This is a genomic window from Paenarthrobacter sp. NPDC057981, assembly GCF_042886835.1.
Taxonomy (GTDB): domain Bacteria; phylum Actinomycetota; class Actinomycetes; order Actinomycetales; family Micrococcaceae; genus Arthrobacter.
Genome location: NZ_JBHVQI010000009.1, coordinates 1 through 114,484 on the forward strand (window position 1 = coordinate 1; position 114,484 = coordinate 114,484).

Here is a 114,484-nt window from a genome sequence, read left to right on the forward strand (position 1 = left end):
AGCGTCGCCATGCGGGCAACGTTGCGGTTCTCCTCGCCGGCGCCGTTCGCGTTGCCGAACACCACCTCGTCGATCCGCTCAACGTCCAAGCCGGGAGCCCGGCGAACGGACTCGCGCACAACATGGGCCGCGAGGTCATCGGGTCGGACGGCAGCAAGCCCGGAGCCGAACTTACCAAACGGCGTGCGCACGGCGTCGTACACAAATGCCTGGTTCATAAAATTTCCTTCGTTCAATCGTGGAGTTTGCTATGACCTAAGCTGCTGCGGGTGGGCGGGGTGTTGGCTGATAGGCCAGGAATTTCCAGGTTTCGCCGGTTTTGACCCAGACCGAGAGCGCATTGTTGGCCAGCGTTTTTTCGGTTCCATTGACCGTGAGGTCAGCGTTCATCTGCCCTAGGACAAGTGCGGTGTCCCCGACCAGAAGAATGTCGTCGATGGGGTGGTCGATACGGTGATACTTGTAGAAGCCTTTGCGGAGTTTGTTCAGGTAGCTCTGGAGGGTGTCCCTGTCACCGCGGGAGTGCGTGTAGACCAAATTCTGATGGCAGAGGCCTTCGAACGTGTCGTAGTCCCCGTCCACGATGGATTGATAGCGCTGCGCTTCCAGTGCTTCGATCATGTTCTTTTCGGCAGCGGTCGCGTTGTCCACAGAGCGCTCTCCTTGCTTGAGGTGTTTGACGGGGAGTTACCCTGGCACAACTTGGAGCGAAGTCGACTTCCTTGTCGTTCTCGGTCCGATAGGTGCGTAGATGCGGCTGGGCCTTCTCGCATATCTCATTCAAGTTAGTTGACATCTATGGGGCGCGTCAACTATTACTTTACGAACAGATGGACTCCGCCCTCTGTTTTGTGCGCATGGAAGCCTTGCGACGTCAGGCAGTGACTTGAAACGGCCCACTGGCGCGAAAAGATGTCCTTCTCCACTTGACGATGGCAGTGTATTTCCGTGTTCGCGTAGAGGTTAGGGTTGAGCAGACTGGACTGCGGGTGAGGGTATAACCTCCCAGTTGCACGTTTGCAGACCATGGAAAGGTCGGCAATGAGGCCGAGCAAATGAAAGGTATGTTCATGGATCTTGATCTAGCCCACAAGAAGGCCATCGTCACAGGAGCAGGCACCGGCATCGGACGCGCCACTTCCCTGCTTTTGACTGCTGAGGGTGTGACTGTAGCAGCGCTGGATATCGATGAGGCTGCACTGTTCGAGCTTCAGGAACTGGCGCGTGATCATGCCGGTCAAATAGTTCCGTCTGTCGTGGACTTCTGCGATGGTGCAGCCACTCGTCAGACTGTGGAGGGCGCGATCAGCCAGCTTGAAGGCTTGGACATACTGATTAACAACGTAGGCTCTGGGGCTGTTCGTTCTTTCGAAGACATCACGGACGAGGACTGGACAAAGACCATGGAGGTGAACTTCATGAGCTACGTGCGTACTATTCGGGCTGCCTTGCCCGCCCTCAGGGAATCTGACACCCCCTGCATTGTCAACAATGCCTCGGATTTGGCCAGGCAGCCGGAAGCCCAGCCCGTGGACTATGCAGCCAGCAAAGCTGCCGTCCTGGCTCTCACGAAATCAATTGCCCGCGCGGAGGGCCCAAGAATCCGGGTTAATGCAGTGGCGCCGGGGCCGATTTGGACTCCCTTCTGGACCAAGCCTGGCGGTTTCGCAGACACTCTGGCTTCTGTGCACGGCATGGACCCTCAGGCCGCCGTCGAACACGAGATGAAGCTGCGCCAACTCCCGTTGGAACGCCTGGGAACTCCGGAGGAAGTAGCGCGCATCATCGTTATTCTTTGCAGCCAAGTCACCAGCTTCGTCACGGGCGCAGTCTGGGGTGTGGACGGCGGGAGTATCCGGGGGTTGATTTAGCGACCGCGCTCGGCGTGGACTCTCACGCATCAACTGGCGACAGTTAGTCCAGTCCGAACAAACGGTTCTCGTTTCCTTTTGGCCTAGCTCGGCCTAATGGCGGTAAGGCAAATACGCCCCGCGGACTGTGTGCTGTATTACTTGACGGTGTGGGATGTATCACTTTACGGTGAGGATGGTTAGCGGCGGCAATGTCGACTGCAAAGCTAACCCTGCTCTGAGTCGCCGGCACCTCATTTCCTGAGGGCATTAGACAGCGATCTCATGGCAATCATCCACAGCTTTCACTTCAGGACTTAGCAAGGAGCAAAGATGCAGGATCGCAAAGGTGCCTCCGCACTTCAGCTAGGGAAACACATTGGCACTGTTGTAATCGCGGGAGCGATGTTAGCGCTCTCCGCATGTTCTGCAGGGCCAACCAGCAACACCAACAGCCCCACCGTCGGATTCTCTGCAGGTGTCCTTGATAACCCGTTCACAGCAGGGCTTGTTGCTTCGGTGGTAGACGAAGCCAACGCCTCTGGACTCAACATGTTGCCTGCGTCCAACGCGGCCGGGGATCCTGGCAAGCAAGTGACAGACGTTAACACTTTGATCTCCCAAGGCATCAAGGGCCTGGTGACGATTCCCAGGGACAGTGATGCAATCATCCCGGCCATCGAGGCTGCCAACACGGCAAATATCCCGGTCGTAACCGTAGATACTGCCGCCAATGGCGGCAAGATTTACATGAATGTCCGGGCCGACAACGTGGCGATGGGGACAAGCGTTTGCGAGCAAATCGGCAAACTTGTGGGAGGAAAAGGTACCGTCCTGGAGCTGCACGGTGCTCTGTCAACAACGTCCGGCTTTGACAGAAACAAAGGATTCACGGACTGCATGACCGCGAAGTACCCTGGGGTCGAGGTTATCCGGAAAGACACGAATTGGGATACCGCCAAGGCGGTGGAGAACGCGCAAGCCGTCCTCAGCACCACCAAGATCGATGCTGTATTCCTGGCAAGTGATTCCGTGATGCTCAATGGTGTGCAGACAGTATTGGAAAACCAAGGCAAGTGGGCTCCTGCGGGGCAGCCCGGCCATCTGCCGCTGGTGACCATCGATGGATCGAAGGGTTCCCTGGACGCTATTCGCTCCGGCCACGTCGACGCCGTCATATCCCAACCGGTTGACCTCTACGGCAAGTACGGAGTCCAGTACCTCAAGGATGCGATCGCCGGCAAGGAATACAAGGTTGGCCCTTCTGACCACGGCAGCCAGATCGTCGACTACAAGGGCAACCTCGCCGACATGCTTCCCTCCCCCGTCATCACCAAAGACAACGTCGACGATCGCAATCTGTGGGGCAACAAATGACCGTCATTCTCTCTCGACTCAATCCCGGCCCGGAAGAACGTCGGCGATTCCCTAACCGGACGACCCACTGTGCCCGGATGCTGCAAATCATAGAAGGACCGAACCGTGTCTGAGACGCTCCACGACCAAGTTCCGCGGGGACCCGCTTCGACGTCCGCCAAAACCGTCCATGCAGTCCTGGTCTCTAAGACGTCCAAGGGAGCCATTAAGGTCGAACCCGAAACAACCACCGTGCCGGCCCCCATGACCGGCCAGCTCCTCATCCGACCCGCCTACGTCGGTGTATGCGGGACTGATATCGAGATCCTTCACGGCACACTGCCCGAGTCGTTTAGAGTCATTTACCCTCACGTCATGGGCCACGAGTGGTCTGGCTACGTCGTGGAAACCGGCGACGAAGTCAAAGGATTCAAACCTGGCGATCGCGTCCTCGGCCATGGTCATCTGGGCGGCAACGACTGGTTTGGAGTCACTCACGACGGAGCGGCGGCAGAGCTCTTCACCGTACCGGCGGAGATGTGCTTCCACGTCCCGGAAACCGTAGAAATGCTTACGGCGGCCGTTATAGAGCCTTTCGCCTGTGTGCTGAATGGGTTGAGGAAAATTGGTGGCATTGCGGCGTCGGATACAGTGCATGTGCATGGCCTCGGAGCAATAGGACTGAGCGCAGTCGTTCAAGCAGTTTCCGCAGGAGCTGAAGTAGTCGCGTTTGACCCGAGTCCAATCCGGCGTAAGACAGCAATTAAGCTCGGTGCTGCGGCGGCCGTGAATCCTTTGGAGCGCCCCGACACGACAGCGGCAGCGGAGCAAGCCATCGGAAGGCAGCTTGCCGATGTAGTCGTTGAAGCATCCGGCAACTCTGCCGCGCAGGCCGCGGCCCTGGAAAGCGCCGACCATGACGGACGTGTGTTGCTGATGGGAGTGTCCACTCCGCAATTCGTGCCAGCCCGGCTAGGGCTCATCCAGGCCCGAAACCTCTCAATTACGAGCTCGACGGGGGCCCCCGTCTCAGTCTGGCCGGCCGCAATCCGCTACATAGAAAGAACACGCCTCGACTTGGGTGCGATTGTCTCCAGCGTCATTCCGTTCTCGCGGGGAGACGAAGCGCTTCAGAGGGCACAAGATTCGACCAATGAAACAAAGGTCATGCTTGCCCCGGACGAACCTTTGACCATTGGCGTAAGCCAGCCTTCAAGCTAGAACAAAGGACCAAAGTGAACGCTACAACAATCATCGAAAACCGGGACCTGCTCGCTTCTTGCTGGACGTGGGCCGGTAACGCGGCGCCTCTTCGGGGGGACGAAACCAGCCCCATCGACGTACGTACTCGAATTGAAGCAGCCGCAAAGGCGGGGTGGACAGGAGTCGGCTTCATCCATGCTGACTTGCCAGAAATAGAGGCAACCATTGGTCTCAAGGGTCTTCGTCAACTTCTGGACGACAACGGCATCAAGAACATTGAGCTCGAATTCCTTGCGGACTGGTGGAAGACCGGACCGGAGCGCGCTGAGTCAGACCGTTGGCGTGCGATCCTTTTGAACGCAGCGGAGATCCTCGGTGTAAAGACTCTCAAGATTGGAGCAGAGCTTGCCCTTGAGGGCGAACCGGCAGCCGTGGATGAAACTGCATTCCATGAGGAGTTCGATCGCCTCGCCACCCAGGCCGGGGAAGTGGGCACACGGGTGGCTCTGGAACCAATGCCGATGAATAACCTCAAGACCATTGAAATTGGTGCCAAATTCATCCAGGAAGTTAATAACCAGTTTGGTGGGCTCACAGTGGACACCTGGCACACCAGCCGTGGGGGCACGAGCTACGACGACTTGGCCAGAATTCTTCCCATGGACAAGGTCTTCATCGTTGAGATTGATGATGCTCATAGAGATGTCAGGGGTTCCCTTTGGGAAGACACCATCAATGAACGTCTCTACCCTGGGGAAGGCGATCTGGATACCGCCAAGTTTGTAAAGGCCATGTACGAGGCCGGATGGCGTGGACATTGGGGGGTAGAAATACTCTCTGAATCCCACCGACTGCTTCCTCTGGATCAAGCTCTGGCTCGAGCGCACGACACAGCCGCCGCGACCCTCGAGGCCGCTTCACAACTTATCGAAGTCTGACCTTCCGATAAGTCCCATCGGCTGAGCCTGGTCTGCGCGCTGTCCCCAACAAGCTGAGGCGGCGCGCAGACCACCGAGCACAAGAAGAGAAGCCACATGAGCGCACTTGCACCTGAGGCACGATCGGATGTTGCAATGCAACTTGGCATGCGTCTTCGTGAAGCACGCCAAAGGGCCAAACTTTCGCTTCGGGAACTTGCCCGTCGTGTGAATGTGTCCGCCAGCCTGATTTCTCAGGTGGAGCGGGGACGCACGTCGCCTTCCGTAGGCACTTTGTACGCTCTGGTATCAGAGTTGGATCTGTCTCTCGACGATGTGCTACGTGACGGCGCGGCACTGAGTCTCCCGTCCCCGGCCTCAAAAGCCAACAGGATTGAATCGGATCCCCGGGGGCCGACAAGCCAAGATCATGTTTCGTTTGATGGACCTCGTCCACTTCGCGGTCAGTCTGGGCCAGAAGTAAAGCTACCTGGTCTGCTCGAAGCCAAGGACCGGCCTAAGCTCCGGGTCGATGGGGTCCTTTGGGAACGGCTGACAGCCGAGAATGATCCCAACCTAGAGCTGGTTCAGGTCACCTACAAGAGTGGCACCCAGTCCTGCCCGCCCAATGAAATGACACGTCAGGACGGCCACGAGTACTTCCACGTGCTCAAGGGAACGCTGTGGGTCGAGGCTGGGGCAACAACGGGAGTCGTCTCCGCCGGCGACAGCATTAATTTCAGCTCTGCTGTACCTCACCGGCTAAGCAACCCGTTCCCAGAAGACTGCAGCGTAATTTGGATTGTCATTGGTCGACATAGCTAAAGCCTTCCCGAACCGACAAGACTACTCGATTGACCTCTACGAACAGACAACTCGGTGATCAACCCGCCCAGGGAGATCGAAAGGTCCGCCGCGGCACGCGGCAGCAAACACGCGGAAAATGGGTAGCTCGATAAGGCCAGACGCAGGGACTATCTAAGGTTTCATGCTGACGGGCCGCCTGCCTTAGACGGGGCCAGGACTACGAAGGAAGGTGTTCGACGACGGCCGTATCCTCGCCCGACGATCCGGTTGCCCTGGCTAGATCCAGCGGATGAGCGAAACCTTGGCGACCAACAACTGCCCAGATCGCGACGCAATCTTCAGAGGAAGTGTTACTCAGGCGGTGCGGAACATTCGAGTCAAAATTCATGCTGTCACCGGGGTAAAGTACATGCTTCTCGAAGCCGACTTGGACGTTGAGTTGGCCTGTAAGAATGTGGAAGTACTCCCAACCGCTGTGCCGCATTAGGGCATCAGCAGCACAGGATTCACTTCCAGGAGTGTAGGTAACCCGGAGGAATTCGACCAACGGATCTGCACGTTCGGTCAGGCGCTCCCAGCGGACTCCACTCATGTTGATCTCCGGGCGGTCAGTTGCCCGCTGGATGCCGGTTAGCGCGCCGCCCACTAGGGGAGCGAAGGCCTGAACGCTGGGCAACCCGCTGCCCTGAACCGTTGGAACCATGTCGGCAGGTTGAGGGGTTGGGTGCTCCCCACTCATCAGTGAATCGAGTGATAATCCCAGCTCTGAAACGATGGTGTACAGCGTTCCGATTGAGGGTACAGCCCGGCCGAGCTCCACTTGCGACATGAAGCTGGCGGAGATGCCAACTCTGCGGGCGAGTTCCCTCAAGGAAATCTTGGCTTTGGTTCTGGCAGTACGAAGTTGGCTGCCAAGTTGGGCACGGCCCTCTTCAGTGACGGGTGCAGTGTCCTGAATACTCATTTTGGACCTTTCCGGCGGTCTGTTTGTGGCATCGAGCAGGAGGATGTCCACCGCGCCGGGGGGACTCTCGTCAGTGTACAGTGGGCACATACACCACTTTAGCTTCTTCGACGCACCACCCACGTTAAATGCCGCAATGTCGCGGCGGATTGTAGACTTTAGGTTCGAAAGCCCAAGTGAGTGTTCTTGATTACTTTACGTTCCTGTCTTTTACTTTACACCCTGGCTCGGGCTGATGTCCCGGTCCTCTCCATACCACCAACCCTCCCAAGGGAAGGATTTCAGCTCGCCGCGAGGGAACTTCCCTTGGCCCGAACGGAAAGAGGGAAACCCACCGGATGCCTCGCCGCTGGCGTCAATGAGTCCGAGGAGGAGCCCACCTAGCGTTTTCATTCTTCTCCTAGGGTTTTACGGGGAGTTACCTAAGCTCGCGTGGTCACAGTGAAGTGGAAGATGCCCTAAAGGCGCATCATGAGGACGCCTTCTCTATGGCTATAGGCGCGCCGCATATCCCCGTCGGGTATGACCCAAACGATATGCGAGTTCTCCGTCTTGTTGTCAACTGTGGCCAGGAACTCCCGGCTGTCCGGGAGCACGACGGTGACCCTGTCGCCAGGAAGAAGATGGGTCCAGTTTTGTGCGAGTTCGCGGTTGGTGTTCAGAGCTCTCCCTCTCTTGTCTGGTGGTTCCTCTGGTCCGTGTCTTCCGTGCTCAGATGCCTGGCAGCGGAGCCTAGTTTCGCGGGCTTGGAGGGTCAGACGGCCGGGAAGGAGTCGCCGGCCGCCTGACCCTTAGCTACCCGAGCCTGCATGACGGGCTGCGGGGTTTTCGTGTCACAGAGGCAGTAGTTTCAGAGGTCTTGGTCCACTCTCCACCCTGAATGCCGCTCTGGACACGAGCTAGATGTCGTGGCCGTTGAGGGCCGCGGCGACGAGAGTCCGGATTCCCTCGGCGGTGACGGGGCGGGGGTTGGAGTAAGGATTGCGCGTGGCCATCTCCACGACGGTTTCGACATCGCCATCAGTCAGGCCGAGTTCCCGCAGGGAAGACGGTGCACCGAGTTCCAGGCTCAGTTTGCGCAGGTAAGCGGCAGGATTTTCGGCGCCGGTGGCGCGGCGAAGCGCTTCGACGGCTTCTGGAGCGTCGGCAGCGTTGTAATCCAAGGCATAGGGCAGAACCACTGTGTGGGTCTCGGCATGGGGAAGGTTAAAGGTGCCGCCAAGGGTGTGGCAGAGCTTGTGGTGCAGTGACATAGTTGTCGCACCCAAGGTCGCGCCACAGAGCCAGGCACCGTATAGGGCTTCCGAGCGGGCATCTGTCGCAGTCGGGTCCTTCACGATCAAGGGCAAGGCATTGACCAGCGAACGTGTTCCCTCTTCGGCCATGAGCGAGATGATCGGTGATCCGTCGGGAGCGTACAGCGCCTCGACGGCGTGGGCGATGGCATTGAAGCCGCTGGTAACCGACATACCGACGGGGAGTGTCAAGGTCAGTTCCGGGTCATAGATGACACTGGTGGGCAGAACCTTGGGGTCTCGGCCGGTCTTCTTCTCACCATCGGCTGTCAGGCCCCAGATCGGGGTCATTTCAGATCCAGCATAGGTAGTTGGTACTGCAATGATGGGTGCGCCGAATTCCAAGGCGATGGCTTTGCCGAGTCCGGTGGTAGATCCTCCCCCAACGGCAACATATCCGTCGGCTCCCGAGGCCTTTGCTACCTCGCGGGCACGATGGGCCGATTCGATCGGCACATGCATCTCGGCTTCGGCGTGCACTCCGGCGCTTAGATCACCGAGCTGATCCGATACTTCCTTGGCCAGGTCCTCCTGGAAAGGGGTTGAGAGGACCAGCACCCGGCTGAGGCCGAGTTCCTTGACCTCATCAGCGAGAGTCTTGAGTGATCCTGCGCCGAAAGCTACGCGCATCGGGAGGGCCTGGTACTGGAAGTCCTTCATCGAACGATCTCCTTGGTCTTTTCGGTGGTAGTGCTGAGGGGCTGCGCTTCGGGGTGCAACACGATGTCAATGACCCCTTCAACGAAGGGTGAGCCGACGCCGAAGCCGGTGGCGGCCGCAGGATCTGAGTTAACTGTGAACGGCTTAACGAGGCTTTCCTTGACTGCGAACACGGCGTCCGAGTCGATGTACTCGCTGCCACCGACAAAGATGTGGGTGGTCAATTCCTTGAACCCTGGCGCAGTAACGATGAAGTGGATGTGCGCTGGCCTGTAAGGGTGACGTGCGGTCGCGTTCAGCAAGCTACCCACGGGGCCATCGGTCGGGATGGGATAGTAGGCAGGAACGACGCTGCGGAAGTGGAATTCGCCGTTCTCGTCGGCGTGCAGCAGACCGCGGCCGTTGCCGATGCTTTGGATGCCGGGCTGCTGGACATCGTAGAAGCCCTTGGTGTTTGCCTGCCAGACATCGATCTGGGCCCCAGGGATGGGCTCTCCTGAGACTGAGACGATCTTTCCCCGCACGACGCAGATGTCGCCTTCGCTTTCGGGTGAGACGTTGTCGCCGAGAGCCCGTGCCGGGGACTCGACCATGTGGAAGGGACCGAGCACAGTTGAGTCTGTGGCGTCAGGGGTTTCAGCGTCGTTGATGGTTTCGACCATCATGGAAACGCCCAGGACATCCGAGAGCAGGATGAATTCCTGGCGAACGTCGTCGCATTTCTGTCCAGTGGCGGTCAGGAAGTCGATTGCAGCTTCCCATTCTTCGATGCTGGGGCTGACCTCACGGACGAACGTGTGCAGGTTGCGGGTCAGACTCTCCAAGATCTCTTTTAGCCGGTCGTCCGGGGTGTTCTTGAAGCTGTCGATGACCGCCGCGGTGAGTGTCTCGGGTCCTAGGTCCGTGCTCATTGTGGACGTTCTCCCTGTATCGGTGTTCTTGTGGTATTCCGGCCCCTTGGGGCCATGAAACGTGCCGGGGCCGGTGGGCTTTTACCGGTCCCGGCACGGGCGTTAGATGAAGAGCATCCCGCCATCAATCAGTGGCGACTGGCCCGTCATGTAGTCCGAATCCGGTCCGGCAAGGTAGGCGACGAAACCTGCAACGTCTTCGGGCGTCGAAGGCCGGCCAAGTGCGATACCGCTGGCTTGGTTCTTAAAGGAATCCCCGATGGCAACCCCGTCGCGTTCGGCCATGATGCGGTCGATCTGCTCCCACATCTCCGTGCCCACAGTCCCTGGAGAGTATGCGTTGACGGTAATTCCGTAACGGGCATATTCCTGAGCGGCGGCCTGCGTGAGGCCGCGGACTGCGAACTTGGTGGCCGAGTAGACCCCGAATATCGGCTGGCCTTTGTGGGCCGAAATCGAAGCAGCGTTAATGATCTTGCCCTTGACGCCGCGCTTGATGAAACTAGCAGCTGCGGCCTGAATACCCCAGAGCACACCGCCGATGTTGATGTTGTTGATCTTTTCGAAGTCGGCAGGTTTGACGTCAAGCAAGGGCAGTACTTGGGCGATGCCGGCATTGTTGATCATGATATCGAAGCCGTTCAGCTCCTTCTCGGCACGTTCAACGGCAGCGTGCAGGGAATCACGGTCGCTAACGTCCGTCGATGTAGCGTAGCCGCGCCGACCCATGGTCTCAATTTCGGCGATGACCATCTGGGCTTTCTCGATGTTGAGGTCGAGGATGGCGATGTCGGCTCCGTCTTTGGCAAGACGCAGGGCGATGGCCCTGCCAATGCCTTGGCCTGCGCCGGTAATGATGGCGACTTTGCCTGCGAGTGGGGTGCTCACGAGTTCTCCTTTGAAGCAGTGGAAACAGTTATTGGGCGGTGTATCCGCCGTCGATGACGAGTTCTGTGCCTGTGACGAAGCGGGACTCATCTGATGCCAGGTACAGCACCCCATAGGCGATGTCTTCAGGTTCTCCGATATGCCCGACGGGGTGAAGGGCAATCATGTCGTCCAGATAGCCCGGGATCTCGTCGGCCTTGCGGAGATTGAACTCGGTCATGATGCTTCCGGGGCATACCGCGTTGACCCTGATACCTTCTGGTGCGTAGGTGACGGCATCGGTCTTGGCCATGAGGCGGACTGCACCTTTGGCTGCGTGGTAGCTGGGGGCGTCAGCGTTGCCGATCAACCCGTAGATGGATGAGATGTTCACGATGCTCTTCCCACCGGGTGTCCGGCGTTGGTAGGGGACAGCGTGCTTGGTGCACAGGAAGGGTCCTTGAACGTTGACGGCGAACATGGACTGCCATTCGGCGAGATCGACCTCATCCGTCGCCTGCGGTGGGCCGGAGACGCCGGCATTGTTCACCAGGACATGCAACGCCCCCCACTTGTTCCAGACTGCCTCCATGGCGGTGGCCACCGATTCCTCGTTCGTGACGTCGACTGTCTGCGCTATCACGTCGAGGCCTTGCTTCGCGAGCTCGGCGGCCGTTGCAGCTGCTGCTTCCCCGCGTATGTCGAACACGGCTACCCTGGCCCCGTGCTTGGCGAGCATTTCAGTGATGCCGCGGCCGATGCCGTCGGCGCCGCCGGTCACGACCGCGACTTTCCCTGCCAGCCGGGGTCCGGATGTTGTGGTGCTCACGCCTACAGGCTCATTTCGATGTGCAGTACTGACAGCTCGTCAGCTGCTTCGAGGCGCACGCGGCCGCCGGAGGGGATGGCGAAGGCCCCCTGTGCCTTGACCGGGAAGGTCGCGCCGTCTCCGTTGTGGATGGTGCCGGTGCCGGCGATGACGAAGCAGGCATGTTCGACCGATACGGATTCGAGTTCCAGCGCCTCGCCTGCGGCGACTTTTTCCACCCGGATGTCGTTCCAGGGTCCTTCCATCACTTCGGTGATGTTGCTTGGTTCGTTGAAGAGGTTTACGAATTTCTTGGACATCAGGTGTTTCCTTTCAGCGTCGCTTACGCGCCGACTTCGGTCGGGCGGTATCCGGGGAGGCGCTCGACTATGGAGGGCGGCAAGGCTTCAACGACGATGAATTCCAGGTCCACGTCGCCGGTGTTCTCGATGGAGTGCCGGCTGTTGAGCGGGGTCATGATGAGGTCGCCCGGGCCCACCTCGCGCTCTTCGTCATCCAGTTTCATCCAGCCCTTGCCGCTGACGACGAAGTAGATTTCTTCGGTGCGGGTGTGGATGTGCTCGCCGATCAGGCCGCCGACTTCGAGGCGGTTGTGCTCGAAGGAGTCCCAGTCCGCGTGAAGCATCAGGCCGGTGACGAAGCGCTTCCAGTGGTCGACGCCGCGTCCGCCGTGGAGGCCGTGCAGGGCGCTGGGGGCGCCAGTGTCAGACAGTACCAGTGGAGTACTCAAGGTTATGGTCCTTTCGTAGGGGTTATACCGCGCGGCGGGTGTCCCGCGTTCCGGTGAAGTGGTTGACGAGCAACGCGATCATGATGATGGCGCCGTAGGTCGCCTGGACCCAGTAGCTGGGAACCCGGGAGAGGGTGAGGATGTTCTCGATGAGGCTGAGCATCACGACGCCGAGGAAGGCCCCGATCATCGAGCCCTTGCCGCCGTTGAGGCTGATGCCGCCGATAACTGCTGCTGCGAACACCGTGAAGATCAGGCCATCACCCTGGTTGGAGGTGGCCGAGGCGATACGTGCCGTCATCATGAATCCGGCGAAGGCGGCAATGATCGCACCAGCGACGAACACAGAGATGGTCAGGCGTTTCGTCTTGATACCTGCGGCTTCCGCTGCGGCCTCGTTGCCGCCCATGGCGTAGAGCTTCCTTCCTACCGGGTGACTGCGCATGAAAAGCCAGGCGACAGCGAAAATGAGGATGAAAAGCCAAACCTGGATAGAGACACCGAAGATGCTCGTGGTTCCGAGGAAGCGCATGGCCGGCGGCAGGGCGCTGAGGGTTTGGCCGCCCGAGAGGCCCATGGTGAAGCCGCGCAGCAGGATCAGCATGGCCAGAGTGACGATGAAGGCGTTCAGCTTCAGCTTAGCGACGAGGAAGCCGTTGACGAGCCCGACAACAATGGCGACCACGAAGCCGATGGCGATAGCCAGGGCAGGAGGCCATTCCAGGCCTCCACCGCCCAGCGCGTCCGGGATGATCAGCCAAGCCGCGAGCATGGGAGCGAAGCCGACGATTGATTCGAGCGAAAGGTCGAAGTACCCCGAAATGAGGATAATGCTTTCGGCTACAACGACGACGCCCAGGACCGCTGAGGTCACAAGCACGTTATTGACTAGGTTGTTCACGGTCAGGAACTGGGGCGAGAGGATGTAGCCGACGATGAGCACGGCAATGATGGCAGGAATCAGCGCGAATTCGCGCATGACGCTGGACTGCTTCATCTGCTGCCACTTCGAGGGCGCACTGGCTGCCGGACGGCTCGCCAAAGTGGTGGTGGACATGGGTTACTCCTGTATTTCGGGGGAATTGGTGGAGGAAGCTGATTCCCCACTCTGCACACTCTTGATGAGCTCGTCTTCGGCGAATCCGCGCTTGAACTCCGCTGCCTGCCGGCCCTTGTACATGGCGAAGACGCGGTCGCAGATCCTGAGGTCATCGTCATCGGAAGAGATGACGATGACGGACTTTCCTTGCCGCGTGAGGCCGGCGAGGGTTTGATAGATCGATTCCTTGGCCGCGATATCAACGCCTGCTGTCGGGTTGATCACGACCACGGTGTCCGGGTCCGAAGCCAGGGCCCGGGCCAGCACCACTTTCTGCTGGTTGCCGCCCGAGAGTTCCTCCACGTTCTGGGTGGGTCCGCTGCAGACAATCGACCAGGTGCTGGAGAGCTTCTCAAAGGTGGTCCTGCGTGATTTTTCATCGACCAGCCCGAAGCGGTTCCGGATCCGGTGAAGAATCGTCAAGGTGGCGTTTTCTTCGATGGACATCTCCGGAACGTAACCGTTGACGTGCCGGTCCTCTGGCACGAAACCAATTCCTGCTTTGATGGCTGCGAGGGCGTGACCTGCCGGAAGTTCGGTCGAGCGGTGGACGATCTTGCCCTTGCTGGGTGTCAGCTGCCCTGCGATCGCCTGACCGATCTGGACATGGCCGGCACCGTCCAGACCGGTCAGACCGATGCACTCCCCGGCCTGGATCTGTACGTTGAAGCCGCGGACGCGGTCCGTTACGTGCAGATCCTCGATGGCTAGCTGAATGTCTCCGGTCAGCTCGTATGGCGTCTCGGCTTGCCGCTCGGTCTTCGGGGTTCCTTGGCTTCCGGTCATGGTCTGGATCAGTTCGTCCATGGTCATGTCCGGTACGGGCTTGCTGAGCACGTCGCTGCCATCGCGCAGGATCGTTACGTGGTCGCAGATCTCAAAGATCTCCTCGAGGTGGTGTGAGACGTAGATGATCGTGACACCACTGCTCTTGAGTTTCCTGATCTGGTGGAAGAGCTCTTCAACGCCGCCTCCGTCCAGGCCTGCGGTGGGCTCATCGAGCAACAGAATTCGCGGCCCGCGCGAGAGGGCTCGACAGACCTCGACAATCTTCCGCTCGATGGGCTCGAGATCGGCGACCAAGCGTTCGGCCAAGGCGCCGTGGCCCCACTCTTCCAGCAGCTCAAGGGCTTTGCTGTTGATTTGCTTCCAGTCGACGAGGCCGAATTTGGTGCGGGGGTATGCACCGAGTGTGATGTTTTCGGCGACAGTGAGGTCGGGCACGAGCGTGCTCTTTTGGTAGACGCAGGCGATCAGTTCCTGATCGGGGGCTGATTCGACTTCTTCGCCGCCCGAGATTTGGATGCTGCCTTCGTCTGCCTTCTCCAGGCCGGTAAGGATCGCGATGAGGGTTGATTTTCCCGCACCGTTGCGGCCCAGAAGTGCGTGGCACTCCCCGCGGGAGACCAGAAGGTCAACACCGCGGAGGGCTCGTGTAGGGCCGAAGCTCTTGACGAGTCCTCGGATGTCGATGGTGGCGTCGCGTTCGCGTTGCAATGGTTCAGTTCCTTCTGACAAAGTCCGCATGGTTCGTGCCCACCTCCTGTTCGTCTAGTTGTTGTTGCCCAGAAAGTCTGGCTACTTCTTTGCGTTGCCCCACAGTGACGTGGCGTCAACGTTTTCCTTGGTGACAACAGTGGCCGGCAGCATGTCGGCGAGATTGCCCTTGTAGTCGACGATCTCGCTGTTGTGATCGGTGGGGCCGGTCTTGTATTGCTTGCCTGCCAAGGCGTCCTTGAGGTAGGAAACGGCGTACTTGCCGTAGAGGTCGACAGGCTGGGAGATCACGGCGTCAACGTATCCATCACGCACGGCTTGGAGTGAACCAGCGGTTCCGTCGATGGTGACCAGCGGGACGTGTCCTGCTTCGCCAGCCTTGAACAACTTGCCGTTGTCCTTCATCACTGACTGGACACCATTGAGCATGACGGAGTCACTGGCGAGGAAGATGCCGTCGTAGGAGCTGGTGGTGAGCTGGGTCTGGGCGACGTTCACCGCCTGGTCGGTCTTCCACTTAGCGTCCTTGGAGACGACCTCAATGCCGGGGAACTTCTCCTTGATGCACTCGTTGAAGCCCTTGTTCCGGTCGTACCCGGAGCTCGTCCCGAGGTCGCCATGGATCTCAAGGATCCGGCCCTTGCCGCCGGTCAGCTTGCCCAGCTGCTCGCAGACCTTTACACCCATATCGACGTTGTTGGCGCGGATGTTCATGTAAACCTTGCCGCCGTTCGCGGCGACGTCGGTCGTGATCACGGGCACATTCTGGGCATTGGCTGCCTCGATGGCCGGAACGATGGCGTCGCTATCAGTCGGGAACATCACGATGCCCTTGGCGCCCTGGGACAGCAATGTATTGACGTCAGTAACTTGCTTGGCGGGGTCGCTCTGGGCGTCTGTTGCCGGCATCATGCTCAGGCCACTACCAGAGGTGTTGGCTTCCTTGATAACAGCGTTAACAAGGCCGGAGTTGAACGGGGAGTCCAAGAAGCCTGCAGAGAAACCCACGTTGGTTGCCCCCGCATCAGCACCTGCCGTGTCGCCACGATTGCATCCGGTCAGTGCCACTGCAACGGAAACAGCCAGTACGGCGGCCGCGGTGTAAGGGGTCTTTTTCACTGGTCTTACTCCTTTGTAGAACGGTGTTGGAAATATTGGTGTTGGGGACGCTGCTTTTCGCTCAGCTGCTCTGCTGGGGAATCACGGTTGGTGCAGGCGTTGGTTGATATGCGAGGAACTTCCACTGGTCTGCTTCCCGAACCCAGACGGCAAGGGAGGTATTGTCCAGTCTTTTCGGGGTCCCATTGATAGTTAGATCGGCGGTCATCCGGCCTACTACGAGGGCTACATCCCCGATGACAATGATCTGATCCACCGGGTGGGAGATCCGGCTGTAGTTGTAGACTCCTCGGCGAACTTTGCCGAGGTAGGAATCCAACGTGTCTCGGGACCCGTCAGAATGGGTATAGACGAGTCGTTCGTGACAGAGACTGGCGAACTTCTCCAAGTCACCTTCGACGATGGCGTCGAATCTCTCGTGCTCCAGGGCTTCAATTTCTGTGTGGGGCGTTGTATCTCCTGGCGGAGCGTGTGAAGAGCGAAGTTCCATGGTGTGTCCCTGTTGTGATTCCACGACAAACGTCGGGAGGTAGATCTTGGGTGTGTGCGGTGAGAGGAAGGGTGTTTCCTGAAAGAGCCGCCAGATTACGGGGCGGTATAGCCGCCGTCGATGACGAGCTCCGCGCCAGTCATGTAGCTGGATTCGTCGCTGGCGAGGAAGAGAGCTCCGTATGCGAGCTCACGGGCCTTGCCCAGTCGTTTCATCGGGGTTGCTTCGACAACACCGGCAGTGACGTCTACGTCCTGGGCAGCGATCATGGGGGTTTCGATGATGCCCGGGTGCAGAGAGTTGACACGGATGCCGTCGCCAACATACGTCAATGCTGCGTTCTTGCTCATGAGCCGGACGGCGCCTTTGCTGGCCGTGTAGGCCGCGACGCCTGCTGCCCCCGCGATTCCCCAGATGGAGGAAACGTTGATGATCGAACCGCCACCGTTGGAACGCATGTAGGGAACGACAGTGCGGATACCGAGGAACGGGCCTGTCTGGTTCACTGCCACCACTCGGTTCCAGTCCTCGATAGAGATGGAATCGATTGGCTCGTAGGAGCCCACCATGCCCGCATTGTTCATCAGGACGTTGATCCGTCCGAACTCACTCACGGTCTCTTCAGCAACGCGCTTCCAAGACTGTTCATCCGTTACGTCCAGTTCTTTGAACGCAACGCGGTCGCTGGCAAAGTCTTCTCCAAGGCTGAGGTCTGCAACAACGACCTGAGCGCCTTCTTCAGCAAACAGTTCGGCTGAAGCGCGGCCAATTCCGCGCGCACCGCCGGTGATGATGGCAACTTTGCCTTGCAGCCTCATGTCAGCCTCCCAATCTTCGCATCCGTTGTTCCGGAGTGCGGTGTTGAACAGGCGTAGCTCCTGCACATCGCTGAATCTCCTTATTGCATGGCCCGCATCCTTACGAACCTGCACGGTCGTTCGCTCTCGTGAACCTTTTTGTACACTGCTGCGTTACGAACCGTTCAGTAATAGTAGACACTCTCGTTGTGGTCTACGTCAAGTAGGTAGATGGTCCAACTCACACTTGTGTGAAAACCCTACGTTCCTTAGGGCCTAGACCCCCTAGTACCCTTCGCCGGACCCGCAAAACGCCTGTCCACTGGAGAGGGACACGACTCTGATCACGCTATAGATCGGAGCAAGGATGTGGGTATTCGCATTTCCCCCGATCCGGGTGGTCCACGTGGACTTTTCTGTGACGCCTTGGGCGCCGGGGTCATCCCAGCACAGCGGAGAGGACATTGAAATTTTTACCGTAGGTATGGGGCGCACCCTCCCCTGCCAGTGTGGTGCGCCCCTGCGGCTTCTCAGCCTTACTGAGGAATGATGTTGTCGGCCTTGTACCTGTCGAACAGCCGAATAAAGGAATCGAGGGTTCTTCGGTAGCCTGTAAAACCAGCGAGCCGGCACTTACTCATGTCTGCGACAACCTCAATGTCCCGGCCCAGGTCACTGTCGGAATGCCACCAGGATGCCACCCGGCTGAGGTCCGGTTCTGCAAGCCCGTATTTCGCCGCGATGCCTTCCCAGACCTCCTCCATTCCCTTCATTTGGTCTTCTAGCGGGCGAGGAGAATCGCTGAATCCTTCGGCCTCAACGCCGAAGTACCCTGCCAAGCGGGGCCACATCCAGCGCCAGCGGAAGACATCACCGTTGACAATGTTGTAGGCCTCGTTGCCTACGCCCTCCGTAGTAGAGGCCCAAATCATCTGCTCCGCCAACACCTCGCTGTCCGTCATGTCGACAAGGCTGTTCCACTGAGTTGCAGAGCCGGGGAAGACGAACGGCCGGCCAAGCTCCCGACAAATCGTCGCCTGTGCGGCGAGTGTCAGAGCCATATTCATGGCGTTTCCTACCGCGTGCCCAATAATCGTGTGGGAACGGTGAACAGACCATGTAAAGCCCCGCCTCGCTGCGGCCTCCCACAGCACGTCTTCTTGTGCGTAATAGAAATTTGGCCTGTCCAGCCGCGGTTCTTCCTCGTGAAACGGCGTGTCAGGCATACTGCCTTTGCCAAAGGATTCAAAGGGCCCGAGGTACTGCTTCAGGCCAGTCAGTAGGGCGACATGCTGAACGGGTGAGGATTCCACTGCAGACAGAAGGTTCCGGAGCAAGGCCGAGTTGACGTCGATGTTTTCGTTTTCCGTTTCTCTGCGTATCCAGGCAGTGAAAAAAACGTGCGTGATCTCTTCGTTCCGAAGGGCCTCCGTCAAGCTGTCCAGAGACTGCAAATCAGCAGATACATGGCGGACGCCGGCTCTCTCAACGGGCGTGCGCGACAAGGTTACAACCTCCCAGTCGCCTTCGGTGAGTTGCTCAACTATTGCCGATCCTGCGATCCCGGTCGCTCCAACAACCAGTGCCCTCCGGGACGGCCGATGCTGGACAATGGACATCTGAGACTCCTCCTGTGGGATGACAGCTGGTTTGCTTTCGAAGCCCGCAGGGACCAGCCTCCGGCCTTATCGGCCGTCTAGCATTACTTGACATGTGAATCTACGTTGGCCATGACTTAAGTGTCAACGGTCCGCAAGGGTTCGGAAGATGCTGCCGAGGCGTCTGTAGCACGCTCCGCGCAGGCACCGCTACCTTGCCAGTAAGTCTTCGCCTGGTTGTTCAGCGGGGCTGCCTCTGCGGAAGAGGCTCGTACTCAGCCCCAAACAGCCGGCAGGAGGGATCCACAGAGTGATGTACCGAAAGTTCAGCACGTTATTCGGCGGCTAACCATCGACCACCACGGAGAACTGGTCCGTATCCTCGCACGCGGTAACGCGGACGCCGCAGCCCAGCGAAGCAGTGCACTCGGTACAACCGGGAGACCGCATCGGCCACCTCCGCAAAGAGCAGCTCCGTGACCGGCCAGTAAGCCCATTTGGGCCCGCTCAGCTACTAACCCCTGCTCAGCCAGTCTCAACAAGGGTCGGAAACCGTTGTAGCTGAGGACATCGAGATAGACGCATTTTTGAGACCGTGCCGCTTCTGCCCAGCAGGGATTCCCGTCGCCCACTGGGTCCGCCTCAGGCCGTCTAATCAAAGGATCCTTTGATTGGACGGAGACTTAAGTAAAGTCCTTTCATGCCTGCTGCCGGGAGAGGGCCGCTGCCAGGACGACCCCGCGACCATACGCGCCGTGACAGCACTCATCAAAGAGACGCACCTTAGCGAGGGGAGGCCGCTGTCAGTTAAGGCGAGATTGCTTCCGCATGACTAGTTTGTGTGGTTCTGACGGAGTGGCGCTGTGATCCCACTGCGGCAAAGAGGACGCACATAAAATAGCCTTATGTCTGAACCCGAACAGGGCATTATCCGCAACAGCGTGCCAGACATCCTCGCCAATGAAGCATACGGCCCGGATTGGAAGCGCACCCAGGACATCATGGTGGTCAACACGGCCGGTGGCACCTCAACCCACCTTGCTTTGAAGTCGGCGCTGTTCACGACGCTGTGCGGTCAAAAGACAGGCGGTGTTGCCCGCAGTTGGTTCCTCCTGAGCGGCTGCAAAAAGTGTTCTAAGGCCGCACTCAAGCAAGGCATAGCCACGATCACGGATACGGATGGCACTCTCATTGACGTTGCTACCCACTCAGAAGCTGAGGCTCCAGTATGACGCCGCGCCAGCGTCGAGCGTGGCAGGCGGCGTCCAAGGCCAAGCAGGAAGCCAAAGATCTAGGGGAACTGCGTGCCGTCGAGCCTGCATCACGCCGCAGCGACGGATCGCCCAAGGTAGGCCGGGGCCAGGTGTATGCAGTCAGCACAGGAAAGGTTTATCACCCGGCATGGTGCAACTCAGTAGGCAATGTCTGGGATGAGAACCCCAAAAGGCTGCTGGTCGTCGAAGAGACCAGCGTTGGAACCCGGAAAGCCTGCAAGGCCTGCGACGAGCCGTTGCAGGCCTGAGAAGGGGTGCCAGTCGTCCTACTTCGCGTCGTCGGCGTCCCAGTCGTCCCGCGCGTCGCGTTTCTCCAGTGTGTCGATCAGCGGGTTGAAGCCGTCGTCGCCTGTTGAGTGGGCTATGGCGCGCAGCTGGCCGGCGACTTCTCGCCACATTCCCGCGTACCAGTCCGTGGGGTCAGAACCGTTCTCGCGGAGAAAAGCGTCCAAGGTGGACTTCCGGTAGACCAGGCGGGAGCCGCGCTTCTCGACTACCGGACCGCGGCTCACGTATCGCAAGCCACGGAGGAACTTCGCGCTCAGCTCGAAACCCACTGGGCCGCTCAGATAAGCCGCGGCCTCGCTCGTGGTCATCTGCATGTCGCAGGCATCAAACTCAGGTTCCATGCTGACACTCTAAGCACTGCATGCCGTTGCCTGATCCCGGGCAAAGTTGTGAGAGGCTGACGCAGCGTACGTCAGTAGTACGCCTGTGGAAATCCGAGGGGGCACCGTGGAACTACCCGAGATCCTGAGCGATCAGAACGTGAAAGCGGCGGCCAAGCTACTCCGTCGCTACTATCGCGACACCGACAAGAAGGGGCTTCTCAGCACTGGAAGCTACTTCGATGAATGGGCAGGCCGTGGAGACACCGCAAACAGAGACGTCATCACGGACAGCGATGCCGTGGCTGTGTCAATGCTTAGCGTCACCGTCCCGGCGAAAGCCATGGTGCGACTCGCTGAGCCACATACAGCAGCGCGTATTACAGGTCTGCTGAAACAGATCCCTACCGGCATCGCGCTCAGCAGCCTCAGCCGCCAGAACGCCGCATCGCTGCTCACTGACCTTGGCCCCGCGGCCCTGCTCTGGGACGAGCTGCGCAGCACGAAGGACAACCGCTGGGGAATAGGCGCCACGACCGCAAGCAAGATCATGGCCAGGAAGCGCCCCCATCTGATTCCCATCTGGGATGAAGTCATCGGCCAGGTCATCGGCAAGCGCAGTTCTAGAGACCAGTGGATGAACTGGCACCGGCTCCTGACCGACGGCACCGGTCTGCCCGAGCGCCTGGCAGAGATTCACCGGCTATCAGAAGTAGAGCTGCCATTGTCCGAGCTGCGGATCATGGACGTGGTCCTGTGGCGGTACGGGAAAGACCAAGGGCTTGGTGTACGCCGCGGGTCAGGCCGAAAGTGAAAAGAATCCATCCATGAAAGCTTCGCAATGATCGCGAGTGTCCTCAAATCTCACACCCTCAATTCAAAAGGGCGGCTACTTGGGAAAGCGCATGAGGATACCCAGGGGTCCGCGCAGCCTCTCAATCCAAATTCAGCACATGCAGGGCGGACATGCAGCGTTCAGGGCACCTTCACCCGGCTGTTTTGCGGGCGGGAATTACGGGATTAGGGAACCCTGAAACGAAGAAAGTGTTGCCGCGCGCCGAGTGGGCCTGGACGCGGCCGGCGGAGGACCGGCTTACGGACGGGAACGACGGAGCGGTTCAGCCCTTCCCGGTACGCTGTGCCTATGCAGGTTCGTGACGCCACCATGGATGACCTGGGACATGTGAATGCGGTCTGCGATGCCAGTGGACGAACTCGCTGGACCAGCGAGATGATCGCTCCTAGGAGCGACCGCGTCGTTCTGGTGGCTATCACACAGGACGAAGTAGTCGGCGTGGCCAAGACGCATTTCCACCCGACTCCCGAAGACAACGCTCCAGCGGGCCACTATCTCGGCGGCGTGGAAGTCGCTCCGGCGTTCCGCCGGCAAGGAATCGGTTTTGCACTAACCCGGGCGAGATTGGAATGGATCTGGTCCCGGGATTCGACTGCGTACTATTTCACAAACGAACACAACACGGCATCCATCAGGATGCATGAGGCTCTCAACTTCCGGCCGATCGCACGATTCTCGGAGATTCGAGGAGTAACCGGTGACGACGGTCAGTCAGAGCTCATCCTTTTCGAGGCCTCCCGGTAGGCGATCGGCTAACGGTTCGCGGTGAATTCGCTGGCAAGGCGTCGCCGGAGGTAGTCCGGCTCTGGGACGTCGCGCGATGGCATCGCCAAAAGCACGCCATCGAAGGGCTGGAGTGCACCCTTTAGCGACCCCATCATCGCCTACTTTCACCCAGTCGATCCGAACAACGTAATCTGGTCCGACCCGGAGATATCCCGTGTCGAACGCGCGGTCCACGAAGGTTGAAAGGCATATCCCATTTCTCGGGTCGAGCCTGATGCCTGGCGCCTTGCTCCAGGGCACGATGTGCGATGCGACTAAGAAGTCTGGCTTCGAGATGCCCGTGATTGCGCAGCGCCAGTTGTAGTTGCTCTTGAGCGCTTGAGCGAACGCTCGTTGCGCACTGCCACGAGTCTTGGCGGACACGATCTGGTCGTGCACGGCATAATCGCCTCGGGTGATCTGCCCCGCAAAGCGTGCGACTTCATTCGGCTCGGACTCGGCCGCCTCGGCGAGGGCGTCATCGCCTGTGGCACTTCCCCTTGCTCTACTGATTCGATATACGTGAGGAGCTCACTTGTTGCGCGGCGTCGGCCTTGCACGCGTGCTCCATGCAGACCGTGTGATTCAAGCACCCGGCCTGTCAGCTGGGCACGCTGTTCGTCGCTGAACACCGCTATTCGCCTAAGCCGCATCCAGCTGCGGCGCTTCATGCGATTCATCACGGCCTTCTCGTCTACCCAGTAGCCCCGGTCGTCGATATCCGGCTCCGGAAGGCCGACTGCCGTCACGGAACACTTGATGCCGATCGCCGAAACCGGCTCCGTGATGTAGAGGTAGACGACATCGCCAAGGGCGATGTGTGCCGATCTCGTCTCGCTCCAGTTCACGTCATCGAGGTCTCGGAAAGCACCCTCGCTTCTTAGGGTGGCGTAATTCGAGGCAATGATCCAGACGGTCATGAGGCAGGTTAGACCGTCATCGCCTGAATCTGAAATCACTTGATATAAAGAGCCTGCCGAGGACCCGCCCGTGCTAACCGCAGCGTCCCGAAACACTAGCCATGAAAGATAGCGAGGTCGGGTGCAGCGCCCGGTAGGGGATCCCTTTACGGGCGCTTAGCCGCGTCCTGACGCCTGCGTCCTCGCCCAGCACCGACTTCTTTCCACGAAGACGACATATGGGTGCTTATCGGCGGAGATGATGTCTTTCCCTGATGGCCAGCAGGGCTTCAGCAGGCCAGCGGACGCCGCGTGATAGCCATCCCTAGTACCCATTTAGTCTTGCCAGCGTCAGGATCGGCAGTGTGAGTAGCACACCCAGCGCCCATGCCCCGCGTATCACCCGGGACCGGTTGATGCTCTTTTGGAGGGCCGAGAATCGGGCACGCAAGAGGACCTGGTCTGTGGGTGGTTGTGGGTTGCCATGCCAGGTGCTTGGCTTTTCGGCGGCTGTGACGAGTAGTTGGACCTGCCGGGAGTTGAGGATGACCGGGCGGGAGCTGAGCCAGAAGCTCAGTTGCTGGTCGGTGAGGACTACTGCGCCGATGGGTTGTTCCTTTATTTTCAAGGTTTTGGGGTTCCGGACGACGATGACGGCGGTAACTGGGACCGCGGCGCGTACCTGACGTCCGAGCAGGTCCGCTGTTCGGGTGGCTTCGTAACGGGCGTTTTGGATGTGGCGTTGTTTCTTGCCCGCGACCATCATGACGTGTCCTGCGACCCAGACACTTTGGCCACTGTGGTTCTTGGTGTTGATCGTGAAGACACCCGAGGGCCCGATGAGGACATGGTCGATGTCGGCGGTTTTGGCACCTACGGGAACTGCGTGCAGCACGGTCCAGTCCGGGCCGAGGCAACTGAGGAGGTGTCCAATTGCGATTTCGCCGAGAGCGCCCTTGTACCAAGAGCGACTCCCGGCCGCCAACGGATCTACCCCGAATATCCTGTGTATGAACGGCCGGGGCCGCTGTTGCCCCTGCAGCGCCAACAGATGCTCGATTACGCCCTGCCCTGGCATCCGTTGTTTCAGACTCCTCGACGGCGTCGGGTCCGGGTCCCGTCCGGTTGCGGTCTCCGCCACACTCGCCCCCTGCCATGAAGCCGTACAGATGCTTGAGCGAAATGATGACAGAACGGCTGTGCCGAGACCAGACCCAAATGTGGTTAGGTTCTTCTTTGATCCCGCGCCGGGGGTTGCGAGCAAGCTGCTGCGCAAACCCAACCCACCACTGGGGCCCAATACCCTGCTGTTTCACACCCCGGCAATGAGCTCACGCGAGTCGGGCGCCTACTTGTCCAGGCAGGTGTCGACAAATTGCTTCGCTTGCGCCGTCTGGCGCAATGGTCCAAGGCCCTTTGGATTACTGACTACCCGCGTCCTCATAGGCGATACTCTCGTCGTCCTGTTCGGCCCAGTCGAGGGCTGCGACGAGGTGTCCTTCGGTGGGGAGTGCTTGTTGTTCTGCTGCGGGGAGTTTGTCGTAGGTGTAGGCGGCGACTGCCATGGGGGAGGTGGAGCGGCCGAGGCTGTACCGGACGCTGCGTTCGTTCTTGGTCCCGCAGATCAGGATGCCGATGGTTTCGTTGTGATGCTCGCGGCGCAGCATGTCGTCAACGAGGGCCACGTAGAAATTGAGTTGCCCTGCCCAAGCCGGGCGGAAACGGCCTGTTTTGAGTTCGACAACGACGTACCGGAGCTGTTCGATGTGGAAGAACAACAGGTCGATGTAGTAGTCGTCCCCGTCGACGTCGAAGTGGACTTGGCGACCGACAAAGGAGAACCCGGGGCCAAGTTCTTGCAGTGTTTCGGTGATCCTGTTCGTGAGGGCGTTTTCGAGGTCGCGTTCTGCGACTTCGCCGGAGAGCCCGAGGAATTCGAAGTTGTAGGGGTCTTTGGCCACCTGCTGGGCCAGCTCCGAGTCCGGGGATGCGAGCTGGCGGGTGAAGTTCGAGGGGGCCGTGCCGGTACGCTCCATCGAGCGGTTCATCATCATGTTCAGCAGGACATTGCGCGACCACCCGTATTCCACGGCCGCGGCGGCATACCAGTTGCGCTCTTCGGCGGTGGTGGTTTTGTCCAGAAGGACGGTGATATGGCCCCAGGCCAATTGTGCAACAGGCTGTTGCACAATTGTCTCCGGCCAGGCCGCCGCGAACGCGCGCATGTAGAAGAGGTTCCGTCGTGACAAGCCCTTCATGTCAGGGAACTCGGCCCGGAGGTCATCGGCCAGACGGCCCATGACCCCGCTCCCCCATTGTTCGACCCGTTGGCGTTCCAGCACTGTCTTGCCGATGGACCAATACAGCTCGATGAGTTGCGTGTTGACGGTTCGCAGGGCGGTGATGCGTGCTGCTCGTACGCGGTCCTTGAGCGTGGCGAGAAGGTCGGTGTAGCCCTCGGGCAAGGACAGTGCGCGCGAGTCGGTCATGGCTCCACTCTATCGATCGGTAATTGTGCAGCAGCTTGTTGCACCTTTGGGTTCGTAGCGCATCCCCGGGGTTGAGTTAGGGCTGGATGGTTCTGACGTCGGGGAACCAGCCCTGGGGCGCCTTGCGGGGTTCGAGGTGTTCGGGGTCGCGGTGTTCTTTCATGTCGCAGTTGTAGAAGGGGCCATGCGGGTCGAGGAGGACTCTCATGTGGTGGTCTGCGTGGTCGCGCCACCAGACGCTCATGCCGGTTGCGGGGTCCAGTCGCAGGTGTTCCCACGCCCGCCAGAGGGCCGCTACACGTGAGATTGCCTCGGGGTGGAAGTACCACTCGATGCACCACTTGGCGGTCTTGCCCGTGACGTTGCGGACGTAGGTGGGCAGCAGCTGCTCGTGGAGGAATTCTTCCGCTGAGCCGTAGACGAGTTCCGGCTCCTTCCCAGCTCCTTGGTCGGCTGTGTCTGGGGCCGGTGTGTCCGTGTCGTAGAGGTCAAAATCAGTTGCCATGAGGGGCGCCCTTTCCTATGTCCTGACCCAGGGATTCGCGGCCGGTGCAGGTGGCAGCGGGACGGATGGTTGTTCGGGGCGGGGGCTGTATTTCTTGATGGATGCCGCCACGGCTTCCTTGTGGGGTCCGGTGTACCAGGGCATGGTCCGGACGAGCGTGGCGGGTGCGCCGGAGGCGAGGACGACGGCGCGGCCACGGTCCAGTTCGGCGAGGTTGGAGACGTCGAAGATGCGTTCCTTGGCCTCTTGGCGTGAGCGGCTGGAACCGGACTTGCCCGAGGACGTGGATACGTTGATGTAGCTGTAGTCCCCGATCAGGTCCATGAGCTCGCGGAGGAAGCCTGCTTCGGCGACGCCGCCGCCATAGACCTTCACATTGGCCGCTGACCAGATCTTCCGCATGTTCGCCTCACCCCACAACTCGACGCCCTGGGACCAGGACTGCAGGATCCCCATGACAATCAATCCTTTGGATCCGTAGTGGCTGAACTGGTCCGGGAGCCCGGCCCACCGGACGACGTTGGCCAACTCATCGAGAGCGAACAGACCAGGCTTGGGAAGCCGGCCGCCGCTGCGTTCGGCACGTTCTTCCATGGCCTCAGCGATGGCCACCGTCAGGGCAGTGGTGAGCGGCGCAGCCGAACCGGCACCTTCCTTGGAGAGGATGTAGATCGTCTCCTGCGAAGCAGCGAAAGCTGCCGGGTTGAACTGACGGCGGGGATCCGCGGCCACCGTGGCACCACCGGTTGGGGCGACCCAGCGCAGCGTGTTCCGGCTCTTGAGACACTGGATCATCTTCTCGGCCGTGCCGAAGATACCGTCGCGCTGCTTGTCGGCCAGCTCCAGCGTTGATTCAAGGCCCTTGTACTGCAGCTCGTAATCATGCTCGCGAAGGATGTTAATCGGCTCCCGGTTGACCTGTTCGGTGACCCAGATGTACACCTGCGTGATGGGCAGGCCCCCGAGAGCGGCCGCGAGGAAGTATGAGGCCAGAATGTCTTCGGCCTTGGGGTCGAAGTAGGCGTCGGGTTTGGACCCGGGCACGCGGGAGCCGACGGAGAAGTGCTGGGTGAGTTTATAGGCTTTCTCTTCGTCGGTGACGTAGGAGAGCGGGTTCCACCACCAGTCCGGTTCTTCCTGGGCGATCTTCTGCGGGTCGAATACCCACACCGGGGCCGTTTGCTCGCGAACGCCACGGGTGCCGTCCACGACATCGCGCTTGTTCGACGTCGACACCACGGCGCCGGGTGCGTCGAGGATGGCGGGCATGACCCGTGAGGTCGATTTACCGGTGCGTGGTCCCCAAATATCCAAAGACAGGTCTTCCCAGGACTGAATGAACTTCTGGCCCGTGGAGACGACCTTGCCGACAACGATGCCCGGAGTGTCCGTGATGCCCAGGCGCTCGGCGGTGGCCTTGGCTCCCTTCTCGGAGAATGCGTGCAGTGCTTTCCCGCGACCGAGGTAGCGGGCGGCCTTATCGACGCGGGCGCGCTGGGATGCACCCTGCTTCCAGGCAACGAGCACGACAATGGCCAAGGCCAGCACCACACCGGCCATCAGGCAGACAACGACTGTGGCTTCGGTGGGCCACGGGACACGGCCCTTGATCAGGCCGACGATCAGGTCAACCGGATGAGCCGGCGGAGCCTCGATCCCTGCCATCCATGACCCGAGGTGCAAGGCGGCGTACGTTCCGCCACCGAACACGACAATGAAACCGATGGCCAGCCACACCAGCAGGGCATCGCCCAAGCCGATCCCTTTACGGTTTGGTGCGCTCATTTCTTGCCACCTTTCGCCTTGCCTGCTTTCCGGAGAAGGCTTCCCTCCCCGACAGTGGTCTTCCTGTTCCTTGCCTCGTCTTGCAGCCTGAGGTTGCTAAGTTTGAGCTCCGTGTTCTCAGCCGTGGCCTTGGTTTCGGTCTTCCAGATTGGTTCGAGCACGGCTAAAGACAGGACTATGAAGATCCAGCCGATCAACGTGCTCCACAACGGAACGACATCCCATCCTGTCCGCCAGGACGGAGGAAAATTGAAGGCGAGAGCCGAGGCAAAAACGCCAAGTATCGTAAGACCATTTCTGGACCACGTGATTTCGTGGTTTGGCGTTCTCTTTACACGGAAGATCGCAATTCCTATGCCCCCTGATATCACCATCAAGACGGCCCAGAAACAGAACCAACCCCAATGGTCCTGAGCATGCGACGGGTCGCCAAGGATGTTCATGAAGACGCTAAAAGCCACCGCACCGCAGAAGAGTGCACCTATAACGCAGCGGTACCACCATTCGGTGAAAGTCGGGGTTCTCATGAGGGTCCTTCCTGGGTGGGTGCAGCGAGGGTAATCAGGTTAGGAACTGATCCAGGTGCGGTGTGCCATTTGCCGTCGGTGTCGTTGACGCCTTCTGGGCCCTTCTCCAGGGAAGTGAGTCCGACTTGGACGGGGATCCCGGGACGGCCGCCGACCTTGATGAGGAACTTTCCCCGGCCCGGAGGTTCGACGTCGATGCCTCGTGAGTCCCACGCGGGCGGGTCCTGCCAGCCGATGAGTTTCTGCTGTTCCTGGCGGGAGAGTGGAATGGCGGAAGTCAGCAGCGGCATTTCCGAGGCGGGGAGGCCGCCGCAGATGACCATGCCGGAGCGTTCGACGAAGCCGCGTGCTTTCATCCGGTCCTCTTCTGCGGGCAGGGCCAGCAGGTCGGACATGGTGTGGGAGATCATGCCCTGCCCGACACCGACGGAGCGGTTCAACCGGGTCAAAGCATCCACCCGGTCGACCATGCCTTTACCAGCGCGCAGTGCTCGCCACAGCTCGTCCAGGACCACGAAATAGTTCCGTCGGGGTTCCAGGCCGGCGTCGGCGAGGGCGTTGGCGACGTTGACCGTGCCGAAGCCGTAGGACCAGCACGCGAGCAGGATCGCGGCCTGCAGGTCTGTCTCGGTCTCGTCGATGCTGGAGACATCGAAGACCACGGCACGGTCGCGCTTCATGGGCTCGCTGGTCTGGCGGGAGAAGATTTCTCCCAGCTTCCCGCCACCGGTCAAACCGAGCAGGGTTGCCTCCAAAGCCCTGGTTTCCTGCAGGTAGATGTTCATGTCGCCACGGTCCAGGGCGACCTGTCGCAGCTCATCCGGGGCCGAGACGATGACATCGAGCAGGTCTTTCAACACCGGAACGCCGTCGAACCGGTCATCGAGGATCCGCAGTGCACGGTCGAGGATCGTCTGCTCCTGATCGGTGGGCGGGTTGTTCCTGCTGATCGTGATCAGCGAGACGACCATGGTCAGGCGGCGGCCGTGCGCGTCGGCACGGACCCGGGCTGCGTCCTCATGATGGCCACTCTCTTCCAGGAGCTGCGCGGCCTCAACAGCCTGGCCAGGGTCAAGAATGTTTAAGTCCCCGACACCACGGCCAAGCCGGATGACCTGCCCGCCGAGCGCCCGGACGGCTTTGACGTGCTCGCCCTTGAGGTCACCCAAGATTAGAGGGTGAACACCTTGGGCGGAGAGTCCGATGAACATGCGCCGGACCACGGTGGACTTCCCCAAACCGGGCTTTCCCAAGATGAATACCGAGGGATTGGAAATCAGCCGTGCGCGCTGGAACCAGCTGATCGGGTCACAGCAAACCGTGGCCTGGGTTTCCTCATGACGGCCCAGCGGGACGCCGATCATTGGTGAGGACGCGCCCGAGGAGAACGGCCAAAGCCCGCAGACCTGAACCGTCGTTCCCCGGTACTCCTTAACGGACGGGACGAGCTGGGCCATTCCCCCGCCACGCCCTGGCCAACCACGGGCGCCAGGACCTGCCGGGCGAGGCGGCTTCTCAGCCCTCTCCGGCGCAGCTTTGACCCGCGAGGTGCTGTACTTGGAAGAACGGGTGAAGAGTTTCATGCTGGCCATTACAGGGCATCCCTAATCTCGGACGGGAGCATGCTGTGCTCGGGCAAGACCAGGCCCAAGGGCAGGGATGCGGCGAACACTGTGTCCTGCGCCCCGTACGCTTTGCGCAGCAAGAGCCTGGCGCTGCCGGAACTCTGTTCCACAGCGGCCACAGCGTCTGGAAGGCGTTCCCGGTCTGTCACGGTGGCCGTAACGACCAGACCAAAGTTCACCAGACCTGCCCCTTGGGCTTCTTCCTGCGCTGTCTGCGCCGCTGACCGGGCATCGACCAGGGCGCGGGCTGAGGGGCGGGTGCCGGAGGTGATGCGGACGTTGGCGTTGTTCTGATCCCGCTCGACCACGGCAGCAGCCCGGGCCGAATCCATCGGCCGGTACAGCAGAGAGACACGCTTGCGGTCAACGTCCCCGTGCGGGGCCAACAGCCGGGACAAGACCGAGGAGTTTACGGAACCCCGCGGGGCACCGGTCATGGTCCAGGAGACCGAGAACGCCGAATCGTGCCGGTAGTTCTCCCAGTTGGATTGGTGCGCCGTTGGGCCAACCTCGCCCCAGGTCAGGGACACCGGTGACCCAGCGGCGTGGGCTTCATCAATGATCAGCGCTGCGGGCGGATCGTAGGCGATCCTCACAACTTCGCACAGCTCCTGTGCCGTCATCGGGCGGGCAATACCGGCCCCAGTGGACTGCAACCGCGCCGACAAGCCGGGGATCCGGGAGGCCAGGTCGCGGGCGACATCCTGCGGGGTCCGCTTCTTGGCCCCGGACCGGATGGCGGCGTTGAACGTCAACGACACCCAGGCACGGACCGTTGCCGAGCCTTCCGGGTAGGTTTCGACGACTTCGTTCAGCATTTCCCTGGCGAAGGCGGGTGCGTCCGGGGCGATGTTCATCAGCACTTCGTTCCGCAGCCGGTACCCCGAATCCGGGGCGGTCTCGACCGTCACAGCCGCGGCGTCCAGCCCGGCTTCATCGGCCAGACCGGCGAGCCAGCCGCCCCAGTTCGCCACCCACGCATCGACCTGTTCCGGGTCAACCAGGGATGCCCCGTCGGGTTCGGTGGAGAAGATCACGGTGAAGTGGCTCGTCGTTGGGACGTGGAGCACGGCGAAGGGGCGCTTGTAGGAGTCAGTGAACTCGTACAGGGTCGACTTCGCCGCCAAACCGGGGAGCTGGTACGTGCCCCATTCGGTGACTCCGAGGGGGCCGGAGCGGTACAGGTTGGTTCCGGAGGATCGGGAGATTTTGAAGGCCATCCGGGTGCCGAAGCGGTCAACGACGGACTGGCCATGCTTGTCCTTGACTGTCAGCAGCAGAGTGCTGACACCGGCAAAGGCAAGAACGCCCAGGCCGACGAACAGGCCCCAAATAGCGAAGCTAACAATGCCCGCCAACAACCCGGCGAATACGATGGCGGTGCCGATCGCGCCGAGGTTGGCTAGCCCGGCTGAGCGCGGTACGCGCCAGTTGCCGTAGGACGGTTCTTTGTATTCGGTGTTAATTGCTGCCACTGGGTCCCTCTCCGGTTGAATCCTGCGCGGTCTTTTCGATTGCCTGTGACGTCGTAGTCGCCACCTTTGCTCCTGTAGCTACGGCCGCACCAGCCGGACCGGCTGCCGCTGCTCCCGCTCCGGCTGCGATCGCCCCTGAACCGGCACTAGTCGCGGCTCCCGTGCCGGCGGTGCCGGCCTTGGCTGCTGCAGCAGTGCTGGCTGCTCCGCCGGGGCCAGTGGCTCCGGGAATGGGTTGCCCGCTGCCTCCGCGTGGGCCGAACGTGCCGTTACTGCCCTTCGGGGAGCTGCCCGATGTGCTCTGCGTGCTCGATGAAGATGCAGGGGTGGGTGAGGCGTTACCCCTGCCACTACCGCCGCGGCCAAATGAGACAGCACCTGTGGCAATAGCCCCGACCGCTGCGCCTGCCCCGGCGCCCCCTCCGGAGGCCACTGCAGCCACCATGGGTGTTACAAAACGCATCAGAGCCGGCAGCGCAAAGAGCGCGACGACCATCAGGGTGAATCCCGTAATCGAAGAGATCAGAGCGTCTTTATTTCCGTTGTTGCCCATCAGGAGAAACGCCACGGAGTACACGATGGCAGCGGCTGGTTTGTAGGCGATGAAGGCGATGGTCCAACCCACTGCCTTCAGGAACCACTGCCTACCCATCTCGGTGTTCGTGAAAGAGGCTGTGGTGGGCAGGGTGCCCGCAAGGACGACCAACATGCCGCTACGCACCACCATCAAGACGATCTGGACAAGGGACGCAAGCAGGCCAATCAGGCCAAGGACGATCAGAATGAAAACTTCAACACCGGTCTGGTTCGTCATGACCAAGAGTTTCATCGACTCGGCGAAGCCTTTTCCGTCCGTGGAACGTTCGATGACAGCTGCCGCCAAGAAGTCCGCTGCAAGGGCCAGAATCGAAATCACACTCAGGCCCAACCCCGACACCAGCGTCAGAGTGATAAGTGAACGCAACAGGTCCTTCAGCGGGGCTCCCCGCAGCTCCCAAATCAACCGAATACCGCCGAGAATGACCGCCAGAACTGCCAGTGCCAACGTCCACGGCATCAACTCGCTATTGACGATGGAAACAACCGGACTCGCGGTTGAGCCGTCTTGACTGGTCAGGTTCACAGTGGGCATCGAAACCCAGAAAGTAGACAGAGTCGTCACCATCTGGCTCATCCCCTCCATGATGGCCTTGGCGAGGTTGCTGATCGCATCGTCTGCGATCCCGGCGATGACCTCACCGGCTCCTTCCTTGGCTTTGCATCCCAGGTCCCAAACTTCGCATGCCATCTCAGACACCAGACCACGGGATGAATGAACTCAGGTCGCTGATCTGGCGAACTGTTCCTCCGCCTGCTGCGGGCATGTCCAGTTTCCAGTCACCGTCTTCCCAGAGCAGCGATGTGGAGAGTGCACCGTATCCCCCAACATCGGTTTTGAAAGCCAACTCCACGACTGCAGCTGTTGGTGTGTATGAGTGGACTGCGAAGCCAGCAATTTGCAGCTTGGGAGAGCTTCCGCCCCCAACTTCCTTGCCTTCATTTATCGCTTTGACGGCCTTGTCCCGAGTGGGGCTATCGGCTGAGAGCTCCAGATAGACCTGCTTCGCGGAAGCGTTGAACAAGGCAGCCCAGATGTTCGCCGTAGCGTAGAGGGCCCCTGTAGGGGACTGCGCAAAGCACGACCTCAGACCGTCCTTGCCTACAGTTCCTGGACCGGCAGCTGATGGATCGGTCGGGACTGCCATGGTTCCCACCAACTCCCACTTGGATTTTGGCGCTGTCCCCAGTGCTGTTTCCTTGCTGGCAGGCAGTCCGCACACGCTCTTGTCTGCCGCAGCTGACGCGCTAGGCGTGGCTGCGGCAGCGCTGGATGAGTTAGCAGGCGTTGGTTGGGCGTTTTCCTGTCCTTTGGGGAGCAGGAAGATCACGACTGCCGCCGCGATCAGCGCGACCACCAGCGCTGCAGCAATGATGAAGCCGGGTTTGGTGAACGGATTGGCCTCGGTGGTGCTCTCTGTTGACTGGCTCAAAGTGAACCTCCCGTTGTTGGTGCTGGTTTAGACGAAGGCGCGGACGATTCCGGCGGCACCGGTGATGATGATGCAGCCGAGCAGGACCCAGCCAAGCTTGGCCAGGGATTCCCCGCCTTCACCACGGCGAAGCTGGACGACCATGGTGATGCCGACGATGATCACGCCGAGAACACCCAGGACGAGGCCGATACCGGAGGCCCAGTTCAGGACGGTGAGCAGTCCGCCGGCTTCTGCGGGAACGACCGGGGTCGGGTTGGGGATGACGCTGGTTGTGATTGCAGTAATCGAGTTCATGATGCATGACCCTTCAGTGGCTGGTGCTTGGGTTGGTTTTGGTAACCAGTGCGGTTACGTCGGTAATGAATCGTTGGTATTCGCGGGCCGTTGGTGTGGGGGTGTAGTCGCCGTGCCGCCATTCCGCGACCCAGGGAAGAGTCCAGAGGCGGGGTGCTCCCCCGCCGACGATGTTCGTGAAGTCGCGGAGTGCCTTGGGTGTCTTTCCCGGTGCGTCCGCGAGGACGGCGAGGCCGATCAGGTCAACGGCGGGTGTCGCTCCTGAAACCCATTGCGTCAGGGCGCCTTGGGCTGTGGTGAGGCCGCGCATGTCAGCACGGCAGACCAGAAGTACCCGGGGCTTGGTGCCGTTTTGCAGGACAGGCCAGCAGTGCCCGGTGGGGCGTGCCCCGTCCATCAGGTCAGCGGTGCGGCTTTCGCCCGCTCCCCCGTGGCTACCGACAACCCACAGAGCGGTGGTGCCGGACATGATGCGGCTGGAGAGCCGATCTGCGGTGTCTAGTTCGACCATGCCCTTGAGCGGCTTGCTGATCACGGCAGCCGGCGGGACGTGCACGTCAGGTGTTTCTCTTTCGATGCTCTCGTCCGGGGTGGTGACCCAGGGGTTCAGGGACAGTTGCATGGCTTCCTCCTTTCTTCAGTCGGCGTGGATGGGTTAGAAGCCTTTGGCGACGGCGGCCGCTGCGGCAAGCCATGCCCGCTGGGTTGCGGGCTGGAGGGCTTCGTAACGGATGGGGCCGTTGACCAGCGCCGGGTCGTAGGGAATCCGGACAACGGCACGGACAAACGGTTCAAAACCGTCTGCGATCCGCTGGGCTTCTGCCTTTGCCCGTTTGAGGGCATCGCCTGTCATACTGCGCTTGGCATCGGTGGACTCGGAGACGATGACGACGGCGTTGCGCGCCAGCTCGGCATCGTGGCCACCACGGGATTCGAGCGTTTGCAGCGTCAGCCTCGCGGCCTCTGCCCGGTCCTCGATCGCGGTGACCGGGACGACGAGCTGGTTGGTGTGGTCGATCATCCTGCGCCAGTTCGCGGCCCGTGCGGTGTTGCCGGAGTCCATGACCACCAGCCGGTAGTAGCGGGTCAGCACCTGGTGGGCGATGTCGACTTCCTCAGCCGTGACTTCGTGGTCGCCCTCTTCGTTCTCATCCGAGCGCAGCACATCGAACTTGTCAGCCGTCTGGTGATGCACGAACTTAGCGATTTCGGCTGCGTTCGTGGACGGCGAGAGCAGTTCGGTGGAGGAATCAATCAAGTCCAGCACGCTGCGGTTATGCGCACCCTTTTCCGTGCGCCAGCCCAAGGTGCCCTGGGATTCGTTGTTGTCCCACGCAACGGTGGCCGCTCCGCTGTAGCGGGCCAGGATGGCAGAGAGCATCACAACCGTGGGGGTCTTGTTCGCCCCGCCCTTGCGGTTGACTACGGCGATGGTCCTGGGCCCGGGCCAGTGCTGGCTCACAGTGCGGATATCTTCGCGTTCGGACAGCTCCTCCTGTGAGGGGTCCATGCGGAACCCCAGGCGGGTGAGTGTCCCGCGCCAGCCCTGGGTGGCCGGTTCCAGCACCGGGGCGCTGACCAGGAACGAGGTTTCCTTCAAGCTGCGCCGCGTTGCCGGTGCCTCCGGCCCGGTCACAGCTGCCTGCGGTTCCTCAGCATCGATGATCCGCGGCGTGGTTGAGCTGCCAAGTCCAGAGCTGACCTGGATGTCTGTCGTTACGTCAGCCTCTACAGGAGTGGGCGGCCAAGGCTGGCGCTCCACTGCGGCCGCCGTTTCTTCGACTGTCACAGGCTGCGCGGGAATGGCTACCGGCTCAGAAGCCGCTACGGGGACGGTTTCAATGACAGCCGGGGCTGCGGTCTCGGGCGTGGTTGCCGGGGCCTGCGCACGGCGGCGGACCGGGAGCGGTTCGTAGGAGACGGATTCGATCTTGTTGTCCGGGTGCACGATCAGTTCGCCGTGTCCTTCGGGGTCCTCGATCTGGACCCGTACCGGTCGGTTCAGCGTCTTCGCTTCGCCCACAACGACGGTGAGGGCGTTGTTGCGGAGCTCCTGCAGGGTGTCCCCGTCGGGGACGAGGCGGGAGTTACCGGCGACGACGACTTCCGCGGTTCCGTTGTCGCGGACGATGGCCCTGATGTTGGGAAAGGCCAGGACCTCAGTTGATGCAGTACTCATGAACTTCTTCCTTTACGTGTCTTTGAAGTGAGGATGATCGGCGTCTAGGGCGCTGGTGGAGTCAGCCGGTTGACCTTCCACGGGGCGTCCTTGCCTGTGCGGAGCAGCTGCAGCGTGTAGGTCCCGACGTTAGTAGGGACAGCGGCGGTGACGCCGTAGCCGTTAGATTCATCGACGATCAACGTGGCCGTTCCAGTGACGCGGCTGACCGGGATGTTGGCCGGGTCCACCGCTGAGTAGTCGGCGGTGGCCTGCGGCGTAAGCCAACGGGCAAGATCATTGGCCCACTGCTGGTCCCCCACCGTTGGGCGGGCGAAGTCGGTCATGGCCTTCTGCGCGACGTCCACGGCCTGATCCTTGCTGGCTTGGTCCCAGGCGATGCCAATCGTGGGAGGGACAGTCCCGCCCGGTGCTTGCGGACCGCTGTCCGCACTGAGGGAGACCGGAGCGGACGGCGTTGCCGTTGCTTCCGTGGGTGCCGGTGTGGTGTTCGACGCTGGTGCACATCCGGCGCACAGCAGAGTCGCCGCTGCAATGAGGGCCAGGGGCTTTTTCACTTCTTCTCCTCTTGGTTGGGCAGGTACAGGAACGCGGACGGGACACTGCTTTTGACGGTGCGGGTGTAGTAGTTGTGGTCATCCGGTGGAGGGTTGCCGTTGTAGCCTTCTTCGACGTAGGTCCCGTCGGCTTTGACTTCCTTGACCACGGCGACGTGACCGAACGTCGGGTCCGATCCGCCCACTCCGGGTGCGTACCAGACGACAGCGCCGACCCTGGGTGTCTTCCCGGAGGGCCAGCCCCTGGCGTCCCAGCCGGCCTTCCACGTCACCGCGGAGCCAAGGCCCTGCCCGTCCGGGCGGAAGTTGCCGTTGAGGAACTTGAACGGCGCGCTGGTGGACCCCATCTGTTGGTTGACCCGCCACAGGGCGAAGTCCACGCATTCGCGGTAGAACATGCCCAACGGCGACGCCGCAGCTGATCCTGCTCCGACCTGCAGCCAAGTCGGAGAGTCTTTCCACGGGTAGTCATCCCCCGCGCCGGACTTGCCCGGGATCCCGCAGTTGCCGCCTTCGACGGAGAACTTTCCGTCGGAGAGCGCCTGGACGATCTTCACGGCATCTGGCCAGTACTTCTGGTAGTGGTACGGGTCAGCGTTGCGCTGGACCTTGTTCCCGGCAATGGTCGGCTCCAACAGCTCCCAGCCCGGTACAGCCTGCAGTGCCTTGATGAAGTTAGTGGCACTGATGCTCGGGTCCATCCGGTCCGTGTACGAGCCCCACGCGCCGTTGTCGCGCTGCTGGAACAAACCACGGGAATCAGGGCCGGGTCCGTCGCCGTAGTCCAACACGCGCAGACCGGACTCCCCCAGGGCCACCATGATGCTGATGGTCTGACCCTTCACGGAGAGATTCAGTGCCTTACCGGCTCCCACGACAGCGGCAGCGTTCTTCAACTGCTCAGCGGAATACCCCTCAACCCTCGTTGCGCCATCCACAACAATGGCGACCGGGCCGCAATCAGCTGCAGCAGGATTCGCGGGTGCCAGCAGCAGGACGGATGAGAAGAGCAGCCCCAAGAACAGGCTTGGGACGGCAATGAGAGCCAGGAGGCCCAGCGACTTACGCCGCATCAGGGGCTCCAGCCGCAGCCATCCAGAGACGGAAGTGCTCCAGGCCGTCCTCGTCGTGTGCAAACAGCAAAGCATTCACGGTCCACACTGCACCGAACGTGTTCTTCACAATCCATCCCCCTGGGTACTGCTTCCATATCTACTGCCCCCAGCTGCACTAGTAGTGCCTGTCAAACTGCCCAGTTGGGATGCCGTGGCCGGGCTCGTATTTCTTGTTCTCGTAAAGGAACCTGGGCGCGCTTACGATTCACTGGCATCTCTACAGCTAGGCCGTCGAACGGGTGCCTGGGATCTAGCAAGTAAACAGTGGGCCGCATAACGCCTCCTTAGTGGTGAGGGACGGAGATGAATGTGGGTGAATAGCTCCAGATTAGCGAATAGTTTAACTAACCGCTAACCTGTTGAGGTCTCTTGGGCGGGGATGCGGCAAAATATGAACCATGCCCCGCTACTCCCGCCCTAAAATCCCGTCCAGTACAGAGCGGGCAATTAGCGTGTTCAGCAACTCAACAAAAGTGGCCATTGTTGGCTACCTTGCTAAATCGGGGCCGGCTACCAGGGGTGAAGTGGCCAAGGGGCTGGAAATTGGGGTCCCGACGGCGCAGAACAACCTGGTGCAACTGGAGGCCGAGGGGGTACTAATGGCGGATCCGCCGGCCTCAGAAGAGCGGAATGGCCAGCGAGTCAGGTACACCGTCGACGCCGATGAGGTGGCCCGACGCTACTCCATCCTGGGTCGGGCACTTGGCCTCGACGAAGACCAGCCTGAGGACTAGCCGCGCGAGCGAATCCCAACCACAGGCAAGGCATCCGCTCGCGCGAGAGTGCCGCCCCCTGACCGCTGGGTGAGGGTAAATCAAATTGCTGGATCGTAGGCACGCCAATAGCCTACCTTGAGCATGCTCAAGATAAAAAAAGCATGCTCAACATGAGCGTGCCGGGAGTGTTCTAGTCGTCTTCGTCCAGGATTCTGGCTATCGCTTGGAACTTCTCAGGTGAGACGCCCTTGAGGCTACGGGCAGCGAATTTCTTCACTCTCTTCTCGCGGAGCGTCTTTAGCGACTTGAGCTGCTTTTCGATGCGTTCGGGAATCTCGGTTTCGAAGTCGTTGAGGTACGCGGGGTTTACCCCGAAGAAGTTGGCCAAGGCCGTGAGCAGTCGTTCATCCGTCACAGTGGCTCCGGTGCCGTCACGCATGTACAGCCAGCGCGAGCGAGACAGAGTCACGCCTTGCTCTTGCAGGCCTCGCCGGATGTCTTCAAACTCGTAGGGCTCTCCCCCACTGGCCACCATCACGTCGAGCAGGAGATTCAGCCGCTCCGACAGGGTCTGACGCCAGGCGTCCCGCGCTTCGTTGAGGTTTGGCGCCACTGTTATGCTCCGAGCAACGACAGGCTAAGCAGGTATGCGAGCCATGCGACGACTCCAATGGCGCTTCCCCAGAGCGACTGGGCAACGTGCTGGCGCTTCAAGGCTGCTCGTGACCAGATAAGGGCCGGCAGCACAATCAAAGCCGCGAACCACAGTGGAGACAGCGATGTTCCGAGGCCCAGCACGATGCCGGTGAAGATGGCGGTGTGCACAGAAACGTTCCACCGTGACCGGCCCAGGGCGATGAGCGTTGCTCCGACGAAGAAGGCGATGCCGTTGGCGATGAGCAGCGCAGGGGCTCCCAACAGGGCCGTCACGATCAGGCCAAGGCCAAGCACGCCCGCGCAAGCCATGAAGCTCCTCGTCTTCCTGCGCTCTTCAGGCCAGCCCAAGGACTTGCCGATCCGCGGAAAGACCAATACGCCAAGTAGGATCACGACTGCCAATGCCGCCAGGGTGGCGACGAGGGCGGGAACGGATCCTGGAGCGCTGATGGCCGTTGCAACCGCTGCCACCAGGAGCAAGACCGCAGGGTGGAGAATCCGGCTAACGGCTTCTGCCGCGCGTCCTGGGCTGGTTTGCTGGTCAAGCATGTGTGTTAACTTCCATCGTTCGAATTGTCGCCAGTTCGGCTTCAGAGAGTCTACCTTCTAGGGTTGCATCCGATTCAAAACAGTCACGTATTTCGACGCCCCTTCGATGCCTTCGCATGGCGGGGTCCCGGCTCATGATTTCCATCAACCGGCCGCGGTACGGCCAGATGACGTACCGGTCAATTTCCGGTTGCAGCTTGGCCCACACCGGGCAGAGGTTCCAGAGCTCCCGCCGGGCGATGAAGTCCTTCCTGGCGGAGCCCAGCCACCGGGGAAACGTGGGGATCCCGATGGCCAAAGCGAAAACAATGGCGGCGCTGGCTGTGAAGATCCGTTCCAGCGTTCCGAGGATGTCGGGTGGGGATCCAACCAGGTCGGTCAAGGTGATTGTGGCGTGGATCAGCGCGACGGCTAGGGCAAAGCCGGACCCAAGGGCTACGAATGCCAGCGACCGACGCCGGCGCAAAGACTTGAGACGCGGTCTGTAGCGCAAACTCAGGCGCATCGCGGAAAAGGCCACTGTGGCAAGGTGCGCAAGCATCAGAAGGCTATAGGTGGCGACCAGCGGATTGCTTTCGTATTGCCGCATACCCGAACTGCTAAACGACGGAGCTGCCAGGATGAACAGCATCACTTGGCCGCCATAGCTGGCCGCTGCTATGACGCAAGCAAAAATGACGGGACGCTTTAGTTGCGAAGGGGCCATGGCCCGCCAGATGCCTATATGCATCGAGAGCAGGGTCGCCGTCAGGAAAGCCCGCTGGGCCAAGGCAAGGTAGTTCACACCTCCCAGGGCTGCGTCCACGGCATAAAAAATCGGCTCGACAAGAAAGATGGCGGTGAGCGAGCCAAAGAAGCTGCCGTAGATCCACGAACCATGCATCCGGCGACCCCGGGAAACATACATCGCCACGGACGACAGCAGAAGAACGACGGCGGCAATAATCAGGACAACACCAGCGAGGGTCAACCGATTACGTCTCCAAAGCCCAAAATCTCTTCTTCCCTCTTTCCGGAGCGGATTTGGGCATAGAGGTGGTCCGCCAGCAGCTCCGCCTCTGCTTCGATCCCGGTCCGGAGCTTGGTGTGCCTCCATCCATGGAGCACCTTCCGCGGGTCTAGATCCGGGAACACGACAGCCAATTCCTCCCCCGTGAGAGGCTCAGGATCATGTTGAAGCAGAACGTGCGAGATCTCGTGCAGGATGTTCATTTCGCCGGCGAATTCTGATCGGTCGCCCACATGAAATAGACGGTTTACGTCCTCGCCCTCATGCCAAAAACCTGACATGTCCACATCCAGCAGGTCATCCCTCCGCGAGAGCTGGATGGGCCTCCCCGTAACCAGTTCAACAAACCGCAGGAGCTTGTCCAGGCTTAGAGGCGACGGCAGTTCCAGGATCCGGGTGAAAGCGGATACTCTGCGGGCTGCTCGACGCCTATCAAGCGCAGAGGAAGCGAACTTCCCGAGGGGGCCAAGGAGCCGCTCTGCAAACTGACTGGATGATGCAATAGGATTTAGCTTGAGCATGCTTAACTCTTAACAATCATGATCAACTTAGTATAGAAAAGAGAGAAGTACATATGTCACATCCTAACTACGGCAAAAGCAGGCTGGACTGACGCGTATGGTTTGCCAGCTTTTCGAGCTAGCAGAGTTGCCACCACGCGCCTCACGCCTCACATGAAAGGCAATGAGGCATGCATTGCTAGCATCAGCGATCGTCGGCGACCGCGGTTTAGTCACAGTCACGCGCTCCGTCGTATGGACGATGGCGGCGGCACGCCCAATGCGGGTCCGCATCCCAAGCTGTCCATCATCGGGCACGCCGACGCTCTGGCGTCATGGCAAACCTCCATGCAAGGGCTCCGCCACTAACCTCTGTTTCTGTTTCAACACGCCGGAGGGTGTTTCTGTTTCAATGCCACTGCCTGGAGGCGCGCGATGGTAGTTTCAGTTTCAGAGAAGGCCGGTTGTACAGCAGCCGCCAACTTAGGGCCAGGTGGCACTTGGTTCGACCAATCTATTGAAGTAGCGGCGGCTTCCGCGGCCGAGTTCAAAGGACAGGGATGATGGCTCCAGTTACACGTACAGGCAGACGCTCCAAAGGCGACCGCAAATTCGTCGGATTCCGCATCGCAACTCCCAAAGCGGATGCAATGGACCAGATTGCAAAGGCAGAGGGTTACCAGTATGTAAGCGACTGGCTGTCCGATTTGGTTGAGGAACGCCTGGCCAATACCAAGCTGCACGCAGTTCCCCAGCAGGAGGAGTTCCCGCTAGGGCGCTTAGCCTCATAACGAGGAAGGCCCGCACTAGGCGGGCCTTCGAAGCTAGTGATTTACATTCTGGATTGCTTCCCGGCGCTCAGATTGTAAATCGTGAAGGTTGATCCTTTCAGATCCACCTTTGTCTTGCTATGAAACCGGTCTTGGCGGGCCGGTCCTTTGTTGTCCCTCTGACAGGACCTCCTCGAAAGGATTGTTCTCATCGTACAACAGCACGCTCGCGTGCTGCCAGCAGGCAAACCTGCTGGCGTGTCCCGCGACCATTCCCTGGCCTCCGAAGCCGCCCAAGCGTGGGCCGCGCTTGCGCCTCTTCTCGCAGGTCAACCCCGTATTCGGCTGTCCCGAGACGGCGGTAAGACCTATCCCCAAAAGCACGAACGCGCGCTGACTGAGACGCTCCCCACTTTTCCTGCGGCGGTCCGGATCTTCGGAAAAGACGGCACCTGCTCGGCCATCTTCCTTGACTTCGACTCCTCTATTGCAGGAATCGACTGGGTGGAAGCGGATGTGAAGTCCCTCCAATCGTGGCTTCACAACTGTGGCGCCCGGTGGATTGAAGATCACTCCCCCAATGGTGGGCGGCATGTATACATACCCCTGGAGACAAAGGTTTCCTTTTCCGAGGCCCGTGACGTTGTCGAGGCACTTGGCACGCGATACCGGACATTGGATAAATCACCACACCAAAACCTTCTCCACGGGTGCATGCGCACACCAGGATCACCCCACAAACGTGGCGGACACCAAGAGCTCGCCATGAGCCTGAGCATGGCGTACGACGTTGCCCGACGCCCAAACAAAGTTCGGGTCTGGGACGCAATACGCCAAGACTTGAGCGCTGAAATCGCCAGCGTACGAGCGCTGAGACTGGAACAGCCGCTTCCCTCTGATGACGTAACCCTAGAGACACCGCAGATGATCGGGCGGATGTCCAGGGCAATGCATCAGATGGCACTGTCGGGCCTGTACGACGCCAAACGTTACGCCTCGGACTCAGAAGCCCGTCAGGCTGTCCTCACCGCGGCGGCCGCCGCGGGAATGAAACTCGTAGATGTACAACGACGAGTCCTTCAAGGTGTCTGGCCCGGACTCGCATCGTTCTACGCCCGATACGCCTCCCATCACAGGCATCCCTCCCTGAAACGGGACTGGAACAAGGCGGTCGACTACCTACGAAAAAACGAAGGTTTAAGGACAGGGAATTTCAATGCCCGTAAATCCCCCACAAGCCAGCCAGATACACAGCCCCTACTAGGGACATCCTCGAACTTGGATCCGGCCAGCGAACACCGATACTTGCGCTCCTGGAGAAACGCCTTGTCACTGAGGGAGCCGGCCTATGCTAGTTCCCGGACGGGTCTGGCACGTCGGATGGTTCTAAGAGCATTGGGGGCGGCTGCTCATATGACAGGGTCTCGCTTTGTTGAGTTTGGTGACCGGTCGATCGCAGTGGCGACAGGATTGGATCACACAACTGTTGGCTCGCACCTGCGTGCCTTGCGAGCTGAGAATGATCCTCTGGTGACGCTGGTAGAACGTGGTCGGGGGACCAAAGGTGATCTCTACATGTTGACGATCCCGGAAGGACTTCGTGCAGCAGCCGAGGATCTAACCTGGCGAAAGGGCAAGATTCACTCGCTCAGGCCGGTCTTCAGGGAGCTAGGTTTGCCGGCAGCGTTCGTTTACGAAGCCTTGGAGAGCACGCCAGGGCTTACAACGACGGAATTGATCGCTCAGACAAAGCTATCCAGAACCGCAGTGAGCGAAAGCCTTGAGATTCTTGCCGCTTGGAACCTGGTCTCCAGGAACGGCTCCCGATCCTGGATGATCGTTGCCGCGACCTCTCTCCAAGAGCTTGCAGAATGCTTTGGTGTGCTGGAAGCAGTAGCAGCTCAACTCCAGAGGTATCGCATTGAACGGATTGTGTGGCGGGAGTGGCTCTCAAAGAACGTGAACACAGTAGCGGAACTCCTGTCCCCCACAGAGGATTACCCATGGGAAGCTTACGAAGGACCACCAGATGATTGGACGCTAGCTGATATAGCCTTCACTTGGAGCCAGTGAAACGGGTATCGGCTGTTGGCTGCTGGGAACTACGGCACCTCGTAAGACCTCCGAGGTCGTCAAGTTTCATGCTCTAAATGCATTACAGGTCCATTCGGAATGCATACTAAGGTCGTCTGTTCGAGCTTGCGGAGGGGCCGCGAACTTTTCTGATGTAAAGATAAGGTCGACGTTAAGCGCCAGGTACTCCTGCCCATGGGTGACCCTGCCGCGGCTACCTATGAGGGCATTCAGCTGAGCAGCCACTCCCCACGGCGCCTGATGTTGTGCGCCGGAGTAGAAACCCACGCCATTCGCCCCGTGCTCCGTGCCCTGGGCGACACCGCAGCCCTCGTCTACGAAGCTTTGAACGAGACCGGCACTCCCCCACCACCGCCGAGATCGTCCGTGTCAGCGGTGTCAACCGCAATGCCAGTTCGACGGCTCTAGCCGAAATAGAAACTCTCGGCCTGATCCAACGCCACAACCGCACCTGGTAGACCACTACAGCGAACTTGTGTGTGCTACTTGCCAGGTAGGGTGTCCTTGATGATTACCTTGAACAAATCATTCGGAACCGCCGTGAAGGTGGTTTCTGGCATGCCTACTTCACCCGGTTCCTGACAACACACCTCGACCAGGCCGACTTCTACGACCGGGAACCTACGAAGCCGTGGACATAGCTGGGTCATCCTGAGAGCTAAAACTGGAATTCTGAAGCTCTGGGATAAATCCGTAGGCAGCTGCTCATTGGGGACTAAGTAGTGCCCTTCCACCGTTCGTGGGCTGACTGTTTGCTGACTCCTAAGGTGGCTCCGATGGTCGCCCAGGAGACCCCCGCAGACCGTGCGGAATGTACTCCCCTAGCAATGCGCTCCTCTGCGACCTTGTACTCACGAAGGGCGGCCTTTAGCTCGGAAATTGCAGCAGCGGGTTGCGCATGGGTTAACCATTCGAGTTGCATGTCTTTTTCAACTGCTACTGATGGCACTGCCACTCCTAGAAAGGGTACAAACGCCAAATGCTTCTCGCGCATTTCCTCTGATGCAGTTAAGACTCGCTTCCAGAAGGGACCGGTCCAGCCGCACGCGCAGAACGAGCGCCAACCAATAACTTTGTCGTCGGGGACAAGCTCACGCCCTGTGTTGACTGGGTGCCTTGTAAAGCTTCCTGAGACACCTTCGACTGAAACGCTACCGGTTCTGACGTCGTTGGTTATCCGACCGTCTGGCGCAACTGCAGCAGGCCATCCTTCGTGGACCCCATCTTGCATGTCCCAATTCATGCTACCTATCTACTTCCTTGTGAGGTTGTCTCTGGACTTGCCAGGTTTGCGGCCCAAGTGTGTCAGGAAATCCTGACGAACGAAAAACGCATGTTAGCAAGAAAGTCCAGCCGGTGAAGTTGATGAGGTGAGGACCAACGCGATCACATTTCCAGTCGAGGTCAACAGAAGCCGGCTCCTAGACATAGTGCAGGCGTCTTGGGAGCGTGGGGATAGAACGGACGTAAACTTCCCTACTCCCCTATCGAAGCAGCTTTGCACTCTGAGATCTCAGGCATTGGTCGCGAGCCCGTGGTGCCCCTAGTTTTGACGTGATATCACTATCGAAGTGATATCAAATCACTAGTCTTCTGAGATTAAAGTGGCGCCTTGCCCTTCGAATCCCCCTGGTTTCAAAGTGATATTAGTTTCAAAGTGATATCTTTTTTATAGCATTATGCGTAAACGGGGTCACAGCTGGGACTGGAGGAAGGCCAGGCGCGCATGGGCATGAAATCACTTTGATAGTACTATCAAAGTGATTTCATACTGATATCAAGTTGATAGCGCGCTAAATCCTCGATAGCTCTTTGAAAGCAGACTCATATGCTAGCACTTTCAAAGTGCTAGCATATCGCTAGTATTATGATATCACTTCGAAACTAATATCAAAATACTAGCGCCTCGGTACCAATGGTCAGCGTTCCCGATGTTGGCTTCCTTGATGAGAATTCGATCATTGGGGCTCATCTGCCCATTGCAGCCGGGCGTGGCATGGGCTTCCCAGCTGCGCGACGAAAAGAGGGTCGTGCTGGTGTCCCTGGGCGACGGCGCCATGAACTAGGGTTTCACAGCACGATCTCACTTCGAGAGCAGTATCAAAGTGATGTCAGGATGCTATCGATGTGATAGCCATCCAAGGCGTCGACAGCTCTTTGAAAGTAGACTCATTTGCTGGCACTTTAAAAGTGCTAGCGGACGGATAGTGCTTTGATATCACTTTGAAACTGATATCAAAGCACTAGCGTGTCGGTACCACTTTGATAGTTTTCCCGATGTAGCGTTGCTCTCATGATCATCGTGGTTGGAAGTGAAAAGGGTGGCGTGGGCAAGTCCACGGTTGTCACCAACATGGCCGTCGAGCTCTCGAAGCGTGGGATGCGCGTGTCAGTGGTAGATGGGGATCGCCAGCGGTCGACCGCGCGTTGGGCAGTGGATCGCGAGGAGGCGGGCCATGAACCGCGCATCTTTGTCGTTGAAAAGTTGGGTAGCTTGCACGAGACTCTGCGTGAGCTCGATAAGAGTTACGACATCGTCCTCGTCGACGTGGCAGGCAAGGACAGCAAGGAAATGCGCACGGCTATGACGGCCGCGCATCAACTCCTAATCCTGACTCAATCTAGTCAGTTTGACCTGGACACTCTGGTCACCGTCGATCAGCTCATCGAGACTGCACGTGATTTCAACCCAACGCTGCGGGTCCGTGGCGCTTTAACCCGGGTGTCGACCAACGCTTTCGAATCGGAAAGTGCAGACGCCAGAGAGTATCTCGCTGACTATCCGAGCATCGAACCTCTGCAAACCGTCCTGTACGAACGCAAGGCTTATCGAGACGTAGTGGGGGAGGGCCTTGGTGTTGTCGAATGGAAAAATCCTAAGGCGGCGCGAGAGATTCGTGGTCTGGTGGAGGAGTTGATCGGCTAATGGCACTCAAGAAACGCTCAGCATCCGAGAGGGCTCGGGATGAGGCCATCGAGGCCTTTGGCAATGCTGCCGAACCTCAATTGATAGCGCCGGTTGCTAGAGATGAACGAACCTCACCTGTCAGGCCTAGATTTACGCCGGAACTTAGCGACCTCAGGGACAAGGAGCGTCCAAAGACTATGCTGCTCCGGTTTGACAACGACCTGGATCTAGTCGAGCTGCTGTCTGAAGTGGCCACCCTGGAGGGACGAAAGAAACATCCCATGGCTTTGCGGGCACTCCGGATTGGGCTGGAACAGGTCAGGGAGAGCTACGAATAAGCTTCAAGAACACTAGCTGATTGATATTAGTTAGATATCTTCCTTGGGATCACTGTCTGAGAGGATTTGTGGAAGAGCGATCGATGACTTGAAAAGGCCACAGCCCTTGGGGTCGGCCGAATCTCGGTGAGTAGTGGCGGAGCGTTGGCGAGTAAGCCAATAATGAGGCTCCCATGGGAGACGAGGCCTTGCTAGGCCATCCCGCTAGGAAGGACTCCATAACTGGGGAGGAGTTGGGGCTTCGAGGGTGAATGACGTACGGAAGGGGATCCCTGAGCGTGCGTCAACACATAGAGTCGCTCAAGATAGTCCTCCGTCTGCATTATGCGTTGAATTTGAGGGGCTCTAGCGAGTTGCCAAGGGACTGAACGGGGATGGGGATGTCGGATCCGACCGGACCTGTGTGACTTGCAAACATCGGGAGCTTCTGTGAGGCTGACCTCGTCGTGGGGGCGACGTGATCCCCACGGGCATTCCAAACCTTTGGGGGAACTTTGAATACTCGTATGGTCAGTCCTTGCCGCCAGCAGCCTATTGCTGCTCGCAGCGACGTTCATCAACCCGGCAAGTCCGGCTAGTGCCGCCGCCGCTCTATCAGCCGGCATGGCAGTTGTTGGGTTCAGCGCGCTGACGCCCGCGATGCTGCTACAAGATGCCACCACGGTCATTGATGAGATGGCTGAGTTGCATGGAGCCATCCGCACCATTCTTCTATCCTGAGCCGCCGTCTACTTAAACGTTGCTGGATTCGCAGGGCCAACCAGCACTTCCCCCAATGAGGCTCAAATCGCCCGTTAGAGGATCCTCAACCGCGCAAGCTCAAGGCTCACGACCTTGGTTCAGTGCCATTCGTGATTGATGTCCAGGAAGGTTCCGTCACCTGCCCGTAGACGTAAACCAAATTGGCAATATACGTGTGGCGTTGCCTGGACCCTTATTGGTACTTCGCCGCCTCCTTTGTCTGTCATCAAGTAGAGTCCTGTTGCTGGCAGGATGAGGTCGCGTTGCCACCTCCACGGCCCCCACTTCAGGCGTACGTGGTGCACACCCTCCTCTTCTTGAGGCGTCGGTTTTAGCCTTATCCATACCGGTCCGCTGTAGTCCAAGGGCCACGAATAGCAATGCTCTTCGGATGGCCAGTCATCATCCCAAGGTGACCATGCGTGCTTCGACAGGCCAACAACCGACAGCGAGATCCAGGACTGACATTCGTAGACCTGATCAAGCATGTTGGCGGCAGCTCGAGACGGCCTTCTCTGTCCGTTCTCATACCTTGAAAGGGACGGTCTGGACACAAACTCAAGTTCTAAGCCGTACGTCTGAGGTAATTGCTTTTGCAGTAGTTCCACGTCTCGGAGGCTAAGCCCACGGCTTTCCCGCATTCTGCGCATAGCTTGGCCAAGTTCTTTAAGCGACGTAGCTAGCGGTCCTGGCCCCGTTTCTGTCATGTGGTTCCTGTCTCCGAACTGTCTCTGCTCCAAGGCTAAGGCCGAAGATGCCGGAAACTTGGAGGTGCAGTAATGAGATGTAGTTACTGCGCCTTATGGAGGTGGTAGTCGCGGCTAGAGGTGTCGAGAGGCGCCGCCACATGAAAAGGAGAGACCGTGCTCATGAAACCCAAGCCGCCTGTAAGACAAGTCATGGAAACCGTCTCGTCGGGTGGAGTCGGTACGCCAATTTTGACTCCACGCCAAGTCAGCGGGCTTCCATCGCGCTTCTCAGGACGTGTCCGCAAAGCAGCTGCCGTCTTGGCCGCTGCCGGACTGATGGCCGTAGTCAGTCTAGGAACAGCGGTGCCCTCACAGGCAAGCGGCAGTTCCTCCGGGCTCAATTCGGAGGAGGTGCTCAATTGCTCCTTCAATGCAAAGGCGTGCGTCTACGCGAACGATGCGAAGAAGTGGGCAGAATCCATCACAGAGTGGAAGTTCCCTATAGCTCAAGAGAGCAACCACAACACGCGTTCTGATGCTTTCCGTCACTGCAGCTGGTCTGCAGCCCTGTCCAACCGCGTAGGTTTTGACACCGCGTGGCAGATCCTCTCAACCCACGAAACCTCGGCAAAACGCCAACCTGAAGCAGAACTCAGGATGGACATGGCCAACAATTACACCGGTGCCAGGATAGGCCTCGAAGCTCGCAGCAAGGGTGGCAACGATCAGTGGGGTTGGATCATGAATAAGTGTGAAAAGTTGGCCCGCGCAGGCCAGCTGGAAGTTCTGCGTTAGCAGTAAACAAGCACGGTTGAGGAGATCTGCGCCTAGCGGGTCTCCTCAATTGTTTATGCCGAGAATACTGACAGCGCGATGCCCGATGAGGATCGCTATCTGCCACACTCAAAAACGACGGTTTTCAACTTCACCCCGTCAGCACTGCGTCGTCATCGGAAAGCGTGCCAGCCGAAACAGCATTAAGGAAGACCTGTGGCCTACTCGGAGTCGCCTATACAGCTGGTCGTTGCTAACAGGGTCAGGGGAGGGGAACGGTCTGCCGTGACCACGAGTTGCTCCGATCAGTCCACACGACCACTATGAACCGATCGGTCGCCGCATCGCTTTCCTCAATGTAAAACTCAGTTGAGTCGAGTCGGTTCATAATCACTGGTGCATCGAAAAGCTGGGGATTGGTCGGTCCTTCCACCGAATGCAGGACCGCGAACTCGTGCCGCAAGTTGGTGATTTTATAGTCTGTGTGCAGGGCGGACCGCTCTACGGCCCAGCCCGTGAGCTCCCTGGAAGCCCTCGCCGATTCCCGTAGGTCTTGATTCTTCGCGTTCTCGATGCTGATTGACGAAAGTCGATTTGCTTCGAGTGCTGCCGCTGCGGAGACCTGCGCGGCAGCAGCACTGTCTGCTGCATGCTTAGTCGCCTTACGAGCGACAAGGGCTTGCCAAATACTTATCCCCACCGCCACAGCCGAAATTGATAGTGCAATAAGAGCCAAGACTTCAGATGTTCCCACCGACTCAGCCTACGGTGTGCCTCGATCAACGGTTACAACTGCCTAAGCCCGAGACTTTAGTCGTTGACGCCTGGATCCGAATCCAGTGTCCTTTTGCCCCTGGGCCCTTCTGCTGCAGAAACGCTCCCACGAGCTCAGCGCGGTGGCACAGCGTCAAGAGCACTCCGGACCTAACCCGAGAGGCCATGCCGTCCTTGGTCCCAGCTCGGCTATTCAAAGCCGGTCGCCGAAGCCGACCTGGTTACTCTCGGGGATTAGGCAGCCGAAGGTAGGCCCTGGTTTAACTTGTCCAGTTGCTTCGTAAGTGCAGTTTCAATTGCATTCAGCACTGGCAACCACCTGTCAGCCCACTCCAAGTTGGCCGCCTCGTCGGCTTGCTTTCGCATGAGGTTTTGTAAATTCGATTTGTTTCGGTCCTTCACCACGAAGGGTTCGACGGCGCCGACGGCATCAACGGAGAAGGAGTCGAACCAGCCGGGATGTTGCTCGTATGCCTCGGCTAGCCAGGCATCAGGGAATAGGCCTTCCACTGCATAGCCGGTTCTGATCGAGACGTAGTGGATGTTTGGTTGGAATTGGATGTTCTTCTGGCCGAAATACTGCTGCAGATTTTGTCGGCTTCTGTGGCCCGCTTCGTCGCCGTCGAAGACTGAGACCAGAGCCCGCTCCGCGCTGATCGGTTCGAAGACGGCCTTCAGGAAACCCTCGAGTTGCTTCACACCCCCGAAATCATCAATGTAGCTCTGCCGTATTAGTGGGTAAGTCTCAACGCCACCGCATCGCTCGGCGGCCCAAACGAGCAGTTCGGCGTCAGACGGGCCCTCTCTGCCAGACGCTAGAGACATCGCTGACGAGCTCACTCGCAAGGGAGTAGCTCTGAACATCGGCGGGAGCGTCTATGACCCGCATGACCCAGTGGGCAAGCTCCTGTTTAACGTCCTGGGCATGGTAGCTGAATTCGAAGCAGACCTCATTCGTGCCCGAACGCGCGAGGGCATGGCCGTCGCGAAGGCAAAAGGTAAGCTCCGCGGCAAGAAGCCCAAGCTCTCGAAATCCCAAGAGGCTCACTTGGTCACCCTCCATCGGGCCGGAGAGCACACGACAACCGAGATCGCCGAGATATTCAAAGTCGCGCGTTCGACGGTCTACAGGGCCATCCAGCGCGGAGAGCCGATCGCGTAATCGCAGACTGCTGCGGCGAGGCACACCGAGCGCTCAGGTCAGCGCCGCAACCCAGCATGCGCGCTGCTCTAAGATTCGAATTTCCTCACTAACGGGCACAAATCGTGGTTCACAGAAAATTTTTCTGGTCAAAGTTATCCACAGGGCAAGGGGCCGTCCTCGGGCCTTAGGCTGCGATGGAGCTCAGCTCTCGACCTCACGGCAAGATGTGGTCCGTCAGGGCCTTCAGCGAGGCGCGAACGGCCATTGAGGTGTCCCAAAAAGCCCGAAATCACAGGGATGTAACTCTATATGTTGCGTAAACGCAACACATTCAAAATATTTTTGTCAAGGGGCTACGAGGCCTCTCTGCGGCCCTGAGAGGCCCCTCTGAGCCACCGCGTGCACGAGGGTGCATAGTTTTTGCCCACAGGACGAAATAGGCCGTTATAGGACGAAATAGGGCCATTTGAGAGACTCTGTCCGCAGGAGGGTGCGTCCCATGCTGTAAACTAGAGGTAGGAGTAGGGCAACAAAAAAACCCCGCTCTGAAGAACAGCTCTTTTTTGGCGAAAAGAGTAGTCCGAGCGGGGCTGATGTATTCGTTTTGACGGGCGAATATGCATCAACTCTACATCGGATCTGGGCTTCTGGCGCACATTTGTGTCCAAAACCATGCCTCGGGCGCCCGCCCCTGGCACCGATCCTTGGGGCTTAGCACCCCGGAAAGAGTTGAGGTAACCCCTTGATTCCTGTGTCTACGGCCTTTGGCCTTCCCACCCATCAACTTCCGTTTCTCGACGTGTGTGTCGATACGGACAATCCCCTCGTCTTGGACCCAAGTGCTATACGAAACAGCACTCACCCTCGGGCTACGAAGGCCCAAGAATGCCTGCGGTCCTTCTTCGTCGAAGTGCTCCGCTGCCGGGACAGCTCAGTGTCATCCGAGCTTGGCAGGGGACTCCAACTCCTGCAGGATCTTCACGAACCCAATGAGACTCGCCTGGGGCTAACAGCAGAAGGTAGCCGCGGCAAAGGATTTGGGCCTGAAATGGGCCTGCTCCTCTGGAAGGAATTGCAGAGTCCTGTCTGCCGCAGCGCTGCTCTGACCAGGTTGGAAGATCTCGCTCTGTTCGTTTCCGGAGTCGGCAAGGATCTCACTTCGGACATGACGACCCGCGTCACCTTCGGAGTGCTGGCGGAGTTCACCCAAGAAATGATGCAAACCTACCCCTCTCTGGCAGTGGGCGCGGTCGAGAAGACAGTACGCATCTGGGACACAAAAGCACTCGATTGGGTCGAGCAGGGCGTCCTCCTGCCTTACGTTGATGGCAAACAGCTGCTGTTGATTCCGGTCGAGTGGACCCGTGGAAATCTGCTCATGGCCAGCCGTTCGTTCTACAACCGGAAGGCCACCGAAACGCTTCAGGAAGAGCAAACGGTCCTCAACGGCGACGTGAAGCTCATCCCGTCGAAACGGCTTCTCAAGGAACAGAACCCGGAAGTTAAGAAACTCAATGGCTCCCAGGCGGTCACATATCTTCCGAACCGAAACCTCGTGGAGGAATTCCGAAGCGAGGTGGACAGGGACTTCACAGCAATGACCGCAGAGGAAGCTGTCCGCCGCATTTTGCGAGGCAGGCGCGGGGCGGCGTAAGCGCTCTGAATGGGCACCTTCCGCCCGAAGTCCATTAGGGCGGAAGGTGCTCAGTCACGCCGATAGTGGGAGGAGTGCCCCGAACTGGATGTCCCACGTCCAAGGAAGTGGGACACGCTGCCAGAAAGTTGGCCCTTAGAACGTGGCCATGGGATCGAACGAGTGTGACACTTTTGACACGAGATTCAGGCTTAGCCATGACCCTGCATGCGAGGATGGCCGCGCTATAGTCTCTCGTCACAAGCCTTTTAAACCGCTAGAAATGAGGTACTGGCAGTGCGCAATCCTAACTCTGTTGCAGTTGTGTGTGCCGAATGCTCTGCCACCACGCGGTTGAATGTTCTCACTGGCCGTATCTACTCCCACCAATTGCCGGGGCAGACAGAGGCGTGCACCAATTCAGGCCGGCAGGTCCGGGTTCCAACAGACGGGGAGCGGTTCGAAGTGGAACGGCTGCGCTACGAAGCAAGGCCGTCCGTGTACCGTGTGGCTGAATCTGGGGATTCCTCCAGCATTAGGACCATCAGTGGGGGACTCCCGGGCACAGGACGTCGTGCTTAGGGGACCGTGTTACCTCATTCAAGCGTTCTCTGCAGGCTAAGAGCCCGTGGGAGCCTTATCCTCATTCAGAAGGCTCGAGGTACCGTCCTCGATCCTTAGGAAGTCGGCCGTTAGAAAAAAAGCCCACATCAGGCAGGACTCGGCTTCGATTAGTGAGACCTCCTGGTGAACACCCTTGCTGGCGAGGGAATTGAGCTTGTTCAAGCGGTTCCCCAAGCTGTGGATATTCTCCTCAACTAGCTTCACATGCGTACTTTTCCCCAGCCTGTCGATGGCAAATTGCATCAGTCGGTTCAGGAACTGGTCATCTCCAAGGACGCGTTCTTTGCCGTCGCTTCCCTTGATGGCCACATCCGTCGGCGGGTACAGGGAGTCGGCCAGTGACTTGATCATCCTTCGGCAGCTGGTGAGGGCCTGAGCGTAACTCTCAGGTGAGCCTTCAGCGATCCGTTGCTCGGCAGCGCGGTACTTTTCCAGTGACTCTGCTGAAACAGCCTGCAGGCGTTCGACCACGTATGCCTCGCCCCGGGTGAACAGTGAGGACTCGGTTTGACCTGTTAGGAGTTCCGATTCAGCTTCGACCAGATAGTCGTGTACGCCTTGGCGGACTCGATTGAGGATATTTTCGAAGGAGGTGATCTGGGGGAGTAGCTGCGCACCAACTTTGTCGAGTTTCTCGATGTAAAAGTAAGCATCGATTTGGGTCATGTACTGCGCAGCTGAGGGGTCACCTGCTGCTGTCCTCAGCTTTTGGAGATGCTGCTCCACACCATCGATAGAGCCGCCATAGATGTCATCTTTCTTTCCTGTCATGGTCCTGTTGTGGAGGTAGCGCTCAACTCGCTCGCCCATAGTTCGGTTGGCTTCCTCGCGTCCCAGCAAGGTTCGAAGCTTGTCAACCACACGAGTGTCCCTAGTGTTTTTCACTCCGGAGGAAGCATCGGCGGTCTCAAGTTGGAAGGCGAAAACGGCGGCATAGTCGTGCCTCAACGACGCTATTCGAGTGGCCTGCCGAACCAACGTGCTGACTAACGTCTCCGGCTGCTCAGCCGCGTCAAGGCTTCGCCGTAAGAGATCTAAAAGGTACCCCTGGTCTGACATATGCACCATTCGGTCGATTCCCCTCAGTCTTATGCCACCCGGTCTGCCACGCAGACACTAATTATTCGAGATCCCAGAGGGTTGCAGCGCGATTGCGCTGAATCTGTTCCTTGGTGGTCTCGATCTTGCGTGCTGTCTCGCGCCAAGAATGCCATAGTTCCGTAATACCCTCATGGGAGCCTTGGTCGTACTTCATGGTTGGATTACGGGCTGTCCCGGTTTCGGGTATGTAGAAGAACCAATCAGAGTTCGCTGTCCCAGGGTAGGAAGAAGACTCTGTACCAGGGTTGTACCCGCGTTGTATGAAGGCTTTGGCGAAGTCGGCATGGGCCTGCTGAGTTAGGGCAAGGTACGTCTTTCGGGGATCTTGTGCCAGGGCCTTGGCATCCTCCAAATTGGCAGTTTCACTCCAGCGGTCGAACATGGTCGCGACCTCATCGCCGATTGCGAGGACTTCCTTCTTTAGCGCGGTGACTTCTTCCGTAATTGTCTCTGTCACGTCGGCTTGGCTAACTACCGTGAGGCGAGCCTCTTGGAGAAGGAACGTTCGTGCAAATGCGGCCTGGCCTTTGGCCCATGTCTTTGCCCGGGCTAGGAGTGAAACTTCAAGGGCTCGTGCCTCGGCACTAAGGGCCGCTATCTGTGTGTTGTCTGCTTCCTGCATATGAGGGAGCTTAGGGGAAGCCTCCGACAAGATAGCGGTGAAGCCCGCCCGCCGTTATGACTAAGAGGACTGTTACTGGTCCTTGAGGGGTGGCAGGCCTAGTACCAGAGGTATGGAACGTTGGGCTTGGCCTCCTCCGAGAATCGTCCCTAACTCGGTGAGTGAGGCTTGATTGAGGAGGGATGGGTCTTTCTCAAGCATTAGAGTGATTGTTTTACCCACCTGTTGCGCCGTAAGCGACTCCATTGCCGTCCGCAGATCGCCCGAATCACCATCATCTTCGATGTGGGCATCCCGCAGAAGTCTCAGTTGCTCTTCGCTAAATGCTCGTGCAATGAGAGCAGCCACGAAGCGTTCCCTTGCCTCAGTGCTGCCCATGGAAGATGTGTACTCTTTGAAAGCTACTTCCAGTTCTGTCGACTGAGTTTCCCGAGACGCAGTGTCGGTGGCAGACACGTGGGGAGCAACGCCCGGGGCCTGCCATAGCGCAGCAACGCTTTTCCAGGTCGCACTGACGGTACGAACAGTATTGCTTCTAGCTGACTTAAGGGCTGGAATTGCTGCATCCTGCCACCACTTCTGTACGTGCGGGGCGGCCCTGGACGCAAAAGCCGACACGATGATTCCCAAACCGACAACTGCCCGTAGCAACTCGGCCAGTTCTTCGTCTGTAAGCTCCCGGCCCTCGCCAGCGCGCGGTTCCGAAACATACACGTACTGAACATTTGGCTCATCGATGTCGTGCTCGCTGGTTTCGAATAATTCAGCGTGGCCGGGGAGGTCATTCGTTTCATCGTCAAAGAGATGTGCGCGATATGCCCCGTCAGTGCCACGGGAGAGCCCGAGGTGTTGCCCATCGGGAACTTCGACGTCGAACTGCTTTCTAACCATTCTGCCTACCTTTCGGCTTGGATGATTGCGGCAGGGCACTGAGCTGCTGGCCCGGATCGGGAAGAAACTTTGGCTTCCTAGTGTCCGGCCCTACCGGGCCAAGCCTTCATCCTCCTTGAAGTGAGTCTCTTTGATGAGCGCGGTGATGGCCCGTATGGTTTTGGGATCATCTTGCCAACGGCTCCCATCCCGAGGGCAGGCGCTGAGGCCTTTTACCCCTACTTCGGCGGCGAGTTTCAGCAACTCGGCGCGTGCGTCGTCTAGGTCTACTAAATGCTCAGACGTCGCGGGCGCACGGTCCATGGGCGCGGCTACCATCCCCGCATTCGCATGCTCCACGTCGGCCGGCAGGCTTCGCCTGTTCAGGAATTTCCGTAATCCCACTGCAGCTTCTCCTTTCGGAAACAGGTGGTCCCGCCTGGGACTTGGGGGCAACCAGGCGGGACACCCCCACACTACCGCCCCGTCAAAGAGTTTTGTGGCACAGTGCATGCGTCGCTGGGTTTGCACCCCTTTAGGCGTCACTGCGCCTACGGGCGTTGGCGCTGTCGGTACATGTTTGACGATGTCAGACTTAGGACAACCCGTGGGATAGGGCCGGGTACAGCTGCATCAGACGGTCAGCTGTCCGCGGGCCAAATCTCCCACCTGTTTGCGCGCCCTCGTTTGACGGTGGCGTCCGGGTGTTTGTGTTCCAGTTCGCTGAGTTTGGCAATTACTTCGGCGATGGGAAGCCCCGAGGGCAGGGCGGCGATTGGCTGCGGTTTGGGCTGATCCGGTTCCGCCGTCCTTTGTACGTTCGGTTGAAGCGAGAAGAAGCTCACGAGCGCGCCTCAACCTCTCGGCCCAGTCGGGCCAGGCCGGGCAGGGACCTTCGTAGGGTGGTGAGACCCAGCCGTGGCTCGATGCTGGTCGTGGACATTCGGAGCATATGTCCTCCCTGGCCATGGGAAGTACGTCGAGGAGCGTTTTGAGGTCCGATTCGGCGGTTTGTATTCGCTTCGGAGCCTGGTGCGTTCAGTTCTGTCATCAGATTTCGCTGCATCGGCCTTCAGCTCGGGGATTCGTGCGCGCAGCTCGCGTACCTTGTGTTCGCGGCGTAGCCGGTAGCGGAGAAGGTTCGCCTCCCGTCGCTCCCGTGGCAAGCGCCCATACTTGTCGACGACGTCCTCGCGGCTCCCAACGATAGAGGCCAGGGCTGCGATATGTCTCTCCCGGTCGTTGGCTGCTTGCTCGATCTCTGCGATCTTCGTGGTTCGCCGGTCCTCGTTCATCGCGGGGTAACGCCCGGTCTGAAGATCCGCTATTTCCTCGTGCTGGCGACTCAGTATGGACTCCTGTTCAAGAACTAAGAGACGAGCCTGTTCACGCTCCGGGTCGTACCGCTTCTTGTCCTGCTCCTGGCGGGCAGCAGCGACCGCGTACTCCTCCTCGCCGCGGCGGCCAGCATCGTCCAGCATCTCCTCCAGTTCCCGATCTGTCCGCTGTCGGAAACCTGGCTCTGCTCGTTGCCACTGCTCAATGACCGCCAGCGCGGAGCGTTCCACCAGGGCCCGGTCCTGGTAGACCCAGGGGTTCCACCAGGCATCTCGGCTAATCTCCATGAACGTGGCGCGGGCGGCTACATACTCCTCAAATGTAGATGTCGCCCCAGGCTTTGGGGCCACGAGCATGCCCGCCAGCTCGTAGATCTGCTTTGGGGCCAGGCGTTGAATCGGTCATATTTCCACGATGGTTTATCTGACTGACAACCGCTAGACCACGGATTTGGGACCGGAACCGAAGCTGTCCTGGAGCAACTCACATTCTGCGCTTGCCAAGTTCCCAGCCGATGATGTCCAAGGCCCGCAAGGGCGTGATTTGAGGGCCGGGCGCGATGCCTGCGATCTCATTCCATTGCTCCAGCTGACGGTGAAGGTCCTTTTGCACCGCCGTTAGCCACGCGGACCGGTACTCGGCACGGCTTCTACCGCGCTGTTCCGGTAACGGTGCTTCCGGCCGCAGCGTGTAGCACCAGTAGATATGAGCATCGAAAAGCGGGATCAGCTTGGGCCGTTTGCGGTGCAGGACCTTGGATAGGGTAACGAGCTTCACGTACTTTGTCGGCTGTTCTTCCAATACGCCAAGGAGGTTCACGAGACGACTGATGGTCTCGGAATCTGCCGTGGCAAGGTCGGCTTCTGCCGGGAGGGCCTCGAGTCGATCGTTGAGGGGCCCCATCAGGGCTTCAAGCCCGTAGTAAGCCGGGACCGGGTTCTGGCTGACGTTGAGCAATGCTGGCGCGAGCAGGTCCTGCGGCCCAAGAGTGGGCGTGGGCGATCCCGGGTATCCGTCATACGCTGGATAAGCCGACAGTATCTTGTCGTTCGCTAAGTAGTCGTACGCCCAAGTTTTCGCCTCGTCGAAACCTACTGATGCCCCACCCACGCGCAGTTTCGTCATGCCGATAGCCTAGGGGAGTTCCGCGGTCAGTCCGGGACCATGCGCCGCGCGGATGCGGATCGTATCTGCTGTAGTCGCGAGGAACGTGGAGTGCACTGTCCTCTGCCCTTGTTCGAGTGCCAGATTGGCTCGGTCACTTCTTTACCGAGGTCGGGCCGAGCTGCCATCACATTATGGCGAATCTCATCAATGGATCCTTTAATAAGAACCGCGGGGCCAGGCCTGGGTTGAGGATTCGGGCTCGCGGATTTCCGGCACCTCGGTTGTCCCAACAATGTGTCTCACCAGGTTATTCTCAACATCGCCCGTATTTGCCCTTTGATAAGACCAGGAGAAGTGATGGCACGCCTTGGATATGCCCGAGTCAGCGTGGCTGACCAAAATACCGATTTGCAGATCCGGGAACTGGAAGCAGCCGGGTGCGAGCGGATCTATAAAGACCAAGGAGTCAGCGGGACCCGGGTAAGTCGTCCGGGCCTGGACCGAATGCTGGACCGTCTCGGCGCAGGGGATGAGGTCGTGGTGTGGAAGCTGGACCGGTTGGGACGGAACACGCGCCATCTCCTCGAGCTCTTGGATCATTTCAAGGTGCGAGGCATCAAGTTCCGTTCGTTAAGGGATGGCATCGCCACTGACCCGGCCAGCGAGGTCGGGGGAGCGATGGCCCAGGCTATGGTCACTATCATTTCGGCTTTCGCCCAGCTTGAAAGAGACCAGCTTTCCGAGCGCACCAAGGCCGGCATGGCGGCCGCAGCTGCTAACGGAAGGAAAGCGGGACGCCGGGAGATCACGACAGACCACGAGAAGGTCAAGAGGGCGCATGAACTGAAAGCTCGCGGCCTTAAGCCGACGGACATCGGAAAGATCATCGGATCCAGCCGCGCGACCGTCTACCGATACTTAGGTATGGACTCTTGAGGCCCACAGAGCTATCTGTCCCGGAAGTTGTCTTTGTGACTGCTGTCCACGGCAGATTTTTGGGACAACATCCGGGACGGAATTGTTACGCGAGGCCCGCTGCCGACTGCTGGCGGCACAGCAAGTCGCTGTCGCGTAATGATCTAGTCCACAGGGGCGCGTCCCGCTTCTGAGTAAATCGGGCATGGCACGTCAAGAGGCGGGCGCAGATTTCTTTACAGGGATTAGCCCGGTGGGGCCACATTCGGGGTTGGCTGCCATCGGTCCGGCCAGGACGGTTAAAGGATCTCCGTCATGATGTTCCAGCCGCTGCCCACTTTCCTCGATGTGGGCCATGCGGATCCACCGCTGCCCTCGTAAAGGTATAAGTCGCCGATGGAGTCCCGGGCTATGATGTCGTTTTTTCCGTCCCCATTGAAGTCGCCGGGTCCAACAAGGGAGTTCATGGCGTTCCAGCCGGCGCCGGTCACGCTCTGTGGCAACCAGCCGCCGGTTCCGTTGCCGGGGTAGAGCCACAGGACACCGGAATTGTCGCGGCCCACGACATCAGCTGTGCCATCACTATTGAAATCACCGACACCGATGGCCTCCGACCCGAAGAACCAGCCATATCCCGCCCACGCTGAGTTCAGCCAACCGCCCTTTCCATCACCGCGTTCTATCCACATCCCGCCACGGTTGGAGACGGCTACGTCGACGAATCCGTCGCCTTGGAAGTCGCCGATCCCTAGGATATTAGTCTGGTTATTCCAGCCGGCGGATACCTGCACACGTGGCATCCAGCCCGCCGAGCCGTTTCCGGGGTACAGCCACAAATCACCCAAGGGATAATCACGGGCCAGGATGTCCGCATGACCGTCACCATTAAAATCCCCGGGGGCAATGATGGCCGTCATGATATTCCAGCCGTTTCCTACCTTAATCTGGGGAAGCCAACCACCTGAGCCGTTTCCGGGGTAAAGCCACAGGTCGCCGGCGCCATCACGGGCCAGAATGTCAGCCTTGCGGTCCCCATTAAAGTCGTTCTTGACGACGCCCGACGCGGAAGTTGACGGAGCCAGATCCCGGTTCGCGCTGGCCGCGGCAGGCGACCCCCCGGTTCCCAGCAACAACGCCAGCACCAAACCGACGGCCGCCAAACCCGCCACCCGCCGCCCCTGCCGTTGACCGACGGCTTGAAACACACTTGTAGCACCCACAATAGACCCCCAAATAAAGAGTGGTGACGCGGCAGCGCGCCGTGGGACGGAGTCTACGACTGCCACGTCCTTAAAGGGAGCCCCACCTGATAATCCGGCTATGAGATGGCGGGAATCCTGTGGCACGGTCATTGACTCTCGGGCGCAGAAACCGTGCCGAGTTGAGCCAGTGCGGGGGTAAGGGATCTGCCGGTGGTCACTGCGTCGATTAGATGGAGGGTTGCCTGTGCTGCTGATGATGGTCCCGAGGGGCCTCGCATGCCGGTGTTCCCGGGAACCGGGCCGATCATGAGAGCGACATCGATCATGCCAAAATGAGTCACCCCGTCCAAAGTGACCCGGACTCCGTTGCCGTCGTCAAGCAAGGCGTCAAGTACGGCGTTGTATTCAGGATTCGGATCCGCGTCACCGGCCACTATGGCGAGTGCTGGTTTGGTCACAGGTGCGGCGTTCTCCGGGGTTCTGGGCATTCCGTCGATACCAACAGCTGCGTCGACCCGGTCATCCAGACGTGCTGTTTTCAAGGCGGCGGCACCTCCGAGGGAGTGGCCCGCAGTGATGATGTGGCTTCGATCTGGCGGGCGGTTCCACGGGGTTTGAATCCAAGTGGTCGATCACGGCGCTCATGTCAGCGGCACGAATGCCATGCTCCTGCCAGGGGAGGAGCCTCACTTCCAACGAAGTGGAACACCGAAACAGCGGCAGGGCAGCGAGGTCTGCGTAGCGTGATTCCTAGCGAGCAGGAAGGCGCGAGTACATGTACATGTCCTTGCGCTGGCCGCCAATCTCCAGCCAGCTCCTCATTGTCCCTTCACGTACGAACCCGCTGCGCTCGGCTGCGCGCCAGGAGCCCTCATTCCACGGCTCGACGTAGAGTTCCAATCGATGAATCCCGGGGTGCGCAAGACCCCAGGCGGCGAGGGCACCTAAAGCAGAGGAAGCAGCTCCCTTCGCCCGATGACTTGCCGCCACCCAATAGCCAATGCTCGCCCGGCCTTGGCTGAGGTTCTTCAGCCACAGCCCGATTTGACCAACCGCCTGATCAGAGGAGGAATCAGCAATAGCGAAGGAGTACCCGGTGCCATCAACTAAGCGTTGGTGCTGTCTTTCGATGAAGGCCAGAGCTGCCTGGCGTGAACCGCTGGCGGGCACCGTCGTGATGGCAGGAATTAGTGGATCGCTCGAGGCTTCCTGAACCACAGGAACATCGGCTGCCGTAAATGGGCGGAGCCTGAAAGGAGGCGCAACGAGTACAGGCTGCTCCAGAGGATTCATTCTCAGACTCTACGCTGAGCCCCCGGGTAGCGGGGGGAGATACCGAAACTGCCACCGTCCCACTTCCAAGGAACTGGGACAGGTGTGCCGCACTTGTGTCGTCTTCGAGGGACCGTGCCGTCAGCGACTCCCGGATGGAGGAAGGTTCTTTTCCTCCCGCACGCTCGGGACTGTGGTGCAGGGGCTTTCTTGAGGAAGGAGCGCCAGGGAATGGGACCCAGCTGGGCCGACATCGCCTTGAGCACCTAGATAAGTCGGCCGAATAGGGATCTGGAAGCTAAAGTTCGTCTCCTGTTTTCATGGTTGCGTGGACGGAAAATCCGGACCGCAAGGGCATCAGAAGCCCCCCGTTGGCGGGCATCACAAATCAGGAGGCTGGCTATGAAAACACAAATTGGCAGGCTGTGCATGGTGGCAGGGACAGTGCTTGCCATTTCCCTCGGTTCGGTCACGGCAGCCTCAGCGTCGCCGGGGACCACTGCGGTTCCCGCCGTTACCAATGTGACCCCGAAAGCGTCTTTGGCCGCGGACCTGCGACTGACCTGGAACAAGACCGTGGCATTTGCAGGTTGCATCACCTCCGTCGGAGTCCCCATCGGAGCGGCCTGGGCGATCGCTACCAATCCGGGAGCCATCGCCTGGATCATCGGGCGAGGGCCATTGCCGGCTTCTGTTGGGGGAGGAGCATCTGCTTACCTGTCATATGTGAAGCGGACCTGCGGATACGCGATCTTCAACATCGTCTATCGCTAGTACGCTGCGTGCGAAGCCCGGTGCCGTGGTGCAAACGCTCTACGGTGCTGGGCTTCCTGGCGACGAACCGTCATTGCTGATGGATCCCAGAAGGGTGTCCACGGTCTGCTCAAGACTCAGCCCGTCACCGAGATCGACCAGCCCGAGGAAGAGCGCAAGGGCAGCCGTTCCAAGCAGGGAGGTTCTCCGTTCGTCGTCGAGAATCTTCTCGTTGACCCCGGAGAGCAGACGCATCCCCAGGCCTTCGGCGGTGGATTGAAGAATGATGTTGAAATCCTGCAGGGTGATCCCCGGCCTGAAGGAGAGACCATAGTGGTTGAATACCTTGGCGTAGAGGTCGGTCCAGGTCTTCGACAGATGCTCGTACATGCGCGACAGAGCGGCTGCAGAGGCAGAATCGGCCTGGGCGGAGGCTACCGCGAGGAGTTGGAACCGGTAGGCAGGGAGCTCGAGAACGAGCTTGAGATCCTCGTAAGCCACCCGATGCACGGAACCGGAGAAGTCCCGGCCGCCCGTCAACAACGCAGCAGAACTTTCCGAAAGAGCGATTTGAAGACTCCAATGCCGCTCAGTGAGGGCATAGGAGATGAAATCCGCCAGGAAATCCGGCTGGAAATCCCATCTGTTTCGCATAATGCTCTCGGTAAGCACGAGCTCCGGAAACATCTTCTGCGCACGGTCGACGACCTTCCGCCGGGACAGGTAGGACATGGTCGGTCGACCGTCTTCGTCTTCATCCCTCAGTTGTCGTGCTGCGGGGCTCGGGGCGAACAACTCCGAGGTAAGCTCAAGGGCCGCCTCAAGGAAGGCCCGGACCTCTTTCGTATTGGCATTCCTTTTTCTTGTAGAAGCGCGCCGGCCCTTGGTGTTGGTGACAATGTGGGAGAGATCAGCGGTCGGGTCGAACGGCGGGTAGGTAAAGCGCTCAAAGTCTTCATCGGGCTGCAAGGTTTACCATCCTCACTCCATCGCAGCTCGACAGCCGGGCTGCTCTTTGACGAAAGGTAGCGCAAACCTACCTTTCTACGGATTATGTGACAGCCGAAGAAAACCATGTCGCTGTGTCTCCCGCAGATCCCTCACCGCGCCGTCAGCAATGATCGCCATCATTTCATGGCAGCTGTTCCCGTTCGGGGCATGTCCGCTTTCCAGGAATGAAACAGGCGGGCACTTGCGACCAGGTGTGGCGAGCCCTCCTTGTGATTCGAAATCAGGGATAACTACGGCGATACTGGGCGCCCTTCGGATCGATGCCATGTAGCTGGTGTTCCGGGTTCGGAAGGGCGAAAGTATGGGCGTCGAGGTCGAAACGCTTCCTTTCGCCGAGTTCGGTGAACATCCATAGCTGGCCGTTCTCGGCAGCGACGACATCGATGGTTCCCTGCCATTGCTGCCCGGTACGTTTGTCGGTGGCGTAGATCGACTCACCTGGGTGAAGCTTCAAAAGGAATTCAACGTCATCCCAGGACATCTTGGCCGCCGTACCCAGCCAAGGCCATCGTCAGATCGGTTTGTCTTTTCTCGCGAATTTGTCCGTAGGGAACGCTCTGACTGAGTGCAACGGTTTAGCTGTGTTGGGTGATCAGTCCGCCTTGTCGCCCGGCCTGCAGGGCATCGCTTACTGTTTGGTCAACGGCGCTGGTGAGGGCGGCGCGGATTTGGTGGGCTTCATGGCCGGTTACCTTGAGGGAGAACGGGGATGCGGTGTGGTCGGTCATCCTCTTCCTTTGTAGTTGCTGCGGCCGGAGTTTTAGGGGATTCCGGCAGGGGATGAGAGTGCCATTCCTGCGGGAACGTCCCACTTGATGGCTTGGGCGGCAAGCAGGGCGGCTCCGACGGCGGTCACTTCGGGTTCGGGGATGATGTGTACGTCGGCGCTGATGAAGGTCTTTTCGATGTCGATCCACCCTCTTGAGCGTGCCCATCCGCCGGCGACGTAGATGGGCGCACCGGCAGGCATTTTGGAGGCGACCGATTCGATGGCCGCGGCACCGGCCCGTGCCAGGGCGCCGGCTACGGCCGAGGCCCTGGACAATGGGGCGGCAGGTGCGTCGGAGGCGTAGCGTGGACGGACCCCGCCGGGGCCGCCGGGGATGAAGGCCTCCGAGTGCAGGAAGGCGTCAGCTTCCTGGTTTCCGTCGACGATGGCATCGAAAGCGGCCGCTACGGCTGGGTCCTGAGAGATCCTTTGCACGTTCCGGGCGAATTCGGTGACCGTCAGGAGAGTTGTGCCCTGGCTCAGGATTCCAGGGGCCACGTCGCAGCCAGGGAACCGGCGAAGATTTGCTGTAGGGGACTGCGCGAGGACGACTTCGGCGGTGCCCATCGAGTCGAGGATCGCGCCCGGGTGCAGTTGGTCGATGCCCCATCCTCCGATGGGTGGTCATGGCCGCCGGCAACGACGGTGGCGTGGTGGGTGATAACCCCGGCTTCCGCCAGGCGATTTGAGTGGAGGCCGACTGGTTCACCGGTCGGCAACCATCAAGGTCCTCGTTCACGCTCCGTTTGGCGGGATCCTGCGTGTGAGTGATACAGAGAAAGGACCAGGGCACTGGTGCTACGGCAGCGGTGGAGCTTCGTTTAAGGACCTTGGCCCGGACAGCGAAGCATCAGTCGCGTCACAATCCGGGTTGGTCTCGAGCGCCCGGCTAACGAACAGCATGGTTGTTGTCGACCGAGCCTGCAAGATGATGTACGTCGTACCGGACATCATCGCTGAGGATGGGCCGTACAAGGTACAAGTAGGCGATCGAGATGCCGGAACTCGAACAGAATCTGAACTTCGTTCCGGATTGGACCTTCAGATCGGGAAATAGAGCCTTGGGCCTGTTTGAGGGCCAAATGCTCTCCGCTCTGCGCCTAGATTCGGCCTGTGATCAAGCTACCGGTGGGTGACGAGGACGAGGTCCAGTACAGCCAATGGATCATGCGGATGTTTGAACGGGTTGCGGAAATTGAGGCGGCGCTTGACCCATTTGTGGAGCCACGACCAGGTTCGGCCTTGTTCGCCGACGGCATCAGGTCACCGCATTACGATGTCTCCGGTTATGCGCATGGCCAGCTATCTGTGGCCATCGGGTGTATCGCCTCGTTGAAGCAGATGATTGTTCAGGAATCTGAGCACAAGATCGATATGGCTGCCAGCCCTTTCGGCGCCTATGCATTGGTGAGGAATGCTCTCGATTCTGCAGCCATTGCCTTATGGCTGCTGGAACCGGTCAACGGCACTCTGCGTATTAAACGAAGGCTTCTTTTAGGGGTTGATGAGGTCGGTAAAGCTGCAGCCCTGCGCGTAACTATGAATCAACCGTCCGTGAAAGCGAAGCGGCGGGACACGTTGAAGGAGGTCGCCGGACAGGCAGGACTCGGTTCGTGGAACCCCCTCAGCGAGAGGCTACCCCCCACGACACACATCCTCCAACGCTTGGAGCGCTGGCACAGCAACGTTGTGTTTCCTTGGCTGGCGGCTTGGCAGCTAGCCAGTGGGCATGCTCACGGAAAGTTCTGGGCTCAAATTTCGTCAAATGAGATTCAGGAAGTTGAAGGCACGCGAACTACGTCCGGGGCCAGTTCCAGATGACCATCCGTTATGGCATGCTGGCCGCTTTGCTGTTTGAGACAGCCCAACTACTGGAGGCTGCTGGCTCCCGCTACGTGGATCTGTCGGGTGGACCCGGGGTGCCTTCTTCCTCAAACGTGAAAGGTGCGTGACCAAGACAGAGTGCCCAGGGGCCAGGGATGGGGGACACTTCACCGGGTACCACGTCGTCAGCGGCACTGGGCCTTGGCTACCAGATAGCTGGTTCGGAGCCCCTCCAGCCCGTTGAGCCTAGTCTGGAGAGACTGCATGCGGGCAGTGGCCGTCACAATGCCTGCAGTGTCCCCTGCGCTCAGCGCTTTGCTGGTATCGGAGAGCGCATTGATGGTCTGGACAGCCAAGTCCATGATTTGGTCGGCGTACTGGAGGGCCTGAGTACATGCGTAGGGCGTCTGGGGCACGGTCTTAGTCTGGGTGACGGTCTCGGTGGCCGTCACGGTCGGAATCGGCCTGGCCGACGCCTCGGAGGAAGCGGTGCCGTACCCGTTGTTGTAACCAACAGCCGTCCCAGCAGTCGTTCCCAGGGCGATCAACGCGAGATTCGCCAGCACTATCGCGAGGATCCGCCGTGGCCTGCGCTGGGTCCGCGGCCTCGTCGGAGCCTCATCCACAGGTGCGGGCGGGTAGGGCGGCAGCGGAGGCTGCCATGGCGCCTTCGGCCCCTGGGTGTAGTTGCTCATTTGCTGCCCGCTGTGCTGCTCTTCCACGAGCTGCCCCCAATCCAAAATGTGGCCTTGCTTTGGTGCATTCACGCTCGCATGCAGCCGCACCCGCGGACAACACTTGGCTGTACTCGTCTTTCGGAGGCGCCCACTACGCGCAGGATGCGGCGGAGCGCTCACTATGTACGGTTAGGGATCCCTAACGGACACCTGTCCAGCGTTGAAACGGCAGCGAGGAAGTCCGTATACGAGAATCGCACCGGCGGCCGGGTTGTTCCATGCCGCCGTGGTGTTCCAGTTCCAAGGAAGTGGGACGGGAAAGTGTGTAGCGTTTAGGGCACCTTCACCGGGCATTTTCGCGGGCGGGTCTTACGGGAATCTCTGAGCTCTAAAACGCCGCGGGCGCCTATGCGCGCGCTACGCGGCCGTTGGGGGACCGGCTTACGTGTCATTCTCAAATCCCGAGTCGCCCCCGATAGAACGCGCCCATTGAAACCGACCACCACTATTGCGCTCGGGATCGATCTTCCAGGAGTTCAGATGCTCTACTCCGAGGCGCTCCTTATATGGGGCAGGCACGGCGAGACCTGCGCAGAGCCAGCAGGTGCTCCAGGCCGATCATCCCTCACGTTTTTGTAGGCCCTAAAGGTTGTCATGGTCTAGCTAGCACATCCTCTTGGCTGTCCGCAGGACTGCGTCCTCCATCTCACGGACGAGCGAAGGCGTTTCGGTGACGTTGAGCTCCCCGGGCGGAAGTACAGTTGCCACCGTGACCTGCTGTTGCCCGTCTAGCGATGAGATGGATTGGACACTGTAGGGTCCTCCGCCCCCGGACACAATGATGTGGCGTTGGCCCGGGCAGACGCCGTCGCTTGGGCGGATGCCGCCCAGAGAGAATGGCACGGCCTCAACCATGCCCTTCCACGTGTCCTCCCGGATAAGCCGCCCCGTGGTGAGCGCCGCCAAGAATTTGTTGATATCTTCGACGGTTGAAATGATCCCGGAATCGGCCGATCCGGCCACGGCATCAACCCGAGTGAAGTCCCGCCTGTTACCGTTCTCCAGTACGTACCCGTGCAGCATGGGCTCGGGCGGTGGGCCTGCCGCTGCCATGTGGGTGTCGTTCATCCCTGCTGGCACGAACACATCCTTGGTGAGAATCTCGGCGAGGCCACTATTGTATTTGCGCTCTAGCAGCCAGCCCAGCACCTCCCAATCCGTGGCTGACCACGCTAAGTAGGTGACCGGCCCCGGTGGTAGTTCCAGCCCCGCGGCGATTCGAAGCCGTTCCTCGAAGGTCAACAGGCGGGTTTGAAGCTCGTCCAGGTTCCTGGATTCAATTAACGGTGGAAAGTAGTCGGGCAGGCCGGACGTGCTGCCTAACAAGTCTCTGATCGTTACCCTGCCCCACAGGGGAAAGATGGCTGTGAACTCGGGCAAATGAATGGAGACAGGATCATCCAGGTTTATGGCGCCGGCCTCCACCAGCTTCATTACAGACACGGCAACCATGGGCGTCCCGGCCCCGATGATCCACGTTTTGTGGGTAGGGAGCGCCTTCGTGTCGGACTCCAGGTCTTTCACCCCAGTAGCCCCCAAGTCTTCCTGGTCGCCGTTCCGCACATGGAAGACCACTGCCGGGGCCCCTTGGGCGGACGCGTCGCCGGAAAAAGCCTCCAGCTCAGCGGCAAGCTTCACGGCCGGAGCAGTGGTTGTTTCGTCGGGGGCGCCGAAAGTACAGCCGGAAAGCACAAGGGCCATGGCCAGTACCGCAGTGTACTTGTTCATCATGGAGCTGGACCCCATGGATTCCCTGGTCGGTCCCCCGACTCCAGGTGCCTGGACCACTGGGAGCTGTGGCGGTCGTACCTCCCGCACCTGATACAGCGCCGCCGGAAGCCGCCGTCGGGTGTTCTTTCCGCCAGCCAACGGTGTCCGATGTTGAGTCTGCACAGCAGGGCGCGAATCATGACCCACTCCTCTCCGAGAATGTGCCACCCAGCCACTCCCAATTATGTTCCTAAATCTCCCGATTGGATCCCTTCGAAACTGTGCCGCCGTACTTTTGGCCTGACTTGGACTGCTATCTGCACCAGAACCATTTACTGCACCCGAAGTCCCCTTACGGGCGGCAGTGCAGCCGGCATTGAATACTGATTTGAGTATCTGGGGTGCGGTCCTACAAAGAGTGTTCCGGTTCTAAGGAAGTGGGACACCATCGGACGTAACCGTAGACCAGCCCGTTGTCCGTTGAGGCCGATCCGGCCGTCTAAGTACTTGGGAGGGCGAGGGATAGCCTGCGGTGTGGAGTTTGCCGATAATGACGGTTTCAAGCTGGTCTGGGCTGAAGGTCGACGAGGCAGCAGATCAACCGAGCAGCTGTCAGAGGCGCCGCCGCACGAGCCCAGCGGGGACACTCGTATGGGCCCGGACGATGAAGTGTCCTGTTCCAATTCGCGTCACCAGAATTCCCATGTCGTATGTTGCGGCCGCCGGACGGACCGCCTCAATGGCCGTCACTAGTGCCTCCTCCGTGTCCGTGCCGCAGCTGATCGTGAGTTCCACCATCCCTGGAGTTTGAAATCTGGCCGCTTCAGGCATCGACGAAGCCCTCATGAGGCTTCAGCAGTGGTTGCCGGAGCTGACCAGCTGTCTGAGGACAGCGGCTGTCGTTGTGGCCGGAAGGGTTGGGTTGCATACAAGGCTTCCACTGGTGATGTGCGCCCAGATGTCCGGAGTCTGTGGGCGGGAGGGGACGGGCGGGGGAGAGGGCTGGGATGATCGTGGCTTTGCGAGTGTCTGCAGCTGCCTATTCCTTGAACGTGTGGCTTCCGGGTCCCGCCGTGTACTTTGTTCCGCTGGGCATGACGATGCGGGCGCTTGCCCCGTCGGGTACTCCTACCTCCAGCTTGAACTCTGCGTTGTGGGTCTGCCAGCTGCTGGTGATGCGCCCTCGGACGGTCCGAAGACTTGCTTGCGCCCATTCGATTCCGTGCCCTGGGCGGGGTTCGATGCTGAATTGCTCGTACCCGGGGTGATCTTCTTCGGCGCGGATGCCGGCGACGTATTCGTGCAGGAAGGTGATGACTGAGCCTTTGGAGTAGTGGTTCAGCGACTCGTGAGGTGTACCGTCGTCGGCTATTCCTTCCCACGATTCCCAGATCGTGGTCGCGCCCCTGTTGAGCATGGTCATCCAGCTCGGAGAGGTGTCCTGGAAAAGGAGCTCATAGGCGATGTCTGTCCTGCCGTGGTCTGCCAGGGCTGGAAGGAGGAAGGGTGTGGAAAGAAACCCCGTCGACAGATGGGTGTCTTTCTCCCGGATGAGTGCAACGAGGCGTTCCACAGCTTTGGTTTTTGCATTTTCTGGGATTAGCCCAAAGGCGAGACCTCGCACGTAGTTGGCCTGGGATTCGACCTTGAGGTGACCGTCAGAAGCTGTAAGGTACTCGGTACGCCAGGCGCCAACCGTATTTGAATGGAGTTCCCTGTACCGGTGGGCGAGGTCATCTCGGCCCAGTATTGCGGCGGCCTTAGAGACGATGTCGGCGGACCGGGCCATGTAGGCGGTGGCGATGACGCCTTTGTCCGCGGCGTAGTCGAAGACTCCTCCGGGTTCCGCCCATTCACCCCAGTGGAAGCCGCTGTCCCACAGGAACCGTTCATGCGCTGCCGGGTCCGGCCTGGCCTGTTCCCGGGAGGGGTGCCGTCCTGCGGCGGCGATCTCTGAAATGTAGTCCACCCATCCGGTCATCATGTCGAAGTTCTCTTCAAGGACGCGGGCATCGCCGTAGGTGACGTACAGCTGCCACGGCACGATGGTGGCGGCGTCGCCCCACCCGGCGGACCCGTCGAAGGAGAACGGAATGTCGGGGTTGCTTACAACCCCGGTGTTGGGGGCGACGTTAGTGATGCAGCCGTTATCGAGCTGGTCATCGGCCAGCGACCGGAGCCACTTCCTTGAGAATCCGAGGATGTTATCAAGGAAGGCGGCGCTTCTGACGAAGATCTGGTAGTCGCCGGTGTATCCCCAGCGTTCGCGTTGCGGGCAGTCTGTTGGCACATCACAGGCGTTCGAGCGCCAGCTGGCTTCGGCTATGCGGTGGAGTTCGTTGAGGCGCTGATCGCTGCACTCGAACGTGCCGGTGGGTTCCAGATCGGTGTGCACGAGGACGGCAGTGATGTTCTTTGAGCTCAAGTCTTCGGAGAGGCCATCTACCGCCACGTACCGGAATCCGTGGGTGGTGTGCCGGGGTTCGAACACGTCCCCGGGCCTGCCGCGTGAGATGACGGTGTCGATTTGCCCCACGGGCAGGGGCTCCGGGTCCGGGTAGGGGGTGTAGGCAAGGTGTGCGGTTGTCAGGTCGCCGTGGGAGTCGAGGGCTTCTCCGTGTGTAAGGGTTATTTTTGTTCCTGCCGCACCTAGGGCGGACAACCTGACCCACCCATTCAGGTTTTGCCCGAAGTCCACGATTTGGCGGCCTCCCGGTAGCTTGGTGACAGCCCGGGGCGGGTAGTCGCGGATGCGGCGCACGGGTGGGGCTGGTGAGAACGCCAGCCGGGATGTATCAAGTGTCATTGGATCATCGGCGATACTGGCCGGCTGCCAGCGAATGTTGTCGATCCTTGTGAAGTCGATGGTTTGGCCGTCCATAAGGTCCGCTGCCGTGATGGCGCCGGTGCCGTATTCCCAGTCTGGCCCTGTCGCAATGATCAGATCTTCCGTTGGTGTTTGGATGAGGAGTTGGGCACAAATGGCCGTGCTTGTGCCAAATCCGTCGGGGATGCGGCTCGGACCGCACCGTCCACGGAACCAGCCATCGCTGAGGACCAGGCGAAGTTCATTGGTTCCGTTGCGGAGCAACTCGCTGACGTCGTGGTGCTGCACGTAAAGGGTTGTTGCGTAGCTGGTCAGGCCGGGGGAAAGTTCCTCGTCGCCGACGCGGGTTCCGTTGATGAAGGCCTCGTACACTCCGTGTGCTGTGGCTGCCAGACGTGCGCCCCCGATGTCCTCACCGAGCGTGAACGTGGTGCGGAATTCGTAGGCCGGCCTCGTACCAGCTGGCGGGATAGGGCCGGCGGCGGCCGTGATCCAGCTCGCTTTGGCCAGCAGTTCCACGGGGGTGGCATTGATGTCGGCAGTCAACGTGGTCCTTGTGCTTTTGGGGCTTAGAGAGCCGGTGCGGGTTGGCGGCTGAGTTCCAGCAGTTGTTCTAGGGCTTCGGGCGGGAACATGCCATTGAGGAAGCCAATGAACTGTTTCATGGGCATTGATTCGACCATTCGCATGCTGTCCTGGTTGGCTGCGGCTGACGCGGCTTGCTCTTCGGTCATGGAGGCCGCCATCCCGTCCTTCAGAGCGGGTCCGACCAGGGGGTGAGCGAACCAGTCAGCGACCGTGGAGTCCATGCTGAGTTCCTGGACTACCGGATCGCCGGCGAGTGTGATTGTTTGTGCTGTCTCTACGGTCGCTGCGTCCGAGCAGACCTGAATGGTGTGCTCACCGGCGGCTACCAACCATTTCTCCGTCGCCGCGTCGTAGTAGGCGAAGGAACGGTGGTCCAGGTGCAGGTCCACGGTCTTGGTCTCACCTGGGTCCAGGGTCACTTTGGAGAACGCTTTGAGTTCACGGACCGGTCGCCTGACCGGCCCTGCGGCCGTGGCCATGTAAAGCTGTATGACGTGTTTGCCGGCCCGTTCCCCGGTGTTGGTGACAGTCACAGCGGCGGTAGCGGACGCCGGACCTGTGATTTGCACGTCCAGGTTCTCGGTGCGGAACGTTGTATAGCTCAGCCCGTGTCCGAAGTGGTAACGGACCGGAACTTCTGCCGTGACGTAGTAGCGGTACCCCACGAAAACGCCTTCGCCGTAGCGCACACGAAGCTGTTCGCCCGGGAAATTGAGCCAGCTGGGGTTGTCTTGGAGCCGCAGTGGAATCGTCTCGGCAAGGTGCCCGGACGGGTTGACGGTGCCAAAGAGGACATCGGCGGTGGCTGAACCGCCTCCCTGGCCGAGCAGCCATCCTTCGACGATGGCGTCGACGTCATCGTGCCACCCTTCCAGGGAGACCACTCCGCCGTTGGAGAGAACGACAACGGTCCGTGGCGCTGCCTTCGCTACTGCCTTGATGGTGTTGACTTGGTGCTCGGGAAGGTTCAGGTGGGACCGGTCGAAACCTTCGGATTCGTCCTGCTCGGATAGGCCGGCGAACACGATGGCAACATCGGAGTCGGTGGCGGCTTGGACTGCAGCGCCGAGATGGTTGGCGTGTTCGGGGTCCTGGTTGTCGGCGGTGAAGCCCAGCGAGTATGTCACGGTCGCCCCGACCCGGGCAGCGTGCTGGGTGAGGGCGTCGAGGGCTGAGTCTTCTGAGGTGGCATTAATGTGGGAACTTCCGCCGCCCTGGTATCTGGGTGTGGAGGCGAAGGGGCCGATGACGGCGATGCGCTGCCCACGGGTCAGGGGCAGCACCGCGTTATCGTTTTTCAGCAGGACGATGCAGTCGGAAGCGAGTTCCCGGGCCAGCGTATGGCCTTCCTTCCAATCGATCGGGGCCGAGTCCGGGACGGTCCCGATCGCCAGGGACAGGACACGTGCTACGGCACGGTCGACGTCGGCTATGTCCAGGGTGCCGGCCTTGACGGCAGCCACCACTTCCTGGTCGGTCGTTCCCCCATTGCCGGGCATTTCAAGGTCGAGGCCGGCCTTCAGCGCGGCAACACGGTTCGATACTGCGCCCCAGTCGGACACGACCGCGCCGTCGAAGCCCCATTCATCGCGGAGCAGCTCAGTGAGGAGCCCGCGGTTTTCCGAGGCGTAGATGCCGTTGATCTTGTTGTAGGAGCACATGACTGTCGCGGGCCGGGCTTCCTTGACGATCCGTTCGAAGGCCGGGAGGTAGATTTCCCGCAGGGTGCGTTGGTCCACCTCGACGCTGACGCGCATGCGCTCGGTCTCCTGGTTGTTGGCCGCGAAGTGTTTGACGGAGGCCATGACGCCTTCGGCCTGGAGCCCGGTGACCTGGGCTGCCCCGAGGATTCCGGACAGGAGGGGATCCTCGGAGTAGTACTCGAAGTTCCTTCCGCAGAGCGGGGACCGTTTGATGTTGACTCCGGGGCCAAGAGCCACGGAGACCCCCAGGCTGCGGCCTTCCTTGCCGACACCTTCCCCGAGCCTGTGCGCGATGGTGGGGTCCCAGCTGGAGCCGACTGCCACGGCAGGTGGAAAGCAGGTTGCCGGTTCGCTGTGGTGCAGTCCGAGGTGGTCTTCCCCGCCGAACTGGCGGCGGATGCCATGAGGCCCGTCTGTCAGTACGGCGGCAGGTATGCCGGCTTCCGGAAGTTCTTTCGTCTGCCAGAAGTTTTCACCGGAGAGCAGCGATGCCTTCTGCTCCAGTGTGAGATGGGAAATGTTTTTGCTCATCGAGCTCTCCAAAAGTTCAGTCGGGCGGTCTGGTGATGGCAGCAGGCCGCGTTGGTATCGGGGTGCGGTCAGGCGTCCGCTGGGGCGCGGGTCAAGGCACTTTCCAGATCGAGGCGGAACTCATCAGAGGCGCCGGGAACGTACTGCAGCAGGACGGTCAACGAGATGCTTTCAGCGCCTGGTCCGTTGCCGTCGATGGGGACACCGGGCAGGTGGGCGGCGAAAACGCGTGTCAGAGCATCCCAGGTGTTGATGTCCTGGGACAGGTCTGCCAGAGGGGTGTCCATGGTGAAATTGGGCTGCGAACCGTAGGAGACGGGCAGCGGGTATTCCCAGCGGTGCCGTCCCTGCCCGACGGTCACAATCGTGCCTGCCGGGTCGAGGGGGAGGACGATCTCGGCTTCGGCTCCGGCCGGAATGAGCACGTCCAGGCTGATGGATCCGGAGGAGATCCGCCATGAAACTTCAGCCGGTCCGAGGACGGTTTCATGGCGGGCTGTGGCGTGGGTGAGTCCACCGCCGGGGCGGGGTGCAATACGGATGTGCCGCCAGCCCGGCGCCGCGGATTGGAGGCCGGCCACGACCCGGTAAAGCCAGGCGGTGACTGCCCCGAAAGCGTAGTGGTTCAGCGAGGTCATCCCCGAAGGGTTAACGGTTCCGTCGGGCCGGACGGAGTCCCAGCGTTCCCAGATCGTCGTCGCGCCCTGGGTCACTGGGTAGAGGAAGGAGGGGCAGCGGGTTTGGGTCAGCAGTTTGTAGGCTTCGTCAACGTGCCCCGTCAGGGTCAGGGCATCCGTTACATGCGGGGTCCCGGCGAAGCCTGTCGAGATGGTATAGCCGGACTTGGCGACCAGTCGGGCCAGTTGCTTGCCGGCGTGAGGCAACTGTTCCTCGTCCAGGATGCCGAAGCAGATGGCCAAGGCGTAGGCGGTAGCTGACTCATTCACGATCCTGCCGGCTTCGGTGATGTACTCTCGCCGGAACGCGTCCCGGACCCGGCTGTGCAGTGCTGCGAACTGTGCCGCGTCCTGTTCCTTGCCAAGGATCCTGGCCGTTTCTGCCATCTGCCGGGTGGTTTTGCAGAAGTAGGCTGAGGCCACGAGATGCCGGTCTGTTTTCCCTCCAGCGGGGTTGTCGTCCGGTGCGTCCGGATCAAGCCAGTCGCCGTACTGGAATCCGGAGCTCCACAGTCCGCTGTCGTCCAGGAGGGCTTCGACTTGCCGGACAAATGCTGTCATGGACCCGTAGGAGTCTTCGAGGATAGCGCTGTCGCCGTACTCCTGATACAGGGTCCAGGGAAGCGCGACGGCCACGTCGCTCCATAAGGCGGTGGGCGAGGACGGGTTGGAGAGGATGTCGGGGACAACCCACGGGACGAAGCCTTTCTCGTTCTGCTCGGCACGAAGGTCTTCCAGCCACGATCCCAGGACACCGCGGACATCGTGCAGCAGTACCGCAGTGGGTCCGAAGGCGTGCAGGTCACCGGTCCAGCCCAGGCGCTCGTCACGCTGCGGGCAGTCCGTGGGGACACCGACGAAGTTGTCCCGCATGGACCAGACAGTGTTTTCGTGCATCCTGTCGATCAGCTCGTTGGACGATGAGAACCACCCGGTGCGGGCCATGTCGGTGTGCAGGACGACAGCTGCGATGTCACCCGCCGAAAGGTTCCCGGGGTAGCCGGTCACTTCGGCGTACCGGAAGCCGTGGAAGGTGAAGCGGGGCTCCCATTCGGCTTCTTCACCTCCGGCCAGGATCCATTCATTAGTGGCCTTGGCGGTACGGAGTGTCTCGGTGTCGAGCTCTCCCTCGGGGGTGAGCAGCTCGGCGTGCCTGATGGTGATTGTGGTCCCTTTGTCTCCGCCGCGGGTGCGCAGCCGGACCCACCCCGAGATGACCTGGCCAAAATCGATGACGGTCCCGCTACCGGGGCGGGTCGTGACGGAGACCGGCTGGAGTTCCTCGATGCGGCGGATGGGCGGCGCACTGGGCTCGATCAGGGTCTCAAGGTTCCACTCGAACTGCTTGGCTGCACCCCAGTGATCGTCAGGGAACCCAGGCAGCGTCCAGCCAACGGGTTCAAGCCTGGCGTCGAAGGTCTCGCCGTCGTAAATGCTGTTGGCGCGCACGCCGCCGGTGGAGCAGCGAAAGCTGGGGTCTGAGCGGACGAGGTCCGTCCGGTCTGCGTACTCGAGTTCGATCTCCAAGTAGAGGGCAGGAGCCTCGGAATAGAAATGGCTCTTGTTCTCCCAGCCGAGGCGGCCCAGCGCCCAACCCTGGCCGACAATGGCACCCACTGCGTTCGCACCCTCCCGGATGGAATCAGTGACATCGTAGGTGCTGACGGCCAGCCGGTTCCGGTAGGAGGTCCAGCCCGGTGCCAGTACTTCGTCCCCGACCCGGGTGCCGTTGAGATGGGGTTCGACGAGGCCGACAGCTGTCGTCTTGAGTGTGGCCTTGGTGAGCCCTTCGGCGACATGGAACTCCTTCCGGAAATACAGGGCCGGGTCGTCGAGCGCACCGTTGGGGAAATCCGAAGTGATGAACTCGGCGTGCCAGGTGGGGGTCATGAGATGTCCTTGAGAATTGGTTGGAGGGCTGGTTGTCTCTGCGGCTCGTCAGGCCGAGACGATCTGGGCGAGAAACTTGTTGTGCTCTGCTTGCCGGTCGTAACCGGCCGAATCAGCGGTACATGTTGGGCACCAGTGGCCGGCTCGGAGCACCAGGGTGGGGCTTGCAGTGAACAGGTGTCCGAGCCCGCAGGACCATCGAAGCGGCGTAGCCGGCGTCCCAGGCCTCACATCGTCCGACAGGAACCTGCCTCCGCGAAAAGCAGCCACTTCCAGGTAGTCGATCGAGGACCAGTGTGCTGCGGGCTTATCCTCGTCATAGCCGTGGTCAAGATAGGAGGGGTTGCGGGACGGTGCAGGCGGCTCGAAGGTTGACCAACCGCCAATGTTGCGCCATTCCTGCAGTCCGCCGAAGTGCGCGTTGATCTCGGCGCCATGTCCGGCTCTGATGGCCGCCATCGTTCCGCGGGGCTTGCGGGTCAGCGGCTTCATGACAAGGTGTTTGACGATCCAGGCGGGCACTTTCCCGGCATTCCTCACCGAGGACGGTGCGGCGTCCACGGCCCGGGCCAGGGCGTCTTCAAAAGTGTCTTGCCTGTAGGGCACCAGCTCATGCAGCCGGTCGCTGTCGGTGTACCACTGGCCGTGGAAGTTCTTTAGCGCGAACCAGTTCCGGTCGTACCATTTCCGGATATCCCGGACGCCCATCGCTTCTCCAATGGCTGTCTGAAGCTGCCAGTTGGTGAGCCGCCAGCCTTCGCCACCACCGATGTTGTAAATGTTGCCCCACAGTTCTTCCGGGACATCCGCTTGGCAGAGGTTCGCCAACAGCCGGGCTGAATCTTCCACGGACGCCCATTCCATCACCGCGCCGAACGGCGAGTGCGTCATGATGGGATCGCGGATTTCGAGCATCCCGGGGTGGAAAATCCCCGTCTGCCGCAGCCATACCCATTTCGGCAGGCCAGCTTCTACAAGCAACCGCTCAGCGGTCACCTTGCTTTGGCCGTAGGCATCGAATTGTGAAACACGGATCGGGTCGCCGACCCTGCCCCAGTGAAATGGCGGGTTGCGGTTGCCTGTTTGGGCCACCGAACCGATGCCGACAACTGTGACACGTTCCGGATCCGGCTGGGCTTTGACCGCCCGGATGATGTTCTGGATGCTTCCGACGTTCACACGTGCGGCAAGCTCAGGGTTTTCGTCGGCCAGCGGTGAGACCACCGCTCCGACATGAAGGACAACGTCAACGCGGGCGATGCATGCCTCTACGGTGGCGTAGTCGGTCAGATCACCCCAAACAACCTCCAGATTCTCCATGGACGAAAACTCAGCGAGGGCTGCCTTGTCCTTATCGCCCGGCAGGGACAGGGCAACTACAGTCATGCTGTCCGCGCGCGACGAAAGTTCACGCAGCGTCGCTCTTCCCCAGTTGCCTGTTGCCCCGGTGAGGAGCACCCGTGTCCGTACTTTGTTCCTGCTCGCCATTAAATCTCCATCTCGCCCAAACCAATACGTTCTCGTCCATGCTCAGCGCCACGGGTGCTGCCTGCGCGGCACCTGCGGCAAGGGTTTAGCGCACTGAGCGGATACGCATGATGACTGCACCGCCGAGCAGGACGAAAGCGGCGGCCACAAAGAACAGCAGCGTGTAGTTCTTCTGGTCCCCCACCGCTCCGATAGCGAGGAAAAGCGGGGCGATCAGCGGGGCAGAGGACTGAGGAATCGAGGTGGCGAAACCGGTGATGCTCATGAAACGGCCAGCGTCGGTGCTCTTTTCTGGAAGGACGTCCAGCAGAAGCGCCTGGTCCACTGCCGAAAACATACCGATACCCACGGACGTGATCAGGGAGCCTGACATGAGAAGCGTGATGTCCGCCGAGACAGCCATCATGATCATTCCGGCCGCCATGAATGCCCCACCCAACAGAACAAACAACCGACGGCGCCGCAGCCGGTCAGAGAGGAAGCCGCCACCAAGTGCACCAATGGTCGTAGCCAGCACGCCGGCTCCACCGAGCGCGGCGATGATTCCGCTGACCTGCTCGATCGGGATGTCCAAACGACTTGCGAAGAAGAAGGCCGTGAAGGTCGTGTTCAGCGTCAAACCAAAGTAGAACAGGAAGCGTCCGAGCCAGTTCCAGGAGAAATCGGGATAGCGGCGGGGGTTGTAGATGTATTTGCGCAGCATCGACGTTGCCGTCAGATTTTCCGAGAACACCATGCCCCGGCTGTCCGCCTCGTGGACGAACAAGACGAAGAGCGCCACGAGGACAACCCCAACGACGCCCGGGACCATGAAGAGCAGGAACGGGTCGGCAGCGAAACCGCCAGCGATGACAACGCCGAACACCGGAGCGATCTGCGTGGAGAACCCGGTAAGCCCCGCCACTTTGCCGCGTTGGGATTCGGGCAAACGGTCGGCTGTTGAAATTTGAAGGTTGCCCAGCACCTGGCCCCAGCCGATCTGGGCCAGGATCCAGCCGGCGCCCAACACCAGTACGTTGGGGGCGAAAGCCATCACAAGGAGTGAGATAACGCCGAGTACCGTGCCGCCGATCATGAACGGACGTCGCCGGCCGATCCGAGTTCTTGTACGGTCACTGGCCATGCCCAGGAACGGGCCGACGATCATGACCACCAACGCGCCAGCGCCGGTGATATAGCCCAGATACTCCTGGTTGGCCGGAGCCAACTGGTTGACCCTGATGGCCAAGGAAATGGCCAGAGGGGTGATGAACGCGACGAACACACCGAACTGCGCAAGCACCATCAGCCAGATGTACCGGGCGCTGACCTTCTGAACATCAGGTGTCGGGACGGGCGTGGGCAATTCAGCTTCTACGGCCACCGCAGGGGCCAGCGCCCCCGGTACAGCGGCGGAAGGTTCATTGGGATTCATGATGACTCCATTGTCGGGGAAAAGAGTGAAGGAAGTCACTAGCGCGCGCTAGCAATGACGTCGATGCTACAGTAGTGCACTAGCGCGCGCAAGCAGTTTTTCGGCGCCATGGGCAGGAGAGGATTTCGTGGGGAACCTGACGAAGAGCCGTAGGGTCACGACCCAGGACATTGCGAAGTCCTTGGGGGTGTCCCGGGCGACGGTGGGCTTTGTCCTCAACAACACGCCGGGTCAAACTATCTCCGAAACGACCAGGTCACGGGTGCTGGAGGAAGCCCGGAGGCTGGGATACCGTCCGCACAATGCTGCCCGGGCGCTGGCCAGCGGCCAGACCCGCCTTGTGCTGCTGTTGCTCCCCGACTGGCCACTGGACTTCAGCCTCCGGCGCAACATCGAGGAGGCGTCTTTGACACTGGATGAGGCTGGTTACGCGATGATCACGTACACGCCACATCCGACAGGGCAGGCACGTCCCTTGTGGGAATCGCTGCAACCCGACGTGGTTGTTGCTTTGACTGCATTCACCCCTGAGCAGGTCACTGCCATTCGGGACGCCGGCATCACCCGGCTCATCCCTGACCCCGACGTCATCCCAGAGAACCCCTATATTGAGAACGGCCCGGCGCTTCAGCTGGAACATCTTGCCGGACTCGGCCACCGGACCATCGCGTACGCCGGACTCGATGATCCCAAAGTCGCGGACCTCGTTACGAGCAGAGGAACACGCGCCCAGGAAACAGCATCGTCCCTGGGGCTTCCACTTCTGGCATCCCGGAACATTGGGCTGACAGACGAAACGGCCGAGGCGGCACTTCGGGAATGGCGAAGCGTCGGCGTCACGGCCATCGCCGCGTACAACGATGACGTGGCCGCGGCCCTGACAGGGGCCGCATTGCGCAGTGGACTGGCCGTTCCCACGGATATCTCAATTATTGGCTACGACGACACCCCCCTTGCTTCCATGTTCGAGCCCCAGCTCTCCACTGTCCGTGTTGATTCAGCTGGTCTGGGCCGCTACCTGGGTCGGCTTGCCCTGAGTGCCGTCGAAGGAACCCCGCCACCGGCGGCAGGTCCTGAAATGCGGTCAACGCTGATCCAACGGGCTTCAACCGGGGTCCGCGGGTAGCGGGTACATCCCACTGACTAAAGAAACGCGCAGAAGACCTGGGTCAAGTCCGCCGCATATCGGCGGGCGAGGCCTCCCGGCGCCCTGATCCAGTTGCGGTTCGCTCCAGCGAAGTAGGGAGATGAAGCCCCCACGCCGGATGGGCGTGGGGGCTAACTCCTGTGACCTGCACAAAGTGGTATCGGTTGTTCGCGCCGTCACCGGGTTCGAGGTGCACTCGTTTCGGCGGGTCCGGCTGGGAAGGTCATGGTGCGGCGGTAGGGGTCGTTCCGGCTTGCTGCTTCCAGAACCTGATGGCGTGGTCGATCCACCCGGCCGCCGGGGTACCTTGACCGATGCCGAATCCGTGTCCACCGGTTGAAACTCGCTCGTACTGCACCGCAACGCCGGCTCTCCGGAGCTCATCCATTACTGCGTCGACGTGTTCTACCGGTATCAAAGGGTCATCGGCAGCTGTGATGGCGAACGTTGGGCCGCTGCCGGCTGTGACTCCCGGCCATGTGTGGGTCGCAGGGTAGGCAAGCACAGTTGCTTGTGGTGGCGGGAAGCCGTTTGGTTGCGCCCCAACGGGGAGGTTTGATGCCCATTGCAGAGCGAGCATTCCCCCTGCTGAGCTTCCCCACATGGAGTAATTTGAAAGGTTCACCTTCCAGCGGGTCTCGTTGTCGCGGATGAGTTCCATTGCCCGGACCACATCGAGGCCGGCTTTTTGGGCGCGAATTGCTTGTTCAGCGTCGTCTTTCGCTGGTGTCGGAGTGACCCGGTAGCGCAGAACGAAGACGTTGTAGCCCGCATCGTGGAGTCGCTGAGCGTGTGGGAAACCCTCTTGCACTGCGGCCAGAGTCTGCCAACCACCACCGGGCATGACGACCGCAACCGGAGCGCCTGGGTCTCCGGGGAAGAAGAGCATCCCGGCGTCCCGTTTTGAAGTGTCCGCCTGGATTTCCTCTTGTTTGTATAGCGGGAAGTACAACTGTTCGTGCTGGTTGGCTTCGTCAACTACGAAATTGATTCCGTCAGCGATGGTTTGTGGTTCCCAGGTCTGGCCGTAGTACGACAAGACCCGGCTCATTGAGAGAGGTCCTGCCACCACGCCAGACCAATCGTCGGCGAGGGGCGTCATCAGCGATTTGTAGTCTGAGAATGCCGGCAGGCCCGCAATATGCGCAAAGGACGTATCGGTTGTGATGTGGGAATACGATCCGTCGGCAGTGCGAGTGGCTGGGTTCCTTCCGAGTTGGAACAGGTAGCCGCCAATTCCGATGGTGAGGATCAGTCCCAGCGCTCCTCCCGTCCACGCAAGAATGCGACGGCGGATCTTTCGCCGTCGTGATGGTGGGGTTGGGTGCGTCATTGGTCCTCCTTGCCGCCTTCGCGGGCACAGTTTGGGATGCCGAGACAGTGCATGCAGTCTCGGCGGGATGGGCAGGGACCTGGTAGGAGTGCGGGCCCACGTCGACTCGGGCTTAGGTTCCGGTGGTAACGGCACAGACGTCGGAAGTCGTCTTGGCGCCATCCCCGCGAGCGGGAAGCCCAACCACACCACGTCCGCGGTTCATATCCACGGCAGAGAGGCGGGTTTCTCCCGAGTTGACGTATCGGGCGACTCCATTGTCCAAGGCCAAGCACTTTCACTTGCGCGGGAAAGTAAAAGTTGATGGCTATAGTGACACGCATCACTTGCCCGCGCAAGTAAACTATCAACCAAGCGATGAAGACGCATGCTTCGTTAGCTTCACTACGGGATTTAGGAGGCGATGATGACACCCGAGGCCAAACCAACTGCGCGGCGCGCGACGGCGAAGGACGTAGCTCAGACGCTCGGCCTTTCCCGCACCACGGTGGGCTACGTGCTGAACAACACTCCGGGGCAGAGCATTCCGGCAGCGACTCGACAGAAGGTTATGCGCGAAGCAGCGCGGCTGGGATACCGCCCTCACAGCGCAGCGCGCGCGCTGGCAAGCGGCAGAACGCGCGTGGTGCTGCTGATGCTGCCCGACTGGCCAATCGATTACACGATGCGCCGCAACATCGAGGAAGCCACGCATACCCTTGAAAAGGCCGGGTATGCCCTCATCACTTCGACGATCCGCCAGTCCACGAACATGCGACTTCTGTGGGAGGTCCTGGAGCCCGACGCAGTACTGGGATACGTGCCATTCTCCGAAGAACATGTCACCGAGATGCGGCGAAGCAATGTGGCACGCATCATCCCCAACCCAGATACGATCGCCCAGCTCCAGCGATACCCCGAGGAAGGACCCGCCATCCAGATCCGCCACCTGATCGAGCAAGGTCATCGGCGACTTGCGTTTGCCGCGACCGCCGACCCTCGAGTCCGGGACCTTTGCCAGAGACGGTATGAACGCGCGCGGGACTTCGCCCAGGAATCGGGCATCCAGCTCAGTACAGAAAGCATCGACTACCGCGACAATTCAGCTAACGAGGCTGTCGAGAAATGGCTCGCTGAAGGTGTCACCGGAGTGGCGTGCTACAACGATGACGTCGCGGCAACGCTCATCGGACGCGCCATCGAGTCAGGTATCGACGTACCCGACAAAATCTCCGTTGTAGGCCTGGACGACGCGCCAATCGCTAGCATTATGCATCCACAAATAACCAGCGTCCGACTCGACGCCGCCGGGCTCGGTGTCACGCTCGCACAGTTGGCGATCGCCGAAATCGAGGACCGACCCTACGCCGCAACCGCGTCCTTTCCCCAAGCCTCACTCGTCATCCGGAGTTCCACTGCTGCCCCGAACATGCCATAGCTCGACGCAGAGTTCACCGGGCTGCTGCCCTTTGCTGTGCCCGCTGCCATACGACGTAAAGCGATCACAGAACGCCATCGTCTATCGGCAATATTCACATTCCTCGGATCCAGGCAGTGCGGGAAGTATCCCACTGCGGTGTCCCAGTTCCAAGGAAGTGGGACGCGGGTGGATTGAAGAATAGGGCGCCCATTCTGCCTCTGGATGTTGTTGTCGTAGCCGGATGGTAAGAATGGGTAATGTTTCAGAAGCCTCCGAATGTTCCCTTGGAAAACTTCACCAGCACTACCCAGGACTTGGCTCAGGCGGTTATGGCGAGCAAGTATCTGACTTTGGAGCTTCACTTCAGTCTGGAAGGCTTCATCGCCCGCGACCCGGACGGTGTCCGGGTTCTAACCGCTGATATTGGCGTGCGAACGGATAAAAAGACTGGTCAGCGTACCGGGGCTTTGGAGCGCTTGCGTGAACACCGCACGGAAGCTGATTTCCCGCGGGGGATCTCCGTGTTTCAAGCGAAGCGTGCCATCATCCACTACGACTTGGAGCGCGACGGCAAGGGCGACCCTTACTTCTTCGTGGATCGCCCCCACCCAGGAATTGCCGAAGACCTCTGACAGGCTCTTCCTCCGAATGCTTAGCTGTATCGGGTGCGTGCCAGCAGGATCCAACCCACTTCCCTCCGGAGTCGTACTACTTCCCGCAGACGGTTCAGCTCCGAAAGACGACGGAGTAGCCACGCTAGAGTGGTGATTTCAACATTGGGGACGCTGTGAAAACCGTGCTGTACATCATTTGGGCGGTGTTCGTCCTGGCCGCCGCCGGCGCCTGCATCCAATCGGTCCGAAAGACGAAATCCCAGGAGCGCCGAATTGATTCCTGGCCAAAGGCTCAGGCGATCGTTACTGGCAGCCGGGAGGGCTGGACATCCGGTGTCGGCAACACGAGCAGGAACCGCCGCTATTGGCCGACCTATCAGTTCACCGGGCCCCAGGGGGTCCTCTATGCCGGCGAATCCGAGGTCTCCGCGGTTGAACGGCCCGCTCCCGGGTCAGTGCTGGAAGTGGCCTACAACCCGGAGAACCCCGGCGAATCCTTCGAAGTCGCGCATCCATCCAAGTTGGTACTGGGCTGCCTGATCCCCTTCTTCGCGGTGTTCGCAATTGCCTCGTTTTGGTTTATCGGGATTTTCCCGGTCGGCTAGTCAGCGCCCAATCCTCGACCTTGCCCTGTCTTTCGCGTAATCTGTCGAGAGCCTGAAGAAGCCGGGCAAGAAGTAGCCCAGCACCTACTTCCTCAGGTGGCTGCCGAAATGAATGCGGACCTACATGACATCAGAGGCATGTACTGAGACGTGCGGCACCGGGAAGCCCGACCACTCCGGAAATGTGCCAGCCAGGGACGTTGCTGTTTCTCGAGCACGGCCGGGCATCGTACGGATCGTTCTTCGTCCACACTCGCGCATCGGCAAACTTGAGGGTGCATGGGCGCGTGAGCAGCTGCTGGCCCTTACCGGGGGAGACCCTGTAGGAGTTCTCCTTCAGATCACCGGGGTCGAATGGGTCAGCCGGGAAGCGGTCGCAGTCTGCAGCAGGGCGACCACGGTCGCGGCTTTCGCGCTGCTTGGTAGTACGGCGGTCGACATGGTTATCGCCCACAATCCGCGCGGAGTCCCGCGGCCGGGATGCCCCGTCAAGTATTTCGTGGACGAGCAGGAAGCCCTCGCCTGGCTCGCCGGGTACTGCTAACGCCGCCTCGCCTAGCAGGGCGGCGTTCGTCCCGCGGTACTTGGCGTGCCCGCACGAGTAGTCGGTACTCGACTTTCCCGAAAACGAACAGCAGTACCTGTATGACACACAACGGACCACCCTAGGTCCGCCTTATAGGTGCTTCGCCAGACATGAGCGCCGGGCAAAGTTCCCAGCGGAGGAATTTAGGCTGTCCACATCCAAGGGAGTGGGACATTCCAGGACTCCGGTCTCCAGGTCCAGTTGGCGTCGTGTTCAAAGGAAGTGCAGGTCATACTTGGGCGAGTCCGTCTAACGCTTTGACGGCCATTTGCGAAGAAGAGAGCACCGTGCACCCTCATAACTTTTACCCTTCGGGCTATTTTCCGGGTCAGCCGGGGCGGGTCCAGGCTCCACCATTGCCTGCGTGGGCTAAGACGTTCAGGTCTGTCCTGCTGATCGGTGCCGGTCTTCTGGTGCTCCTATTGCTGCTTCTTATTGGTACGGCGACATTAGGATCGGCTGATATGTATAGCCAGGGCGGCCTGGGCGTTCTACAGGCCACCATCTGGCTAGGATTGGGAATGATCCTGCTGACATTCCCGTACCTGATTGCCAGCATCGTCTACGGTGCCCTGTGGGCAACCAAGCTGCGCGGCAGGGGCTATCGTCGGTACACGGCCACCAGTTGGATCTTGGTAGCTGGCCCGGTTGTTGTTGCCTTTCCCGTAGTGGCCTTGGTAGCGCTGATTACCGCTGACCCCAGCATGTTGTGATGCCATTGACCAGACCGACAGGGAAAGAGAAACCGAGCATGATTTCCGATCGCAGGCGGCACAATGAAGCTGTCTTTGCAGAGCATCAGGCGGCAGTGGCAGCCGGGGAAAAGCGCGTACTGCGCAACACCAGCACCGGAGAATTGCACAGCTACCCGGCAGAGGAAATCGGCTTTACGCCAGGCGCAGGGCAAGCCCAGGTCAGTACGTGGTGGGGGATGGCGATCGTCGCGGCCGGTGCTGCACTACTGTGCATATTTTCGATAGTGCTGCTGCTCGCTCCGCTGGCGCAGGGCCAAGGTCCGATGTGGGCCGCGCTGTTCTTGACTGCCCTGGGAGGTGGCGTCACTTTCTACGCGGCGTCGATGTCCCGCCGGGAATACCGGGCTATGCGGCTGCGTAAGTTGCGAGGCTCACCCAGGCCGGGTCCATCCGGCCGGGCAGACATTTAGGGAGATCTGCGATAGTTGCCCGGTCTCCGCAGTGGGCAACATCCCAATCTTGGCCGTCCCCTTTGTAAAAAAGGGGGAAGGGGAGTGGGGGGCGGAACATTCCTGGTTGCTTCGTATCTGATGTCGCGTGCCCTGCTGCCGCCGATATAGGAGGGGCCACCCCTAGGTGGCCCCTTCCCATCTCCATTCGTCTATTTGCAGATTACGTCGGGCCAGCCGTCCATAACGACGTTCCAAGTGGCGCCCCCATAGAGCCTGGAGGATAGGCACCCCTTGTCGCTCTTCCAGTTGGTTCCGGCCGAAGCCATCCCCACATTTCCGAACTTCATATAGAACGAGATCGGGGCATTGAGTTCAGCGATGGCATTTCCGGACTCAGGGAACGTCCCAAGCTTCTGCGGGAGGGTAGTGCCCTTCAGTGATTGGGAAGCATCCGGCGCAAGGGTTGTGCCTTCGACCGAACCAAGTTCGACGGCGCAATATGACGGCTTCTGCCAGTCGGTGCCCGTGACTGAGATGCCGTTATAGCCATCGCAAGCAGCGGATTCAAGCGGGTAGACGGCCATGACCCCTGCCCCGGGCGTTTTGGTCTGGCGTCCGGTTGTCGTGTTGGTGACCGATCCCGAGACTGTGGAGCTGGAGATTCCGTGAAGCTTACCTGGGGGTGCATCCTTGACGTCCTTGGTGAACGGCTCAAGCTTTCCCTGCACCTTCAATTGGGCCGTGTATCCCTCGTCATTGGTCACGACGGCGGATGTCGAGAATGCAGCCGCAAGCCCCAGTGTAAGTGCCTTCGTTGGGTCGCTGCCGGCGCTCGTGGTGGAACCAGGAACGGATGCGCGAGCCATGGCCTGGGCCTTGTCAGCCTTCAGGGCAAAATCGATTTTCGCCTGAGCGCCTTGCGTGTACGCGGGAAGGACGGTCTGTTCCCACCCGAAGTGGTCGTTATCTCCGCTTACCTGCACCACGGTGCTCTTTGTCCAGCCACTGAACGTGTCCGGAAGGTCGAAGTTGTTACCCGTCGTGTCGGTGGTCGTTTGATTGTTTATGGGATCGGTCCCCTTCAGGGGTGTTCCTCCTGCCGACTTCGCCCAGTTGGTGATGTCTGCGGTAGTTAGCTTGCCTTGGCGGTTGACGTTGAAGTACCACACCATGACGCGCTGGTACTTCTCGCTGGAATTGTTTGAAGTTCCTGGCGGGCTGTACAGGTACGCGCAGCCGCCCGCCGGCAAAGGGGTCTTCAGCTCGGAGTCGAGGAGTTTTGCCTCGATGCTGGCAGTGAACCAATTCGGGTCTTCCACCCAGGCCTGGCCCAGCTCTTTTTCTGGTGGGCAGCCGTCCGGAACCGGAAGCACTGTCGGTGTCGCGGAAGGTGACGAGACTGCCGCCGGTGTGGCTGATGACGAATCTGGTGATTGTCCGCATCCGGCCGTTAACGCGGCCATTGCCACAATTGCAAGTGCGGCTGAAGAGGAGCGGAAGATGCTCTGCGGCATAAAAGTTCCGTTCTGTGATGCTGCTGAAGGCCAGATTCCCACTAGTCCCCCGGTCAGCGGATGGGCGTTTCCACTTGTTTTGACTCGAGGGCCCAGACCGTAGCCTGTGCTGGTTTCTGTCCCCCCAATCGGCATCGTAAGCTACGTCGATGGCCCGGATAGGACTGCGTCAACATATTTCTAGCTGTTTATGTGCCGGGACAGGGCATTTCTCCAAGGATCTAGACGGACCGGGCCTGCTCGAGGACGACGGCCCGCGTGGGTCCATGATTTAGCTCTTTGCCCAGATTTAGTCGCTTGTAGGATCGAGATTCCATCAATTCCAAATTTTCCTCGAAACACCGGAAGCGGAAACCAAGGCCCTGGCAGAGCTGAAGGGCAAATGATTGGGCCTGGTCAGGGTGATTTCTTCTTGCTGCGCATAACTTTGGGTGCCCACATTAGCCGGACGCGACCTCAGATCATTGCGAAGGCTGCGTAGCTGTATCGTGGGTGCGTGCCAGCAGGAACCAGCCCACTACCCTCAGGACCAGTCGCAGCAGCCAAGCTGATCGTGGCCTACCACCGTGCCCACGGTGTTCTGCCCACGGTCGCGGGATCCACGGGCAGCGAAGAAGCCGAGCTGTACCGGGCACTGGCAAGGATCCGGCTGCTCTACCGACAGGGAAGACTCGAACCCAAAGCAGCAGAGGTCCTCGAGAAGAAGATTCCAGGCTGGGCGGACGGCGACAGCTACAACAGCGAACGCTTGTGGCGGCAACGCCGGGACGAGCTCATTCGCTGGATGAAGAAGGCCAAACGCCCTCCGCACTACGCCTCCGGGGACGATGCTGAACGTGCCCTGGCGGCGTGGATCTCTGCCTACCGAAAGCACGCCAGGCACGGCCGGCACCCTGACAGGATCAAGGAACTCGATACCAAGGTCCCGGGATGGAGCGAATCGCCGGAATGGACACCAAGCACGTGACGCCCACAGTTCTTACTCCGCCAGGAATCCCAGACTGCACCAAGTCTTCTGGTAAATGTCAGTGCTCCCATGCAGACTGTGTGTCAGGAAACCCTGACAGGAAGGCATAAGGCTATGGGCTGGACCTCCAACGACTACCAACACGAGGGCTGGGTAGCTGCGATTGCACCCGATGGCCGCCTCGCTTCAGGTTCAACCGCTGGCGGGATGCTTGTCCACGGGATCACCGGACGGTACAAGGTAGCGGGAGATTTTGTTGCTCCGGATCAGGAGATTGTTCCGGACGACCTGATCATGAGTTGGCGGGGTGCCTGTACCTGCGGGTGGCAGGGGGAGGTCTGGCAACGAGTGCTCACCCCTGCCGAGGCCGACGTCAGCTCCCGCAAAGAGTATTGCCCTTTAGGGGACGCAGCTTATGTTTCCGGACCTGTGGAGGATGCCGTTCAGGGCGAATGGATGATCCACATCGCGCCGTCCGAAGCGCTCCTGGGTGTTGAAGCGGCCGCCAAAGAACATCGACAGGCATCGCACCGCTTGGATAAGACCGTCGCGGCCGCCAAAGCTGCCGGGGCTTCCTGGGCAGACATTGGCCGTGCCGCGGGGATCAGCCGCCAAGCCGCACACGAACGCTGGGCCGATAAATAGCGGACGCCCCGCACGCTCAGAGGTTTCGTGTAACGGTTTTGTGGGAAGAATAGGCACATGTGCGGCAGATACGTGATGTCCAAGGCCACCAGTGATCTCCTGGGCCACTTCGAGGCAAAGGAAGTCGAGGGGAGCCCGCCGGGGCCGAGCTGGAACGTCGCCCCGACACAGAACGTCCCGATCGTGGCCGAACGGCTGGACGAAGGTGCCATTGACCGGCGCCTGCTCATCGCCCGGTGGGGTCTGATCCCGTCTTGGGCGAAGGATGCCAAGATCGGCTCCAAGCTCATCAACGCCCGGAGCGAATCAATCCTGGAGAAGCCGTCGTTCCGGTCCGCTGCGGTCAAGCGCAGGGCTATCGTCCCAGCCGAGGGGTACTACGAATGGCAGAAGACCGAGGACGGGAAGAAGATCCCGAACTACCTCTACTCGCCAAAGGAGTCGTTACTGGGGTTCGCCGGCCTGTACGAATTCTGGCCCGACCCCGACCTGCCCGAGGACGACCCCGAACGGTGGCTCCTGTCCTGCACCGTACTCACGACCACTACGCAGGACGCCCTGGGCCATGTCCATGACCGGTCCCCGGTCATCATCCCGAAAGACCGGTTCGCCGAATGGCTCGACCCGGACCTGACCGACAAAGCCGACGTCCAGCACCTGCTGCATTCCCTGCCCGAACCAACACTTACGCCCCGCATCGTCAGCCCCCGCGTCAACAGTGTCCGCAACAACGGCCCCGAACTGATCGAGCCTGCCGAGTGATTCATCCCGCCCGCGTCCAGGACTATGGGCAGGACCGGCCCAAGGGGAGGATCGGTCGTTGATGGAGACCCTTGTTGTCGTGGGTGCCGTCCTGGCAGTGCCGGTAGCAGTGATCATGCTCGTGGCCTGGAGGATGATCCTCCGCCCTGTAGCGAAGGAAAGATTGCCTGCGCACAGTGGAAGTTTCCAGTCCCAGCGGGGCAGGGTCTACAGGAAGGGCGGCACATACCGTAATGCCTCGCCCAGCGATGGTGGCAGTGACGCCGATTATTAGCTCCGCAGGCCTCCACCGTGCACGCGACGACGGCCTCAAGCCGATGGAACCGTGTGTGCTGGTGTCGGCTCCAAAAAACTTTCAGTTTTCCCGTCACGATTGCCAACAAGCGGGCACATACAAGGGGGCAGTGCGTCCATTGGCCGTTAGGCTGACGCAAATCAGTTCGCATCGTAGGAGAGGATCGAAATGACCAAGGGCAATGACAACGACCGGTACGTAGTTCCCAACAACGACCGCGGTGGTTGGGACGTCAAGAAAGAAGACGCCAAGCGGGTCTCTGCTCACGAACCCACGAAGAAGGCCGCTGAGAAGCGGGCCAAAGAAATCGTTGAAACCACGGGGCGCGGGCACGGCGAAGTCCGCATCCAGAACAAGAACGGCACATTCATCGACAGCGACTCGGGATCCAAAAACGAGTCACCCGCCAAGGACACCAAACACTAGACGCCACGCGCCGCACTGCTGCTAGCTCGTGCGGATGGCGATGGCTTTGGAGTCTTCCGGGATCAGCGCTTCGGCGGCCGCTTTGGCTTCCTCGTACGTAACGCCTTCGGCCTCGACGTGGCTCAGTTCGCCGTTGCCGGCCTCCAGGGTTAGGGTCACTTTCACTCCCATATCCTAGGCCGCCAGGTCCGCGCGGACCCGGCCCAACGCCGCCAGTAAGGGTGCCGGGTCTTGGGTGTCCCGCAGGTCCACCGGGCGGCGACCGTCCAGGGCGGGGGAGGGGACCATCATCCACAGCGCGAAGTAGTTGTGGGGGATCCGCAACTCCAACGCCCGTTCGAACAGGCCCGTCACCACGGGGTTCAGGGACAGGTCGGCCCGGAACTGGTACCCCGGGCAGAAGGTCCCTTCGTCGTCGATGAATATACGGACCAGCTGCTGCAGGAGGGGTTCGGGATCCTCGTGCACGGCCGCGAGCCGTTCCCGGACTTGTTCCAGGCCGGGCAGGCCGAATTCGTCACGGGTCCGGTTCCAGAGCTGGTCCGGGATGGGGGAGCGGTACAGGTTGGCCGGCACTAGCTGATGGATTCGATCTGCCACTGCGTGGCCAAAGGGTCCCGCCGCAACGTGAACGTGCGCAGCTCCGCACCGGCGGACGGGAGCGTGGCCTGGACCTGCCAGTGTTCAATGCTGACGAGATCACCCGTTCCGACGGCGGCGCGGTTCCGGGTTTCCCACCAGGAGTCCCTGCTGAACCAATGCGCGGTGTGCACGTCGGGGTCGACCATCCAGATCCGGCCGTCGTGACGGATCGCGATGGGTGTCCCGTCGGGGCTGAACCGGACGTCGACGTTCTGGCGGGTTTGTGGTTTTTCGGGGGCAAGAGTCATGGGTGGACTCTCCTTTCTTACGTGGCGCCGGTCAGGCGGCTTTGACGAGGGGAAGTTCGTCCCAGTGGGTGGTGTACCGGGGGGAGAGCATGTCGCGTTTCATGGACCAGTCCGGCCCGCCCTTGATCCCGGCATGGCCCAGGCCAATGGATCCGCGACCGTACCGTTTGGCCACGTCTTCGAGCAGGATCCCGATGCCGCGTTCTTCGTGCGGGTTCTCGAACAGCTCCAACGGTTTCTGATTCCCGGACGGGCGCAGGTCGGTGACCATGATCCCGGCCCGGACGTACTTCACACCCTCGTGAACCTGGGGCAGGAGGGCGTGGGCTGCTTTGGTCAGGATCACCGGGTCCGCGGTTGGCATCGGCAACGCCAGGCAGACCGAGGGGAAGGATTTTTCATTCGGGTTGAAGTGCGAGGTCGCCGCGAACGCGGTCAACACCTTCGCTTGCAGGTCGTGTTTGGCAAGGCGGGCACTGGCCATTTGCGCGTACACGCTCATGACCTGCCGCAACCCCGCCGTCGTCGTGATCGGTGTCGAGAACGAGCGGGAGAAGATCAGCTGGTCCCTCCCTACCCGTTCCTCTTCCATCGGGATGCAAGGGGTGCCTTGGAGTTCCAGGACGGTGCGCATCATGACAATGGAGAACTTGTCCCGGATCGCGACCGGGTTGGCCCGGGCAAGGTCGGCGATGGTGAAGATTCCCATCGCATTCAGGCGCTGGGTCAACCTGGTGGCCACACCCCAGATTTCGATCACTGACAACCGGGCCATCAGCGCTTCGCGCTGCTTTTCGGGTACCGATTCCCACCGGCACACCCCGCCGAAGGCGGGGTTGTTCTTCGCCCACTTGTTGCACAGCTTCGCCAGCGTCTTCGTGGGCGCGATACCGACACAGACCGGAACGCCGACGTTCCGCCGGCACGCGGCCTTCATCTCCCGCCCCATTCGCAGCAGCTCGTCCGGTTCGCCCTTGACCCCCAGGAAGGCTTCGTCGATTGAGTAGACCTCCAACCAGGCCGAGTAGCGGCCCAGCAGCTCCATCACCCGGGAGCTGATGTCGCCGTAGAGTTCGTAGTTGCTCGACAACGCCACCAGACCCCATTCCTTCGCCCGGGGCCGGAGCTTGAACCATGGCTCGCCCATGGCAATGCCCAAGCGTTTGGCTTCCGGAGACCGGGTGACCGCGCAGCCGTCATTGTTGGAGAGCACAATGAGCGGCTTACGTTCCAGGGCCGGGTTGAAGGCGCGTTCGGCCGAGGCGTAAAAGCATTTCACGTCCACGTGTGCGATCTCCTGCATCCGTCGCATCACCGCGGGCTTAGACATGGTGCAGGCACCTCGTGGCCACGCCCCAGATCGTCAGATCCGACAAGGCCGGAACCCTAATATCCGGGAAGCGGGGATTGTCGGCCTGCAGGACCACCCCTGTGGCTGTGATCCGCAGCCGTTTGATCGTCAGTTCCCCGTCCAGGACGGCCACGACGACCGAACCGTCCTTCGGTTCCAGTGCCCGGTTCACCACGAGCTCGTCGCCGTCGCTGATCCCGGCCTGCTCCATGGACTGCCCGGTCACCCGGACGATGAACGTGCTGGTCACGTCCTTGACCAGGTGGGCGTTGAGGTCGATCCGGCCGTCGAAGTAATCCTGGGCGGGTGACGGATAGCCGGCGGCCACCGCTACCGGTGCCACCAGCACCGTCACCGCAGAGAGTCCCGCATCTATCACACGGGGGCCAATTATCACGCCCACAACACACCTTTTATTCGAAATTATGTTCGATTAACTATAGTCTCGTGCTCAGACATTTAAAGCCGCCCAAGGGGCGGAGTGGACGGGTTGCACACCAATGGGGACAGCTTTGAGCTGTGCGGAGGGCTCCACCTGACCCCAATGGGCACAACCCGTCCACCGCGAGAATGAGGCGTTAGCGGCCGCGGAGATGCGGCGGAAGTTCGACGTCGGCTGGGTCCAGTTCCGGCCGGACCCGGAGCAGGGACAGCGGGTGACGGAAAGACTTCCCGCTCCATGCGACGTCGGCGGCGACCTCGACCACGATCGGTTCCACCAGTGTCAGATGGACCGGGCCTTTGTCCTTGCTGAATCTGTTCAGCGAGGTCTCGCTGATTTCTTCCGGCCAGGGATGACCTGGCTGCCCCGGGCGAAGGTGCCGGCCCAACTCCCGGCCTGCCCGCGTGGAAAGGACCGTGGAGCGGCCCACGATCCTCAGAATCGCCGCGACAGGCAACCCGACGATGATCGCCTGCGGCAGCGTCACCGGACCGATGACCGCCGCGCAGACGGCATCAAAAGTGCTCTTCGTTGCTGAACGAGCCTTTTGTGCCCTGAGTGACGAGGGACGCGATGCCGCGTTGTAGCTATTTTGCGGCGGCGATTTCGGCCAGGACGTCGGACGGACGTGGGAAGCCCAGGGCGTCGGCTGTGGCGGGCGGCAGGGTGGCTCCGAGGCTGGCGGTGAATCGGGCGAGGAGGCGCTGGAAGGTGGCGAGGTCGTCGTCGCTCCATCCATCGACAAGCCGGGCGGTCTGGGCGTTGTCGTATTCGACCAGAGCGCGTCCGATTTCCCGGCCCTTTGGGGTGAGAGCCAGGAGGACGCCGCGGTCATCGTCGGGGTCCGGGATCCTGACGGCGAGGTCTTCCTTGGCGAGGCGCCCGGCGATTTTGGTCATGTTTGAGCGGCCGGTTTGGATCGCGTCGGCGAGCATGGTGGGGCGCATCGCTCCGCGGAGGGCGAGCTGGTTGACGACGAGGAAGAGTTGCATGTCGTCGCTGGGGAAGTCGATGGCGGTCATCACTTGGCGGCGCAGCTGAGGACTGTCAGCCAGGTGGGTGACGGCACTGAAGGACACGAGCAGGTCCATCGGGTGGCGTTCCAGCACAGGCGCCAGGTCAACGTCCTCGCGGGCGGCGAGTTGTCCTGGATCCGGTCGCGGCATGTCACTCCTCCATCTGTGTTCTTCCAATCTATGTCACCACACGCCACGTTCCCAGACCATGTATTTCCAAAAATCAAACAAGTATTTTACTTTGGACAATACTGTGCTTTCATTGTTGATGGTCGAACGACGTGTCGGCCGTCACAACCCGGGTTTCGAGACCCGTGGCTTTTGCTTCAAAGGAGAAGACAATGACTGAACAGAAAACCCGGCGGCAGCCGGGTCCTTGGCGGGTTGCTGTGGTAGCTGGCATGGCGTCGTACATCGACGCCGCGGCCTTGATCAGCTTCGGAATTGCCATCGTGATCTACCAGGCCGCTTTTGGGCTCGCGGCGGATCAGGTCGGCGTTCTCGCCGGCGCCATCACTTTCGGTGTGGCAGTGGGTGCGCTGGCTGGTGGGCGGCTGGGCGACCGGTTCGGGCGCCGTCCGGTGTTCTCGGTCACGATGCTGATGATCATCGGCGGGGCCGCGCTGCTGGTCACCACCGATTCGTTCGTGCCCCTTTTGGTCGGCACGCTGCTTGTGGGTGTCGGCACGGGTGCTGACCTGCCGGTCTCGCTGTCGACTATTTCCGAGGCCGCTGACGACGAGAACCGTGGCCGTATGATCAGCTTCTCCAACGTGCTCTGGATCGCCGGCGTCCTGGTCGCCATCATCTTGTCCACGGTGGTCGGCAATCTCGGCCGGCTGGGCGGACAGATCCTTTTTGCACACGTTGGAATCGTCGCTGCCGTCGTGCTCATCGCCCGGTTGAGCATTCCGGAATCGCTCGTATGGCTGGCGGCCAGGGAAGAACGGGCGAAGGGCCTGCACACGGCCCGGGCTTCACGGTCATCTGTCAGCAGCCTGTTCCGAAAGCCCTACCGTGCCCCGCTGATCGTGCTCGTGGTCTTCTACTCGCTGGTCAACCTCGCCGCGAACACCGGTGGCCAGTTCGGCACCTACATGCTGGTCAATTACGCCGGGCTGGATGTCTCATCCGCGTCCCTGTTCGGCCTGATTGCCATGCCGGTGCTGATGCTGAGCTACTTCTGGTTCATGCGTGTCGCGGACGGGCCGCGCCGCTTCACGTACTTCACCGTGGGCGCCGTCCTGTATGTGGTGAGCCTGCTGGTCCCGGTGATCTTCGGCTTCTCTGCCACCACGTACATCGTTTCCGGCGTACTCGGTGCTGTCGGAGCGGGATTCGCTTTCGAAACCGTCATGAAGGTTTGGGCCCAGGAATCCTTCCCAACACTCATCCGCTCCACCGCCCAGGGAACCATCCTTGCAGTGGCCCGCTTCGTCGCCGCAATCCTGGCCACGTTCACGCCGATGCTGCTGACCTCCGGCCCCAGCGCCCTGTACCTGTTCCTCGCCGGCGTGACCGCGGTCGGCATGGCCGTGGCCTGGTTCGGGTTCCGCAACCGGGACCAGCACAACGAGTTCGACACAGAACAGCTGACTGACGGCACCGCCGCTGCCGCCCCGGCAGCGTCGTCGGCGACATTCCACTGACTTTCCATCCACCAAAGCACGACCGCGGCCGGCCGATCCTGGCACCGCATCAAGGAGAACACCATGTCGAAAACGCAGGCAGCTGAGCCGAAATGGATCACCGGCCCTGTCCCGGAGACCCCAGCGGACTACACCGCGCTGTACCTGCGGGGCTCACACACACTTACCGGCCAGGTCCGCCACGCCCGGGCGCGTGTCAGCGCGCTGGGCTGGTACCGCTTCTTCGTCAACGGCACCGACCAGACCGGAGCAGCGCTCGTCCCACGGTGGACTCCGTTCGATCAGTACATTGAGTACCAGGACTACGACATCACCGAGGCTCTGCGCGAAGCCCGCAACACCTTCGCGATGGCTGTTGGTGACGGCCGCTTCCGCGGCCGCATCGGAGGCTCCAGCCGGCAGGCGGTCTATGGAGACCGCCTCGCGGGCTACGTCACCATCGACATCGAATACACCGATGGTTCCCGCGGCACGTACGTTTCGGATGAGACCTGGTGGGCCGGTACCGGACGGATCAGCACCACCGACCCGATGCACGGCGAGCACGTGGACCTGCGCATCCCGCAGGACGACTGGCTCACCGCAATGAACGCGCCGGGGCGCTTCACCGCTGCGCAGGTTCTTGACACTGAACGAACCCTGATTGCCGAAGAAGTAGCCCGCGTCCAGCAGATCGATACCTTAAAACCGGTCACCATCACGCGGACACCGGGCGGGAAGCAACTCTTCGATTTCGGGCAGAACGCCGTGGGCGTCGTCCGCCTCCGCCTCAACGGTCCAGCGGGCACGGTCGTTCGGCTCACCCAAAGCGAAATCATCGCCGGCGACGGCGAAGTGGATGTGAAGTACCTGGCAATTCCGCCACTGGTCAAACCCTGGTCGCAAGCCGACCAGGTCATCCTCGACGGCACCGAGACGTGGTGGCAGCCCTGGTTCACCATCCACGGCTTCCGCTATGTCCAAATCGAGGGACTGCCCGGAACCCTGACCGCCGACGACGTTCAATTTGTGGTCCTTTCGACCCAACTCGAGGAAACAGGGTCCTTCGCATGCTCTGATGCACGCCTGAACAAGCTGTACGAAAACGTCCGCTGGTCGATGCGGTCCAACTTCACCGACACCCCAACGGACTGCCCCACCCGGGAGCGCTCCGGCTGGACCGGCGACATCCAGGTGTTCGCCTCCGCCTCCACCGCTTACGCGAACGTCGCCGGATTCCTGCGCCGCTACCTGCGGAACCTCGCCGCCGAGCAGCTCCCGGACGGACGCATCCCGGTCGTCATCCCGGCCGAAAGTTCCGAGTTCTCCGGCGGGCTGTCCAAGTTCTTCACCATGCTCTCCAGCTCTACCGGGTGGGGCGACGCAAGCGTGCAGCTGCCTTGGGTGCTCTACCAGTACTACGGCGACACCGAAGCCCTGGAAATGGCTTACCCCGCGGCCGCCCGCTGGGTGGACCAGATGATCAACCGCGCCGCGCAAAAGAGCAGCATAAGACGCCGGGGCAGGCTCGGCACCGGCAAACCAGACCTGGAAAAATACATTCTCGACACAGGGTTCAACTGGGGCGAATGGCTCCGCCCCGGCGAGACCTTCCTCAGCTCCGCCCTGGACTCGAACTTCCGCAGCGGGCCGATCATCGCCACCGCCTACCTGGAACACTCATCCAGGCAACTTGCCGAAATCGCCGCACTCCTGCACCGCGACGGGGACGCCGCCCGCTACCGGGGCCAGGCCGAAAAGACCCGCGAAGCGTGGCGGGCCGCCTTCCTCCGGCAGGACGGGCGGATCGGGACCGACCGCCAGGACGACTACGTCCGCGCGATCGCCTTCGACTTGCTCAATGACAACGAAAAACCCGCCGCAGTTACCCGCCTGGTTGAGCTGATCGAGAAGGCGGACAACCACCTCGCCACCGGATTCCTGTCCACGCCGATGCTGCTGCCCGTCCTCGCCGACAACGGGCGGGCAGACGTTGCCGCACGGCTTCTGATGCAGACAACCAGCCCATCCTGGCTCTACCAGGTCGAACAAGGCGGCACGAGCACCTGGGAAACCTGGGAAGGTTACACCAAGAAAGGTGACGCGAAAGCAAGCCACAACCACTACGCCGTCGGGTCCGTGGCCGGTTTCCTCGTGGAACGCCTCGCCGGCATCGCGCCCGCAGAGCCAGGCTACAAAGTCATCGACATCCGCCCCATCCTGCTTGAGGGGATCAACCACGCCAACGCCACCGTCGGAACACCCTTCGGCCCGGCAGCCGTCAGCTGGAGAAACGAAGGGAACCACCTTCACATCAGCGCCACAATCCCGGACGGGGCCACCGGGCGCCTCCGGTTCGGCAACCACGACGAGATTCTTCCGCCGGGAACCACAACCCGGGAAGTTCCCATCCACTCAACAGCCGGCTCCATGGCCGCCTAAACGCGCCACGAACGCAGCGACAAGTTGGTGGGTGCGCCACGAACGCACCCACCAACTCAGACCCAACGAAGACCCACCTGGCCCATCACTACGGAGGACGGCCCTTGACCACAGTCAAGATTCGGATCAACGACGTAGCCGCAGCCGCAGGAGTGTCCGTAACCACGGTCTCCAGTGTCCTGAACAATCGAATGGGTGTCAGAGCGGCGACACGCGACTTGGTCCAGACCATGATGAGGGACCTGGGGTACGTCCCCGACCCGCACGCCGTAGCTCTTCGCAGGGACTCCAAGCACAACACGGCCCGGTCCCACTCAAAACAGCCCCCACCAGAACTCCAAGAGAACGCGACATCAGACAAGCAGGAGGACACAGCGGAAAATCAGCCACATGAAAACAACTCACCACCACCAACCTCGGGCCCATGGTCCGCACTCAGCCCATCCGACCGAGTCCAGCTGCTGCGCCAGGGAACAATCCTCGGGTCGGCCACGATAGACGCGCTCATGCCAGACCGGTCAGTCGTTTGGGTCGTCATGGACAACGGGCTCGGCCGGATGATGATCCATCCATCCGAGAACGTCCAACTCCGCCCCCTGCCGTCATAGACGGTCCCCGACGCGGCAGCAACAGGCCGCGCCCCGCCTGAAGGTGCCCGGACAGCCACCAAAAACGTTGCGCCAACCCTCAAAAACAACCTGCTCGCTGCACCCACAATAGGCTGCGACCCACGCAGCCGTGCACGCTCAAAAGGAACTGAAATGAACGAGACCATCACCCAAGACGAGCTGATCGACGCACCGGACCCGTCAGGGATGCCCCCACTGGCACAGCTACTCCCGATGCTGTCCTCCATGTCAGCGCAACTGAGCCACGCAGAGACAACCGAAGGGCTACGCCAGTCCTACCCCCAACTTGCGGCCGTCGAGATCAACGATGTCGATATCGATCCGAACGTGCCGGCCCGCTACTACTCAACACACAACAGCACCCGGCGCCCCCTGCTGGTTTGGGCCCACGGCGGCGCCTTTGTCGGCGGTGACCTGGACATGCCCGAAGCCAACTGGGTCGGTCTCGCCCTTGCCCCACGCGGATTCAACGTGCTTTCCATCGACTATCGGAAAGCCGTAGACGGCCTTTCCTACCCCGCACCCGTCGACGACGTGTTGACGGCCTGGCGGTGGGCACAATCGAACGCCACCCGACTGGGCGTTGGATCGGTCCATCTTGGCGGCGCTAGTGCTGGCGGTTCTCTCGCTGCCAGCGCCGCTCTCAAGCTCCGGGACGAAGGCGCCCCGACCTCGAAAAGCGTCGTGCTGGCGTACCCAACCCTCCACCGCGTTCTTCCCAAGTGGAACACCAAGGAAATCGAGAAGATCCGCGAGGCCGCAGGCATGACCTACTTCAGCGCATCCTGGATGAAGGAAATGGTGGAAAACTACCTCGGCGATGGAGGTGTCGACAACGGACGGTACGCGTTCCCGGCCGAGGCCGAGCTCAACGATCTGCCGCCACAGCTACTCCTGCTGGCCGGCATGGACTCACTGCGATCCTCGGGAGAGGACTACGCCCGCATGGTCTCCGCGGCGGGTGGAACAACCGACACATGGCTCGCAGACGACGCGCTTCACGGCTTCCTCAACGGCCCCCATGGGGCAGGCGCACAAGAAGGCATCAACGCCATCGCAAACTGGCTAGAATCCCACTCCTAGAGTTAGAAAGGACGGACGCCGACCTCGTGCCGCAGTTCAATCAACAAACCCCCGACACGAGGTCGGCTCCCCGAACCTAAGTCTCGATAAACAACAGCTTTTCAAGACACAGTCCCCGCCCCTCGGGAGGGCCAGCGCGGCCGCGCTGTGAGTTTTGGCGATAAATGGCCGCCTTTTCACGGCGCTATTTGGCGCCTGGTACGGATGCAGGGGATCTGCTTATGAGACTAGCTTGCGCCGTGCCCATGTGCGACAGCAGGCGCACCCGCCCAGCAGGCAGTCCTGCCCATGCTGGGAAGGCAGACACGAACAGGACCAGGTGGGCGTTACCTAAGATCGAAGTCCGTGCGTAATTGCAAGATTGGGACGCTGGGATAGAAGCAGCTCGAGCTTACTCGCGGGCCACATTTCGATTTGCGGTTGCTTCCCGTTTTCATTGTGCTTCTCGATCACTTGGACCGCATCTGCACTGAATGCGTTGCTCGTCGCGATGACCAGGAACCGGATGACCGGTGGTTCCCAAGTGGACAAGCTCGCCAGGGATGATTGAACATCTACTGCGCCGACTGGTTTTGAGGTGTAGTGCTTTGCTTGCACGATCACGCGCTCAGTGCGGATCGTTCCAGAGGAGTCTGAGACGACGCGTTCTAGGGAGATGTCACGACCGCGGTCAGGTGCGTTGGTGTTCATCAGTAATTGGACGTTTTGATACCCATCAAGACGATTGAAAAGGTCGAAGAGTAGTCTCTCAAATCCTTCCGGATTGATGGCCGTCCAGTTCAGAATGGTGGTGGCGTGGCCGGTGAGCTCGGCCTTCCCGATGTCCCCTAGGTCAACATCGGGAACGGGAATGGGATCAACTTCCCCTACCTTTGCTGCGTCGATGTCCAGTTGTACCGAGGGCCAGTCAACTGTCGCAATCTCATGCCAATCATGGACCTCTCCAAAGCGAAGGTGCCGGTGTAACGCGCCCCACCGACCCGTGCGTTCCACCGTCTGACCGAGAAGTCTCTCTACCTCAACAAGGCACTCCTCAATCTCCCCTACTTGAGGAGTGTCAACGCGTACCCGCGGGCCGAGTGGCGCCTCATTCCACTCAGCCATGGTGGGTAAGGAAGCAATAATCTCAGTGATCAGACCTGTAACTTGGTCACTCAGCTCCGTCAAACGGGAGGCGATAACTCGACGCCGAGCCCGATCGAGAAGATGGCGGTACTTTGCCAGGTCTTCACTCGGCTGTGCCGACAGTTCCCATGCGTAGGTAGGCTGCTCGCCTATCTCGGAATAGTCCAAGAACATCCGTCCGAGTTCAGCAAGATCAGGCAGGCCGCCCGTAATGGTCCAACCGTCGATCCGTGGCAATCCATGAAGAAGGTCATCCCAGTTGCGGGCCAAAGTCAGATACTCGGGAACAGTCCCAAACGAAGGCCCGGTGGGGATATGAGGTTGAGCGCGATTCCACACCACCTCCAGTTTTTCAAGGTTCACTGCCACCTTGTCGAAGGTCGCCAAAGCATCTGCAAGGTTCATGGTGCGAGTTTAGCCATGGGTTGCCCGTGCCCTGACCTATGTCCAGGAAGGACCGTCTAAGCAATTAGAGAGTCTCAGGATGAGGCTCCGCCTGACCTTCTGTCGATGTTTCCTCGCCTTCGCCAGAGCTGGCCGTGTCTCCGTCGCTCTCGCTCTCCTCGACCTCAAGCTCGAAAGGTCCCGACCAACTCACGAGGGGGCCCTGCCAGTCGTACCTCGAAAGACCCTTCAGGTCGGTCTCTACCAGTGCCCCATGGATCACCCTGAGGACTCGGAAATCAGCAGTCCTCTGGCGGCTCTCGCCTCGAAGCGTTACCTTTGCGAGCTCGCCCTCCTCAAAGACCCACACATCACCATCGGATTTCCACGTTGTTTTAGTAGCCATATCGCGATCCTAGTGCAGCCGCTGGCTCAGCTTTCTCCTGTCGACGCAGCGCCTAGCGAATCATTGGTGATGATCAAAAACGGCCGTTCATGAGACAACACCTATATCTGCATCGCAGCCAGGGGTGTTGTGTTCCATGGCCCGTGTCCGCGAGCTATGTTCAGCCAGGACGTTCGCGGTACATTGGCGCTGTGGCCTCTGTTGGCACTCAAGGGAGAGGTTGCGCTCTAACGCATGGATATCAACGCACTGTTTACCAACCCGGATTGGGGTTCGTTGGCCGACTGGTTTGGCGCTGCGGGCACGATCGCAGCGGTGGCGGTAGCGCTCAGGTTCGGTCTGTCCGACAGGAAACGCCTCAACACTGAGCGTGAAGAGGCCGCCGAAGACCGTAAGATCTTTCGCCAGGAGCGAGCTGAGCAGGCTCAGGCAAGCAAGCGCCGATTTGCCACTAAAGTGACAGTAATTGTCGAAGGAATCTCACTGGACGATCCTGACGCCGAGAATGGGCGCCGACGCGCAATTAAGTGGGAAGTGCACAATGGTGCGGACGAACCCATTTCTATGGTTTGTGTTGTACAGACTCTAACTCCGAATGCTGCCGCAGGTGGCGTGGCGCCCTACCACATTGATCGTGTGTGGCCAGCAGTGAAGCCGGGACAGACAGTCCACCACCAGAATGCCTTCTACCAAGATCCTTCCGACTTCTTACCCTTCCGAGAGGTTTGGTTTACCGACAGCGCGGGCCAACGCTGGCGCCGAAATCAGTTCGGAGTTCTAGAAGAAATTAACCAAGGCGATCCACGTGCAGATGGCGCGATTCCTGTCTCGATTCCATGACAGGGGATGCTGGGGCATGGGCCTACGTCCACGTCATAGAGCCCTGCCAACTACTAGGCCGGCCCTAGTCGCTGAGCGGGCCCAACTTTGCCACATCTCATGGTTGGCTTGAACTACTCTCGCTGCTGACCTGGAATTCATCTAGTTCCTGAGAGAAATCCGCCTCATTATCAGTCACTGGTGCGTCCGCTCCCACTCCTGGCAAAAAGCTGCCATGCTTTTGCCGTAGATGCTTCATCACTTCCACGTTGGTCGGCCCGAAGCGGAGCCCGTCTTGCACAAACTTAAGGCGGTGACGCGCGTCTCTGATGATCTGCGACCATGACACTGCCCTGATCGTCACCGGATACTCAGCCGAAGGCTCTTGGATGACACCGCCACGGGCCGTTTTCATTCTGGCGGCGTTGGCGATCTTATCGCCCACGATCCAGAACTCCCAGGTAGTGGAGGCAAGATCAAATCTGCCGTCATCTACGACGGCGGCGGCATATCGCTCGATCTGGCTAATCTGACTGTGACCTATATGCACAGTGGGGCGCTTGATCTCAATAACAATGTGATGCCGTCTGTTCTCTTGCTGTTCGATCACACGACTCAGCATCAAGTCCACGACGGGCACACCGCCCGTATGATCGAGAACTTCGCGTTCTCTTTCTTCGTCGGAGCTGGGGTCATCACTCTTCAAAAGGTGACCGTATCTGTCCAGAGCGGTCTTCAGTGTAGTGTCATCGGCTGTTAGCTGATACTCCTCGCGAAAGATCCATGTTTCGGCAGCCAAGATCCGGTGTAGTTGCGTGCGCTCCAGGATTGTCCTGCGGAAGTCATCACCGTAGATAATCTCCTCGAGGCCAGCTACAAATTTGAGCCTGTCTGTAATCTCTCGCGTGGAGCGGATGATGTTGCCTAGGGTCGTTTCCTTCAGAAGGGCGCCGAGGTCTGCAAGGTCGCTCTCTGGAAGGCCAATTACCTCTCCGAGTACATCTTGAAGCCCTCCGGGATTGTTCTCCAGGGCTTCCTTTATTAGGTGGAGCGAGAGTCTTTTGGACTTCTTGTCCGTGTCCTTGAATGCGTCTGCTGCTGTCACGGCCACTATCTCAAAGAGTTCTCGTTCAGCTCGTTCCACCTCGTTGGAAGGTTGCGCCTTGAAGGGATAGATATCGTCGTTCTTCCATGCCCTGACCAGCTCAGATCCCCGTGACATGACACGGTCAGAAAAGTAGAATTTCATGGCAACCCTGGCAGCAGCCAAAACGGCTTGGACCGAGTCGGGAGCAAAATCAGCCAAGCTCAGATTCGCAGCGTGTTCCTTGAATCCATCCCACTTTACGTAAGCAGTGAAGTTGAAGCCTGGGGCTTGAATCCCCACATTGGTTTCATGGAGCGGCACGCCGCTTGAGTCGCACAGAAGAAGTTTTCTACCCTCTGGTATCTTCCACTCGATTATGACGAGTTCCACTTGTACGTGCTCGGCGCCGAGGGCCTCCACAGTGAGGGACTCCGACCAACGAGCACTCTGGATGTCTCGCGGGTCGATTTTTCGACCGTCCCACCGTAGATTGACGTCATACTTCTCAAGAGTGAGGGCGAACGTCGATGTCAGTCGGTCGGGAGCCTTGGGGGACTCTAGCCACTTCAAGGCGGCCTTGGTGAGTTGGCTAATCTCGACAGAGGTCCCCTTGGACGCCAGAGGTGGCTCAACCACTTCGATCTGAATCTCTTGCAGGTTCCCCCTGCGTCCCGTTATTTCTATGGTCCTAAGTCCGCCGTCAACAGCCTCGCTTGTCGAAGTCCACCGCACCCAGTCTCCGATGCCGAACGCTGCAAGACGACCCTGACCGGCCTGACCGTGAAGGCCTCGGCCACCTTCGGATTTCTCCGTTTGTTTCTTCCACGAGCCGCCCAGCCGCTCAAACGATATGTTTGCTCGTTCCTCGGTGATGCCCTCGCCGTTGTCAGAAATCGTAAGGGAATCCAACCCGCCGGAAGGCAAGAGAACAAGGCGGCAGTCTACGGTCTCCGCATCGGCGTCGATAGCGTTCCAGATTAGCTCCTCAACGCCTGCTGCCGGCGTCTTTACCAGCCGGTCCAGATGATCCTTCTGGACTTCAAGACGCTTAATAGGCATGTCCGCATGATTCCACATTTCTGAGCGGTTCCCTACCGGCTCCGCATCAGGCCGGTTCGAGAATTGACCAGGATGTTTTCAAAATCCTCAGACTCGCGCGTAGGGCAGAAGCTGTGCCCCTTCGGCGCCGGTCGGGGGCCTAGGGAGGGTAGCCCTTGGTGCGGAGAACACTCGCCGCTGTGGATGAACAGTTTCTGAGACCGTGAATCAGCCCTTTACCTCATCGCAGTCAGCCACCACGCAGTACTGGTAGCCGAACATCCAGAAGCAGAAGTAGATCTGCGCCTCACCGTCGTAGTCCTCAATTGGTTTTTCAGTGGCTTTAATAGAAGTAACCCTGAAGTTTTCGTCGCCACCGACGCTCGCTGAGGCTTGACGTATGACTTCTATAGCGGCCTCTACGCTGGGCATAAACTTCCGCTGGAGTTCCTCTCCCGCGACAGTCGCCAGCGACCTGGTCAAGTCGACTGCCAAATTTGGATCGGATACCTTTGGCATCGTGATTCACCCCTTTTTGGCCATGTCTTACTCTTGGTGAACTGCGGCGTCAAGAGCCGCATCCAAATCACATCTCTCATAGCCGTCCTTGTTGGAGGCCAGTGGGTGAAAGACGCCTGTGCTTGGCACTCCTGCGGCGGCTGACTCTGCGGTGCTTCAGGTGTTCGATTCCTGCATCGCACGTTCGGGCCTGGTATTCGTATTGCGTGACAACCAGGGGTAGCCCTTGCCGGAATTTTGGGACCGATGAGGCCGTGGAGTTGTCGGCATACGCGGCGTTTGGCGGACACGGTTGTGGACCCTTCTTCCGATAGGTGGGCTACTGAAGCGAAGGGGGCTTTGGTTAGGAGGGCCCCTTCTTCCTCGTTAGGAGGTCAGGACACGGACGGCGCGCCGCCGTTCTCCACCAAGGAGATTGTGTTGTCGTCGTCATCTACGGCAAGCGGCAGGGTCTGGACGCCGATCCTCTCGCGGGCGTGGTTTGTATTCTTAGTCGTCGTAGCTCCAATCTGCGGTGTTGGGGTTCAACGGGTGGCGAGTTTGTGCTCGATCCAAATACGGGAAATCTCCCTTCCTGAGCGAACCTCAATGTAGAGGAGAGCCCTCACGATCTCACGTTGGTTGTCGGGGCCGAGCCCTATTACGGGCCGGACCCCTACGACGGTGACGGCGGATCGTTGGAGATCTCAATGACGAAGAGAAGACCATCACACCGGGAACACCAATGGCGGACATCGCCAAAGAAGTCGCCGCCGCCTTCCGTCGGTTCAACACCCGGCAATGACCCGGAGCACCAGCGGAATACCGGGCCGTTCGCCTTGTGTGGGCGGGCGGCCCGCCGCAGGTGGTTGCCGGGGTGGGTGGTTGCCGGCGACGGCCCGCCGTTCCCGCGACAGTGCCAATGGTGGTCACCTAATACGCGCGGCAAGCCAACGCCTTCATTGGCAAGGGCAAAGGGGAGGACCGGGCGAATGAATGCTCGCAGGACTCGCACCCGTAAGGGCGTCCACTCCGCTTCGCTCAGTGGCCGGCTGCCGGGGCCAGGCCGTTTCGTCGCTGAGCTCCTGCACGCCCTGGCCCCGGTTTTTGTCTGCGACGTTTTGGCTGCTGTCCTTCGGATTGTACGTGCCCGCTCCGGCCGGTCTAGCCCCTCCTTCGTCGGGGCCTGCGTGCCGTGAATTTCCCTGCGGCGCTCCTGCGTCGCTGATTTCCTTTCGGGAATTTCCCGTCCCTTGCCCGGTGGGTAGACAGGCCTCCGTCGGGCACAGCTCCGCAAGCTTCGCCAGCAGCCAAAACAACGAACGGGGGAGAGGGGAAGCTGGCCGGTCACCATTAGTCGCCCCACCCACCGGATCCTCAGCAAAGGACTTGAATCTTGACGAACGAACTCCGCATTTCCAGCCCGGCCGACATCCTCAGCTTCATCCCGCACACCCTGGGCTTCGCACCCCGTGAATCCTTCGTGTTCATCACCATGCGCGGGAACATGCTCGGCGCGACCTTGCGCGTCGACGCCCCCACGGACACCAACACGGCCGGGTTCGCCCGGGCCATGGCCGACTACCTCGCGCTGGACGCGCAAGCGAATGCCGCCGTGCTGGCCGTCTACACCGACCGGCCCGCCGCCGAGGGTGAACCCCGGCCGTTCAACGATCACGTCGAAGCGATTGTCGAGACCCTCGACGCCGCCGGTGTCCCGCTCAAAGACGCATGGCTGGTGACCTCCGAGCACTGGAAGAACCTGCTCTGCGATGACCCCCGGTGCTGCCCCATCGAGTCGCTGGAGACCATCACGGACGGACACCTGAACGCCGAAATGATCTTCCGTGGCAGCAGCTACAAGAACGCCCCCGGCACCAGCTACCCGCCGTTCACCGGCCCCGCTGACACGGTCGAACAGATCGAATACGCCGGGCACCTGCTGCAGTACAGCGAAGAGATCAACGGCCGCGACCTCTGGTCAGAGGCGATCGCGTGCAGCGGACGAATCAGCCCGAAATCTGCGGTGCAGCTGCTGGCCTGCTTCCAGTACCCGGCCCTGCGGGACCTGCTGATGTGCACCGTGATCGAACCCGAACGCACCACCGCCGACGACAGCGGATACCTGCTCGTCGGTGAGGGAATCACCCCGGACTGGAGCCGCGTGGACGGTGCCCAGGAAGCGGCCCGGGAACTGATCACCGCAGCCCCGGAAAGCTACCGGGCGCCGCTGCTGACCGTGGTCGGATGGCTCTACTACCTCAAAGGCCAGTCATCCGTAGCGGCGGAGCACTTCGCCGCCGCGCTTCAGGACGTGCCCGGGTACCGGCTCGCTGAACTGATGGAAGAACTGATCAGCCACGGCAAGATCGCCCCCGTCGCAGCCGATGAGACCAGCGCATACAGGAAGCAATAACACCCCCGAACGGGCCGGGACCGGCAACGGTTCCGGCCCACCGGCGTCGGCGGCCTCCCCCGCTGGCGCTCCTCCGGCCGCCGCTAACGCTACCGCGGGCGAAGCCACCCAGAAACACAACCTCCCGCCGCCGGGCTACAGTGGAACAACCACCGGTTCCACCAACGCCAGGGAGCAGCCACCCATGAGCCACGACTTCATCCTCACTGAAGACGACGCCCCCTCAGGCAACACCTACGCCGAAGACATCCTCGAACTGAGCATGCTCACCATGGACCCGAATGCCACCGTCGTGGACATCTCGTGGGAGAAAAACCCACAAGACGCCTAACCGCGCAGCGATGACGCTGCACCCACAAATTTCCTTTTGCTGAGGGAAAACAGGAAGAGCCGACACCACCAGGTGCCGGCTCTTCCGCCATCCAAGGGGATCAGGCGGTCCACCGTCGTAGCCGCCCAGGCACGTGGCTTATCAACGGCGGACCGCCCCCGCACAGCTTTGCCCCACCTGCCCAGTTGACCTGACTGAGAGCGGAGGGTGGGGACGTCATCCAAGAGCCGCTCCGGGGTACAGGCCCTTCCTCAGGCGCTGGCTTGTTTGGACACCAATCTCCATAGCACCACAGCGGCCAGAGCGTTGAGACCAGCACTAAACAGATCGCCCGCCGCGGGCCGGCCAATGAACACATCAACACCAACCACCACCAACAGCGCAGCAGCTGCAACCGTGAAAAGCACCGCACCGAAGCGTAACCACCCAAAACGACGAACCCGACCGGGTTCGGACCGCTCTGCCCGATAACTCATGCCCCCACCCTACGCTGGAGGGCCGGCTCGCCAGGGCGAACCGTGAAACGGGCGTCCACTCCGCTTCGCTCCGTGGCCGGCTGCCGGGGCCAGGCCGTTTCGTCGCTGAGCTCCTGCACGCCCTGGCCCTGGTCTTTGTCTGCGACGTTTTGGCTGCTGTCCTTCGGATTGTACGTGCCCGCTCCGGCCGGTCTAGCCCCTCCTTCGTCGGGGCCTGCGTGCCGTGAATTTCCCTGCGGCGCTCCTGCGTCGCTGATTTCCTTTCGGGAATTTCCCGTCCCTTGCCCGGTGGGTAGACAGGCCTCCGTCGGGCACAGCTCCGCAAGCTTCGCCAGCAGCCAAAACAACGAACGGGGGAGAGGGGAAGCTGGCCACTCACCATTGGTCGCCCCACCCGCCACCTTTCTCGGACAACAAGGAGCACCACCATGAACGCAGTACCCACGCTTGAAATGCTCGACCCCACGACCTTGATCGTGGACGTCAATGTCCGTAAGGACGCAGCCCTGACGCCGGAGTTTGTAGCCAGCATCAAGGAACACGGCGTCATTGAACCGGTCATCGCGCACCGCACCGAAGACGGCACCGTGCATGTACGCATGGGGCAGCGCCGCACCCTCGGAGCTGTCGAAGCCCAGTGCCCGCTGATCCCGGTGATGATCACCGCATCGGCGGAAGAAGCAGAGCGGATCGTCTCGCAGGTAGTGGAGAACATCCAGCGTGCGGCCATGACAGAGGCCGACGAAGCCGACGCCTATCACCAACTGTCCCTGATCGGCGTCTCAGCCGCAGCGATCGCCAAGAAGACCGGACGGAAAAAGGCCGCTGTCGAAGGTGCCTTGAAGGCCAAGGCATCCGAAGCCGGGACCGCCGCCCTGGACAGGGGATGGAGCATCGAGACGGCCCTGATCATGGCCGAGTTCGAGAACGACGAAGCAGCCACCGCCGACCTTGAATCAGTCCTCATGGACGAACCCGACCAGCTGTTCCACGTCGCCCAGCAGATCCGGGACAACCGGGCACGCGAAGCGGAACTTGTCGCGCTGATCGATGGACTGAAGGCCGAGGGCAGGACCCTCGTTGACTACGCCGGGCATTACGCCGACGAAGAGAACCTGTTCGTCACCGCAGCCAACCGGGCGGACGGCGAACCGGCCACAGACGAGGATGCGAACGCCGCCTTTGTCTCCACCAACTACCTAGGCGAACACAGCTTCAGGCTGGTAATCGCCGGATGGAAGGAACTGGGATTCATCCCCAAGCACGAACGCTACGACGGCGGCAGCAACGTCCAGAAAGGACCGATGACCGAGGAGCAGAAAGCCGAGCGGAAAACCCTGATTGCCAACAACAAGGCCATGGAGTCGGCCACCACGGTGCGCCGGGAATTCGTCAAAACCCTGCTGACGAAAAAGCAGGCACCGAAGGGCTGGCAGTACTTCACCGTCCACGCGATCACCCACCACCCCGACGTTGCCCGGACGTACGACGGCGAAGTTGCCGCCGCCATGGTCAGCGCCAAGACCGATGGCGAGAAGTCATGGGCGTGGAACCCGCTCCGGGATCACGTGGCCAAGTCCACGACCCGGCCCGAGTTCTCCCTGATCGCACTGGTCTGCTCCGGATACGAGAAGACCATCGCCAAAGACTCGTGGCGGTCCCCGTCCCAAAGCCACGTCGACTACCTGAACCAGCTCGTCACATGGGGCTACACGCCGAGCGAGGTTGAGCAGATCATCATCGACAGCAGCAAACCGGAAGAGGACAACGCCGCCGAGGAAAGCACCGAAGCAGCCTGAGAACACCTTGCCGGGCGGAACCCCCACCGCCCGGCAAGGCCCCCGGCCACTCACCACGAACAGCGCCGGGAACCTCCCAAACGTCGGGCGGTCCGACGCCCAGGGCGAATCACTGCAGCCACTCACCAGCGGCGGACCGCCATTGAACGCCACCAGGCACACAATCACCGAAAGCCGCGGCCCCGTCGGCTATAAGGCCACTTCACCGACTCACTACCTCCGCTAAACTAAAGCACAGATTTCCTTTGTCCGAAGAGAACAAAGCTGGACCGGCCCGCGCCGGTCCAGCTTTGTTTAAGCCATAAACACCGCAACCGCTCCTGCTGACCAAACGGCTTGCAGAGTTCCTTGGAAATTTACGGCAATAGACAAAACTCTGAACAGGCCGACGAAAATAGAAAAGCATTCGTAAGGGGATGACAAAGGAGGGGTCATTGGCCCCTCCTTTGTTTGTCCAGAAACCTTGGGGGAATTAGGACAAACCAACTGTAGCAACCAACCCTGGCAAAACCCCGTGAGAGCCCGCTGGTCCAGGCCCTGCGCGGGCAAACACCTATGCAGGTGGCCGAATCTCTTTCAGCCGGGACGACACACTGGGGAACCTGACGCACCGGAGGCGGGGACAGGAACCCAACATCCGGGCAGCAATCAAAGCGGCAGGGGGAATTCCGATGGGCTACTATCCGCGAAGTTCCAAAACACGCCACCGTCCTAAATCTCCAAGAGGATACTATTAGAAACGGCTTCTAATTTCCTAGAATTTGTGGAGGAACTATTGTTTTCTGCGCGGATAAATACTAGAATAAAGGTAGCAAGTCACCCAGACGAACCTAACTGAACTGATACGAAACGCAGGACTGAAAATGACTTCTTTAATCACCGATTACACGGTTTACACCAAGCCCCAGTGCCCGAACTGCGACCGCACCAAGGAGTACTTCGACTCCAAGGGCATCACCTGCACCGTCGTTGACATCACCGAAGTGCCGGCGGCCCTGGAATACATCAGCACCGAACTGGGCTACTCCCAGGCGCCCGTGGTCGTGAACAACACTGACGGCCATGACCACTGGTCCGGCCTGCGCCGCGACAAGCTCGTCCAAGCGGCCATGAGCCACAAGGCGGCGTGAGGACCATGACCACGCCGCACCCGGCCGACGGGTTCAAGCCAAGCCCCAGGACCCCGTTGGAAGCCGACCTGTTCCGGCAGGCCAACCCCAGCGGCACGATCATCACCGACCCAGTCGACCCCGGGGTCACCGACCAGCACGACGGTTTCCACGCCGGCTCCGATAACGGAAGCGATCACCGGTATTTCGAGGCGATGAACCGTGCCCCACTCGGTGCCCGCGGTCTCTGGGACGAACACACCGCAGACCAGCACCAACCCACAGACCCCACCCACCATCACCCAGCTAAGACCGAACCTCAGAACGAAACCACAGCACACACCGAGAACACCACTACCAGCACACGAGGAAAAGGAACCATCATGGCCGGCGAAACTACTATCACTGTCATCGGAAACCTCACTAACGACCCCGAGCTGCGCTTCACCCCGGTGTCCGGTGAGTTCGGTAATACTGAAGGCACTCCGGTGGCGAACTTCACCATTGCATCCACTCCCAGGACGTTTGATGCCCAGAGTAGGGAATGGAAGGACGGGGAGACCCTCTTCCTTCGGTCCACCATCTGGCGGGAAGCAGCCGAGCATGTTGCCGCCTCGCTGATCAAGGGCAGCCGCGTCGTTGCCAGCGGCCGGCTCAAGCCGCGGACTTATGAGACAAAGATGGGGGAGAAGCGCACAGTCATCGAATTCGAGATTGACGAGATAGGGCTGTCCCTTCGGTACACAGCAGCGACGGCCACCGGAACCCCGGAAAGCCGCCCCGTGAGCGAAGAAGCCCCGACGCCGGACGAAGTACCCGTGCAGGAAAAAGCCCCGCGCATTGGCTGGAGGGACAGGCTCAAAGCCCAACAGGAAGCCGCCGAGGCCGGCGCCGACGGATCCCGTTGAAGCAGCCGCGCGACGTGAACTGAGGCGACTGCAACGCACGTACAACGCCGGACGGAAATGGGCGGGCGTTGAAGCGGGCAACTTCGTCCTGGACGTCGGACCCGTGAAGAAACCGCACGACGTGAAGCCTGGTAACGGGGAGCCTTGAGGCCCGCACCCTTGGTGGTGCGGGCCTTGTCGTAACTGGTGCGGGCTGGGTGGTGAGTCTTGGGTGAAAGCGTGGAGTACCTCGGCGTAGATCCCCCTGCCGCTTTTGAACTGTCCTGGCACTTTCGGTGCTGTGCCTGCGCGTCCGGACCAACGCTCACCAGGGGGTGTCGTCAAGGCTGAAAGAAACCCGGCCCAGGGCGTTTGGTGCGCCGGCAGCGGCGGTCTTGGTCCATGGGATAGGTGTCCGTTGGTGACCGGATGGGGTGGAGGCTGTGCATGGCCACCGCTCATCTTTGGTGAGAAACGTCCCGGTGGTGGGGTGGTGGTTGTGTGCAGCCGGTCAGGTGGGTCCCGTCGTCCACATGTGTGCGGGAAAAGCCCGGAGGGTTGTAGCTTTTGCCGTGCACATGTGGACGAGGGGTTTAGTTCTGGTGGTGCTTTTCGGAAGCGGGCTGCTGGGCGTCGGCGGGGGAGTCTGAGGACTTGTTGTGGGCTTTGCGGCGGCGGGTTGCCGCTGCGGGTTCGAGGCCGAGTTTTTTGAGTTCCTCGGCGCTCCAGCCGTCCCTGGTTGCTTTGACGTAGGCGCGTTTGTCGTCGCGTTCGGCGTTGGCGAGTTGTTCTTTGAGGTCGATGACTTTTTGGCGTGCCTTGACGAGTTCTTCGACTGAGCTGATGCGGGAGTTCAGGAGGGCTCGTGCTTGTTCTTTGGTCTGTTCGATGTTGATGGTCATGGTGTGTTTGGCGCCTTTCTTGACGGGGGGTGGTTTAGCGTT

113 protein-coding genes and 2 pseudogenes (1 of these 115 cut by a window edge) are annotated in these 114,484 nt (G+C 60.3%); 42 read left to right on the forward strand and 73 right to left on the reverse strand.

Annotated elements, in window-relative coordinates; genetic code table 11:
- Together ACFVSI_RS10340 and ACFVSI_RS10345 are read right to left on the reverse strand one after the other, a co-directional pair.
- Nucleotides 1-218, reverse strand: a pseudogene (locus tag ACFVSI_RS10340) (3-oxoadipyl-CoA thiolase); the annotation flags it as partial.
- A gap of 37 nt (nt 219-255) precedes the next feature.
- On the reverse strand, nt 256-651 hold the full coding sequence (locus ACFVSI_RS10345) for a nuclear transport factor 2 family protein (RefSeq protein ID WP_387822784.1): 396 nt from the start codon (nt 649-651) through the stop codon (nt 256-258).
- 419 nt (nt 652-1,070) lie between these two features.
- On the opposite strand from ACFVSI_RS10345, the gene ACFVSI_RS10350 reads away from it, so the two are divergent.
- From ACFVSI_RS10350 to ACFVSI_RS10370, 5 genes are all read left to right on the forward strand, one after another.
- Complete coding sequence (locus ACFVSI_RS10350) at nt 1,071-1,871, forward strand: SDR family NAD(P)-dependent oxidoreductase (protein WP_387822786.1); 801 nt, start codon at nt 1,071-1,073, stop codon at nt 1,869-1,871.
- Between the two features lie 312 nt (nt 1,872-2,183).
- Nucleotides 2,184-3,227 carry a sugar ABC transporter substrate-binding protein gene (locus ACFVSI_RS10355; RefSeq protein WP_387822788.1) on the forward strand — a complete coding sequence of 348 codons (1,044 nt, stop codon included), beginning with the start codon at nt 2,184-2,186 and terminating at the stop codon, nt 3,225-3,227.
- Between the two features lie 105 nt (nt 3,228-3,332).
- Entirely contained in the window at nt 3,333-4,427 is a 1,095-nt protein-coding gene (locus tag ACFVSI_RS10360) for a zinc-binding dehydrogenase (RefSeq protein WP_387822791.1), read from the forward strand.
- Between the two features lie 14 nt (nt 4,428-4,441).
- A complete protein-coding gene (locus ACFVSI_RS10365) occupies nt 4,442-5,347 on the forward strand; it encodes a sugar phosphate isomerase/epimerase family protein (RefSeq protein ID WP_387822794.1) in 906 nt (301 codons plus the stop codon).
- 96 nt (nt 5,348-5,443) lie between these two features.
- Nucleotides 5,444-6,151 (forward strand): helix-turn-helix domain-containing protein, encoded by a 708-nt coding sequence (locus ACFVSI_RS10370; protein ID WP_387822796.1) that lies wholly within the window; start codon nt 5,444-5,446, stop codon nt 6,149-6,151.
- A gap of 199 nt (nt 6,152-6,350) precedes the next feature.
- Here ACFVSI_RS10370 and ACFVSI_RS10375 read toward each other — a convergent pair whose 3' ends face one another.
- From ACFVSI_RS10375 to ACFVSI_RS10440, 14 genes are all read right to left on the reverse strand, one after another.
- Nucleotides 6,351-7,148: a helix-turn-helix domain-containing protein gene (locus ACFVSI_RS10375; protein ID WP_387822799.1), complete on the reverse strand. Its 798-nt coding sequence runs from the start codon at nt 7,146-7,148 to the stop codon at nt 6,351-6,353.
- Between the two features lie 159 nt (nt 7,149-7,307).
- On the reverse strand, nt 7,308-7,490 hold the full coding sequence (locus tag ACFVSI_RS10380; protein WP_387822802.1) for a hypothetical protein: 183 nt from the start codon (nt 7,488-7,490) through the stop codon (nt 7,308-7,310).
- Between the two features lie 506 nt (nt 7,491-7,996).
- Entirely contained in the window at nt 7,997-9,052 is a 1,056-nt protein-coding gene (locus tag ACFVSI_RS10385; protein WP_387822805.1) for a maleylacetate reductase, read from the reverse strand.
- A complete protein-coding gene (locus tag ACFVSI_RS10390) occupies nt 9,049-9,963 on the reverse strand; it encodes a dioxygenase (protein WP_387822807.1) in 915 nt (304 codons plus the stop codon). Before ACFVSI_RS10390 ends, ACFVSI_RS10385 begins: the two co-directional genes overlap by 4 nt.
- A gap of 102 nt (nt 9,964-10,065) precedes the next feature.
- Entirely contained in the window at nt 10,066-10,851 is a 786-nt protein-coding gene (locus ACFVSI_RS10395) for an acetoin reductase (RefSeq protein WP_387822810.1), read from the reverse strand.
- A gap of 28 nt (nt 10,852-10,879) precedes the next feature.
- A complete protein-coding gene (locus tag ACFVSI_RS10400) occupies nt 10,880-11,659 on the reverse strand; it encodes an SDR family NAD(P)-dependent oxidoreductase (RefSeq protein WP_387822813.1) in 780 nt (259 codons plus the stop codon).
- A 2-nt stretch (nt 11,660-11,661) separates the two neighbouring features.
- Nucleotides 11,662-11,958: a hypothetical protein gene (locus tag ACFVSI_RS10405; protein WP_387822816.1), complete on the reverse strand. Its 297-nt coding sequence runs from the start codon at nt 11,956-11,958 to the stop codon at nt 11,662-11,664.
- Between the two features lie 23 nt (nt 11,959-11,981).
- Nucleotides 11,982-12,389: a cupin domain-containing protein gene (locus ACFVSI_RS10410; RefSeq protein WP_387822819.1), complete on the reverse strand. Its 408-nt coding sequence runs from the start codon at nt 12,387-12,389 to the stop codon at nt 11,982-11,984.
- A gap of 22 nt (nt 12,390-12,411) precedes the next feature.
- On the reverse strand, nt 12,412-13,446 hold the full coding sequence (locus ACFVSI_RS10415; RefSeq protein WP_387822822.1) for an ABC transporter permease: 1,035 nt from the start codon (nt 13,444-13,446) through the stop codon (nt 12,412-12,414).
- Nucleotides 13,447-13,449: 3 nt separating this feature from the next.
- A complete protein-coding gene (locus ACFVSI_RS10420; RefSeq protein WP_387822825.1) occupies nt 13,450-14,985 on the reverse strand; it encodes a sugar ABC transporter ATP-binding protein in 1,536 nt (511 codons plus the stop codon).
- An 81-nt stretch (nt 14,986-15,066) separates the two neighbouring features.
- Nucleotides 15,067-16,104: a sugar ABC transporter substrate-binding protein gene (locus ACFVSI_RS10425; protein WP_387822828.1), complete on the reverse strand. Its 1,038-nt coding sequence runs from the start codon at nt 16,102-16,104 to the stop codon at nt 15,067-15,069.
- A 61-nt stretch (nt 16,105-16,165) separates the two neighbouring features.
- Entirely contained in the window at nt 16,166-16,594 is a 429-nt protein-coding gene (locus tag ACFVSI_RS10430) for a nuclear transport factor 2 family protein (RefSeq protein WP_387822831.1), read from the reverse strand.
- Nucleotides 16,595-16,689: 95 nt separating this feature from the next.
- The gene (locus tag ACFVSI_RS10435) at nt 16,690-17,478 is read right to left on the reverse strand and encodes an SDR family NAD(P)-dependent oxidoreductase (protein WP_387822834.1); all 789 of its coding nucleotides are present in this window, start codon (nt 17,476-17,478) and stop codon (nt 16,690-16,692) included.
- Nucleotides 17,479-17,927: 449 nt separating this feature from the next.
- Nucleotides 17,928-19,010, reverse strand: coding sequence for an SDR family oxidoreductase (locus ACFVSI_RS10440; protein WP_387822837.1), 1,083 nt, complete (start codon nt 19,008-19,010; stop codon nt 17,928-17,930).
- An 884-nt stretch (nt 19,011-19,894) separates the two neighbouring features.
- Here ACFVSI_RS10440 and ACFVSI_RS10445 point away from each other — a divergent pair.
- Together ACFVSI_RS10445 and ACFVSI_RS10450 are read left to right on the forward strand one after the other, a co-directional pair.
- Nucleotides 19,895-20,221, forward strand: coding sequence for a hypothetical protein (locus ACFVSI_RS10445; RefSeq protein ID WP_387822840.1), 327 nt, complete (start codon nt 19,895-19,897; stop codon nt 20,219-20,221).
- Nucleotides 20,218-20,511, forward strand: coding sequence for a hypothetical protein (locus ACFVSI_RS10450; RefSeq protein ID WP_387822843.1), 294 nt, complete (start codon nt 20,218-20,220; stop codon nt 20,509-20,511). The genes ACFVSI_RS10445 and ACFVSI_RS10450 overlap by 4 nt, the downstream gene beginning before the upstream one ends.
- A gap of 18 nt (nt 20,512-20,529) precedes the next feature.
- Here the strand turns inward: ACFVSI_RS10450 and ACFVSI_RS10455 are convergent, their stop codons facing one another.
- Nucleotides 20,530-20,892, reverse strand: a complete 363-nt coding sequence (locus ACFVSI_RS10455; protein ID WP_387822846.1) for a hypothetical protein — start codon at nt 20,890-20,892, stop codon at nt 20,530-20,532.
- A 106-nt stretch (nt 20,893-20,998) separates the two neighbouring features.
- On the opposite strand from ACFVSI_RS10455, the gene ACFVSI_RS10460 reads away from it, so the two are divergent.
- Nucleotides 20,999-21,685 (forward strand): DUF6308 family protein, encoded by a 687-nt coding sequence (locus ACFVSI_RS10460; RefSeq protein WP_387822849.1) that lies wholly within the window; start codon nt 20,999-21,001, stop codon nt 21,683-21,685.
- A 330-nt stretch (nt 21,686-22,015) separates the two neighbouring features.
- On the forward strand, nt 22,016-22,471 hold the full coding sequence (locus ACFVSI_RS10465) for a GNAT family N-acetyltransferase (RefSeq protein WP_387822852.1): 456 nt from the start codon (nt 22,016-22,018) through the stop codon (nt 22,469-22,471).
- Here the strand turns inward: ACFVSI_RS10465 and ACFVSI_RS10470 are convergent.
- From ACFVSI_RS10470 to ACFVSI_RS10540, 15 genes are all read right to left on the reverse strand, one after another.
- Nucleotides 22,439-22,891 carry an HNH endonuclease gene (locus ACFVSI_RS10470; RefSeq protein ID WP_387822855.1) on the reverse strand — a complete coding sequence of 151 codons (453 nt, stop codon included), beginning with the start codon at nt 22,889-22,891 and terminating at the stop codon, nt 22,439-22,441. The genes ACFVSI_RS10465 and ACFVSI_RS10470 overlap by 33 nt on opposite strands.
- Before the next feature lie 825 nt (nt 22,892-23,716).
- Nucleotides 23,717-24,469, reverse strand: a complete 753-nt coding sequence (locus ACFVSI_RS10475; RefSeq protein ID WP_387823097.1) for a nuclease-related domain-containing protein — start codon at nt 24,467-24,469, stop codon at nt 23,717-23,719.
- Between the two features lie 343 nt (nt 24,470-24,812).
- On the reverse strand, nt 24,813-25,880 hold the full coding sequence (locus ACFVSI_RS10480; RefSeq protein ID WP_387822858.1) for a YhcG family protein: 1,068 nt from the start codon (nt 25,878-25,880) through the stop codon (nt 24,813-24,815).
- Nucleotides 25,881-25,956: 76 nt separating this feature from the next.
- Nucleotides 25,957-26,385: a DUF4913 domain-containing protein gene (locus tag ACFVSI_RS10485; protein WP_387822861.1), complete on the reverse strand. Its 429-nt coding sequence runs from the start codon at nt 26,383-26,385 to the stop codon at nt 25,957-25,959.
- Between the two features lie 15 nt (nt 26,386-26,400).
- Entirely contained in the window at nt 26,401-28,170 is a 1,770-nt protein-coding gene (locus ACFVSI_RS10490; RefSeq protein WP_387822864.1) for a type IV secretory system conjugative DNA transfer family protein, read from the reverse strand.
- Entirely contained in the window at nt 28,167-28,697 is a 531-nt protein-coding gene (locus ACFVSI_RS10495; protein WP_387822867.1) for a hypothetical protein, read from the reverse strand. The genes ACFVSI_RS10490 and ACFVSI_RS10495 overlap by 4 nt, the downstream gene beginning before the upstream one ends.
- The gene (locus ACFVSI_RS10500) at nt 28,694-30,289 is read right to left on the reverse strand and encodes a helicase HerA domain-containing protein (protein WP_387822870.1); all 1,596 of its coding nucleotides are present in this window, start codon (nt 30,287-30,289) and stop codon (nt 28,694-28,696) included. The genes ACFVSI_RS10495 and ACFVSI_RS10500 overlap by 4 nt, the downstream gene beginning before the upstream one ends.
- Complete coding sequence (locus tag ACFVSI_RS10505; RefSeq protein ID WP_387822872.1) at nt 30,289-31,797, reverse strand: SCO6880 family protein; 1,509 nt, start codon at nt 31,795-31,797, stop codon at nt 30,289-30,291. Before ACFVSI_RS10505 ends, ACFVSI_RS10500 begins: the two co-directional genes overlap by 1 nt.
- Nucleotides 31,784-33,085, reverse strand: coding sequence for a hypothetical protein (locus ACFVSI_RS10510; RefSeq protein ID WP_387822874.1), 1,302 nt, complete (start codon nt 33,083-33,085; stop codon nt 31,784-31,786). Before ACFVSI_RS10510 ends, ACFVSI_RS10505 begins: the two co-directional genes overlap by 14 nt.
- Nucleotide 33,086: 1 nt before the next feature.
- Nucleotides 33,087-33,827, reverse strand: coding sequence for a hypothetical protein (locus ACFVSI_RS10515; RefSeq protein WP_387822876.1), 741 nt, complete (start codon nt 33,825-33,827; stop codon nt 33,087-33,089).
- Between the two features lie 27 nt (nt 33,828-33,854).
- Nucleotides 33,855-34,124: a hypothetical protein gene (locus ACFVSI_RS10520; protein WP_387822878.1), complete on the reverse strand. Its 270-nt coding sequence runs from the start codon at nt 34,122-34,124 to the stop codon at nt 33,855-33,857.
- A 13-nt stretch (nt 34,125-34,137) separates the two neighbouring features.
- Nucleotides 34,138-34,746 (reverse strand): DUF6668 family protein, encoded by a 609-nt coding sequence (locus ACFVSI_RS10525; protein WP_387822880.1) that lies wholly within the window; start codon nt 34,744-34,746, stop codon nt 34,138-34,140.
- Nucleotides 34,747-34,779: 33 nt separating this feature from the next.
- Nucleotides 34,780-36,303: a chromosome partitioning protein ParA gene (locus ACFVSI_RS10530; RefSeq protein WP_387822882.1), complete on the reverse strand. Its 1,524-nt coding sequence runs from the start codon at nt 36,301-36,303 to the stop codon at nt 34,780-34,782.
- Between the two features lie 44 nt (nt 36,304-36,347).
- Nucleotides 36,348-36,860: a hypothetical protein gene (locus ACFVSI_RS10535; protein WP_387822883.1), complete on the reverse strand. Its 513-nt coding sequence runs from the start codon at nt 36,858-36,860 to the stop codon at nt 36,348-36,350.
- Nucleotides 36,857-37,933, reverse strand: coding sequence for a CHAP domain-containing protein (locus tag ACFVSI_RS10540; RefSeq protein WP_387822884.1), 1,077 nt, complete (start codon nt 37,931-37,933; stop codon nt 36,857-36,859). The genes ACFVSI_RS10535 and ACFVSI_RS10540 overlap by 4 nt, the downstream gene beginning before the upstream one ends.
- Nucleotides 37,934-38,373: 440 nt before the next feature.
- On the opposite strand from ACFVSI_RS10540, the gene ACFVSI_RS10545 reads away from it, so the two are divergent.
- Nucleotides 38,374-38,709, forward strand: a complete 336-nt coding sequence (locus ACFVSI_RS10545; protein ID WP_387822886.1) for a winged helix-turn-helix domain-containing protein — start codon at nt 38,374-38,376, stop codon at nt 38,707-38,709.
- Between the two features lie 172 nt (nt 38,710-38,881).
- Here the strand turns inward: ACFVSI_RS10545 and ACFVSI_RS10550 are convergent, their stop codons facing one another.
- Genes ACFVSI_RS10550 through ACFVSI_RS10565 form a run of 4 tightly spaced genes read right to left on the reverse strand, consistent with a single transcriptional unit; the run spans nt 38,882 to nt 41,427 of the window.
- Nucleotides 38,882-39,304 carry a hypothetical protein gene (locus ACFVSI_RS10550; protein WP_142940352.1) on the reverse strand — a complete coding sequence of 141 codons (423 nt, stop codon included), beginning with the start codon at nt 39,302-39,304 and terminating at the stop codon, nt 38,882-38,884.
- A 2-nt stretch (nt 39,305-39,306) separates the two neighbouring features.
- Nucleotides 39,307-39,897 carry a hypothetical protein gene (locus ACFVSI_RS10555; protein WP_387822888.1) on the reverse strand — a complete coding sequence of 197 codons (591 nt, stop codon included), beginning with the start codon at nt 39,895-39,897 and terminating at the stop codon, nt 39,307-39,309.
- The gene (locus ACFVSI_RS10560) at nt 39,890-40,867 is read right to left on the reverse strand and encodes a hypothetical protein (RefSeq protein ID WP_387822889.1); all 978 of its coding nucleotides are present in this window, start codon (nt 40,865-40,867) and stop codon (nt 39,890-39,892) included. The genes ACFVSI_RS10555 and ACFVSI_RS10560 overlap by 8 nt, the downstream gene beginning before the upstream one ends.
- Nucleotides 40,864-41,427 carry a hypothetical protein gene (locus tag ACFVSI_RS10565; RefSeq protein ID WP_387822891.1) on the reverse strand — a complete coding sequence of 188 codons (564 nt, stop codon included), beginning with the start codon at nt 41,425-41,427 and terminating at the stop codon, nt 40,864-40,866. The genes ACFVSI_RS10560 and ACFVSI_RS10565 overlap by 4 nt, the downstream gene beginning before the upstream one ends.
- A 980-nt stretch (nt 41,428-42,407) precedes the next feature.
- Between ACFVSI_RS10565 and ACFVSI_RS10570 the strand changes: the two genes are divergently transcribed.
- The 4 genes from ACFVSI_RS10570 to ACFVSI_RS10585 all read left to right on the forward strand — a co-directional run bounded on the left by ACFVSI_RS10570 (nt 42,408) and on the right by ACFVSI_RS10585 (nt 48,236).
- A complete protein-coding gene (locus tag ACFVSI_RS10570; protein WP_387822894.1) occupies nt 42,408-44,249 on the forward strand; it encodes a MarR family transcriptional regulator in 1,842 nt (613 codons plus the stop codon).
- Nucleotides 44,250-46,563: 2,314 nt separating this feature from the next.
- Nucleotides 46,564-47,196: an AAA family ATPase gene (locus ACFVSI_RS10575; protein ID WP_363933985.1), complete on the forward strand. Its 633-nt coding sequence runs from the start codon at nt 46,564-46,566 to the stop codon at nt 47,194-47,196.
- Complete coding sequence (locus tag ACFVSI_RS10580) at nt 47,196-47,516, forward strand: hypothetical protein (RefSeq protein WP_387822896.1); 321 nt, start codon at nt 47,196-47,198, stop codon at nt 47,514-47,516. Before ACFVSI_RS10575 ends, ACFVSI_RS10580 begins: the two co-directional genes overlap by 1 nt.
- A 534-nt stretch (nt 47,517-48,050) precedes the next feature.
- On the forward strand, nt 48,051-48,236 hold the full coding sequence (locus ACFVSI_RS10585) for a hypothetical protein (RefSeq protein WP_387822899.1): 186 nt from the start codon (nt 48,051-48,053) through the stop codon (nt 48,234-48,236).
- A 119-nt stretch (nt 48,237-48,355) separates the two neighbouring features.
- On the opposite strand, the gene ACFVSI_RS10590 is transcribed toward ACFVSI_RS10585, so the two are convergent.
- The gene (locus ACFVSI_RS10590) at nt 48,356-48,964 is read right to left on the reverse strand and encodes a helix-turn-helix domain-containing protein (protein WP_387822902.1); all 609 of its coding nucleotides are present in this window, start codon (nt 48,962-48,964) and stop codon (nt 48,356-48,358) included.
- A 162-nt stretch (nt 48,965-49,126) separates the two neighbouring features.
- Between ACFVSI_RS10590 and ACFVSI_RS10595 the strand changes: the two genes are divergently transcribed.
- Nucleotides 49,127-49,741 (forward strand): DUF6973 domain-containing protein, encoded by a 615-nt coding sequence (locus tag ACFVSI_RS10595; protein WP_387822905.1) that lies wholly within the window; start codon nt 49,127-49,129, stop codon nt 49,739-49,741.
- 987 nt (nt 49,742-50,728) lie between these two features.
- Here ACFVSI_RS10595 and ACFVSI_RS10600 read toward each other — a convergent pair.
- On the reverse strand, nt 50,729-51,193 hold the full coding sequence (locus ACFVSI_RS10600; RefSeq protein WP_387822907.1) for a hypothetical protein: 465 nt from the start codon (nt 51,191-51,193) through the stop codon (nt 50,729-50,731).
- A gap of 103 nt (nt 51,194-51,296) precedes the next feature.
- Between ACFVSI_RS10600 and ACFVSI_RS10605 the strand changes: the two are divergent.
- Nucleotides 51,297-51,656, forward strand: a pseudogene (locus ACFVSI_RS10605) (recombinase family protein); the annotation flags it as partial.
- A 1,030-nt stretch (nt 51,657-52,686) separates the two neighbouring features.
- Entirely contained in the window at nt 52,687-53,292 is a 606-nt protein-coding gene (locus tag ACFVSI_RS10610) for a hypothetical protein (protein ID WP_387822909.1), read from the forward strand.
- A 597-nt stretch (nt 53,293-53,889) separates the two neighbouring features.
- Here ACFVSI_RS10610 and ACFVSI_RS10615 read toward each other — a convergent pair.
- The 5 genes from ACFVSI_RS10615 to ACFVSI_RS10635 form a co-directional block, all read right to left on the reverse strand.
- The gene (locus ACFVSI_RS10615; RefSeq protein WP_387822911.1) at nt 53,890-54,843 is read right to left on the reverse strand and encodes a hypothetical protein; all 954 of its coding nucleotides are present in this window, start codon (nt 54,841-54,843) and stop codon (nt 53,890-53,892) included.
- A gap of 172 nt (nt 54,844-55,015) precedes the next feature.
- The gene (locus tag ACFVSI_RS10620; RefSeq protein ID WP_387822913.1) at nt 55,016-55,453 is read right to left on the reverse strand and encodes a hypothetical protein; all 438 of its coding nucleotides are present in this window, start codon (nt 55,451-55,453) and stop codon (nt 55,016-55,018) included.
- Between the two features lie 237 nt (nt 55,454-55,690).
- Nucleotides 55,691-56,509 carry a hypothetical protein gene (locus ACFVSI_RS10625; protein WP_387822915.1) on the reverse strand — a complete coding sequence of 273 codons (819 nt, stop codon included), beginning with the start codon at nt 56,507-56,509 and terminating at the stop codon, nt 55,691-55,693.
- Between the two features lie 833 nt (nt 56,510-57,342).
- Nucleotides 57,343-58,182, reverse strand: a complete 840-nt coding sequence (locus ACFVSI_RS10630) for a hypothetical protein (protein ID WP_387822917.1) — start codon at nt 58,180-58,182, stop codon at nt 57,343-57,345.
- Between the two features lie 127 nt (nt 58,183-58,309).
- Nucleotides 58,310-58,951: a DUF6308 family protein gene (locus tag ACFVSI_RS10635; RefSeq protein ID WP_387822919.1), complete on the reverse strand. Its 642-nt coding sequence runs from the start codon at nt 58,949-58,951 to the stop codon at nt 58,310-58,312.
- A 339-nt stretch (nt 58,952-59,290) separates the two neighbouring features.
- Here ACFVSI_RS10635 and ACFVSI_RS10640 point away from each other — a divergent pair, with 339 nt between their 5' ends.
- A complete protein-coding gene (locus tag ACFVSI_RS10640; protein WP_387822922.1) occupies nt 59,291-59,869 on the forward strand; it encodes a recombinase family protein in 579 nt (192 codons plus the stop codon).
- Nucleotides 59,870-60,147: 278 nt separating this feature from the next.
- Here the strand turns inward: ACFVSI_RS10640 and ACFVSI_RS10645 are convergent, their stop codons facing one another.
- From ACFVSI_RS10645 to ACFVSI_RS10655, 3 genes are all read right to left on the reverse strand, one after another.
- Nucleotides 60,148-61,017 carry an FG-GAP repeat domain-containing protein gene (locus tag ACFVSI_RS10645; protein WP_387822924.1) on the reverse strand — a complete coding sequence of 290 codons (870 nt, stop codon included), beginning with the start codon at nt 61,015-61,017 and terminating at the stop codon, nt 60,148-60,150.
- A 179-nt stretch (nt 61,018-61,196) separates the two neighbouring features.
- Nucleotides 61,197-61,670 carry a hypothetical protein gene (locus ACFVSI_RS10650; protein WP_387823099.1) on the reverse strand — a complete coding sequence of 158 codons (474 nt, stop codon included), beginning with the start codon at nt 61,668-61,670 and terminating at the stop codon, nt 61,197-61,199.
- Nucleotides 61,671-61,800: 130 nt separating this feature from the next.
- Nucleotides 61,801-62,343, reverse strand: coding sequence for a GNAT family N-acetyltransferase (locus tag ACFVSI_RS10655; RefSeq protein ID WP_387822927.1), 543 nt, complete (start codon nt 62,341-62,343; stop codon nt 61,801-61,803).
- Between the two features lie 381 nt (nt 62,344-62,724).
- Between ACFVSI_RS10655 and ACFVSI_RS10660 the strand changes: the two genes are divergently transcribed.
- Entirely contained in the window at nt 62,725-63,096 is a 372-nt protein-coding gene (locus ACFVSI_RS10660) for a hypothetical protein (protein ID WP_387822929.1), read from the forward strand.
- 39 nt (nt 63,097-63,135) lie between these two features.
- Here the strand turns inward: ACFVSI_RS10660 and ACFVSI_RS10665 are convergent, their stop codons facing one another.
- The 4 genes from ACFVSI_RS10665 to ACFVSI_RS10680 form a co-directional block, all read right to left on the reverse strand.
- Nucleotides 63,136-64,044 (reverse strand): hypothetical protein, encoded by a 909-nt coding sequence (locus ACFVSI_RS10665; RefSeq protein WP_387822931.1) that lies wholly within the window; start codon nt 64,042-64,044, stop codon nt 63,136-63,138.
- A gap of 262 nt (nt 64,045-64,306) precedes the next feature.
- Nucleotides 64,307-64,567: a hypothetical protein gene (locus ACFVSI_RS10670; protein WP_387822933.1), complete on the reverse strand. Its 261-nt coding sequence runs from the start codon at nt 64,565-64,567 to the stop codon at nt 64,307-64,309.
- A 94-nt stretch (nt 64,568-64,661) separates the two neighbouring features.
- Nucleotides 64,662-64,814, reverse strand: coding sequence for a hypothetical protein (locus tag ACFVSI_RS10675; protein ID WP_387822935.1), 153 nt, complete (start codon nt 64,812-64,814; stop codon nt 64,662-64,664).
- Between the two features lie 32 nt (nt 64,815-64,846).
- Nucleotides 64,847-65,422: a hypothetical protein gene (locus tag ACFVSI_RS10680; RefSeq protein ID WP_387822937.1), complete on the reverse strand. Its 576-nt coding sequence runs from the start codon at nt 65,420-65,422 to the stop codon at nt 64,847-64,849.
- Nucleotides 65,423-65,968: 546 nt separating this feature from the next.
- Between ACFVSI_RS10680 and ACFVSI_RS10685 the strand changes: the two genes are divergently transcribed.
- Entirely contained in the window at nt 65,969-66,676 is a 708-nt protein-coding gene (locus ACFVSI_RS10685; RefSeq protein ID WP_387822939.1) for a hypothetical protein, read from the forward strand.
- A 188-nt stretch (nt 66,677-66,864) separates the two neighbouring features.
- On the opposite strand, the gene ACFVSI_RS10690 is transcribed toward ACFVSI_RS10685, so the two are convergent.
- From ACFVSI_RS10690 to ACFVSI_RS10720, 7 genes are all read right to left on the reverse strand, one after another.
- Nucleotides 66,865-67,446, reverse strand: coding sequence for a hypothetical protein (locus tag ACFVSI_RS10690; protein WP_387822942.1), 582 nt, complete (start codon nt 67,444-67,446; stop codon nt 66,865-66,867).
- 573 nt (nt 67,447-68,019) lie between these two features.
- Nucleotides 68,020-69,054 (reverse strand): serine hydrolase domain-containing protein, encoded by a 1,035-nt coding sequence (locus ACFVSI_RS10695; protein ID WP_387822944.1) that lies wholly within the window; start codon nt 69,052-69,054, stop codon nt 68,020-68,022.
- Between the two features lie 1,111 nt (nt 69,055-70,165).
- Complete coding sequence (locus tag ACFVSI_RS10700) at nt 70,166-72,499, reverse strand: family 78 glycoside hydrolase catalytic domain (RefSeq protein ID WP_387822947.1); 2,334 nt, start codon at nt 72,497-72,499, stop codon at nt 70,166-70,168.
- 23 nt (nt 72,500-72,522) lie between these two features.
- Nucleotides 72,523-74,775, reverse strand: coding sequence for a glycoside hydrolase family 3 C-terminal domain-containing protein (locus ACFVSI_RS10705; RefSeq protein ID WP_387822949.1), 2,253 nt, complete (start codon nt 74,773-74,775; stop codon nt 72,523-72,525).
- A 68-nt stretch (nt 74,776-74,843) separates the two neighbouring features.
- Nucleotides 74,844-77,342: a glycoside hydrolase family 78 protein gene (locus ACFVSI_RS10710; RefSeq protein WP_387822952.1), complete on the reverse strand. Its 2,499-nt coding sequence runs from the start codon at nt 77,340-77,342 to the stop codon at nt 74,844-74,846.
- A gap of 48 nt (nt 77,343-77,390) precedes the next feature.
- A complete protein-coding gene (locus tag ACFVSI_RS10715; RefSeq protein ID WP_387822954.1) occupies nt 77,391-78,830 on the reverse strand; it encodes an NAD-dependent epimerase/dehydratase family protein in 1,440 nt (479 codons plus the stop codon).
- Nucleotides 78,831-78,915: 85 nt separating this feature from the next.
- The gene (locus ACFVSI_RS10720; RefSeq protein WP_387822957.1) at nt 78,916-80,244 is read right to left on the reverse strand and encodes an MFS transporter; all 1,329 of its coding nucleotides are present in this window, start codon (nt 80,242-80,244) and stop codon (nt 78,916-78,918) included.
- 127 nt (nt 80,245-80,371) lie between these two features.
- Between ACFVSI_RS10720 and ACFVSI_RS10725 the strand changes: the two genes are divergently transcribed.
- Nucleotides 80,372-81,370 (forward strand): LacI family DNA-binding transcriptional regulator, encoded by a 999-nt coding sequence (locus ACFVSI_RS10725; protein WP_387822960.1) that lies wholly within the window; start codon nt 80,372-80,374, stop codon nt 81,368-81,370.
- A gap of 244 nt (nt 81,371-81,614) precedes the next feature.
- On the opposite strand, the gene ACFVSI_RS10730 is transcribed toward ACFVSI_RS10725, so the two are convergent.
- Nucleotides 81,615-82,724: an alpha/beta hydrolase gene (locus ACFVSI_RS10730; RefSeq protein WP_387822962.1), complete on the reverse strand. Its 1,110-nt coding sequence runs from the start codon at nt 82,722-82,724 to the stop codon at nt 81,615-81,617.
- A gap of 403 nt (nt 82,725-83,127) precedes the next feature.
- Between ACFVSI_RS10730 and ACFVSI_RS10735 the strand changes: the two genes are divergently transcribed.
- The 6 genes from ACFVSI_RS10735 (at nt 83,128) to ACFVSI_RS10760 (ending at nt 87,093) form a co-directional block, all read left to right on the forward strand.
- Complete coding sequence (locus tag ACFVSI_RS10735) at nt 83,128-84,141, forward strand: LacI family DNA-binding transcriptional regulator (RefSeq protein WP_387822964.1); 1,014 nt, start codon at nt 83,128-83,130, stop codon at nt 84,139-84,141.
- A 266-nt stretch (nt 84,142-84,407) separates the two neighbouring features.
- On the forward strand, nt 84,408-84,755 hold the full coding sequence (locus ACFVSI_RS10740) for a hypothetical protein (protein WP_387822966.1): 348 nt from the start codon (nt 84,408-84,410) through the stop codon (nt 84,753-84,755).
- A 155-nt stretch (nt 84,756-84,910) separates the two neighbouring features.
- Nucleotides 84,911-85,342 (forward strand): DUF3592 domain-containing protein, encoded by a 432-nt coding sequence (locus ACFVSI_RS10745; protein WP_387822969.1) that lies wholly within the window; start codon nt 84,911-84,913, stop codon nt 85,340-85,342.
- Nucleotides 85,343-85,466: 124 nt separating this feature from the next.
- On the forward strand, nt 85,467-85,886 hold the full coding sequence (locus ACFVSI_RS10750) for a hypothetical protein (RefSeq protein WP_387822972.1): 420 nt from the start codon (nt 85,467-85,469) through the stop codon (nt 85,884-85,886).
- 563 nt (nt 85,887-86,449) lie between these two features.
- Nucleotides 86,450-86,641: a hypothetical protein gene (locus tag ACFVSI_RS10755; RefSeq protein WP_387822974.1), complete on the forward strand. Its 192-nt coding sequence runs from the start codon at nt 86,450-86,452 to the stop codon at nt 86,639-86,641.
- 38 nt (nt 86,642-86,679) lie between these two features.
- Nucleotides 86,680-87,093 carry a hypothetical protein gene (locus tag ACFVSI_RS10760; protein ID WP_387822976.1) on the forward strand — a complete coding sequence of 138 codons (414 nt, stop codon included), beginning with the start codon at nt 86,680-86,682 and terminating at the stop codon, nt 87,091-87,093.
- A 191-nt stretch (nt 87,094-87,284) separates the two neighbouring features.
- On the opposite strand, the gene ACFVSI_RS10765 is transcribed toward ACFVSI_RS10760, so the two are convergent.
- Nucleotides 87,285-88,394: a hypothetical protein gene (locus tag ACFVSI_RS10765; RefSeq protein ID WP_387822978.1), complete on the reverse strand. Its 1,110-nt coding sequence runs from the start codon at nt 88,392-88,394 to the stop codon at nt 87,285-87,287.
- Nucleotides 88,395-89,085: 691 nt separating this feature from the next.
- Here ACFVSI_RS10765 and ACFVSI_RS10770 point away from each other — a divergent pair.
- The 5 genes from ACFVSI_RS10770 (at nt 89,086) to ACFVSI_RS10790 (ending at nt 91,684) form a co-directional block, all read left to right on the forward strand.
- Nucleotides 89,086-89,556 (forward strand): hypothetical protein, encoded by a 471-nt coding sequence (locus ACFVSI_RS10770; RefSeq protein WP_387822980.1) that lies wholly within the window; start codon nt 89,086-89,088, stop codon nt 89,554-89,556.
- Between the two features lie 114 nt (nt 89,557-89,670).
- Entirely contained in the window at nt 89,671-90,201 is a 531-nt protein-coding gene (locus tag ACFVSI_RS10775; RefSeq protein ID WP_387822983.1) for a hypothetical protein, read from the forward strand.
- Nucleotides 90,202-90,258: 57 nt separating this feature from the next.
- A complete protein-coding gene (locus ACFVSI_RS10780) occupies nt 90,259-90,963 on the forward strand; it encodes an SOS response-associated peptidase (RefSeq protein ID WP_387822985.1) in 705 nt (234 codons plus the stop codon).
- Nucleotides 90,964-91,024: 61 nt separating this feature from the next.
- Nucleotides 91,025-91,237 carry a hypothetical protein gene (locus tag ACFVSI_RS10785; RefSeq protein ID WP_387822987.1) on the forward strand — a complete coding sequence of 71 codons (213 nt, stop codon included), beginning with the start codon at nt 91,025-91,027 and terminating at the stop codon, nt 91,235-91,237.
- Nucleotides 91,238-91,426: 189 nt separating this feature from the next.
- Entirely contained in the window at nt 91,427-91,684 is a 258-nt protein-coding gene (locus tag ACFVSI_RS10790; protein ID WP_387822989.1) for a DUF2188 domain-containing protein, read from the forward strand.
- Between the two features lie 21 nt (nt 91,685-91,705).
- Here ACFVSI_RS10790 and ACFVSI_RS10795 read toward each other — a convergent pair whose 3' ends face one another.
- The 7 genes from ACFVSI_RS10795 to ACFVSI_RS10825 all read right to left on the reverse strand — a co-directional run bounded on the left by ACFVSI_RS10795 (nt 91,706) and on the right by ACFVSI_RS10825 (nt 95,533).
- Complete coding sequence (locus ACFVSI_RS10795; protein ID WP_387822992.1) at nt 91,706-91,849, reverse strand: hypothetical protein; 144 nt, start codon at nt 91,847-91,849, stop codon at nt 91,706-91,708.
- Nucleotides 91,850-91,858: 9 nt separating this feature from the next.
- On the reverse strand, nt 91,859-92,260 hold the full coding sequence (locus tag ACFVSI_RS10800) for a hypothetical protein (protein ID WP_387822994.1): 402 nt from the start codon (nt 92,258-92,260) through the stop codon (nt 91,859-91,861).
- Complete coding sequence (locus ACFVSI_RS10805) at nt 92,260-92,574, reverse strand: hypothetical protein (protein ID WP_387822997.1); 315 nt, start codon at nt 92,572-92,574, stop codon at nt 92,260-92,262. The genes ACFVSI_RS10800 and ACFVSI_RS10805 overlap by 1 nt, the downstream gene beginning before the upstream one ends.
- Before the next feature lie 31 nt (nt 92,575-92,605).
- Nucleotides 92,606-93,904: a Y-family DNA polymerase gene (locus tag ACFVSI_RS10810; protein ID WP_387823000.1), complete on the reverse strand. Its 1,299-nt coding sequence runs from the start codon at nt 93,902-93,904 to the stop codon at nt 92,606-92,608.
- Entirely contained in the window at nt 93,897-94,328 is a 432-nt protein-coding gene (locus tag ACFVSI_RS10815) for a LexA family protein (protein ID WP_387823003.1), read from the reverse strand. The genes ACFVSI_RS10810 and ACFVSI_RS10815 overlap by 8 nt, the downstream gene beginning before the upstream one ends.
- A 175-nt stretch (nt 94,329-94,503) precedes the next feature.
- Nucleotides 94,504-94,854, reverse strand: coding sequence for a hypothetical protein (locus ACFVSI_RS10820; protein ID WP_387823006.1), 351 nt, complete (start codon nt 94,852-94,854; stop codon nt 94,504-94,506).
- Nucleotides 94,855-94,954: 100 nt separating this feature from the next.
- A complete protein-coding gene (locus ACFVSI_RS10825) occupies nt 94,955-95,533 on the reverse strand; it encodes a MarR family winged helix-turn-helix transcriptional regulator (RefSeq protein WP_387823008.1) in 579 nt (192 codons plus the stop codon).
- Nucleotides 95,534-95,724: 191 nt separating this feature from the next.
- On the opposite strand from ACFVSI_RS10825, the gene ACFVSI_RS10830 reads away from it, so the two are divergent.
- The 4 genes from ACFVSI_RS10830 (at nt 95,725) to ACFVSI_RS10845 (ending at nt 101,165) form a co-directional block, all read left to right on the forward strand.
- Complete coding sequence (locus ACFVSI_RS10830) at nt 95,725-97,032, forward strand: MFS transporter (protein WP_387823010.1); 1,308 nt, start codon at nt 95,725-95,727, stop codon at nt 97,030-97,032.
- A 63-nt stretch (nt 97,033-97,095) separates the two neighbouring features.
- Entirely contained in the window at nt 97,096-99,453 is a 2,358-nt protein-coding gene (locus ACFVSI_RS10835; protein ID WP_387823013.1) for a family 78 glycoside hydrolase catalytic domain, read from the forward strand.
- Nucleotides 99,454-99,557: 104 nt separating this feature from the next.
- Nucleotides 99,558-100,061: a LacI family DNA-binding transcriptional regulator gene (locus ACFVSI_RS10840; RefSeq protein ID WP_387823016.1), complete on the forward strand. Its 504-nt coding sequence runs from the start codon at nt 99,558-99,560 to the stop codon at nt 100,059-100,061.
- Between the two features lie 153 nt (nt 100,062-100,214).
- Nucleotides 100,215-101,165, forward strand: a complete 951-nt coding sequence (locus ACFVSI_RS10845; RefSeq protein WP_387823018.1) for an alpha/beta hydrolase — start codon at nt 100,215-100,217, stop codon at nt 101,163-101,165.
- Nucleotides 101,166-101,495: 330 nt separating this feature from the next.
- Here ACFVSI_RS10845 and ACFVSI_RS10850 read toward each other — a convergent pair whose 3' ends face one another.
- Both ACFVSI_RS10850 and ACFVSI_RS10855 read right to left on the reverse strand, forming a co-directional pair.
- Nucleotides 101,496-102,695: a restriction endonuclease gene (locus ACFVSI_RS10850; protein ID WP_387823020.1), complete on the reverse strand. Its 1,200-nt coding sequence runs from the start codon at nt 102,693-102,695 to the stop codon at nt 101,496-101,498.
- Nucleotides 102,696-102,759: 64 nt separating this feature from the next.
- Entirely contained in the window at nt 102,760-103,080 is a 321-nt protein-coding gene (locus ACFVSI_RS10855; protein ID WP_387823023.1) for a hypothetical protein, read from the reverse strand.
- 234 nt (nt 103,081-103,314) lie between these two features.
- Between ACFVSI_RS10855 and ACFVSI_RS10860 the strand changes: the two genes are divergently transcribed.
- Complete coding sequence (locus ACFVSI_RS10860) at nt 103,315-103,920, forward strand: hypothetical protein (RefSeq protein WP_387823026.1); 606 nt, start codon at nt 103,315-103,317, stop codon at nt 103,918-103,920.
- Between the two features lie 97 nt (nt 103,921-104,017).
- On the opposite strand, the gene ACFVSI_RS10865 is transcribed toward ACFVSI_RS10860, so the two are convergent.
- Complete coding sequence (locus ACFVSI_RS10865; RefSeq protein ID WP_387823028.1) at nt 104,018-106,045, reverse strand: ATP-binding protein; 2,028 nt, start codon at nt 106,043-106,045, stop codon at nt 104,018-104,020.
- A gap of 207 nt (nt 106,046-106,252) precedes the next feature.
- The gene (locus ACFVSI_RS10870; RefSeq protein ID WP_387823031.1) at nt 106,253-106,543 is read right to left on the reverse strand and encodes a hypothetical protein; all 291 of its coding nucleotides are present in this window, start codon (nt 106,541-106,543) and stop codon (nt 106,253-106,255) included.
- Between the two features lie 1,375 nt (nt 106,544-107,918).
- Between ACFVSI_RS10870 and ACFVSI_RS10875 the strand changes: the two genes are divergently transcribed.
- Entirely contained in the window at nt 107,919-108,938 is a 1,020-nt protein-coding gene (locus tag ACFVSI_RS10875) for a DUF4192 domain-containing protein (RefSeq protein WP_387823034.1), read from the forward strand.
- A gap of 184 nt (nt 108,939-109,122) precedes the next feature.
- Nucleotides 109,123-109,269 carry a hypothetical protein gene (locus ACFVSI_RS10880; RefSeq protein WP_387823036.1) on the forward strand — a complete coding sequence of 49 codons (147 nt, stop codon included), beginning with the start codon at nt 109,123-109,125 and terminating at the stop codon, nt 109,267-109,269.
- A 251-nt stretch (nt 109,270-109,520) separates the two neighbouring features.
- Here the strand turns inward: ACFVSI_RS10880 and ACFVSI_RS10885 are convergent, their stop codons facing one another.
- A complete protein-coding gene (locus tag ACFVSI_RS10885; protein WP_387823039.1) occupies nt 109,521-109,745 on the reverse strand; it encodes a hypothetical protein in 225 nt (74 codons plus the stop codon).
- Nucleotides 109,746-110,173: 428 nt separating this feature from the next.
- Here ACFVSI_RS10885 and ACFVSI_RS10890 point away from each other — a divergent pair, with 428 nt between their 5' ends.
- The 3 genes from ACFVSI_RS10890 (at nt 110,174) to ACFVSI_RS10900 (ending at nt 113,561) form a co-directional block, all read left to right on the forward strand.
- Nucleotides 110,174-111,544: a ParB/RepB/Spo0J family partition protein gene (locus ACFVSI_RS10890; protein WP_387823042.1), complete on the forward strand. Its 1,371-nt coding sequence runs from the start codon at nt 110,174-110,176 to the stop codon at nt 111,542-111,544.
- An 863-nt stretch (nt 111,545-112,407) separates the two neighbouring features.
- A complete protein-coding gene (locus ACFVSI_RS10895) occupies nt 112,408-112,674 on the forward strand; it encodes a glutaredoxin family protein (RefSeq protein ID WP_387823044.1) in 267 nt (88 codons plus the stop codon).
- A gap of 362 nt (nt 112,675-113,036) precedes the next feature.
- Nucleotides 113,037-113,561, forward strand: coding sequence for a single-stranded DNA-binding protein (locus ACFVSI_RS10900; protein ID WP_387823102.1), 525 nt, complete (start codon nt 113,037-113,039; stop codon nt 113,559-113,561).
- A 572-nt stretch (nt 113,562-114,133) separates the two neighbouring features.
- Here the strand turns inward: ACFVSI_RS10900 and ACFVSI_RS10905 are convergent.
- Both ACFVSI_RS10905 and ACFVSI_RS10910 read right to left on the reverse strand, forming a co-directional pair.
- A complete protein-coding gene (locus ACFVSI_RS10905) occupies nt 114,134-114,442 on the reverse strand; it encodes a hypothetical protein (RefSeq protein ID WP_387823047.1) in 309 nt (102 codons plus the stop codon).
- 34 nt (nt 114,443-114,476) lie between these two features.
- Nucleotides 114,477-114,484, reverse strand: partial view of a hypothetical protein gene (locus ACFVSI_RS10910; protein WP_387823050.1) — the end only. It continues 1,285 nt past the right edge of the window; only the last 8 of its 1,293 coding nucleotides appear in the window; its start codon lies beyond the right edge, outside the window — the gene reads right to left on this strand; the stop codon is at nt 114,477-114,479.

Coding starts and splice junctions, on each gene's coding strand:
- ACFVSI_RS10350 (WP_387822786.1), top strand. CDS start 1,071: ATGGATCTTGATCTAGCCCACAAGAAGGCCATCGTCACAGGAGCAGGC.
- ACFVSI_RS10355 (WP_387822788.1), top strand. CDS start 2,184: ATGCAGGATCGCAAAGGTGCCTCCGCACTTCAGCTAGGGAAACACATT.
- ACFVSI_RS10370 (WP_387822796.1), top strand. CDS start 5,444: ATGAGCGCACTTGCACCTGAGGCACGATCGGATGTTGCAATGCAACTT.
- ACFVSI_RS10380 (WP_387822802.1), bottom strand. CDS start 7,490: ATGAAAACGCTAGGTGGGCTCCTCCTCGGACTCATTGACGCCAGCGGC.
- ACFVSI_RS10385 (WP_387822805.1), bottom strand. CDS start 9,052: ATGAAGGACTTCCAGTACCAGGCCCTCCCGATGCGCGTAGCTTTCGGC.
- ACFVSI_RS10390 (WP_387822807.1), bottom strand. CDS start 9,963: ATGAGCACGGACCTAGGACCCGAGACACTCACCGCGGCGGTCATCGAC.
- ACFVSI_RS10405 (WP_387822816.1), bottom strand. CDS start 11,958: ATGTCCAAGAAATTCGTAAACCTCTTCAACGAACCAAGCAACATCACC.
- ACFVSI_RS10415 (WP_387822822.1), bottom strand. CDS start 13,446: ATGTCCACCACCACTTTGGCGAGCCGTCCGGCAGCCAGTGCGCCCTCG.
- ACFVSI_RS10430 (WP_387822831.1), bottom strand. CDS start 16,594: ATGGAACTTCGCTCTTCACACGCTCCGCCAGGAGATACAACGCCCCAC.
- ACFVSI_RS10440 (WP_387822837.1), bottom strand. CDS start 19,010: ATGTCCATTGTCCAGCATCGGCCGTCCCGGAGGGCACTGGTTGTTGGA.
- ACFVSI_RS10445 (WP_387822840.1), top strand. CDS start 19,895: ATGTCTGAACCCGAACAGGGCATTATCCGCAACAGCGTGCCAGACATC.
- ACFVSI_RS10450 (WP_387822843.1), top strand. CDS start 20,218: ATGACGCCGCGCCAGCGTCGAGCGTGGCAGGCGGCGTCCAAGGCCAAG.
- ACFVSI_RS10455 (WP_387822846.1), bottom strand. CDS start 20,892: ATGGAACCTGAGTTTGATGCCTGCGACATGCAGATGACCACGAGCGAG.
- ACFVSI_RS10465 (WP_387822852.1), top strand. CDS start 22,016: ATGCAGGTTCGTGACGCCACCATGGATGACCTGGGACATGTGAATGCG.
- ACFVSI_RS10475 (WP_387823097.1), bottom strand. CDS start 24,469: ATGCCAGGGCAGGGCGTAATCGAGCATCTGTTGGCGCTGCAGGGGCAA.
- ACFVSI_RS10480 (WP_387822858.1), bottom strand. CDS start 25,880: ATGACCGACTCGCGCGCACTGTCCTTGCCCGAGGGCTACACCGACCTT.
- ACFVSI_RS10485 (WP_387822861.1), bottom strand. CDS start 26,385: ATGGCAACTGATTTTGACCTCTACGACACGGACACACCGGCCCCAGAC.
- ACFVSI_RS10490 (WP_387822864.1), bottom strand. CDS start 28,170: ATGAGCGCACCAAACCGTAAAGGGATCGGCTTGGGCGATGCCCTGCTG.
- ACFVSI_RS10495 (WP_387822867.1), bottom strand. CDS start 28,697: ATGAGAACCCCGACTTTCACCGAATGGTGGTACCGCTGCGTTATAGGT.
- ACFVSI_RS10500 (WP_387822870.1), bottom strand. CDS start 30,289: ATGGCCAGCATGAAACTCTTCACCCGTTCTTCCAAGTACAGCACCTCG.
- ACFVSI_RS10510 (WP_387822874.1), bottom strand. CDS start 33,085: ATGGCATGCGAAGTTTGGGACCTGGGATGCAAAGCCAAGGAAGGAGCC.
- ACFVSI_RS10520 (WP_387822878.1), bottom strand. CDS start 34,124: ATGAACTCGATTACTGCAATCACAACCAGCGTCATCCCCAACCCGACC.
- ACFVSI_RS10525 (WP_387822880.1), bottom strand. CDS start 34,746: ATGCAACTGTCCCTGAACCCCTGGGTCACCACCCCGGACGAGAGCATC.
- ACFVSI_RS10530 (WP_387822882.1), bottom strand. CDS start 36,303: ATGAGTACTGCATCAACTGAGGTCCTGGCCTTTCCCAACATCAGGGCC.
- ACFVSI_RS10540 (WP_387822884.1), bottom strand. CDS start 37,933: ATGCGGCGTAAGTCGCTGGGCCTCCTGGCTCTCATTGCCGTCCCAAGC.
- ACFVSI_RS10545 (WP_387822886.1), top strand. CDS start 38,374: ATGCCCCGCTACTCCCGCCCTAAAATCCCGTCCAGTACAGAGCGGGCA.
- ACFVSI_RS10555 (WP_387822888.1), bottom strand. CDS start 39,897: ATGCTTGACCAGCAAACCAGCCCAGGACGCGCGGCAGAAGCCGTTAGC.
- ACFVSI_RS10565 (WP_387822891.1), bottom strand. CDS start 41,427: ATGCTCAAGCTAAATCCTATTGCATCATCCAGTCAGTTTGCAGAGCGG.
- ACFVSI_RS10575 (WP_363933985.1), top strand. CDS start 46,564: ATGATCATCGTGGTTGGAAGTGAAAAGGGTGGCGTGGGCAAGTCCACG.
- ACFVSI_RS10580 (WP_387822896.1), top strand. CDS start 47,196: ATGGCACTCAAGAAACGCTCAGCATCCGAGAGGGCTCGGGATGAGGCC.
- ACFVSI_RS10590 (WP_387822902.1), bottom strand. CDS start 48,964: ATGACAGAAACGGGGCCAGGACCGCTAGCTACGTCGCTTAAAGAACTT.
- ACFVSI_RS10595 (WP_387822905.1), top strand. CDS start 49,127: ATGAAACCCAAGCCGCCTGTAAGACAAGTCATGGAAACCGTCTCGTCG.
- ACFVSI_RS10610 (WP_387822909.1), top strand. CDS start 52,687: ATGGGCCTGCTCCTCTGGAAGGAATTGCAGAGTCCTGTCTGCCGCAGC.
- ACFVSI_RS10625 (WP_387822915.1), bottom strand. CDS start 56,509: ATGGTTAGAAAGCAGTTCGACGTCGAAGTTCCCGATGGGCAACACCTC.
- ACFVSI_RS10630 (WP_387822917.1), bottom strand. CDS start 58,182: ATGCTCGTGGCCCCAAAGCCTGGGGCGACATCTACATTTGAGGAGTAT.
- ACFVSI_RS10635 (WP_387822919.1), bottom strand. CDS start 58,951: ATGACGAAACTGCGCGTGGGTGGGGCATCAGTAGGTTTCGACGAGGCG.
- ACFVSI_RS10640 (WP_387822922.1), top strand. CDS start 59,291: ATGGCACGCCTTGGATATGCCCGAGTCAGCGTGGCTGACCAAAATACC.
- ACFVSI_RS10655 (WP_387822927.1), bottom strand. CDS start 62,343: ATGAATCCTCTGGAGCAGCCTGTACTCGTTGCGCCTCCTTTCAGGCTC.
- ACFVSI_RS10660 (WP_387822929.1), top strand. CDS start 62,725: ATGAAAACACAAATTGGCAGGCTGTGCATGGTGGCAGGGACAGTGCTT.
- ACFVSI_RS10670 (WP_387822933.1), bottom strand. CDS start 64,567: ATGTCCTGGGATGACGTTGAATTCCTTTTGAAGCTTCACCCAGGTGAG.
- ACFVSI_RS10675 (WP_387822935.1), bottom strand. CDS start 64,814: ATGACCGACCACACCGCATCCCCGTTCTCCCTCAAGGTAACCGGCCAT.
- ACFVSI_RS10680 (WP_387822937.1), bottom strand. CDS start 65,422: ATGGGCACCGCCGAAGTCGTCCTCGCGCAGTCCCCTACAGCAAATCTT.
- ACFVSI_RS10705 (WP_387822949.1), bottom strand. CDS start 74,775: ATGAGCAAAAACATTTCCCATCTCACACTGGAGCAGAAGGCATCGCTG.
- ACFVSI_RS10710 (WP_387822952.1), bottom strand. CDS start 77,342: ATGACCCCCACCTGGCACGCCGAGTTCATCACTTCGGATTTCCCCAAC.
- ACFVSI_RS10715 (WP_387822954.1), bottom strand. CDS start 78,830: ATGGCGAGCAGGAACAAAGTACGGACACGGGTGCTCCTCACCGGGGCA.
- ACFVSI_RS10720 (WP_387822957.1), bottom strand. CDS start 80,244: ATGAATCCCAATGAACCTTCCGCCGCTGTACCGGGGGCGCTGGCCCCT.
- ACFVSI_RS10730 (WP_387822962.1), bottom strand. CDS start 82,724: ATGACGCACCCAACCCCACCATCACGACGGCGAAAGATCCGCCGTCGC.
- ACFVSI_RS10735 (WP_387822964.1), top strand. CDS start 83,128: ATGATGACACCCGAGGCCAAACCAACTGCGCGGCGCGCGACGGCGAAG.
- ACFVSI_RS10750 (WP_387822972.1), top strand. CDS start 85,467: ATGACATCAGAGGCATGTACTGAGACGTGCGGCACCGGGAAGCCCGAC.
- ACFVSI_RS10755 (WP_387822974.1), top strand. CDS start 86,450: ATGATCCTGCTGACATTCCCGTACCTGATTGCCAGCATCGTCTACGGT.
- ACFVSI_RS10760 (WP_387822976.1), top strand. CDS start 86,680: ATGATTTCCGATCGCAGGCGGCACAATGAAGCTGTCTTTGCAGAGCAT.
- ACFVSI_RS10775 (WP_387822983.1), top strand. CDS start 89,671: ATGGGCTGGACCTCCAACGACTACCAACACGAGGGCTGGGTAGCTGCG.
- ACFVSI_RS10780 (WP_387822985.1), top strand. CDS start 90,259: ATGTGCGGCAGATACGTGATGTCCAAGGCCACCAGTGATCTCCTGGGC.
- ACFVSI_RS10785 (WP_387822987.1), top strand. CDS start 91,025: ATGGAGACCCTTGTTGTCGTGGGTGCCGTCCTGGCAGTGCCGGTAGCA.
- ACFVSI_RS10790 (WP_387822989.1), top strand. CDS start 91,427: ATGACCAAGGGCAATGACAACGACCGGTACGTAGTTCCCAACAACGAC.
- ACFVSI_RS10805 (WP_387822997.1), bottom strand. CDS start 92,574: ATGACTCTTGCCCCCGAAAAACCACAAACCCGCCAGAACGTCGACGTC.
- ACFVSI_RS10810 (WP_387823000.1), bottom strand. CDS start 93,904: ATGTCTAAGCCCGCGGTGATGCGACGGATGCAGGAGATCGCACACGTG.
- ACFVSI_RS10825 (WP_387823008.1), bottom strand. CDS start 95,533: ATGCCGCGACCGGATCCAGGACAACTCGCCGCCCGCGAGGACGTTGAC.
- ACFVSI_RS10830 (WP_387823010.1), top strand. CDS start 95,725: ATGACTGAACAGAAAACCCGGCGGCAGCCGGGTCCTTGGCGGGTTGCT.
- ACFVSI_RS10835 (WP_387823013.1), top strand. CDS start 97,096: ATGTCGAAAACGCAGGCAGCTGAGCCGAAATGGATCACCGGCCCTGTC.
- ACFVSI_RS10845 (WP_387823018.1), top strand. CDS start 100,215: ATGAACGAGACCATCACCCAAGACGAGCTGATCGACGCACCGGACCCG.
- ACFVSI_RS10850 (WP_387823020.1), bottom strand. CDS start 102,695: ATGAACCTTGCAGATGCTTTGGCGACCTTCGACAAGGTGGCAGTGAAC.
- ACFVSI_RS10855 (WP_387823023.1), bottom strand. CDS start 103,080: ATGGCTACTAAAACAACGTGGAAATCCGATGGTGATGTGTGGGTCTTT.
- ACFVSI_RS10860 (WP_387823026.1), top strand. CDS start 103,315: ATGGATATCAACGCACTGTTTACCAACCCGGATTGGGGTTCGTTGGCC.
- ACFVSI_RS10865 (WP_387823028.1), bottom strand. CDS start 106,045: ATGCCTATTAAGCGTCTTGAAGTCCAGAAGGATCATCTGGACCGGCTG.
- ACFVSI_RS10870 (WP_387823031.1), bottom strand. CDS start 106,543: ATGCCAAAGGTATCCGATCCAAATTTGGCAGTCGACTTGACCAGGTCG.
- ACFVSI_RS10880 (WP_387823036.1), top strand. CDS start 109,123: ATGAGCCACGACTTCATCCTCACTGAAGACGACGCCCCCTCAGGCAAC.
- ACFVSI_RS10885 (WP_387823039.1), bottom strand. CDS start 109,745: ATGAGTTATCGGGCAGAGCGGTCCGAACCCGGTCGGGTTCGTCGTTTT.
- ACFVSI_RS10890 (WP_387823042.1), top strand. CDS start 110,174: ATGAACGCAGTACCCACGCTTGAAATGCTCGACCCCACGACCTTGATC.
- ACFVSI_RS10895 (WP_387823044.1), top strand. CDS start 112,408: ATGACTTCTTTAATCACCGATTACACGGTTTACACCAAGCCCCAGTGC.
- ACFVSI_RS10900 (WP_387823102.1), top strand. CDS start 113,037: ATGGCCGGCGAAACTACTATCACTGTCATCGGAAACCTCACTAACGAC.
- ACFVSI_RS10905 (WP_387823047.1), bottom strand. CDS start 114,442: ATGACCATCAACATCGAACAGACCAAAGAACAAGCACGAGCCCTCCTG.